The 115,343-nt window shown below is 57.1% G+C and carries 97 protein-coding genes, 1 pseudogene and 1 riboswitch (1 of these 99 running past the window's edge); of the genes and pseudogenes, 29 read left to right on the forward strand and 69 right to left on the reverse strand.

All coding sequences use genetic code 11. The features are described from left to right. Positions 1-371: 371 nt before the first annotated feature. The 4 genes from pssA to HLUCCO03_RS03045 form a co-directional block, all read right to left on the reverse strand. On the reverse strand, positions 372-1,160 hold the full coding sequence (gene pssA, locus HLUCCO03_RS03030) for a CDP-diacylglycerol--serine O-phosphatidyltransferase (RefSeq protein WP_292016610.1): 789 nt from the start codon (positions 1,158-1,160) through the stop codon (positions 372-374). 159 nt (positions 1,161-1,319) lie between these two features. After that, positions 1,320-2,336: a ketol-acid reductoisomerase gene (gene ilvC, locus HLUCCO03_RS03035; protein ID WP_027831031.1), complete on the reverse strand. Its 1,017-nt coding sequence runs from the start codon at positions 2,334-2,336 to the stop codon at positions 1,320-1,322. 67 nt (positions 2,337-2,403) lie between these two features. After that, positions 2,404-2,895, reverse strand: a complete 492-nt coding sequence (ilvN, locus tag HLUCCO03_RS03040; protein ID WP_027831030.1) for an acetolactate synthase small subunit — start codon at positions 2,893-2,895, stop codon at positions 2,404-2,406. Between the two features lie 2 nt (positions 2,896-2,897). Further along, on the reverse strand, positions 2,898-4,616 hold the full coding sequence (locus HLUCCO03_RS03045; RefSeq protein WP_027831029.1) for an acetolactate synthase 3 large subunit: 1,719 nt from the start codon (positions 4,614-4,616) through the stop codon (positions 2,898-2,900). 495 nt (positions 4,617-5,111) lie between these two features. Between HLUCCO03_RS03045 and HLUCCO03_RS03050 the strand changes: the two genes are divergently transcribed. After that, entirely contained in the window at positions 5,112-5,570 is a 459-nt protein-coding gene (locus HLUCCO03_RS03050) for a DUF4124 domain-containing protein (RefSeq protein WP_036197281.1), read from the forward strand. A 75-nt stretch (positions 5,571-5,645) separates the two neighbouring features. Here HLUCCO03_RS03050 and clpB read toward each other — a convergent pair whose 3' ends face one another. The 3 genes from clpB to rluD all read right to left on the reverse strand — a co-directional run bounded on the left by clpB (position 5,646) and on the right by rluD (position 10,075). Next, a complete protein-coding gene (gene clpB / locus HLUCCO03_RS03055) occupies positions 5,646-8,222 on the reverse strand; it encodes an ATP-dependent chaperone ClpB (RefSeq protein WP_027831027.1) in 2,577 nt (858 codons plus the stop codon). A 142-nt stretch (positions 8,223-8,364) separates the two neighbouring features. Next, positions 8,365-9,108 carry a peptidoglycan editing factor PgeF gene (gene pgeF, locus HLUCCO03_RS03060; protein ID WP_027831026.1) on the reverse strand — a complete coding sequence of 248 codons (744 nt, stop codon included), beginning with the start codon at positions 9,106-9,108 and terminating at the stop codon, positions 8,365-8,367. Then, complete coding sequence (gene rluD / locus HLUCCO03_RS03065; RefSeq protein WP_027831025.1) at positions 9,098-10,075, reverse strand: 23S rRNA pseudouridine(1911/1915/1917) synthase RluD; 978 nt, start codon at positions 10,073-10,075, stop codon at positions 9,098-9,100. The genes pgeF and rluD overlap by 11 nt, the downstream gene beginning before the upstream one ends. Positions 10,076-10,214: 139 nt before the next feature. On the opposite strand from rluD, the gene HLUCCO03_RS03070 reads away from it, so the two are divergent. Then, complete coding sequence (locus HLUCCO03_RS03070) at positions 10,215-11,048, forward strand: outer membrane protein assembly factor BamD (protein ID WP_027831024.1); 834 nt, start codon at positions 10,215-10,217, stop codon at positions 11,046-11,048. Positions 11,049-11,054: 6 nt separating this feature from the next. Here HLUCCO03_RS03070 and HLUCCO03_RS03075 read toward each other — a convergent pair whose 3' ends face one another. Continuing rightward, positions 11,055-12,719 (reverse strand): NAD+ synthase, encoded by a 1,665-nt coding sequence (locus tag HLUCCO03_RS03075; protein ID WP_027831023.1) that lies wholly within the window; start codon positions 12,717-12,719, stop codon positions 11,055-11,057. A gap of 85 nt (positions 12,720-12,804) precedes the next feature. Between HLUCCO03_RS03075 and HLUCCO03_RS03080 the strand changes: the two genes are divergently transcribed. The 3 genes from HLUCCO03_RS03080 to HLUCCO03_RS03090 all read left to right on the forward strand — a co-directional run bounded on the left by HLUCCO03_RS03080 (position 12,805) and on the right by HLUCCO03_RS03090 (position 16,567). After that, on the forward strand, positions 12,805-14,454 hold the full coding sequence (locus HLUCCO03_RS03080; protein ID WP_027831022.1) for an ATP-binding protein: 1,650 nt from the start codon (positions 12,805-12,807) through the stop codon (positions 14,452-14,454). A 53-nt stretch (positions 14,455-14,507) separates the two neighbouring features. Further along, positions 14,508-15,896: a sigma-54 dependent transcriptional regulator gene (locus HLUCCO03_RS03085; protein WP_027831021.1), complete on the forward strand. Its 1,389-nt coding sequence runs from the start codon at positions 14,508-14,510 to the stop codon at positions 15,894-15,896. A 101-nt stretch (positions 15,897-15,997) separates the two neighbouring features. After that, on the forward strand, positions 15,998-16,567 hold the full coding sequence (locus tag HLUCCO03_RS03090; RefSeq protein WP_027831020.1) for a GspH/FimT family pseudopilin: 570 nt from the start codon (positions 15,998-16,000) through the stop codon (positions 16,565-16,567). A 15-nt stretch (positions 16,568-16,582) separates the two neighbouring features. Here HLUCCO03_RS03090 and HLUCCO03_RS03095 read toward each other — a convergent pair whose 3' ends face one another. The 12 genes from HLUCCO03_RS03095 to murJ all read right to left on the reverse strand — a co-directional run bounded on the left by HLUCCO03_RS03095 (position 16,583) and on the right by murJ (position 31,139). Then, positions 16,583-17,002 (reverse strand): type IV pilin protein, encoded by a 420-nt coding sequence (locus tag HLUCCO03_RS03095; RefSeq protein ID WP_027831019.1) that lies wholly within the window; start codon positions 17,000-17,002, stop codon positions 16,583-16,585. A gap of 80 nt (positions 17,003-17,082) precedes the next feature. Next, positions 17,083-20,712: a PilC/PilY family type IV pilus protein gene (locus tag HLUCCO03_RS03100; RefSeq protein WP_081813499.1), complete on the reverse strand. Its 3,630-nt coding sequence runs from the start codon at positions 20,710-20,712 to the stop codon at positions 17,083-17,085. Positions 20,713-20,753: 41 nt separating this feature from the next. Continuing rightward, a complete protein-coding gene (locus HLUCCO03_RS03105; RefSeq protein WP_027831015.1) occupies positions 20,754-21,233 on the reverse strand; it encodes a PilX N-terminal domain-containing pilus assembly protein in 480 nt (159 codons plus the stop codon). A 3-nt stretch (positions 21,234-21,236) separates the two neighbouring features. Beyond that, the gene (locus HLUCCO03_RS03110; protein WP_051603778.1) at positions 21,237-22,358 is read right to left on the reverse strand and encodes a PilW family protein; all 1,122 of its coding nucleotides are present in this window, start codon (positions 22,356-22,358) and stop codon (positions 21,237-21,239) included. Beyond that, a complete protein-coding gene (gene pilV, locus HLUCCO03_RS03115) occupies positions 22,358-22,843 on the reverse strand; it encodes a type IV pilus modification protein PilV (protein ID WP_051603777.1) in 486 nt (161 codons plus the stop codon). Before pilV ends, HLUCCO03_RS03110 begins: the two co-directional genes overlap by 1 nt. Then, positions 22,843-23,346, reverse strand: a complete 504-nt coding sequence (locus HLUCCO03_RS03120; RefSeq protein WP_081813498.1) for a GspH/FimT family pseudopilin — start codon at positions 23,344-23,346, stop codon at positions 22,843-22,845. Before HLUCCO03_RS03120 ends, pilV begins: the two co-directional genes overlap by 1 nt. A gap of 186 nt (positions 23,347-23,532) precedes the next feature. Continuing rightward, a complete protein-coding gene (ispH, locus tag HLUCCO03_RS03125; protein ID WP_027831013.1) occupies positions 23,533-24,483 on the reverse strand; it encodes a 4-hydroxy-3-methylbut-2-enyl diphosphate reductase in 951 nt (316 codons plus the stop codon). A gap of 173 nt (positions 24,484-24,656) precedes the next feature. After that, the gene (gene fkpB / locus HLUCCO03_RS03130; RefSeq protein ID WP_027831012.1) at positions 24,657-25,109 is read right to left on the reverse strand and encodes an FKBP-type peptidyl-prolyl cis-trans isomerase; all 453 of its coding nucleotides are present in this window, start codon (positions 25,107-25,109) and stop codon (positions 24,657-24,659) included. A 25-nt stretch (positions 25,110-25,134) separates the two neighbouring features. After that, on the reverse strand, positions 25,135-25,641 hold the full coding sequence (lspA, locus tag HLUCCO03_RS03135; RefSeq protein ID WP_155939883.1) for a signal peptidase II: 507 nt from the start codon (positions 25,639-25,641) through the stop codon (positions 25,135-25,137). Between the two features lie 25 nt (positions 25,642-25,666). Beyond that, on the reverse strand, positions 25,667-28,486 hold the full coding sequence (gene ileS, locus HLUCCO03_RS03140) for an isoleucine--tRNA ligase (RefSeq protein ID WP_027831010.1): 2,820 nt from the start codon (positions 28,484-28,486) through the stop codon (positions 25,667-25,669). A gap of 41 nt (positions 28,487-28,527) precedes the next feature. Then, positions 28,528-29,493 carry a bifunctional riboflavin kinase/FAD synthetase gene (gene ribF, locus HLUCCO03_RS03145; protein WP_027831009.1) on the reverse strand — a complete coding sequence of 322 codons (966 nt, stop codon included), beginning with the start codon at positions 29,491-29,493 and terminating at the stop codon, positions 28,528-28,530. A 65-nt stretch (positions 29,494-29,558) separates the two neighbouring features. Continuing rightward, positions 29,559-31,139 carry a murein biosynthesis integral membrane protein MurJ gene (gene murJ / locus HLUCCO03_RS03150; protein WP_081813497.1) on the reverse strand — a complete coding sequence of 527 codons (1,581 nt, stop codon included), beginning with the start codon at positions 31,137-31,139 and terminating at the stop codon, positions 29,559-29,561. Between the two features lie 285 nt (positions 31,140-31,424). On the opposite strand from murJ, the gene rpsT reads away from it, so the two are divergent. Then, a complete protein-coding gene (gene rpsT, locus HLUCCO03_RS03155; RefSeq protein WP_027831007.1) occupies positions 31,425-31,694 on the forward strand; it encodes a 30S ribosomal protein S20 in 270 nt (89 codons plus the stop codon). 222 nt (positions 31,695-31,916) lie between these two features. Here rpsT and proB read toward each other — a convergent pair whose 3' ends face one another. The 4 genes from proB to rplU all read right to left on the reverse strand — a co-directional run bounded on the left by proB (position 31,917) and on the right by rplU (position 35,017). Next, a complete protein-coding gene (proB, locus tag HLUCCO03_RS03160) occupies positions 31,917-33,041 on the reverse strand; it encodes a glutamate 5-kinase (RefSeq protein ID WP_027831006.1) in 1,125 nt (374 codons plus the stop codon). Between the two features lie 36 nt (positions 33,042-33,077). Continuing rightward, positions 33,078-34,271: an Obg family GTPase CgtA gene (gene cgtA / locus HLUCCO03_RS03165; protein ID WP_027831005.1), complete on the reverse strand. Its 1,194-nt coding sequence runs from the start codon at positions 34,269-34,271 to the stop codon at positions 33,078-33,080. Between the two features lie 137 nt (positions 34,272-34,408). Then, positions 34,409-34,669 carry a 50S ribosomal protein L27 gene (rpmA, locus tag HLUCCO03_RS03170; protein ID WP_027831004.1) on the reverse strand — a complete coding sequence of 87 codons (261 nt, stop codon included), beginning with the start codon at positions 34,667-34,669 and terminating at the stop codon, positions 34,409-34,411. Positions 34,670-34,705: 36 nt separating this feature from the next. Next, positions 34,706-35,017, reverse strand: coding sequence for a 50S ribosomal protein L21 (gene rplU, locus HLUCCO03_RS03175; RefSeq protein ID WP_027831003.1), 312 nt, complete (start codon positions 35,015-35,017; stop codon positions 34,706-34,708). A gap of 229 nt (positions 35,018-35,246) precedes the next feature. Between rplU and ispB the strand changes: the two genes are divergently transcribed. Then, positions 35,247-36,215 carry an octaprenyl diphosphate synthase gene (gene ispB / locus HLUCCO03_RS03180; protein ID WP_027831002.1) on the forward strand — a complete coding sequence of 323 codons (969 nt, stop codon included), beginning with the start codon at positions 35,247-35,249 and terminating at the stop codon, positions 36,213-36,215. A gap of 113 nt (positions 36,216-36,328) precedes the next feature. Here the strand turns inward: ispB and HLUCCO03_RS03185 are convergent, their stop codons facing one another. After that, a complete protein-coding gene (locus HLUCCO03_RS03185) occupies positions 36,329-37,315 on the reverse strand; it encodes a glutathione S-transferase family protein (RefSeq protein ID WP_027831001.1) in 987 nt (328 codons plus the stop codon). 268 nt (positions 37,316-37,583) lie between these two features. Here HLUCCO03_RS03185 and HLUCCO03_RS03190 point away from each other — a divergent pair, with 268 nt between their 5' ends. Next, positions 37,584-38,495 (forward strand): LysR substrate-binding domain-containing protein, encoded by a 912-nt coding sequence (locus HLUCCO03_RS03190; RefSeq protein WP_027831000.1) that lies wholly within the window; start codon positions 37,584-37,586, stop codon positions 38,493-38,495. Positions 38,496-38,616: 121 nt separating this feature from the next. Continuing rightward, positions 38,617-40,149, forward strand: coding sequence for a wax ester/triacylglycerol synthase family O-acyltransferase (locus tag HLUCCO03_RS03195; protein WP_027830999.1), 1,533 nt, complete (start codon positions 38,617-38,619; stop codon positions 40,147-40,149). A gap of 50 nt (positions 40,150-40,199) precedes the next feature. On the opposite strand, the gene HLUCCO03_RS03200 is transcribed toward HLUCCO03_RS03195, so the two are convergent. After that, entirely contained in the window at positions 40,200-40,778 is a 579-nt protein-coding gene (locus HLUCCO03_RS03200; protein ID WP_292016607.1) for a DUF2057 family protein, read from the reverse strand. Positions 40,779-41,145: 367 nt separating this feature from the next. Between HLUCCO03_RS03200 and HLUCCO03_RS03205 the strand changes: the two genes are divergently transcribed. Then, a complete protein-coding gene (locus tag HLUCCO03_RS03205; RefSeq protein WP_027830997.1) occupies positions 41,146-41,349 on the forward strand; it encodes a DUF6316 family protein in 204 nt (67 codons plus the stop codon). Positions 41,350-41,380: 31 nt separating this feature from the next. Here the strand turns inward: HLUCCO03_RS03205 and HLUCCO03_RS03210 are convergent, their stop codons facing one another. The 8 genes from HLUCCO03_RS03210 to glyA all read right to left on the reverse strand — a co-directional run bounded on the left by HLUCCO03_RS03210 (position 41,381) and on the right by glyA (position 48,010). After that, positions 41,381-41,908: a phosphatidylglycerophosphatase A gene (locus HLUCCO03_RS03210; RefSeq protein WP_027830996.1), complete on the reverse strand. Its 528-nt coding sequence runs from the start codon at positions 41,906-41,908 to the stop codon at positions 41,381-41,383. After that, complete coding sequence (gene thiL / locus HLUCCO03_RS03215; protein WP_027830995.1) at positions 41,905-42,861, reverse strand: thiamine-phosphate kinase; 957 nt, start codon at positions 42,859-42,861, stop codon at positions 41,905-41,907. The genes HLUCCO03_RS03210 and thiL overlap by 4 nt, the downstream gene beginning before the upstream one ends. A gap of 3 nt (positions 42,862-42,864) precedes the next feature. Further along, complete coding sequence (gene nusB / locus HLUCCO03_RS03220; RefSeq protein ID WP_027830994.1) at positions 42,865-43,341, reverse strand: transcription antitermination factor NusB; 477 nt, start codon at positions 43,339-43,341, stop codon at positions 42,865-42,867. Then, positions 43,341-43,817, reverse strand: a complete 477-nt coding sequence (gene ribE, locus HLUCCO03_RS03225; RefSeq protein WP_027830993.1) for a 6,7-dimethyl-8-ribityllumazine synthase — start codon at positions 43,815-43,817, stop codon at positions 43,341-43,343. Before ribE ends, nusB begins: the two co-directional genes overlap by 1 nt. A gap of 55 nt (positions 43,818-43,872) precedes the next feature. Next, positions 43,873-44,988 carry a bifunctional 3,4-dihydroxy-2-butanone-4-phosphate synthase/GTP cyclohydrolase II gene (gene ribBA / locus HLUCCO03_RS03230; protein ID WP_027830992.1) on the reverse strand — a complete coding sequence of 372 codons (1,116 nt, stop codon included), beginning with the start codon at positions 44,986-44,988 and terminating at the stop codon, positions 43,873-43,875. Positions 44,989-45,057: 69 nt separating this feature from the next. Then, entirely contained in the window at positions 45,058-46,173 is a 1,116-nt protein-coding gene (gene ribD, locus HLUCCO03_RS03235) for a bifunctional diaminohydroxyphosphoribosylaminopyrimidine deaminase/5-amino-6-(5-phosphoribosylamino)uracil reductase RibD (protein WP_027830991.1), read from the reverse strand. Next, entirely contained in the window at positions 46,170-46,688 is a 519-nt protein-coding gene (nrdR, locus tag HLUCCO03_RS03240; RefSeq protein WP_027830990.1) for a transcriptional regulator NrdR, read from the reverse strand. The genes ribD and nrdR overlap by 4 nt, the downstream gene beginning before the upstream one ends. Before the next feature lie 65 nt (positions 46,689-46,753). Beyond that, positions 46,754-48,010, reverse strand: coding sequence for a serine hydroxymethyltransferase (glyA, locus tag HLUCCO03_RS03245; protein WP_027830989.1), 1,257 nt, complete (start codon positions 48,008-48,010; stop codon positions 46,754-46,756). A gap of 365 nt (positions 48,011-48,375) precedes the next feature. Here glyA and ettA point away from each other — a divergent pair, with 365 nt between their 5' ends. Both ettA and radA read left to right on the forward strand, forming a co-directional pair. Then, positions 48,376-50,037, forward strand: coding sequence for an energy-dependent translational throttle protein EttA (gene ettA / locus HLUCCO03_RS03250; protein WP_027830988.1), 1,662 nt, complete (start codon positions 48,376-48,378; stop codon positions 50,035-50,037). Between the two features lie 131 nt (positions 50,038-50,168). Further along, positions 50,169-51,548, forward strand: coding sequence for a DNA repair protein RadA (gene radA, locus HLUCCO03_RS03255; protein WP_027830987.1), 1,380 nt, complete (start codon positions 50,169-50,171; stop codon positions 51,546-51,548). Between the two features lie 228 nt (positions 51,549-51,776). On the opposite strand, the gene HLUCCO03_RS03260 is transcribed toward radA, so the two are convergent. The 12 genes from HLUCCO03_RS03260 to HLUCCO03_RS03315 all read right to left on the reverse strand — a co-directional run bounded on the left by HLUCCO03_RS03260 (position 51,777) and on the right by HLUCCO03_RS03315 (position 68,222). Continuing rightward, on the reverse strand, positions 51,777-52,145 hold the full coding sequence (locus HLUCCO03_RS03260) for a PilZ domain-containing protein (RefSeq protein WP_027830986.1): 369 nt from the start codon (positions 52,143-52,145) through the stop codon (positions 51,777-51,779). Between the two features lie 342 nt (positions 52,146-52,487). Continuing rightward, positions 52,488-53,558, reverse strand: coding sequence for a uroporphyrinogen decarboxylase (gene hemE / locus HLUCCO03_RS03265; RefSeq protein WP_027830985.1), 1,071 nt, complete (start codon positions 53,556-53,558; stop codon positions 52,488-52,490). Between the two features lie 137 nt (positions 53,559-53,695). Next, positions 53,696-55,114 (reverse strand): FAD-dependent oxidoreductase, encoded by a 1,419-nt coding sequence (locus HLUCCO03_RS03270; RefSeq protein WP_027830984.1) that lies wholly within the window; start codon positions 55,112-55,114, stop codon positions 53,696-53,698. A 78-nt stretch (positions 55,115-55,192) separates the two neighbouring features. Beyond that, the gene (gltB, locus tag HLUCCO03_RS03275) at positions 55,193-59,641 is read right to left on the reverse strand and encodes a glutamate synthase large subunit (RefSeq protein WP_027830983.1); all 4,449 of its coding nucleotides are present in this window, start codon (positions 59,639-59,641) and stop codon (positions 55,193-55,195) included. A gap of 257 nt (positions 59,642-59,898) precedes the next feature. Next, positions 59,899-61,359, reverse strand: coding sequence for an AAA family ATPase (locus HLUCCO03_RS03280; protein WP_367142335.1), 1,461 nt, complete (start codon positions 61,357-61,359; stop codon positions 59,899-59,901). Positions 61,360-61,476: 117 nt separating this feature from the next. Then, positions 61,477-62,586, reverse strand: a complete 1,110-nt coding sequence (aroB, locus tag HLUCCO03_RS03285; protein ID WP_027830981.1) for a 3-dehydroquinate synthase — start codon at positions 62,584-62,586, stop codon at positions 61,477-61,479. Beyond that, positions 62,579-63,145, reverse strand: a complete 567-nt coding sequence (aroK, locus tag HLUCCO03_RS03290) for a shikimate kinase AroK (protein WP_027830980.1) — start codon at positions 63,143-63,145, stop codon at positions 62,579-62,581. Before aroK ends, aroB begins: the two co-directional genes overlap by 8 nt. A gap of 131 nt (positions 63,146-63,276) precedes the next feature. Beyond that, on the reverse strand, positions 63,277-65,367 hold the full coding sequence (gene pilQ / locus HLUCCO03_RS03295; protein ID WP_027830979.1) for a type IV pilus secretin PilQ: 2,091 nt from the start codon (positions 65,365-65,367) through the stop codon (positions 63,277-63,279). Between the two features lie 65 nt (positions 65,368-65,432). Then, a complete protein-coding gene (locus tag HLUCCO03_RS03300) occupies positions 65,433-65,981 on the reverse strand; it encodes a pilus assembly protein PilP (protein WP_027830978.1) in 549 nt (182 codons plus the stop codon). 2 nt (positions 65,982-65,983) lie between these two features. Then, the gene (locus HLUCCO03_RS03305; RefSeq protein ID WP_027830977.1) at positions 65,984-66,595 is read right to left on the reverse strand and encodes a type 4a pilus biogenesis protein PilO; all 612 of its coding nucleotides are present in this window, start codon (positions 66,593-66,595) and stop codon (positions 65,984-65,986) included. Beyond that, on the reverse strand, positions 66,595-67,158 hold the full coding sequence (locus HLUCCO03_RS03310; RefSeq protein WP_027830976.1) for a PilN domain-containing protein: 564 nt from the start codon (positions 67,156-67,158) through the stop codon (positions 66,595-66,597). The genes HLUCCO03_RS03305 and HLUCCO03_RS03310 overlap by 1 nt, the downstream gene beginning before the upstream one ends. Beyond that, positions 67,158-68,222 (reverse strand): pilus assembly protein PilM, encoded by a 1,065-nt coding sequence (locus tag HLUCCO03_RS03315; RefSeq protein WP_027830975.1) that lies wholly within the window; start codon positions 68,220-68,222, stop codon positions 67,158-67,160. Before HLUCCO03_RS03315 ends, HLUCCO03_RS03310 begins: the two co-directional genes overlap by 1 nt. 214 nt (positions 68,223-68,436) lie before the next feature. On the opposite strand from HLUCCO03_RS03315, the gene HLUCCO03_RS03320 reads away from it, so the two are divergent. Next, complete coding sequence (locus HLUCCO03_RS03320; protein ID WP_027830974.1) at positions 68,437-70,923, forward strand: penicillin-binding protein 1A; 2,487 nt, start codon at positions 68,437-68,439, stop codon at positions 70,921-70,923. A gap of 79 nt (positions 70,924-71,002) precedes the next feature. On the opposite strand, the gene HLUCCO03_RS03325 is transcribed toward HLUCCO03_RS03320, so the two are convergent. Both HLUCCO03_RS03325 and rpmE read right to left on the reverse strand, forming a co-directional pair. Further along, complete coding sequence (locus HLUCCO03_RS03325) at positions 71,003-72,268, reverse strand: malic enzyme-like NAD(P)-binding protein (protein ID WP_027830973.1); 1,266 nt, start codon at positions 72,266-72,268, stop codon at positions 71,003-71,005. A gap of 231 nt (positions 72,269-72,499) precedes the next feature. After that, entirely contained in the window at positions 72,500-72,721 is a 222-nt protein-coding gene (gene rpmE, locus HLUCCO03_RS03330) for a 50S ribosomal protein L31 (protein ID WP_027830972.1), read from the reverse strand. Between the two features lie 252 nt (positions 72,722-72,973). Between rpmE and HLUCCO03_RS03335 the strand changes: the two genes are divergently transcribed. The 5 genes from HLUCCO03_RS03335 to hslU all read left to right on the forward strand — a co-directional run bounded on the left by HLUCCO03_RS03335 (position 72,974) and on the right by hslU (position 79,641). Then, on the forward strand, positions 72,974-75,154 hold the full coding sequence (locus HLUCCO03_RS03335; protein WP_036197274.1) for a primosomal protein N': 2,181 nt from the start codon (positions 72,974-72,976) through the stop codon (positions 75,152-75,154). A 129-nt stretch (positions 75,155-75,283) separates the two neighbouring features. Beyond that, positions 75,284-76,969, forward strand: coding sequence for an arginine--tRNA ligase (gene argS, locus HLUCCO03_RS03340; protein ID WP_027830970.1), 1,686 nt, complete (start codon positions 75,284-75,286; stop codon positions 76,967-76,969). 65 nt (positions 76,970-77,034) lie between these two features. After that, entirely contained in the window at positions 77,035-77,670 is a 636-nt protein-coding gene (locus tag HLUCCO03_RS03345; protein ID WP_027830969.1) for an SPOR domain-containing protein, read from the forward strand. A 99-nt stretch (positions 77,671-77,769) separates the two neighbouring features. After that, a complete protein-coding gene (hslV, locus tag HLUCCO03_RS03350) occupies positions 77,770-78,300 on the forward strand; it encodes an ATP-dependent protease subunit HslV (RefSeq protein ID WP_027830968.1) in 531 nt (176 codons plus the stop codon). A gap of 12 nt (positions 78,301-78,312) precedes the next feature. Next, on the forward strand, positions 78,313-79,641 hold the full coding sequence (hslU, locus tag HLUCCO03_RS03355; protein ID WP_027830967.1) for an ATP-dependent protease ATPase subunit HslU: 1,329 nt from the start codon (positions 78,313-78,315) through the stop codon (positions 79,639-79,641). Between the two features lie 66 nt (positions 79,642-79,707). On the opposite strand, the gene HLUCCO03_RS03360 is transcribed toward hslU, so the two are convergent. From HLUCCO03_RS03360 to HLUCCO03_RS03370, 3 genes are all read right to left on the reverse strand, one after another. Beyond that, positions 79,708-80,949 (reverse strand): patatin-like phospholipase family protein, encoded by a 1,242-nt coding sequence (locus tag HLUCCO03_RS03360; protein WP_027830966.1) that lies wholly within the window; start codon positions 80,947-80,949, stop codon positions 79,708-79,710. Positions 80,950-81,047: 98 nt separating this feature from the next. Beyond that, positions 81,048-83,354: a phosphoenolpyruvate--protein phosphotransferase gene (gene ptsP, locus HLUCCO03_RS03365; protein WP_027830965.1), complete on the reverse strand. Its 2,307-nt coding sequence runs from the start codon at positions 83,352-83,354 to the stop codon at positions 81,048-81,050. Positions 83,355-83,369: 15 nt separating this feature from the next. Next, positions 83,370-83,900 carry an RNA pyrophosphohydrolase gene (locus HLUCCO03_RS03370; protein WP_027830964.1) on the reverse strand — a complete coding sequence of 177 codons (531 nt, stop codon included), beginning with the start codon at positions 83,898-83,900 and terminating at the stop codon, positions 83,370-83,372. Between the two features lie 174 nt (positions 83,901-84,074). On the opposite strand from HLUCCO03_RS03370, the gene HLUCCO03_RS03375 reads away from it, so the two are divergent. After that, positions 84,075-84,731 carry an HAD family phosphatase gene (locus HLUCCO03_RS03375; protein ID WP_027830963.1) on the forward strand — a complete coding sequence of 219 codons (657 nt, stop codon included), beginning with the start codon at positions 84,075-84,077 and terminating at the stop codon, positions 84,729-84,731. 212 nt (positions 84,732-84,943) lie between these two features. Here the strand turns inward: HLUCCO03_RS03375 and HLUCCO03_RS03380 are convergent, their stop codons facing one another. From HLUCCO03_RS03380 to HLUCCO03_RS03390, 3 genes are all read right to left on the reverse strand, one after another. Continuing rightward, entirely contained in the window at positions 84,944-86,140 is a 1,197-nt protein-coding gene (locus HLUCCO03_RS03380; protein ID WP_027830962.1) for a class I SAM-dependent rRNA methyltransferase, read from the reverse strand. 199 nt (positions 86,141-86,339) lie between these two features. After that, positions 86,340-86,732 (reverse strand): glycine cleavage system protein GcvH, encoded by a 393-nt coding sequence (gene gcvH / locus HLUCCO03_RS03385; protein ID WP_027830961.1) that lies wholly within the window; start codon positions 86,730-86,732, stop codon positions 86,340-86,342. A gap of 92 nt (positions 86,733-86,824) precedes the next feature. Further along, positions 86,825-87,721, reverse strand: a complete 897-nt coding sequence (locus tag HLUCCO03_RS03390; protein WP_027830960.1) for a LysR family transcriptional regulator — start codon at positions 87,719-87,721, stop codon at positions 86,825-86,827. 116 nt (positions 87,722-87,837) lie between these two features. Here HLUCCO03_RS03390 and metE point away from each other — a divergent pair, with 116 nt between their 5' ends. After that, the gene (gene metE / locus HLUCCO03_RS03395) at positions 87,838-90,111 is read left to right on the forward strand and encodes a 5-methyltetrahydropteroyltriglutamate--homocysteine S-methyltransferase (RefSeq protein WP_027830959.1); all 2,274 of its coding nucleotides are present in this window, start codon (positions 87,838-87,840) and stop codon (positions 90,109-90,111) included. 39 nt (positions 90,112-90,150) lie between these two features. Here the strand turns inward: metE and HLUCCO03_RS03400 are convergent, their stop codons facing one another. Together HLUCCO03_RS03400 and HLUCCO03_RS03405 are read right to left on the reverse strand one after the other, a co-directional pair. Further along, entirely contained in the window at positions 90,151-90,849 is a 699-nt protein-coding gene (locus HLUCCO03_RS03400; protein ID WP_027830958.1) for a DUF3592 domain-containing protein, read from the reverse strand. A gap of 59 nt (positions 90,850-90,908) precedes the next feature. Further along, the gene (locus HLUCCO03_RS03405) at positions 90,909-91,211 is read right to left on the reverse strand and encodes a TM2 domain-containing protein (RefSeq protein WP_036197271.1); all 303 of its coding nucleotides are present in this window, start codon (positions 91,209-91,211) and stop codon (positions 90,909-90,911) included. Positions 91,212-91,639: 428 nt separating this feature from the next. On the opposite strand from HLUCCO03_RS03405, the gene HLUCCO03_RS03410 reads away from it, so the two are divergent. Beyond that, complete coding sequence (locus HLUCCO03_RS03410; protein WP_051603776.1) at positions 91,640-92,530, forward strand: SUMF1/EgtB/PvdO family nonheme iron enzyme; 891 nt, start codon at positions 91,640-91,642, stop codon at positions 92,528-92,530. Positions 92,531-92,661: 131 nt separating this feature from the next. Then, the gene (locus tag HLUCCO03_RS03415; RefSeq protein WP_155939880.1) at positions 92,662-92,877 is read left to right on the forward strand and encodes a hypothetical protein; all 216 of its coding nucleotides are present in this window, start codon (positions 92,662-92,664) and stop codon (positions 92,875-92,877) included. On the opposite strand, the gene HLUCCO03_RS03420 is transcribed toward HLUCCO03_RS03415, so the two are convergent. The 11 genes and pseudogenes from HLUCCO03_RS03420 to thiC all read right to left on the reverse strand — a co-directional run bounded on the left by HLUCCO03_RS03420 (position 92,856) and on the right by thiC (position 106,630). Further along, positions 92,856-93,518 (reverse strand): hypothetical protein, encoded by a 663-nt coding sequence (locus tag HLUCCO03_RS03420; protein WP_027830955.1) that lies wholly within the window; start codon positions 93,516-93,518, stop codon positions 92,856-92,858. The genes HLUCCO03_RS03415 and HLUCCO03_RS03420 overlap by 22 nt on opposite strands. Before the next feature lie 293 nt (positions 93,519-93,811). Beyond that, positions 93,812-94,804 carry a tetratricopeptide repeat protein gene (locus HLUCCO03_RS03425; protein ID WP_027830954.1) on the reverse strand — a complete coding sequence of 331 codons (993 nt, stop codon included), beginning with the start codon at positions 94,802-94,804 and terminating at the stop codon, positions 93,812-93,814. Between the two features lie 3 nt (positions 94,805-94,807). Further along, a complete protein-coding gene (locus tag HLUCCO03_RS03430; protein WP_027830953.1) occupies positions 94,808-97,912 on the reverse strand; it encodes a hypothetical protein in 3,105 nt (1,034 codons plus the stop codon). After that, positions 97,902-98,750: a DUF4123 domain-containing protein gene (locus tag HLUCCO03_RS03435; RefSeq protein WP_027830952.1), complete on the reverse strand. Its 849-nt coding sequence runs from the start codon at positions 98,748-98,750 to the stop codon at positions 97,902-97,904. Before HLUCCO03_RS03435 ends, HLUCCO03_RS03430 begins: the two co-directional genes overlap by 11 nt. A 71-nt stretch (positions 98,751-98,821) precedes the next feature. Further along, a complete protein-coding gene (locus tag HLUCCO03_RS03440) occupies positions 98,822-99,295 on the reverse strand; it encodes a hypothetical protein (RefSeq protein WP_155939879.1) in 474 nt (157 codons plus the stop codon). Between the two features lie 22 nt (positions 99,296-99,317). Next, entirely contained in the window at positions 99,318-100,178 is an 861-nt protein-coding gene (locus HLUCCO03_RS03445; RefSeq protein WP_292016611.1) for a lysozyme, read from the reverse strand. Next, positions 100,173-102,054 (reverse strand): annotated as a pseudogene (locus HLUCCO03_RS03450) (type VI secretion system Vgr family protein); the annotation flags it as partial. The gene HLUCCO03_RS03445 and the pseudogene HLUCCO03_RS03450, both read right to left, overlap by 6 nt. A 135-nt stretch (positions 102,055-102,189) precedes the next feature. Beyond that, entirely contained in the window at positions 102,190-102,996 is an 807-nt protein-coding gene (cpdA, locus tag HLUCCO03_RS03455) for a 3',5'-cyclic-AMP phosphodiesterase (protein ID WP_027830951.1), read from the reverse strand. 209 nt (positions 102,997-103,205) lie between these two features. Then, complete coding sequence (locus HLUCCO03_RS03460) at positions 103,206-103,691, reverse strand: DUF1249 domain-containing protein (protein WP_027830950.1); 486 nt, start codon at positions 103,689-103,691, stop codon at positions 103,206-103,208. A 1-nt stretch (position 103,692) separates the two neighbouring features. Beyond that, entirely contained in the window at positions 103,693-104,310 is a 618-nt protein-coding gene (locus tag HLUCCO03_RS03465; protein WP_027830949.1) for an NUDIX domain-containing protein, read from the reverse strand. Between the two features lie 442 nt (positions 104,311-104,752). Further along, on the reverse strand, positions 104,753-106,630 hold the full coding sequence (gene thiC, locus HLUCCO03_RS03470; protein ID WP_027830948.1) for a phosphomethylpyrimidine synthase ThiC: 1,878 nt from the start codon (positions 106,628-106,630) through the stop codon (positions 104,753-104,755). Between the two features lie 73 nt (positions 106,631-106,703). Beyond that, a riboswitch (TPP riboswitch) is annotated at positions 106,704-106,818 on the reverse strand. A gap of 109 nt (positions 106,819-106,927) precedes the next feature. Here thiC and HLUCCO03_RS03475 point away from each other — a divergent pair. Next, positions 106,928-108,307 (forward strand): TolC family outer membrane protein, encoded by a 1,380-nt coding sequence (locus tag HLUCCO03_RS03475; RefSeq protein WP_027830947.1) that lies wholly within the window; start codon positions 106,928-106,930, stop codon positions 108,305-108,307. A 34-nt stretch (positions 108,308-108,341) separates the two neighbouring features. On the opposite strand, the gene waaA is transcribed toward HLUCCO03_RS03475, so the two are convergent. Beyond that, positions 108,342-109,613 (reverse strand): lipid IV(A) 3-deoxy-D-manno-octulosonic acid transferase, encoded by a 1,272-nt coding sequence (waaA, locus tag HLUCCO03_RS03480; protein ID WP_027830946.1) that lies wholly within the window; start codon positions 109,611-109,613, stop codon positions 108,342-108,344. Between the two features lie 165 nt (positions 109,614-109,778). Here waaA and lpxL point away from each other — a divergent pair, with 165 nt between their 5' ends. The 4 genes from lpxL to HLUCCO03_RS03500 are packed head-to-tail and all read left to right on the forward strand — an operon-like array spanning position 109,779 to position 113,838. Then, positions 109,779-110,738 carry an LpxL/LpxP family Kdo(2)-lipid IV(A) lauroyl/palmitoleoyl acyltransferase gene (gene lpxL / locus HLUCCO03_RS03485; protein ID WP_081813496.1) on the forward strand — a complete coding sequence of 320 codons (960 nt, stop codon included), beginning with the start codon at positions 109,779-109,781 and terminating at the stop codon, positions 110,736-110,738. After that, on the forward strand, positions 110,739-111,674 hold the full coding sequence (locus tag HLUCCO03_RS03490; RefSeq protein ID WP_027830944.1) for an ELM1/GtrOC1 family putative glycosyltransferase: 936 nt from the start codon (positions 110,739-110,741) through the stop codon (positions 111,672-111,674). Continuing rightward, the gene (locus HLUCCO03_RS03495; protein ID WP_027830943.1) at positions 111,671-112,783 is read left to right on the forward strand and encodes a glycosyltransferase family 4 protein; all 1,113 of its coding nucleotides are present in this window, start codon (positions 111,671-111,673) and stop codon (positions 112,781-112,783) included. Before HLUCCO03_RS03490 ends, HLUCCO03_RS03495 begins: the two co-directional genes overlap by 4 nt. Further along, positions 112,783-113,838, forward strand: coding sequence for a glycosyltransferase (locus tag HLUCCO03_RS03500; RefSeq protein WP_027830942.1), 1,056 nt, complete (start codon positions 112,783-112,785; stop codon positions 113,836-113,838). Before HLUCCO03_RS03495 ends, HLUCCO03_RS03500 begins: the two co-directional genes overlap by 1 nt. Here the strand turns inward: HLUCCO03_RS03500 and HLUCCO03_RS03505 are convergent. Continuing rightward, positions 113,762-114,475, reverse strand: coding sequence for an SGNH/GDSL hydrolase family protein (locus tag HLUCCO03_RS03505; protein ID WP_027830941.1), 714 nt, complete (start codon positions 114,473-114,475; stop codon positions 113,762-113,764). The two genes, HLUCCO03_RS03500 and HLUCCO03_RS03505, sit on opposite strands and share 77 nt — an antisense overlap. Positions 114,476-114,489: 14 nt before the next feature. On the opposite strand from HLUCCO03_RS03505, the gene HLUCCO03_RS03510 reads away from it, so the two are divergent. Then, positions 114,490-115,158, forward strand: a complete 669-nt coding sequence (locus HLUCCO03_RS03510) for a YrbL family protein (RefSeq protein WP_027830940.1) — start codon at positions 114,490-114,492, stop codon at positions 115,156-115,158. A gap of 91 nt (positions 115,159-115,249) precedes the next feature. Next, positions 115,250-115,343: the 5' end (the start) of a lysophospholipid acyltransferase family protein gene (locus HLUCCO03_RS03515; protein WP_027830939.1), read on the forward strand. Its footprint extends 815 nt past the window's final position; 94 of the gene's 909 nt are visible here — the first part of the coding sequence; its start codon is at positions 115,250-115,252; its stop codon lies off the right edge, out of view.

The raw sequence follows: 115,343 nt of genomic DNA on the forward strand, positions 1-115,343 counted from the left end.
TTTTCGACGAGTCACTGTCCTGATATTTCGTATCCGAAATACCTCGGCCAGCGCCCACACGAATTACTTGGTCAACTTTTTAAAGAGCGTTCGGGCTTCAAACTATCCCGATCAAGGCCGCGTATTCTACATCGAATCACCGCCTTGTCAACCGTTTATTTTGGCTCCGACCCGAGGCCGAAAAACTGCCAATCAAATCAAACGGTTGTCTTTCAATTTCTGACCTGCCCCAGGGGCGTGTCCCTCGAAAGAGATGCGCATTCTACAGAGCCGTGCGCATGTGTCAACGAGGTTAAACAACTATTTTCACCATGTTTCGGTTAGCACCTATGCCATTGATCAATCTGCAGCCAGGATGCTTCCTTTTTGAGCTAAACCGACGCAGATTCGTTCGCTGAATTACGGGATTTTCTGAACAGCGCCAAAACCGGTCCCGACAGGGCATAAACGAGAAAGCCGGTAAACAGCACCGTAGCCGGGTCAAGCGCCACCACAACGAACACAAGAACCACAAGAAGAATCGCCGCAAACGGCACCCGCCCACGCATATCCAGATCCTTGAAGCTCTTGTAGAGGATGTTACTGACCATCAGCACCCCACAACCACCGACAACAATGATGGTCATCAGCGTCAACCAACTGGCCGGCTCTACATCATGGAAACACCAGACCAGTCCGGCCACACAAGCAGCCGCAGCGGGGCTGGCCAGGCCAACAAAAAACTTTTTATCGACGGAACCTATCTGGGTATTGAATCGCGCCAGACGCAGGGCAGCGCCAGCCACATATATGAAGGTAATGGCCCAGCCGACCTGGTCGAGATTGTTCAGTGACCAGAAGAAAGCCACCAATCCCGGCGCAACGCCAAATGCGACCATATCGGCAAGGCTGTCATACTCTTCGCCAAATTTGCTTTGGGTATTGGTGAGCCTGGCTACCCGGCCATCAAGGCCGTCGAGAATCATCGATACGAAAATGGCGATGGCTGCATTATCAAACACACCATTAGCGGCGGAAACAATGGCATAGAAACCAGAGAACAGGGAGGCCGTTGTGAGCGCGTTCGGAAGGAGATAAATCCCCTTGCGCCGGACCGGGGCCCCCTCAACAAACTCTTCCTCGACTACCTCGCCAGTCTCAATGTCGAACTCGTGGCCCATTTCGCTATCCTGTTCCCGGGCCCCGCTCTCTGCGGCTTTGGTATTCGTCTGCTTTTTTTCGTCACTCATTCCAGTCACTCCGGAAAGCATTTAGGCGGAGTATATACGAAAAACGCGGCCACCCGGGCCGCGTTTTCCAAAACTGACCGGGTTACCGGCTCAGTTTTTCTCTTTATCCACGATCTTGTTCGCGGAGATCCAGGGCATCATGGAGCGCAGCTTTTCGCCTACGGTCTCGATCTGATGCTCGGCGTTGATGCGGCGACGGGCCGTCATGGACGGATAGTTGCTGCTGCCTTCCTGAATGAACATCTTGGCATATTCACCGGTCTGGATGCGCTTCAGTGCATTGCGCATGGCTTCACGGGATTGCTCGTTGATGATCTCGGGGCCAGTGACGTACTCACCGTACTCCGCGTTGTTGGAGATGGAGTAGTTCATGTTGGCGATACCGCCTTCGTACATCAGGTCAACGATCAGCTTGAGCTCGTGCAGACACTCGAAATAAGCCATTTCCGGCTCGTAACCGCCATCAACCAGAGTTTCAAAGGCCGCCTTGACGAGTTCAACAGTACCACCACACAGAACAGCCTGCTCACCGAACAGATCGGTTTCGGTCTCGTCCTTGAAGGTAGTTTCGATGATGCCCGTACGGCCGCCACCAATACCACTGGCATAGGACAGGGCCAGGTTCTTGGCATTACCGGACGCGTCCTGGAAGATGGCGATCAGGTCAGGAATGCCGCCGCCACGGGTAAACTCGGTGCGAACGGTGTGGCCCGGCGCCTTGGGGGCAATCATGATTACGTCCAGGTCCTTGCGCGGCACGATCTGGTTGTAATGAATCGAGAAGCCATGGGCGAACGCCAGGGTAGCGCCCTGCTTCAGGTTCGGTTCGATTTCGGCGTTGTACAGCTGCGCCTGGAACTCGTCCGGCGTCAGAACCATCACTACGTCGGCAGCGGCAACAGCGGACGGTACGTCGCTGGTTTTCAGACCGTAAGCTTCTGCCTTGGCAATCGAGGAAGAACCCGGGCGCAGACCAACGGTTACATCAACACCGGACTCTTTCAGGTTGCACGCATGAGCGTGGCCCTGTGAGCCAAAACCGATGATGGCCACTTTCTTGCCCTGGATGATGGAAAGATCACAATCCTTATCGTAATAAACCTGCATGAAAAACCTCTATATATTGTATTGGCCTTTGAGTGGCCGTCATTGTACAGAATGATGTCAGTGCCCGTTACAGGCTCAATACTTTTTCGCCGCGGGCAATGCCCGACACACCGCTACGGACAACCTCAAGTACCCCCGAGGTACCCACAGCCTGAATAAAGCCATCCAGCTTCTCGCTGTTACCTGCCAACTGAACGGTATAGACAGAGCTGGTGACGTCTACTATCTGGCCGCGAAAAATATCAACCGTGCGCTTGATCTCGGCGCGCTGGGAGCCCGTTGCCTTGAGCTTGACCAACATCAGTTCACGCTCGATGTGCGAACCCTCTGTAAGATCCACCAGCTTGACCACTTCAATGAGCTTGTTCAGCTGCTTGGTGATCTGTTCGATGACCCTGTCAGAGCCAGTGGTTGTTACCGTCAGGCGAGAGAGCGTCTCGTCCTCAGTCGGTGCCACTGTCAGCGTTTCGATGTTGTAGTTGCGCTGGGAAAACAGCCCTACCACGCGGGACAGGGCCCCAGGTTCGTTCTCAAGCAAAACAGAAATGATTCGACGCATGATCAGACCCTCTCCGTCTTGCTGAGCCACATATCTTTCATTGAGCCGCGCGCCACCTGCATGGGGTAGACGTGCTCAAACCGGTCAACGTAGATATCAACGAATACCAGGTCGTCCTTCATTGCCAGCACTTCTTTGAGCTTGGGCTCCAGATCTTCCTTTTTATCAATCCTGACACCCTTGTGGCCGTATGCCTCCGCCAACTTGATGAAATCTGGCAGCGATCCCATGTAAGACTCTGCGTGACGGGACTCATAGTTCATGTCCTGCCACTGCTTGACCATACCCAGCGCCTGGTTGTTCAGGTTGATGATTTTCACCGGCAGGTTGTACTGCTTGCAGGTGGACAGCTCCTGGATATTCATCTGGATACTGCCCTCACCGGTAATGCAAAGCACCTCGTCGTCCGGATGCGTCAGTTTGACACCCATTGCGGCCGGCAAACCGAAGCCCATGGTGCCCAGACCACCCGAGTTGATCCAGCGGTTGGGTTTGTCAAACTTGTAGTACTGGGCCGCAAACATCTGGTGCTGCCCCACGTCCGAGGTTACGAATGCCTCACCATTGGTAAGCTTCCAGAGTGCTTCAACCACTTCCTGCGGCTTGATCACATCCGGGCTGGTTTCATAGCGCATGCCATGGAACGCCCGCCACTCTTCGATCTGCTTCCACCAGGCCGCGATAGCGTCGGCGTCCGGCTTTTCCTTGCTCTCCCTGACCAGCGTGATCATCTCGTTGAGCACCGCATCCACCGGACCAACGATGGGAACATCCGCATCAATGGTTTTGGAAATAGATGCCGGGTCAATATCGATGTGCACGATACGGGCGCCGGGGCAGAATTTTTCGGTGGCATTCGTCACCCGGTCGTCGAATCGAGCGCCGACACAAAGGATCAGATCCGAATGGTGCATGGCCATGTTGGATTCATAGGTACCATGCATACCCAGCCAGCCAAGATGCTGCTTGTCGGAGGCAGGATAACAGCCAATACCCATCAGGGTGTTTGTAATCGGGTAGCCCAGCGTCCTGACCAGTTCAGTCAGCTGGTTTGTCGCCTTACCGAGAATAACGCCGCCGCCAGCGTAGATAATGGGGCGTTTCGCCGCCATCAGCATGTCCACGGCTTTCTTGATTTGGCCGGCGTGACCGCGAATGGCCGGGTTGTACGAGCGCAGCTTCACCTTCTTGGGGAAAACATATTCGTAACGCTCGTTCGGTGTGGTCATATCCTTGGGGATATCGACCACCACCGGACCAGGGCGGCCCGTAGCGGCAATATAATAAGCCTTACGGATAATTCCCGGAATTTCTTCCGGGTGACGGACACTGAGATTGTGCTTCACAACAGGACGGGAGACGCCGATCATGTCGGTCTCCTGGAAAGCATCTTCACCAATCAGCGTTGATGCCACCTGGCCGCACAGGACCACCATGGGGATGGAGTCCATGAATGCGGTGGCAATGCCAGTGATCGTGTTGGTGGCTCCAGGACCCGAAGTCACCAGTACGGTACCTGGTAACCCGGTCGCACGGGCGTAGCCGTCGGCCATATGGACCGCCGCCTGCTCATGACGTACCAGAATGTGTTTGACTTTGTCCTGCCTGAACAGCGCATCATAAATATGCAGCGCTGCACCACCCGGATAGCCGTATATGTATTCGATCCCCTCATCTTGCAGGGACCGGATCAGCATGTCGGCGCCAGACAATAACTCCACGATGTTCTACCCTCTTCTACGAGTGAATGAGCCGGGAAGGTCCCGGTTGCCTGGATGTCCGGTGATCATGCTTCTTGTGAAAGCTGAACCGGATACTCCGCCACACCAGCTGTAAGAGGTTGTCTCCTGGCCAGCCGCCCTCCTGAGGGTTGCGGAGAACGGCCAATCAACGGGTTGCACGTAAGCAACAACCAGTCCGCGACCATGCGCGGGGCATTCAGTGTGGTAATTAACGGGGGATACTCGCACGGGATTGCCTGCCGTATTGACCCCAGTCTTCAGGCAATCGGTAATTTTGACAGCGCGAAACTCCCTGTCAATAGCGGCGACCCTATTCTCTGCCCTTACCCGACAAAGGTCTGCCATACTTTGTGCAAGTATTTGAACCAGACTCAAGAAACTTGCCTTTACAAATGGCATGATAAACATAGGCTAAACAGAGACGGTACTGTTGTGACAGTACTCCGACAAGGCTAACGCGGAATGAGTAGAGGCATGAACATAAAAATTCTGACCCTGGCAGTACTACTGGTTGCAGCACCGGCGATATCTTCGGCGGCCTCTGTCTACAAATGGACCGATGAGGAAGGAGTGACGCATTTCGGCGATCGGGAACCAACCGGAACACGGTCGGAGTCCGTCAGTATACGCACCGGAAAACAGTCCGAAAGCAAACGCCAGAGCGCCCAGGAACAGGTTCAGGCCCTGGAGGACCAGGAAACCGAAGAATCTGAGCGAAAAGAAGAAAGTGCGCAGGAAGAAGCACGGCGCAAACAACGGGAAGCAAATTGCGAGACGGCACGCAGCAATCTGAGCATTCTGCAGCGGAACAGCCGGATACGCGTGGACGAGGATGGCGAGCAGCGCTACCTGTCAGAAGAAGAGATCGAGGAACAGCGCAAGAAATTTGAGGAAATCGCAGAAGAAAATTGCGGTGAATCCTCAGAAGAATAGCTGGTAACCGGCAGAACAGGTTGTTGCGGAAACGAAAAAGGCGGGGCTCCTGGCCCCGCCTTTTTGCTGCCTCCGTCAAGCCCTGGAGAAGGTCAGGGCATGATCTTTCACCGTGCCGCGGATGGTATCCCCGGAGACGAAGTCGCCCTGTAGCAGCCTTTGCGCCAGCGGGTTTTCGATCATTCGCTGGATCGCACGCTTGAGCGGGCGAGCACCGTAAACCGGGTCGTAACCGACTTCTCCCAGCAGTTCCATGGCCGCATCGTCCAGCTCCAGCTTCATATCCTGCTCTTTCAGGCGCTTGCTGAGGATCTCGATCTGGACCTTGGCAATGCCCTGGATCTGGCTCTTGGCCAGCGGATGGAACACCACCACTTCGTCCACGCGGTTGATGAACTCGGGCCTGAAGTGAGTGCCTACTACCTCCATAACAGCAGATTTCATCGCTTCGTAGTTTTCTTCACCCGCTTTCTGCTGAATGATGTCGGAACCCAGGTTCGATGTCATCACGATGACGGTATTCCGGAAATCCACGGTTCTGCCCTGTCCATCCGTCAGGCGCCCATCTTCCAGCACCTGCAGCAGGATGTTGAACACGTCCGGATGCGCTTTCTCGACCTCGTCCAGCAACAACACCGAATAAGGCCTGCGGCGGACCGCTTCGGTCAGGTAACCGCCCTCTTCGTAGCCCACATAGCCGGGAGGGGCACCGATCAGCCGGGCAACCGAGTGTTTCTCCATGAACTCGGACATGTCGATGCGAACCATGGCCTCTTCAGTATCAAACAGGAAGGAAGCCAGAGCCTTGCACAGCTCGGTTTTACCTACACCGGTAGGCCCGAGGAACAGGAATGAACCATTGGGACGATGGGGGTCTGAAAGACCTGCGCGGGAACGGCGCACTGCGTTGGAAACCGCTTCGACAGCTTCATCCTGGCCGATTACACGACTATGCAGCGCTTCTTCCATGCGCATGAGTTTATCGCGCTCCCCTTCCAGCATCTTCGATACCGGAATACCGGTCCACTTGGACACGACCTCTGCGATCTCTTCGTCCGTCACCCGGTTACGGAGCAACTTCATCTCCATCATTTCCGCCTGGCTCGCCATATCCAGCTGGCGCTCCAGTTCCGGAATCTGGCCGTACTGCAGTTCGGACATCCTTCCAAGATCACCAGCCCGACGGGCATTTTCCAGATCAATCCTGGCCTGCTCCAGCTGACTCTTGATCTTCTGCGAGCCGTGCAACGCCGCCTTTTCGGTGTTCCAGACCTCTTCCAGATCCGCGTATTCACGTTCCACCCCGGTGATCACGTCCGAAAGCTCCGAGAGCCGCTTTTTGGACGCTGCATCGGTTTCTTTTTTCAGCGCTTCGCGCTCGATTTTCAGCTGGATCAGGCGCCGCTCAAGACGGTCCAGCGCCTCCGGCTTGGAGTCCATTTCCATACGAATCTGGCTGGCAGCCTCATCCACCAGGTCAATGGCCTTGTCCGGCAATTGACGGTCGGCAATATAACGATGAGAAAGCTTGGCTGCGGCGATGATGGCACCGTCAGTCACCTCCACGCCGTGGTGAACTTCATAGCGCTCCTTGAGGCCACGAAGGATCGCGATTGTATCCTCTTCACTCGGCTCGGAAACAAGCACCTTCTGGAAGCGGCGCTCCAGGGCGGCGTCTTTCTCGATGTTTTCGCGGTACTCGTCGAGGGTCGTGGCACCTACACAATGCAACTCGCCTCGGGCCAGCGCCGGCTTGAGCATGTTGCCGGCATCCATGGAGCCTTCCGCTTTACCGGCGCCTACCACGGTATGGATCTCGTCTATAAACAGGATGATCTGCCCTTCCTGCTTGGCCAGCTCATTGAGTACAGCCTTCAGACGCTCCTCGAAGTCACCACGAAACTTGGCACCCGCAATCAGAGAGCCCATGTCCAGAGACAGTACCCGTTTGTTCTTGAGCCCTTCCGGCACTTCACCGTTGACGATTCGCTGTGCGAGCCCCTCAACAATGGCGGTCTTGCCCACACCAGGCTCACCAATCAGGACAGGGTTGTTCTTGCGACGGCGCTGGAGCACCTGGATAGTGCGGCGAATTTCGTCATCACGGCCGATCACCGGGTCCAGCTTACCCGCCTCAGCACGATCGGTGAGATCAATGGTGTATTTGGTCAGGGCCTGCCGGTTTTCTTCCGCAGAGGGATCATCAACCGACTCACCACCACGGACTTCATCGATGGCGGCCTCCAGGGATGACTTATCGACTCCCTGCTCTCGCAGGACACGGCCAAGGGTGCCCCGGTCCTCAAGGGCTGCCAGCAACATCAGTTCGCTGGAGATGAACTGGTCACCACGCTTCTGCGCCAGCTTGTCTGCGATATTGAACAGCCGTCCCATGTCATTGGACATGGAAACGTCTCCGGCTGAACCCTGCACTTCCGGCAGGTTCTCAATCTCCCGGGCCACAGCCTGTCGAATGCGACCGGGCTCTGCCCCGGACTGTTTCAGAAGGGGCTTGATGGAACCTCCTTCCTGGTCCATCAGCGCCTGCATCAGATGCACCGGCTCGATGAAATTATGATCCTTGCCCACTGCAAGGGACTGCGCATCCGCAAGCGCGGTCTGCAGTTTGCTGGTCAGTTTGTCGATTCTCATGATTCTGGATTCCCCACTTTCTGTCATGCGGCCCGGAATGCTTTCCGGGGGCAGCATTTACTTTGCTTTGACAGTTAATGTAGGGGCGTTTGGCAGGACTTCAAGCGGACAGGGACAGGAAGTGTCAGAAAATTGACGGGCATCATGAAATAGTGATCAGGCTGGCCATGCGTCCTGTCTGCCCGTCACGGCGGTAGGAGAAAAATCGCTCCTGGTCTGTCACCGTGCAGAAGCCTCCTCCATACACCTGCAACACACCTGCGGCGGCCAGTCTCTGGCGGGCCAGTGTGTAGATATCAGCCAGGTAATGCCCCTCCCGGCAGGGACTTGGAACAAAGGCACTTGCTGCGAGCGGATCATTCGTGAGGAAAACCTCACGCACTTCCGGCCCCACCTCGAACCGGTCCGGCCCGATAGCCGGCCCCAGCCAAGCCAGAAGACTGGCGGGATTCCCGAACCGCGCCACTGTACTCTCAAGCACACCATCGGCAAGCCCCCGCCACCCGGCATGGGCCGCCGCCACCCGACTGCCAGAGGCGTCACAGAATAGCACCGGCAGGCAGTCCGCAGTCATGACCACGCAGACGTCGCCGGCCCGGGATGTCACGCTGGCATCGGCCCGGACTTGCCCGGTTGCCGGCAGCTCGACAACATCAGTGCCATGCACCTGGTTCAGCCAGCCAAAGCACCCGGCACCAAGTCCAAGCTGCTCATACAAGATAGCGCGATTCTGCTCCACCGCCTGCTGCGAATCCCCCACATGGGTACCCAGGTTCAGGGTATCCCAGGGGGCACTACTTACCCCGCCGTGCTTGGTGGTACAGGCAGCCCGGATCCCGGACGGCGCGGGCCAATCCGGGAGGATGAGTGGCAGCTCAGAAGTCATGATTCTCCAGATCCCTGACGTGCTTGCGGAGCGCTGCCAGCAGCGCTTCCATATCCTCCGGCAAGGGCACTTCCCAGGTCATCACCTCGCCAGTACCAGGATGCTCCAGGGTCAGTTGCCGGGCATGGAGAGCCTGGCGCTGAAACCCGGCCAGTGCGTCCCGCAGCTCATCAGTTGTCCCTTTGGGCAGGCGAAGCCGGCCGCCGTACTGCGGGTCCCCCACCAGGGGGTGTTTCACATGGGCCATATGAACTCTGATCTGGTGTGTGCGCCCGCTTTCAAGCTTGCACCGGATATGAGTATGGGCGGCGAACCGCTCGATCAGCCGATAATGGGTGACAGCCGGTTTCCCCGTTGGCACGACCGCCATTTTTTTCCGTTCACGGGGATGACGGCCAATCGGTGCGTCCACTGTCGCCCCTCCCGTCAGAGTCCCGACCACGATTGCTTCATACTCCCGCCCCATGGTGCGGGTCTGCAACTGATCCACCAGTGATGTGTGGGCAATCAGGCTGCGCGCCACCACCATGATTCCGGAGGTATCCTTGTCAAGACGATGCACGATGCCGGCTCTCGGCAGATTTTCAACTTCCGGGGCATGATTCAGCAGTGCGTTCACCAGCGTGCCATCCGCATGGCCGGCAGCGGGATGAACAACCAGGCCCGCCGGCTTGTTGATGACCAGCAGGTGCTCATCTTCATGGACAATATCCAGGGAAATGGATTCCGCCTGCCAGCTCACCTGCGCTTCCGGTTCGGCATCCAGCTCCAGCTTATCCCCCAGCATCACCTTGTCGCGGGGCTTGCAGGCTTTCCCGTTCACCGTCAGCGCCCCGCTCCTGATCCAGCCCTGCAATCGTGAACGGGAGTGCTCCGGCATCAGCTCAGCAGCGGCCTGGTCCAGACGGCGGTCGCTGTGTTCCGGTGGGACAGAAAAGCTGGCAATAATACGGTGTTCAGATGACATTGAGCCCCCGGGGCCGGTGATAAAAGGTTACGTTTGAGTCAGAATTTTTCAATCAACCGCGAGTGCCACTGCACAATGGAGGAGATCCCCGTTACAATGGCTCACCATTTGAATTTTCGCCATTATACGGGATTCCGGCATGAGATCAGTTGTTCGATTACTGCTAGTGACTACCGCAGCCCTTTTTATCAGTGCCTGCGCATCCAACAAGCAGGAAGAAGTATTGCCGGAAGAGACCTATTACGAAAATGCCCGGGATGCAATGAACTCGGGAAATTTCAATGAGGCCGAACTGAATCTTGATTACCTGGAAACCTACTATCCCTTCGGTCGTTATGCGGAGCAGGCCCAGCTGGATCTGATTTATGCCCGCTACCAGAATCTTGACTTGGAAGGTGCTCGCGCCGCCGCGGACCGCTTTCTTCGCCTGAACCCTCAAAGCGATCACGCGGATTATGCCATTTACATGCGGGGGCTGGCCTCCTATAACCTGGATCTCGGTCTTGCAGCGAGATATTTCCCTATAGACGTAGCGGCACGGGATCCGGGCGAGCAACGCCAGGCTTTCCGGGATTTTTCCGAGCTACTGAACCGTTACCCGTCCAGTGAATACGCCCCGGATGCCCGCCAGCGCATGATAGCCATCCGCAACCGCCTGGCAGAGCTTGAGCTCTTTGCCGCCCGCTACTACATCAGCCGTGAAGCCTACATTGCAGCCAATAATCGGGCACGCTTCGTTGTGGAAAACTACTCCACCACCCCATCCGTGGAAGAAGCCCTGATCATTATGGCCGAAACTTACCGGTTCATGGATCTGAAGAAGGCTTCGTCAGACGCTGTCGCCATGCTGGAAGAGAACTTTCCGGACAGTTCCGCCTTCAACGAGGATGGCGAATTTCAGGCCGATATTCTCAAGCGCAGGGACCGTTCGCTGTCCAGCGTAGTAACCTTCGGCCTGATTGGCGACGAATAAGCGGCACTAGTTGCCGCTTTTCCAACCATTGGTGATGGGATAGCGGCGGTCCTTGCCAAAACCCCGCTCGGTAATCCGTACACCGATAGGCGCCTGCCTGCGCTTGTATTCGTTAATATCCACCAGGCGCACTACCCTGTCCACATCGGCCCTGTCGAAACCCTGGGCAACGATGGCATCAGCACTGAGGTCTCGCTCAACATACAGGTTAAGAATCTGGTCGAGGATGTCATAACCGGGCAGGCTGTCTTCGTCTTTCTGATCAGGCGCCAGCTCTGCCGATGGCGGACGGGTAATAACCCGCTCGGGAATTACCTGTGAAACCGTGTTGCGGTACCAGGCAAGGCGAAAAACCAGGGTCTTGGGAACATCCTTGAGCACATCAAAGCCTCCCGCCATATCGCCGTACAACGTCGAGTAACCCACCGCCATTTCGCTTTTGTTGCCGGTTGTCAGCACCAGCGAGCCAAACTTGTTGGACAGGGACATGAGTAGCACGCCCCGCAACCTTGCCTGCAGGTTTTCCTCGGTGGTATCCGGTTGCGTTCCTTCGAACGGTGCCGCCAGAGTTTCCATAAACGCATCGTACATGGGCTCGATGGAGAACACGTCGTACTGGACGCCCAGGGCGAGGGCTTCCGCTTCCGCATCCTCAATGCTAATGCCGGATGTGTAGCGAAATGGCATCATCACGGCGCGCACCCGTTCCGCACCCAGGGCGTCAACCGCGATGGCAAGGGTGACCGCTGAATCAATCCCTCCGGACAAGCCCAGCACCACAGACTTGAAGCCATTCTTGTTGACATAGTCCCGCACACCCAGCACCAGAGCCCTGTAGACATTCTCTTCCAGGGAGGGCTCGGCAATGGCAGGCTGGGCTATGGGCTGGCAATGATGCTCGCAGATGAAATCCACCGGATAGAGCCCTTCGCTGAACTGGGGAGCTTCAGCGGCAAGAACACCGGAATGATCGTAGACCATGGAGCCGCCATCGAAAACCAGCTCGTCCTGGCCGCCAACCAGGTTGACATAGGCAATACTGACCCGGTTCTCGCAGGCCTTGCGTTCAATCAGTGCCTTGCGGCGCTTCTGTTTGTCGATGTCGTAGGGTGAGGCGTTGAGGTTGACGACCAGTTTCGCCCCCGCTGCGGCGGCATCCTCCACGGGCCCATCGCTCCAGATGTCCTCGCACACAGTGACGCCTACCGGCACTCCCCGGACATCCATCACCAGTGTGTCAGCACCATTGGCGAAGTAACGCTTCTCATCAAATACCTGGTAATTGGGGGGGAAGCGCTTGAAGTAACGGCCGGTGATTTTTCCATCTTCAACAATGACGGCCGCGTTGTACAGAAGCGCCCCTTCCCTGATCGGCGCGCCGACAATAACTGCAGGACCAAGCCCCGCATCCTGCAGAGATGCCAGGGCTTCAGCAATGCGCACATCCATACTGGGACGAAGCAGGAGGTCTTCGGGAGGGTAGCCGGTCAGGCACAGCTCCGGAAACACCACCAGATCCGCCTGGTGCTCCTGTTCTGCACGCCGCGTAGCTTCAATCACCTTGCCAGTGTTACCGGGGATATCTCCCACCAGGAAATCAAGCTGGGCCATAACCACTCTCAATTTTCCGGGCACCGGGCCGCCGGGTGACTGATCCTTTTGCACGGACATAACGCAGCTCCTGTAACTCATTGCCATTAAAAGGCTATTATAACCCCGCAACGCTACAGAATTCTCGCGGGATGCCCATCGGATTATGACAGACACACCGACAACCGAGCTCAAACCCCAGGCAGATGCCCCTCCCGTCAGCCAGAGGGGCAGACTGTTCCGCATCTACAATCATTACAGGGTTGTTGTCAGCGTGATCCTGGTGGCGCTGTTGTTCGTCGATCCGATCAACTTTGATACCCGCTTCCGGGCCATGGATTATTATCAGGCCGGCGTCATCAGTTACCTGGCCATCAATGGTTTCGTCGCCCTGATAATGCTGGCCGGATTCCAGCCACGAAGCCGGCATATCACCCTCTCGATCCTGATGGATATTCTCATCCTCCATGGACTCCTGCTCGTCAGCACGGGTATTACCAATGGACTGGCCAATCTGGTTATCGTCTCGGTAGCGGCCGGTAATATTCTGACACCGACCCGAATGGGCACGTTCTATGCGGCACTGGGTGCCATCTGCTCTCTGGGCATTTCCACCTGGTCGGTCATGGCTTATGGCGACTCCGCCGATGGAATCGTACGGGCCGGCTCCCTGGGTATTCTCTATTTCGCGGCGGCGTTCACTCTGCAATATATTTCCCGGCGCATGCTTCGCAGCGAAGCACTGGCCACGTCCCGCGCCCGCAGTATTGCCGAACTGGAGCAGATCAACCGGCAGATCATACAGCGCATGCGCACAGGCATTCTTGTACTGGACCGGTTTGGCCATATCCGGCTGGCAAACGCGGCAGCTGAGGAACTGCTTTTTGGCGTGGCCAGCGACGAATCCGGCCGCCAGCCCAGTCGGGGGCGTAACCTGCCCCAACCTTTGCGGCTGGGGCTCGAGGCGTGGCTGAAAGATCCAGCCCGAAGAACCGACCCGTTTCAGGCCACACCAACTTCGCCGATGGTACAGGTCAATTTCACCCAGCTTGATCAGGAGCGGGGCGACCAGATTCTGGTGTTCATTGATGACATGAGCAAGGTAACGCAGCAGGCACAGCAGATGAAACTGGCTTCGCTGGGGCGTCTCACTGCGGGTATTGCCCACGAAATCCGCAACCCGCTCGGGGCCATCAGCCACGCTTCACAACTGATGGGGGAGTCCCCCAACCTTGATGACGGCGACCGGAAAATGCTGGATATCATCGAACGGCACTCCCGCAGGGTCAACGGCATTATTGAAAACGTCCTGGACCTGTCCCGGCGCCGTGAAGCCAGTACCGACCTGATCGACATTGGCCAGTGGCTGTCGGCATTTCGTGACGACTATCTCCAGACCCAGGACACCGAGCAACACAAAGGTGCTCACATTGAGCTGCGAATGGAAACCAACCTGCCTCAGGCCCGTTTTGATGTAAGCCAGATCGAGCAGGTCATGGTGAATCTTTGCGATAACGGGCTACGCTATAGCGAGCAGAATACCGGCGAGCGGAAAATTGAGATCAATGCCGGGGCAACGGCTGACGGCGAGAGAGCCTACGTGGATGTTCGTGACTTCGGGCCCGGCATCGCCCCTGAACACCGCGTTTCCGTTTTTGAGCCATTCTTCACAACCGACAAAAGCGGGACAGGCCTCGGTCTTTATCTGGCACGGGAACTGTGCGAGGCTAACCAGGCTCACCTGTCCCTGGTGGATGACAAACGGCTTGGCTGTTGTTTTCGAATAACATTTGCTCACCACGGGCGGATGATATGACAACGGCCCAGGCCCGGCAGTCTGAACAATGACATGGAACCGATAACAATCCAATGACCACTCATACAGCGCTGATTGTAGACGACGAACCGGATATCCGGGATCTACTGGAAATCACCCTCACCCGCATGGGCATTCAGACTCTGACAGCACCGGACATCACCAGCGCGAAGAAGCTGCTGGGCGAACACCGGCCACAGCTGTGCCTCACCGATATGAACCTGCCCGACGGCAATGGCATCGAACTGGTGCAGTGGATCCAGCAACACACGCCTTGTACCCCGGTGGCGGTGATCACCGCCTACGGAAACATGGATACAGCCATTGAGTCACTCAAGGCCGGTGCTTTCGATTTCGTATCAAAACCAGTTGAACTTCCCCGTTTGCGTGAGCTGGTTAACAGCGCCCTGAAATTATCAGAACCGGAACCGGACCACGAAACGGCAACGGATGAGCCCGGCCTGCTGCTGGGCAACTCTGCGGAGATAAAACGCCTGAGAAACCAGGTCCGCAAACTGGCACGCAGCCAGGCCCCGGTGTTTATCAGCGGTGAGTCCGGCAGCGGCAAGGAACTGGTGGCTCGCATGATCCACCTGCAAGGCCCCCGCCGGGACCACCCTTTTATCGCAGTAAACTGCGGTGCCATCCCTTCCGAACTGATGGAGAGCGAGTTTTTCGGCCACAAGAAAGGCAGCTTCACAGGCGCCGTGGACAACAAGGATGGCCTGTTCCGCTCCGCCGACGGCGGCACCCTCTTTCTGGATGAAGTGGCCGACCTGCCACTTGCGATGCAGGTCAAGCTGCTTCGGGCCATTCAGGAAAAGGCTGTCAGGCCGGTAGGCGACACCAAAGAGGTGCCGGTCGACATCCGAGTGCTCAGCGCTACCCACAAGGACCTGCCAAACCTGGTTCAGGAAGGCGAATTCCGTCAGGACCTTTTCTATCGCATCAACGTCATCGAGCTCCCGGTGCCCGCGTTGAGAGACAGGCCAGACGACATCAGCCTGCTGAGTAACCACATACTCGAGCGCATCGCCCGTGAATACGAATGCGAGCCTGCCGCACTGACGAAAGAAGCCATAGATCGCCTCAAGGCACATGACTTCCCGGGCAATGTGCGGGAACTTGAGAATATTCTGGAGCGGGCATTCACCCTATGCGATGCAGACCTGATTGGCCCGGAGGACCTTCACATCGGCAACGGTCCCGCGACTGCAGGCCTATCCGGTGCTGCCGGCAGCAGTACACTGTCTACAAGCCAGGATTTATTGGCAGTGCCGGAGGGGGAAATTGATCTGGAAAACTACCTGGAAACCATTGAGCGCCAGGCCATTGAGAAAGCCCTTGAGGCCACACGGTGGAACAAAACTGCAGCGGCGAAGCGGCTGGGGATCAGTTTTCGGGCGTTGCGGTATCGGTTGAAGAAGTTGGGGATGGAGTAAGCCATCTCCTACACGAGTTACCGCCTATGCTGATAGGGTTCCGATTTAACATCGACTAACATCGAATTATTATCAACTGACAGAACCCAAGGATGGGCCTGATGTTTTACACGGAATCCCCACGTTGTGAAAACGGTTTTACCCTAGTCGAGCTTATTGTTTGCCTAGCACTGCTCACTATTTTTCTTTTCGCCACAACCGCCTCTTACAACACTCTTGTTGCAAGGCACGCTGGCGAAACTCAAATCAAGGCCTTGGCCAGATTGTTTCATTCTGCGCGCTCGGAGGCCATTCGTAGTGCGCAGATTATTACTATTTGTCCGCTTGACGAAAATAGAGTCTGCAGTTCTGATTGGAACCGAACTATCTCAATATTTACCGATCCCAATAACTTAAAGCGGCTAACTGCAAGAGCCAACCTACTCCAAGAGGTAAATGTGTCTGAATACGGCAGAATTCGCTCCGCCCCAAGTACCCGCCGCTACTTTCAGTTTACCGAAATAGGCAGCGCTCGGGGGACGATGGGGAATTTGACATGGTGTGCTCAAAATGACACCGCTGAGACCCGCCAGCAACTGATTATCACATTGTCCGGAAGGGTACGCCTGGCCAGAGACATGGATGGAGATGGCGTGAGGGAAAAAGCCGACGGCTCAGCAATTAGCTGCTGAAAACGCCTTAAATCACTACCAACATTCCGCATCCCCTGATTCACTGGAACGTGTCCCCGCCTCGTCTATTTCAAGCCAACCGCAATCGTCCTCGGTCTGACTTGAAGCAGGAGTTGCCCGCAAGGTGAAGTCCGTGCGGGTAACATTGCCCTCGAATGCGTAATTGTAGAATACTGTTCCGTTACCCTGCCGCGGCATCGCCGTAAAAGGTAATGCAGGCGCATTGCCTCCATCTGTACGATAATCATAGCCATTTGTATAGCGACGCTCCATAAACTGAGCAAGCTCTAGCAAATCACCCTGCGCTGTCGTTCGTCGCGTTGACTCTACATGTCTCTGATAGCTCGGTACTGCGATCGCTGCGATTATTCCAATGATTGCCACCACAATCATCAATTCAATAAGGGTAAAGCCTGCGGCTTTTCTATCCACCATACTGCCTCCAATACGCGCCAATACTTCTGCCCTACCGGAGCCTACTAGTCAAAGCGCCCCGGATCTGAGACTTTCAACTGTTAGCGCAACTCTTCCCAATTCTGGCGCCCAAAACGGAAATCTTCCGCGTCACCACAAAGTGGGCCAGTACAGCCACCATCGCCTCCATCACCATCATCGTCAGAATCGTCATCGCTACCACCCTCGTTATCAATTTCTTCCGCACCGTCATAACTATCCGGGACATCAACGATCTCCGACTCCAAGAATAAATCTACACCTTGATCCCGGATAACACTGATTCGCTCACCATTTACAACATTTTTTATGCCATTAACAATTTCTGAGCCCGCGGAGTCACCGATATCGAACTTGCCATCGCGGTTCAGATCAAAGACCGCATTACCAGTCTTGCCACCTGTGCGCAGGTCGACATCCATAACATAACCGTCCTGGCCACCGCCACAAGCATTTGTCTCGGGAATCAACGTACTGAAGCGAACTCGCGTAACGGGAAAGCCGGACGGAAATGATGCCGGGCTAATGACTCTCTCTCCTCCGGAAGTGTCCAGATCCAGCACCCAACCCTCATCGCCAGTACCGAGCTGATTGTTGGTAACTGCCCTGATTTCCAATGTTTGCGGCTCTATCGTCCCATCTACATTGACGTTGAAGTCAGTGGAATTCTGAACATTGATTTCCTGAGTCAGAAGATCGTCTCTTTCAAAATCGTCAGCATCTCCACTATCGTATATCCCGTAAAGACTCTGAACCTGATTGTCAATGCTGTCGCTCGCTTGGAAAAAGGAGCCAGTGCCGAAGACAACAATCACGTCTTCCCTGCTACCTTCGGGAACGTAGGCAATCTGCGGGGCTGCGGTTATAGGCTGTGGCCTATCGCTGCCATCAGTTGCGGTGAACACTTTCTCACTTTTATAGGGGGCCGAACCCAGGTCAATCCTCCAAAGATTGCCTAAAAGGTCCCCGGCATATGCGCGCGTTGCCGTCCCATCGGTTCGATCAGCCAATACAACCGGTGCGGACATTCCGTTAGGAGTATCTTCATCACCCTCTCCTGTCGAAATTTCGGATATCAGGTTACCGGTTTCGACATCAACCAGAAACAAAGCGGATTCATTGGACTCGGAGTTGTAACCATTACCAAACACAGCTGCCCACCGGCCAGATTCCAGCCTCACTATATTGGCATCACTTACACCGTAACCCAGCTCATCGTGGGTAAACTCCCACAACACATCATTTTCACTAAAATCATCAGGTTCAGTAATATCCAGTGCAAAAACTGTGCGGCCGCCAGCACCCATAGTGCCGATGAGTACAGTGCGCCACTCTCCATCTATATATACGTCAGAAACTGCAGCAGTACCGTCTACAAAATATCTGTGCTCGTAGCTTCGATCCATGAGTTCGTTTACTGGAGCGAAACCATCTTCGCCTGGCTCAAGGAGCTCGCCAGGCATATAGGCAAAAAGTTCCTCACCTGTCAGGGAATCGAAAGCATGTAAAAACCCACTGTTCGCGCCCACATAGATGACATCAGGGCGCTCATTGTAATCCTCGCTCGCACGGAAAGTTGCGTAGCTGCTCCCTTCAGTACCACCCAAACGGCGATATCCATAGTTTGTCCTACCGACATATTGGGGATTGGAGCCGATGATATCACCCAATAACCTCAACCGAGTGTTGGTACTCCCTTCCGGCTGGAATTCACGGGTACGGAAGCTTCCGTTGGCGCTGTCATTACCCACCAGCCAGGCCAGCCTGTCGGAACCAAGGTTATCTTCATTGCTATCCAGTCCCGTATTCAGCGCGTCACGCTGGCTATCGCTTAGGCTGGCTGGGTTGGTGAATGGTACGCCTGAGGCTCCGTTGTGGGTATAGAGATCACGATTTTCATAACCTTTGAACTCCAACTCCCGCTCCGCGTCCCAGATGAGTCCACCGCGAGCCCCACCCGAGAGTATCTGCGCTGCCTGAACAGTGCCGCTCCAATCCGTACTGCGATATCCAGCAGAATAACTGAGTGCTCCCTGGCGGAAAACAGTTGAACTGGCTGCGGCAGCAGTAGAAGAATTTTCCACACGACTGACGATGGTAGTCAGGACGCCTGACAACTCAGAGGCAAAAGCATCCGGGTCCGCTGCGCTAAAGAATCCGCCGCGACTGTTAACCGCTGCGTGCAGAAGGTCATCGACCTTTGCGGGCTCACTTATAGCAGTATTATTGGAGAAAGGATTCGACCAATCGATGTCGACATCATTATCACCAATAGCATCAAACACTGTTTGAGGATCGTCTATCGTTCCCGTCACTCCAAGACCAACGCCAAACGTCACCATGTGTTGCCAGAATGCCGGGTTAAGGCCGCTTGTCGGAACCTCATTTGCCAGGTCCGGGCGCAGGTCACGGCTCCAGTACTGCATTGCGACGTCGGCCAGTGTATTACTGCGACCATCTTCGAATGGCGACTCAGCACGATACCCGTCGTAATCATCAATCTGGGGACCATTACTTCCATCCACATTTCCCACGCCTGGAGAGCCACCGCTCCAATAACCGTCAGTCATGAGTATGGTGAACGACTGCCGGCACTCCAGTTGGCTTCTAGAATCGTTCGTTCCGGGCTCGGCGCCCCACGGGCCCTGATTATCGCTGCGCTCAAAATATTCACCGGCCCGCTTCAACGCCAGACGCAAGGGCGTACCAGCGTTCGGAACTCCGTCGGTATAGAGCCTATCGAAGAACGTTTCTCTGTTGTCGCCATCAAACGCACGGACCCCCCTGTCAATAACACTGGTATTACGGCCATCAACGCTTGACTCCCCCTTATTCAAGCGACCATAACCAACCCGCAGCCCTTCACCTTGCTGAGAAAAAGCGTTGCCAATACCGGAACGCGCAGCGAGGGTGCGAGAGCGATAGTATGAATACCAGTTGGCAAAATTCTGTATTTCTTCCTCGACACTACGAGTAGTATCTCCAAACTGGAAATTTGAAATTTCTGATTCATTACCATTCTGAAGGTCTGTTCTGTATGCGGCGCCATTACGCACCTGATACTTGATGTAACTATCTTTATCGAACCGATCTTCTCCCTCTTTTTTCACATAATAAGTGATCGGCCAGTAAGCTAGATTAGCGTTCGAGTTAAAATAACCATTGAAGCCGCGACGCGTCCACCGGCTCCAATCCTGCTCAGTCGTAAGATTCAAAGTCCCCGAAGCTGTCCTTCCGGGAAACCGATAGGCTGCCTGTGGATCGGCATTGTCCCACTGAGTTCGATCACCTCGAAACCAGGGCTGATAGGTTTTTTCGGGATTATAAAAGAACGGATTGCCATCATAAGATCTGAATAATCGATTTCTTGGGTTATCATCGTCAAAATCGAAAATGTACGCACTGTAGGTCCCGCTGCCGTACATGTTGGAAACTGGCGGGAATAAATAATTTGTATTAGAACTGTACTGACTCTCAGGCAACTCAAATTGCATGGAGCCAGAATCATCAATAATGAACATAATGTTTGGCGAGACATTACCACCAAGTGTCGGCGGCACATTTGCAATGTCGATAGGGTCCGCAAAAGCGATTGCGGAATTCCACGTAAATATCCCAGCGAGACACGATAGAAGCGCACTTCGAATGCTGCCGTTGAAAGTAGATTTGTACCAACTGACTTGCGAGTTCATCTTTATTCTCCTGGCAGGTTGCCTAATTCGTCGCGCCCTGATCAATCGGGTTCCGGCATAAACATGGACTGCAGTATTACTATCGAAGTATCGGTGCCACCCTGAGCCCTTGAGGTCACCGCAAAGCGGTCATAACAAGGGTCACCGGCAACCGGACTCGGGCAATACTCAGCCACCCATCCAACATGGTAAGCTGGGTCCGCAAAGAGTTGGTCGTCCAACGTTTCTACTGTCACGGCGTCTGCATCGTTGCCATCCCAAGATGCTGGTTCGTCAAGCCGATCATTCGTTAAGGCATTCGTTGAAGAGTCCACTAACCAGTCTTCACCTTCACGAAGAGCCCGCTCACTTGCCTGAAAAGCGATATTCCGATCGTGTAAATTCGATGCCATTCTTTCCTGAAGGATGGTCGATTGCATGCCGCCAAGACCAATCAGGGAGAGCAAAAGCAGCATAATAAGAGAAACAATCAACGCACTACCCGCCTCCATGCGTTGACGTAAATTATTTGTGCTCTTCATATATCACTCCAGGCGGTTTCGAATACCAACAGTCATTGTAGAAACCAGGCGCGCACGCCTGTCCTCAGGAGAAGATATGACCGTTCCGGCGAGATTGAAGTCACGGGTCTGGGTTTCCCCAGTAGCGTTCTCGGAACTACGAACAAGAAAAGCCAATCTAACACTCAATACTTCCGCCCAATCCGCGACATTTTCGGCAGTTACATATTGGTCGACCTCGTTGCGTGAACCACTTGGCGGTGCTATGCCATACATAACCTGCATGGTTTCAACGCCCTCAACCAGCTCTTCCGGATTGGACGGTTCTGCATCGAGTCGCTGCCGCATAAGCGCTGGCTCACCACTGGCACCAATGCCTACGTAATACGCAAATGTATTGTGGGCCGCAACTCGGGCATTCGCACCGTAGCTAAGCTCAAAACCACTGCTAGGGATGTTGCCCGGATCGAAGCCGGAACCCGCCATGGCTACCGAGTTGGCGGTTTCATTATTCGCATTCTGGAAAAGTTCCCCGGACGCACAGTTATCGTCAATGGATAAGACAATTCGACCCACGGGAATATCTGAGGCCCCATCAAGGCTTATACTGCCAGTTGCACTGCCTGTAATATCTACAGGAATGGTCTGAAGGGAGTTAACGATCAGCACGTCAGTACCCGACATTACTTCCCCGGCGATCTCGGGCGGAAACTCACCGTCTCCGGGCCCTTCAAGCCAGTTCCCCGACCCGGCGCCCTCCAATTCATCAGATGCCCCAAAGTCCTCTCCGGGCCCGGTGCCATCAAACTCCCATCCGAGCAACCCATTGGCCAACTCCACGACTCTGTCGCCCTGGAGTTTCACTTCAACGTCACTAGCATTCTGAAGACATGAGAGACCACCGGCACCTCTTACATCCCTCTCAATCATGGTTGCAGCAAAACGGATATTTTCCTGGGCATGGGCAATGGCATCGGTAAGCCGGTAAGTCTGACTACTGCCGAGGTAGACCTGCACCACCCCCAGCGTCAGAATCAAGCCTAGCAACATCGCAATCATGAGTTCTATGAGAGACAACCCCCTCATTCCAGACAAACCAGCTCCCGGACACTTCATGGTTGACATGACCGCTTTTCTTTTCGACATCAGATCACCGTCCTCAAGTTCACTGGTGCGTCATCAGGATCCCGTTTTTCCCAATCGATCGTCACATCGACTTCGCCCGTGACGTTATCGACATCAACCACGGCAGTTCCTTCAGGAAGCAAGCACACCACCAAGTTTGCCCACTCTTCAATATCGTTTTCGCTGACGCTCTGCCCATTATTGGGTTGATAGTCCGGCACACATTGGGTGTCTTGGAAACTGACCTCCAGATCGTCGTATTGAGCACGGTTATTCCTGTTTGACCGAATCCGGTCCATGATATCCGAGGAGAGCAGTACTGCTTGGGTTCGTTGTTCGGCAGCGTTGGTCATCTGACTGGATAAACCCTGCATGGATGCCATTCCAAGAAGCCCGATCGCCAGTATTAAGACCGCCACCAGCACTTCGATCAGAGCTATACCTGACTGCCTTGAAGACGTTCTCGAGGAAGTAGCTACACAGTAGTTGGAAATTTTGACATTCATTATTCACAAACTCCCTGCTGAAGCGAAGCTCTACCTGCCCGGGAAACGGTAAGTCTTCGCAGTCCCTGCTCGTCCGCTTCACATTCGACTGATTCCACATCAATAGCTACATCGCCCGCAGGCACCTGACGATACCCTCGACTGTCAAATGTAATTCCGTTGGTGCCGCCACTAGCCATGGACACCCCACGTGTACCTGAAAATGATCGGATTAATCGGCCGTCGTTGCCCGCGTCTTCACAATTGTCCAACCCACCAACAATGACGCACCATCCGTTTTCAAACCCACCATTTTCACTTTGAATCGATACCTCGGCACTTCTTTTGACTGCCTCGCTCCGAGCAAGATTAATGGCCCCGAGAAGACTGTTAGCCTGAGTAGTAACTCGATTATTTTCTATTACGCTGTTAAAAGATGGGACACCTACCCCAAGCAGAATGCCTAGCACCACCAATGTGACCATTAGCTCTATTAGCGTAAAACCCGAGTTAAAGTATTTCACTTGCCCCAGCCTGTTCGAATATTCGTTAATCGATTTTAATCAAGAGGAGCGCGAAGGAACAGTCACGATAAGATAAGCGGAGTTGATTATCCGATGAATGGTGCTCGAGCCGGTAGAAACGAGATTTCTCTCACAAATAAGGTAGGCGCCCGACACAGCCTAGCGTTGCGTAGCGGAAGTTTGCGGTCAAACATTAACCACATCAATCCGCAGTTCCCGGGGCATCGAGAAAACAATATTTTCTTCACGCCCCGAAATTTCCTCTGGTAAGTCGCCGCCCAGACTCCTCAGCCTCAAAATGACGTCATTCACCAGCACTTCAGGCGCAGAGGCACCGGCAGTCACGCCGACTGCCTTCTTGCCTTCGAGCCAGACAGGGTCGATCTGCGTCGCTTCGTCAATCAAATAGGCAGGCGTCCCCATCCGCTCCGCCAACTCTCGCAGGCGATTGGAGTTGGAGCTGTTGGGCGAACCCACCACCAGCATCAGGTCGCAATCGCCGGCCAGCTGCTTTACGGCGTCCTGGCGGTTCTGGGTGGCGTAACAGATGTCATCCTTGCGGGGGCCCTGGATTTCCGGGAACTTGTCCCGCAGCGCATCAATCACACGGGCTGTGTCGTCCATGGAAAGTGTGGTCTGGGTGACGTAGGACAGCTTTGAAGGGTCTTTCACCTCCAGTGCAGCCACGTCCTTCTCGTCTTCCACGAGATAGATATCACCACCATTACTGTGATCATACTGCCCCATGGTGCCTTCCACTTCAGGATGGCCATGGTGCCCGATCAGGATGCACTCGCGCCCATCGCGGCTGTACTTCATCACCTCCAGGTGCACCTTGGTTACCAGCGGACAGGTGGCGTCAAATACCTTCAAGCCCCGCCGTGCAGCCTCATTCTGCACTGCCTGGGACACACCATGGGCACTGAAGATCACCAGCTTGTCGTCTGGCACCTCTTCCAGCTCATCCACAAACACAGCGCCACGCTCACGCAGGTTATCCACCACAAACTTGTTATGCACGACTTCATGGCGAACGTAGATCGGCGCGCCAAACACATCCAGGGCACGGTTTACGATTTCAATCGCGCGGTCGACACCGGCACAAAAGCCACGGGGGTTAGCGAGTCGGATTTGCATAGATTTGCCCTGCGATATCAAACAAGTTTGCGGAAGCCTGCGGAAAGAGCTGTCCCGGGATCGTCAAAAACATGGATGTTTTTGTCGAGCGTACAGGGACGTATTCACAGCGTATCCCGGGACAGCTCTTTCCGTAGGCTGACAAGCACCCAGGCTACCAGGCCAGAATACGATCAGTGGGACTGCCCTACAGGCTCCACATCAATAATTTCCACTTCAAACGTCAGTGTACGCCCCGCCAGAGGGTGATTAAAGTCCACCTCAACCTGGTCCCCCTCAACGCGGCTGACCACCCCAGGCAATTCACTCTGGCGCGCATCCGCAAACGAAATCATCACCCCCTTCTCCAGCACCATGTCCGCACTGAACTCGCTGCGCTTGAACGTCTGTACATTGTTCGGGTTGTGCTGGCCAAACGCCTTCTCCGGTGGCACCTCGTAGCTGTTCCGGTCCCCGGCCTTCATACCCATCAGATACGCTTCGAAATTCTCCGGCAGGTTATCATCGCCGATTTCCAGCGTTGCCGGCTCCTTCTCGAAGGTGGAATCAATCACTTCACCATCACTGAACTTCAGTGCGAAATGAAGGGTGACGCGCGTTCCCTGGTCTACGGGAAGTTCTTTCATGGGCAGCTATCGCTCCTGTCTTCCGTCACTCCGGGTCGCCACCGGAATCCCGGGGCTTGCGGAAAATATCGAGGATCATCATGCCGGCACCGATGGTTATCGCCGTGTCAGCAATGTTAAACGCGGGGAAATGGTAGTTGTTCCAGTAAAAATGCAGAAAATCCACCACATAGCCGTGAACAACCCGGTCGTACACGTTGCCCAAGGCCCCACCAAGGATAAGTACGATGGCAATGGCCGACCAGGTTTCATCACGCCGCAGGGATTTCAGCCAGAACACCAGTACCACGCTGACCACCAGCGCCAGGGTGATGAAGAACCAGCGTTGCCATCCCGCGGCACCGGCCAGAAAACTGAAGGCCGCTCCGGTGTTATGGAGCAGCGTCAGATTGAACATCGGCATCACTGGCACCGGGTTGGCGTAAGTCAGCATGGCCGTGGCCATCGCCTTGGTGCCCAGGTCCAGCACAATCACCAATGCCGCCAGCCAGAGCCAGCGCAGCTTGGAGCCGGTTGCTTCGCTTTCGTTCATTACGCTTTCCACAAGTCGGCGTCCATCAGGCAAAGGAGCGGGATTCGCCCTGCCCTTCCACGTTGGTAACACAGCGGCCGCACAGGTCACTGTACTTCTCGCTCTGCCCCACGTCAGCACGGTGATGCCAGCAACGCTCGCACTTGGCGTGAGCGGCGGGAGCCACTTTCACCAGAAGCCCCTCGTGGGAGGTCTGCTCCGCGCCTTCCGCTTCCGATACCGGCTTTACCGTTGCTTCAGAGGTAATCAGCACAAAGCGCAGTTCTTCGCCCAGGTAGTTCAGGTCTTTCGCCAGGTCGCCTTCGCAGAACAGTGTCACTTCCGCACTCAACGAGCCCTTGATTTCACCCCGGCCACGGGCCTCCTCCAGGCATTTGTTCACCGCTTCCTTGACGCTGTAGATGCGGCTCCAGTAATCGCGGCCCAGCTCGGCGTTCTCCGGCAAGGCGGTCAGCCCGTCGTACCAGGTTTCATAGAATACGGTATCGCCACGCTTGCCCGGCAGGTGCTGCCAGATCTCATCGGCCGTGAAACTCAGGATCGGCGCAATCCAGCGCACCAGGGCTTCCGCCACATGATAAAGGGCTGTCTGGCAGGAGCGGCGTTCGCGGCTGTCGGCCTGGGTGGTGTACTGACGATCCTTGATGATATCCAGGTAAAAGCCGCCCAGGGTCGCTTCGCAGAAGTTGTAAACCTTCTGGTAGATTCGCAAAAAGGCGTAGTTCTGGTAATCCTCGTGGAGCTCGTTCTGCAACTGCAGGGCCTTGTCCACCATCCAGCGGTCCAGGGCGATCATGTCGTCCGGGGCCACGGCGTGCTGCTCCGGCTCGAAGCCGGTAAGGTTGCTGAGCAGGAAACGCGCGGTGTTACGGATACGGCGGTAGCCATCAGCAGTCTGCTTGAGGATGTCCTTGGACACGGTCATCTCACCGCTGTAATCGGTGGCAGACACCCACAGGCGCAGGATATCCGCACCCAGCTCGTTCATGACTTCCTGAGGCGCAATCACGTTGCCCAGGGACTTGGACATCTTGCGGCCCTTGCCATCGACGGTAAAGCCGTGGGTGAGCACCTGCTTGTAGGGTGCCACACCGTTCATCGCGATGGAGGTTTTCAGGGACGACTGGAACCAGCCCCGGTGCTGGTCGGAGCCCTCCAGGTACATATCCGCCGGGAACTGACCCAGCTCGGTGCGTGGGCGCAATACCGATTCGTGGGTGACCCCGGAATCGAACCAGACATCCAGGGTGTCCATCACCTTTTCATACTGATCGGCGTCACTGCCCAACAGATCTGCAGCGTCAATGTCGTACCAGGCGTCGATGCCGCCTTTCTCGATTTCCTTTGCCACCGCTTCGATCAGGTTCTGGGTGTCCGGATGCAATTCCTGGGTTTCCTTGTGGATAAACAAGGTGATTGGTACGCCCCAGGTACGCTGGCGCGAGATACACCAGTCGGGAGACTGTTTGAACATGGCTTCGATGCGGTTCTGCCCCCAGGCCGGCACCCAGCGTACGCCCTTGATGGCCTCGAGCGCATCGTCACGGAGGTTTTCCTTGTCCATGCTGATAAACCACTGGGGGGTAGCACGGTAGATCAGCGGTGTCTTGGTGCGCCAGCAGTGGGGATAGCTGTGACTGAACTTCTCTGCCCGAACCAGCTTGCCCTCGCGCTCCAGCGCGGAGCAGACCGGATCATCTGCCTTGTAGACATGCACACCGGCAAACTCACCGGCAGCCTGGGTGTAGGTGCCGTCTGCCTTGACCAGGCTGATGGTACCAATGCCGTAAGCCTTGCCCACTTCAAAGTCTTCAACCCCGTGGTCGGGTGCGGTGTGAACAGCGCCGGTGCCGGCATCGGTGGACACGTGGTCCCCCAGGATCAACGGAACCTGTTTGTCGTAGACCGGGTGATGAAGGTCCAGTTTCTCCAGCGTGGCGCCCGGCACCGTGGCCAGCACCTCGTATTTCTCGATACCCCAGCGCGACATGATGCCATCGACCATCTCGGCCGCCAGAATCATCCGTTCGGGGCCCTGACCGGCATCGGCCTGCACAAGTGCATAGTCCAGCTCGGCGTGGATAGACACAGCCTGGTTGGCGGGGATGGTCCAGGGGGTAGTGGTCCAGATCACAACCGAGACCTCACCCTCACCTTTATCTGTGCCGAACAGATCCAGTACCTTTGCCTGATCAACCACGGTAAAACGTACATCAATCTGAACCGAGGTCTTGTCCTGATACTCCACCTCGGCTTCCGCCAGCGCGGACTGACCGACCACGCTCCAGTACACCGGTTTGAACCCGCGAACCAGGTGGCCCTTGGCGACAATCTTGCCGAGGGCACGCACGATGCCTGCCTCCACTTTCGGGTCCATGGTCAGGTAGGGTTTTTCCCACTCCCCCATGACACCCAGGCGGATAAAATCCGCTTTCTGGCCGGCAATCTGCTTGGTGGCATAGTCGCGACAGGCCTGACGGAAGGTTTTGTAGTCCACCTTCACACCGGCCTTGCCGATTTCCTGTTCAACCTTGTGCTCGATGGGCAGACCGTGGCAATCCCAGCCGGGAACGTAAGGCGCGTCATACCCCATGAAGCTGCGGGACTTTACGATCATGTCCTTGAGAATCTTGTTGACTGCATGACCGATATGAATGCTGCCGTTGGCGTAAGGAGGCCCATCGTGAAGGATGAACTTCTCCCGGCCCTCGCGCTGCTTGCGCAGGTTGCCGTAGACATCCAGGTCCTGCCAGCGCTTGAGCATGGCCGGCTCACGCTTGGCGAGGTTACCGCGCATGGGAAAGGCGGTATCGGGCAGATTCAGAGTATGCTTGTAGTCGCTCATGGTTATGTTGCGTAGCTCAGGTTGTTAAATGTCGGTCAGTTTCAGTTGGCTGCGGAGCCATGATCTGCAATCCACGCCCGGGCATCGTCAAAATCACGGGCAATCTGTTTCTTAAGATCTTCCACCGAGTCGAATTTCACCTCGTCCCGCAGGGCGTGGCGGAAGACCACATCAAGTCGCTGGCCGTAAAGTGTGCCAGCAAAGTCAAACAGGTGCACTTCCAGCGACGGCTGCTTGCCATCCACCGTGGGGCGCAATCCTATATTGGCGACACCGTCCAGTATCCGGCCATCCTGCAGCGTGGCACTGACCACATACACCCCTTTCAGTGCCGGCATATGCGGTAACAGCACGTTCGCCGTGGGCGCGCCGATCTGCCGCCCGAGCTGACGCCCGTAAACCACCCGTCCACGGATACGGTAGGGATGCCCCAGTAGTGCTTCGGCTTCCTCAATCCGGTTTTCGGCCAGTACGTTGCGGATCCGGGTGCTGCTGACCCGCTCACCGCCCACGGTCACCGTGCGGGTATTTTCGACGGTGAACCCACGCTGCTCGCCCACTTCCCGCAGCAGAGCGAAGTCACCGGCACGGTCGCAACCGAAACGGAAATCATCTCCCACCACCAGATGGCGAACACCAAGGCCGTCTATCAGCACATCTTCAATGAATCCCATGCCGGAGTAGCTGCGAAATCGCTCGTTAAAGCGCAGGCAAAGGACAATATCAATGCCGGAGGCCAGCAACGATTCGAATTTCTGCCGGAACGCCGTCAACCGGGGCGGCGCCTCCCGGCCCTGGAAAAACTCACGGGGCTGGGGCTCAAAAACCATCACTACGGAAGGCACACCCAGTTCCAGCGCTTTTTCATGCACCTGGTCAATAATGGTCTGATGTCCCAGATGAACACCGTCGAAATTCCCGATGGTGGCAACACACCCCTTCGCAAGCGGCCCGTCGGCCTGCTGGGCAAAGTGTTTCAGGTTGGTCAGGCCCCGGATCAGACGCATGTAAAGCGAACCCTTGTTTGCCAGCGGTGCATGGTTTCACTGGTGAGAAAACGCGCGATTATAACCTACCTGTGGCGGAAATGTCTTACCCGCACCCCGGCCAGTGCCAACACGACAAAATACACGGCAATGCCCGAGACCACGAGAATGCCCATATCCGTGGCACGCTGGAGACCACCGGCCCCGAGCCACCGGTCAACGGGCGGCTGCAGCCACAGGATCGCGCCCGCCAGCGCCCCGTTGGCAAGCCCGATCTGGACCAGGAACCGTGGCCAGCCCGGCTGCCATTTCCAGGCGCCTTCCTTTATCAGCCCCCGCCACAACAGGCCGGTGTTCAGCCAGGCCGACAGAGACGTAGCCAGTGCCAGCCCCGCGTGGGCGAGAGGGAAGATCAGTGCCAGGTTAAACACCATATTGGCCACCATCGCAATAATGCCGATCTTGACCGGTGTTTTGGTGTCTTCACGGGCAAAATAGCCCGGCGCAAGGACCTTGATCAACATGAACGCCAGCAATCCCGCGGAATAGGCCCGCAGACTCTGCGCTGCCATGGTCACGTCGCGATCAGTAACCTCGCCATAATGGAAAAGGGTTGCTACCAGGGGTTCCGCCAGCAAAGCCAGTGCCAGTGCCGCCGGCAGTCCGATCAGAAGAACCGCACGCACGGCCCAGTCAAGCGTGGCGGCAAACTGGTCCACCGAGGCCGCCGCGTGTTTGCGGGAAAGACTGGGCAGAATGACAGTAGCAATGGCAATACCAAACACGCCCAGGGGCAATTCGGCCAGCCTGTCCGAGTAATAGAGCCAGGAGACGCTGCCCGTCTGAAGAAACGAGGCCAGTACGGTATCGAGCAGCAGGTTGATCTGACTCACGGACACCCCGAAAAGCGCCGGCACCATCAGCTTCAGGATGCGGCTGACGCCTTCGTGTTTGTAATCCACCCTGGGCCGCGGCATCAGCCCCAGCTGCATCAGAAAGGGAATCTGGAAGAACAATTGCAGCGCGCCGGCAATAAAAACACCCCAGGCCAGGGCTATGATCGGCGTTTCCATCAACGGTGACAGGAAGATCGCCGCCCCGATCATCGCCAGGTTCAGCAACACCGGTGTAAACGCCGGTATGGCAAAGCGGTCGTAGCTGTTGAGAATGCCGCCGGCGAAGGCCGTCAGTGATATCAGCAGCAGGTATGGAAAGGTAATGCGGAGCATGTCACTGGCAAGGCCAAACTTGACATCATCGTCAAGGAAGCCCGGGGCAAAGACAGCGGTCAACAGCGGCGCTCCCAACATGGCGGCAGCGGTCACACCCAGCAACACCAGCCCCAGGGAACCTGCGACCGCATCGACCAGACGCTTGACCTCAGTGACGGATTCCTGCTCCCGGTAGGAGGAAAGCACTGGCACGAAGGCCTGGGAAAAGGCCCCCTCCGCAAACAGACGACGCAGAAAGTTGGGAATCTTGAATGCCACGAAGAAGGCGTCGGCGCCGGCACCGGCACCGAAATAGCGGGCAATCACCATATCCCGGACCAGGCCGAGCACGCGGGACAGCATGGTCATTATGCCGACGAGCCCGGATGACCTGAGCAGCCCTGGCGGTTTCGGCAATGCTTTGATGTCTTCTTTTTGCTCGGGTTCGGACGACATTCGCGGCCTGGACGATGGTTCGGTACACTGTAGATACTATCCGGGAACCGATGCTCTGTTTCGGTAATTCCCTAGGGCTTCGGGAGGCTCTCCGGTAACGAGCGGCGAGTTTACCACAGGCCTTGCGGATACCGGGATGAAATAGCTTTCAGTCTTGACATTTTGGGACGTTGGCGGCATAGTTCCGCGTCATTTATTTCGACGCGCTGGTGTTTTGGCGCGCCCACGATTTTTACGAATCGTTTCACACGAATTTCGGATTTCACAGATCTCAGGAGTTATACGGTGGCAAATTCCCCACAAGCCAAGAAGCGCGCACGTCAGAACGAGAAGAATCGCAAGCATAATGCCAGCCTGCGTTCCATGGCGCGTACTTACATCAAGAAAGTCCAGGCCAACATTGAAGCTGGCAAGCCGGAAGAAGCCCAGGCTGCTTTCCTGCAGGCGCAGCCGATCATGGACAGCATGGTTAACAAGGGCGTGTTCGCCAAGAACAAGATTGCTCGCCAGAAGAGCCGTCTGAGTGCCCGCATCAAGGCTCTGAAGAGCGCGTAAATCGCTTTTTCGGAACTTGAATGAAGAAACCGGCCAAGTTGGCCGGTTTTTTTATGTCCACTTACTGACTCGCCTTCCTTCTCCGGAGCACAGGCAGCACCGATCACCTACTCCGAAAACACGCCGTGAACCCATCCCTGGGGGCTCGGCATTGCCATCCCTGGCAATGCACGGTTTTCGGAGTAGGTGATCGGCGCTCCCTCCAGAGCTGAGAGTTGCTCTCTAGACAATCACCATATTGTCGCGGTGGATCATTTCTTCGTCCGAGATGTAACCCAACACTTCCGTAATCCGGTCACTCGAGCGGCCGGCGATGGCTCGGGCTTCGTCAGCATCGTAGTTGACCAGCCCGCGGGCGATTTCTTTGCCGGTTTCGTCGACACAGGAAACCATTTCGCCGCGGCGGAACTGGCCGGAGATGCTTTTTACGCCCACCGGTAGCAGGCTGCGGCCGCCCCGGCAGAGGACGTTGACGGCGCCCTGGTCGAGGGTGAGTTTGCCGCGGGTCTGGAGGTGGCTGGCCAGCCATTGTTTGCGGGCGGCGATTCGGCCCTGCTCCGGCAGCAATAAGGTACCGATAACATCGCCTTCCCGCAGGCGGGCGATGGCTTTTTCGATCCGGCCGCCGACAATAACCGTGAAGGCGCCAGAACGGGCGGCCAGGCGGGCGGCGCGGACTTTGGTCTGCATACCGCCACGGCCAAGAGCACCGGCTCCGCCGCCGGCCATGGCGTCGAGTTCGGAATCGCTCGCGCGGCGTTCGTCCACCAGTTGGGCATCCGGATTCTTGCGGGGATCCTTGTCGAACAGGCCGAGTTGGTCGGTAAGGATGATCAGACCATCCGCCTCAATCAGGTTGGCCACCAGAGCCCCCAGGGTGTCGTTGTCGCCGAAGCGGATTTCGTCGGTGACCACGGTGTCGTTTTCGTTGACGATGGGCACCACCCCGAAATCCAGCAATGCCCTCAGGGTGCTGCGGGCATTGAGGTAGCGTTTGCGGTCGGAAAGGTCATCGTGGGTCAGCAGGATCTGGGCAGTGTGCAAATCATGGCGCTTGAACTGTGCCTCCCACGTCTGCACCAGGCCCATCTGGCCAACGGCCGCCGCGGCCTGCAACTCATGAAGCTGTTCTGGACGAACCGTCCAGCCCAAACGGCTCATGCCCTCGGCCACAGAGCCTGAGGACACAATTACCACCTCAACGCCGGCACTGACCAATTCTGCGATCTGGTCAACCCACAACCCCAGAGCGGCAACATCGAGGCCCCTGCCATCATTGGTAAGCAGCGCACTTCCTATTTTAACCACCAGGCGGCGAGCCTGGCGTAGCTGAATTCGTTTGCTCATGCTAACTCGGTCCATGGATAAGCCGGCGCTACTCCACTATTCAGGAGCGTAAACCACTTCTACATCGTAATCATCGTCATCGAAGTCGTCGTCATCGTCATCCTGACGGGCTTCGCGGCGTATCTGGCGCTCGGCTTCGATTCTTGCTCGCGCTTCTTCGTCCATTTTCCGGCGGCGTGCAGCTTCCCGTTCGGCAAACTCGGGGTTCTCAGCTTCTTCTTGCGCCTGGTCTTCTATCCAGCGCATGACCGCTTGCGTGAGCGGCTTGGTGCCTTCACCGCTGAGGGCAGAGATGCTGAACACAGGACCTTTCCAGCCGAGTTCGTCGATGATGGCCTGGCAGTGAGCCTCCCGGTCTTCTTCCGGCACCATGTCCACTTTATTCAGTACCAGCCAACGCTCGCGGCTGGCGAGGGTTTCGCTGAATTTCTCCAGTTCGTGCTCGATGGCGCGTACGCTCTCAACCGGCGAAGACCCGTCATAGGGCGCCACGTCCACCAGATGCAGTAGCAGCCGGGTGCGAACCAGGTGTTTCAGGAAGCGGATACCCAGGCCAGCACCTTCCGCCGCGCCTTCGATCAGGCCGGGAATGTCGGCGATGACGAAGCTCTGGTGAGCCTGCACGCTGACAACACCAAGATTGGGCACCAGGGTGGTGAAGGGGTAGTCCGCCACTTTGGGCCTCGCCGCTGATACCGAACGGATGAAGGTGGATTTGCCGGCATTGGGCATGCCCAGCAACCCCACATCCGCCAGCACTTTCAGCTCCAGCCTCAGGTTCCGAAGCTCCCCCTCGGAGCCCTTGGTGGTCTGGCGCGGAGCGCGGTTAACCGAGGACTTGAAGCGGGTGTTGCCAAGTCCGTGAAAACCGGCCTGGGCCACTTTCAGTCGTTCACCGGGACGGGTCAGATCACCCAGCACTTCGTGAGTGTCCATGTCCACAACCGTGGTACCCACAGGCACTGGCAATACCAGATCCTCACCCTTGATACCGGTGCAGTTACGGCCGGAGCCGGGCTGGCCGTTCTCGGCCTTGTGCTTGCGCTGGAACCGGTAGTCGATCAGTGTATTGAGAGCACTGTCGGCTTCCAGGTACACAGAGCCGCCGTCGCCGCCGTCGCCACCATCGGGGCCGCCCTTGGGCACGTACTTTTCACGGCGAAAGCTCAGGCAACCATGGCCGCCCTTACCCGCCTCTACAATGATGGTGGCTTCGTCTACGAACTTCATCAATAAACCCTTTGCGCACTGCGCATAAACTAAAAAGCCCCGCAGCCTCATGGAAGCTTTGCGGGGCTCCAGATGACTCTGATATCAGATCATATCAGGGCCACCCAAGGTTCGACAGAACCCGAGATCGCCGCTGCTTACGCAGCTGGAACGATGCTCACGAACTTACGATTATCAGGACCTTTCACTTCGAACTTGACCTGACCATTTGCTGTTGCAAACAGGGTGTGGTCCTTGCCGAGGCCAACGTTGCTGCCCGGGTGGAAACGGGTGCCGCGCTGGCGAACAATGATGCTGCCTGCAGATACAGTCTCACCGCCGAAGCGCTTCACACCAAGTCGTTTCGACTCGGAATCGCGACCGTTACGGGTACTACCTGCTGCCTTTTTATGAGCCATTACAAGCCTCCTTATCTAAGGGGTTACTCGAGGGTCTTAGCCCTGGATACCCGTGATCTTGACTTCAGTAAACCACTGACGGTGGCCCTGACGCTTCATGGAATGCTTCCGACGACGGAACTTGATGATCTGGATCTTGTCGTGACGGCCGTGGCTGACCACTTCCGCTGTCACTTTGGCACCATCAACAACCGGCGCACCAACCTGAACCTTGTCACCATCGGCGATCAGCAGAACGCGATCAAACTCGACGTTGCCGCCGGTTTCCACTTCCAGCTTTTCCAGCTTTAGAGTTTCGCCTTCTTTTACACGGTGCTGCTTACCACCGCTAACAATAACTGCGTACATTAACGTTCTCCGCGATTGACCCATCCCTGCTCTTATCCACCTGGTTCTAAGGGAAGCGCTTCGGCAACCCTATAGCAGGGAGCGCAGGTTGGGATGAGTTGGGCGGTGATTGTACGAAAACCGCTGCCGCTTTACAAGCCAAGTTGACACTGATCACCGCAATACCTAGCATTGCGGCACCCGCCTATTTTACAAACGAAAACACCAGACAAGGGATCGGACCAGCCGCATGACAGCCCAGCGCATTTACGACACCGTCGCGGACGACTTCAGCCGCGTCAATGATCTGATCATCAAGCGGCTGTCATCAGACGTTCCCCTGGTGGAAAAAATTGCCCAGTACATTATTGAAAGCGGCGGTAAGCGCCTGAGACCACTGCTGGTTTTACTTTCAAGCCGCGCACTGGGCTATGACCGGGATGACCATCTCAAACTCGCTGCAGTCATCGAATTCCTTCACACCGCGACACTCCTGCACGACGATGTGGTGGACACCTCCGACATGCGCCGGGGCCGCAGCACTGCCAACGCTCGCTGGGGCAATGCCCCCAGTGTGCTGGTAGGTGATTTCCTCTACGCCCGCGCATTCGAGATGATGGTGGAACTCCAGGACCTGCGGATCATGGATGTGCTTTCACACGCCACGGCAGTCATTGCCGAGGGTGAGGTGATGCAGTTGATGAACGTGAAGAACCCGGATCTCGACGAAGCTCAGTACATGCAGGTCATCCACAACAAGACCGCCATGCTGTTCGAGGCGGCCTCCCATACCGGTGCGCTGCTGGCCGGGGCCGACAAAGACCGGGAGGATGCCCTGAAAGACTACGGCAAGCACCTCGGGCTGGCATTCCAGCTTGTGGACGACGTGCTGGACTACCGCGGCGATGCCGAAGCCATGGGCAAGAATGTCGGTGATGATCTGGCCGAGGGCAAAACCACGTTGCCACTGATCTACGCCATGGTTGAAGGCAGTGATGACGAGAAGCAACTGATTCGCCAGGCAATCCGTAAAGGTGGGCTGGATGACCTGCCCCGGATCCTCCAGATCGTCAATCGCTCCGGTGCGCTGGAGTACACCATGGCAAAGGCCAGGGAACAGGCAGCCCTGGCGGCTGCGTGCCTGAAAGCCCTTCCGGAGTCAGATCACAAGGAAGCGCTGGGGTTGTTGACTGAAATTGCGGTTGCACGGGTTAGTTAGGTGGGTGCTTCTTCATTGTCGGATTACGCTTCGCTAATCCGACCTACGCGCGAGCTCTCAGAGTTCCGTGCAAACCGTAGGTCGGATTAGGCGAAGCCGTAATCCGACAAGCCTCACCCCAGATTTTCCCGCCCATGGGGCGCATCAAAGTCCAGCGCCGGCCCCACCGGCACAATCTGCGTCGGATTAATGGTTCGCTGGCTTACATAGTAATGCCGCTTGATCTGCCCGATATCCACCGTCTCCGCCACCCCGGGCACCTGATACAGATCCCTAACATACCCGGAAAGCGCCGGGAAATCGGAAATCCTCTGGCGATTACACTTGAAGTGGCTGTAGTAGACCGCATCGAAACGAATCAGCGTGGTAAACAGCCGCCAGTCGGCTTCCGTCAACCGGTTGCCAACCAGATAACGCCGCCCCGACAGGCGTTCCTCCAACCAGTCCAGCGAATCGAACAGCGCCTCGTAGGCCTCTTCGTACTTGTCCTGTGCCGTGGCAAACCCCGCCTTGTACACACCGTTGTTTACCGTGTGATACACCCGCTCGTTCACCTCGGCAATCTCGTCATGCAATTCTTCTGGATAGAAATCCAGATCGCCCCGAACCCCGTCCAGCTCATCGAACGCCGAATTGAACATCCGGATAATGTCTGCCGACTCATTACTGACAATGGTCTGCTTCTTCGTGTCCCACAGCGTCGGCACCGTCACCCGCCCGGAATAATCCGGCGCAGCCTTCAGATACACCTCGTACATATAGCGCATGCCATTGGCATCATCCCGGTGCGCAGCATCATCAGGCCGGAACTCCCAGCCGTTCTCCACCATGTCCGGATGCACCACCGACACCGATATATGCTCCTCAAGCCCCTTGAGCACCCGGAAAATCAACGTCCGATGGGCCCACGGGCAAGCCATGGACACATACAGGTGATACCGCCCCGACTCCGCCGGAAAACCACCCTCCCCGTCCGGCCCGGGCGATCCATCCGCCGTCACCCAATTGCGAAAACGGGCAGCCTCACGCTCAAACTTGCCACCGGTCTTCGAAGTGTCGTACCACTGGTCGTGCCACTTGCCATCGACGAGAAGCCCCATAAACCCTCCAGTAAAAACCATTTGACGATCTCAAGAGGCGGCCAGCACTTTGCCGATCAAGGGAATTGGGGCAAGCCTTTGCAAACCGTGCATTGCCAGGGATGGCAATGCCGAGCCCCCATGGATGGGTTAACGGCGTGTTTGCAAAGGCTTGCCCCGATTCCCGCGCCCCCATAAAAGGATCGCAAGAAATTAAAGGAAGAATACCGGCGACCCTGCTACGCTCTCAAACAATCAATTCTGGCCAACACAATCAGATTATTCGAACATGCACACAGCCATCACCATCGACGCCCTCAAAGTCCTCGATGCCATCGACCGCAAAGGCAGCTTCGCCGGCGCCGCCAACGAACTCTTTCGCGTGCCCTCGGCCATCAGCTACACCGTCCAGAAACTCGAAGAAGACCTCAACGTCGCCATCTTCGACCGCACCGGACATCGCGCCGCCCTCACACCGGCCGGCCGCTACCTCCTGGAAGAAGGCCGAACACTGCTGGAAGCCGCGGAAAACCTGGCCCACACAACCCGCCAGGTGGCCCAGGGCTGGGAAACCCGGTTGCGAATCGGGTTCAACTCACTGCTGCCGGCACAATGCCTGTTCCCGGCCGTCAGGGAATTTTATGAACTGGGCGTGCCTGTGGAAGTGCAACTGGTGGAGGAGGTGTTTGCCGGCTCGTGGGATGCCCTGCAAAGCCGCCGGATCGACCTTATCGTTGGAGCCGACCAGATGAGTAAACCAGCCGGGGCGTTCACCACACACCCGCTCGGAGAAATGCGCTTCGTCTATGCCATAGCGCCCGACCACCCCCTTGCGACAGCGACACAACCCCTGACAGAAGAGGATATTGCCCCCTACCCCGCTGCCGTTGCCGCCGACACCTCCCGCTCACTGCCACCAGGCCATGCAGGTATATTCCGGCGCCAGAGAACCATTACCGTGGCCAACATTGACCAGAAAATCGCCGTCCAGCAGGCCGGGCTTGCCGTGGGCTGGCTACCGGAGGCCCGCATACGCGAGCAACTGGGCAAAGGGACGCTGATTGAAATGGAGGTTCACGAACCAAGACAACCCATCATGCTCCATCTGGCGAGGCATTCGGAAGATCAGGGCAAAGCTCTGATGTGGTTCTGGGAAACACTGGGCAAGTCACCCGCCATTGCCACCTGGCTAGAGGCCTGAACCCGGGCCCGTTTAACCTCTGGCCCCGGAACTGGAACGTATCAGGCAAAAGAGCCAACGGATTGGCCGCTCATTCGTTTATACTGCCCCCACGCAAGAACCTGTGAACGGAGCTCAAACCATGCGGCAGCTGTCGGAGCTGGATGCCTCATTCCTGTACCTGGAATCCGAAACCGCCCCCATGCACATTGGTGGAATCTACCTCTTCGATGCCCGGGAGCGGGATAAACCTCTGGCCTACAGCACCTTCGTAGCCTATCTGCGCAGCCGTCTCCACGTTGTGCCGCTGTTTCGCCAGCGCCTCAAGGAAATCCCACTGCGACTCGGCCGCCCCTACTGGATTGATGACCCGGATTTCAGTATCGAACGCCATCTTGCCTATGTGAATCTTGGCGATCACGGCCAGCTGGGAAGTCTGATGGGCCTGGCCTCACGAATTCTGGAAGAACCGCTGAAGCGAGATCGACCTCTCTGGCACATCACTTTTGTTGACGGATTCCAGCTGGATGACAACGACCCCGACAGCAGGAGTTTCGCGCTGATAGTCAAGCTTCACCATGCGGCTATTGATGCCTTCAGCGGCGAGGAAATCATTGGCAAGTTACTGGAATACACGCCGAAGGCACGTGCCATTGAAGCTCCCAGGCCCTGGCACCCGCAGCCAGAACCATCGGAAGAACGGGTGATGCTGCAGGCCGGAGCCAACCTGCTGCGCAAACCCCTGCAGGTCACATCCCTGGCAATCAATGCGGCCGAGGCGACAGCCCGCGGGCTTATTCACAGGCAGATGCGAAAACTGCCTATCCCGTTTCCGCTGTTTTTTGCTCCCCACAGTCCGTTCAATCGCCAGATCACCGCCAATCGCCAGATTGTATCCACCAGCCTGGACCTGTCGCGACTGAAAGCCATCAAGGCAACACTGGGGGGAGATGTCACGTTAAATGATGTGGTACTCGGCCTTTGTGCGGAAACCCTGCACCGGTATCTGGCCAACCACGATGTGGCGACCGACCGTTCCCTGGTCGCCATGACGCCCATCTCGGTTCGCTCCAGCAGCCTGCGCAAGGCAACCGGTAACCAGATGTCGGCCATGTTGCTGGACCTGGCAACCAATGAGCCGAATCCCGCCAGGCGGATTCATCAGATCCACTGGAATGCAGTGGAATCCGAGCCCTACAGAGAAGCGATTGCGGCAGACCGCCTGACAGAACTGCTGCCCTCCACCATGCTGGCATTATCGGCAAGGCTTTATTCGGAACTCCAGATCGCCCAGCGGTACCAGCCGGTATTCAATCTGCCAATCACCAACGTGCCGGGGCCGCAGGTTCCGCTTTATCTGCAGGGCGCCAGACTGGTTCGGCAATTCAACTCGGCGCCGCTGTTTGACAGCCTGGGGCTGGTTATCGTGGCGGTCAGTTACCAGGGCCGCCTCACCGTGAATTTCACGCTGTGCCCGGATGTGGTCGCTGACGGCGACTCACTCACAGGCCTGCTTGAGGACAGCCTGACCGCCATTGAGTCTGCGGCGGCCACCCTGAAACCGGAGGGAGCGGGACCGGAGTATCACATGAACAGCCATAAAACGCTGACAGACGAAGCGCTAACCCTGATGGAAGGCGGACTAAGAAAAATTCTCCAGCGTTTTCGCCAGTAAAGGGCATCAGGAAAGTAAAAGGGGCAGCATCGTGACTGCCCCGACAAGACCTACTCGAACGCCCAGCGCAGAAAAGCACGCTGCTCTTCTTCACTGGCTTCTCCCCACAACGCCTTGAGTTCGCCAAGAGTGCCGCCGTCGGCGTCGTTCTCACCGCCGGCATCGGTATCGCCGGTGCCAACAGGCGCCGTAGCAGTCCTGCCGCGCTCAGCGGAGCGGCCATCCCAGGCACCGGAACTGGCAACCATGTCGCTGGATGAGTTCACAATATCAGCCGCAAAATCTCCGGCAAACGCCTCTGCTTCTCTCCTGTTCGTCGGGGGTTCAAAGCTGAAACGATAGGTCTCGCCGGCCTGGGCATCAATGGTCACCGCCTGGGGCGCCGTCTCTACCACATGGACCTTGGATTCGCCGTTGCGGACTACACCGCTTTTTGCCCAAATGGTTTTATAGGTAAAGACCACCTGGTTTTCGCCAGGCAGCAGTTCATAATCCAGCGCCAGATCTTCCATCAGAAAATTGGTAAGCTTGCGGCCGTTGACCTGCTGCACCTCAATTTCACTGGGAGCCTTCAGAACCGCAGTCTGTGATGCGTCAGCATCCCCCTCCCAGGTTTTGATATTACTCATGGTGGAACTGCACCCGGAAATAATGACTGATCCGGCGACGATCGCCATAAGAAAGCGTGCGTTCTTGATAAAACCCAAAACGTGACAGATACTCATCTCAATTCCTTGTACTTGTTCGCCGGCTTCGCCCGGCGGCTGATCACATGTGACTGAAAAGCATTTTGAAGAGTGGCAGGGTCAAGAGCAAGACATACCGCTGGTTTACAGCAATCGGATGACACTTCGATTACGTCAATGAGGCTTCGGCGAACAGATAAATGTAAAAAAATGTTGAATTTGGCAGGAATTGATTTAATTTTAGACAATCGGCGAACAAATCATCCCACTGCCCGGTATTAAAAAAACGATAAAGGGCTCAGGAGACAACATGGATACCCAACGTCGGTCCGGAGAAAACGGTCCCGCACCGTTCCGAAGCAGTCGATTCTTCTGCGTCGGAAGCAAATGGTATTTCACCACTCGGGAGGGTTTTGACAGTGGCCCCTTTGCTTCCCGGCAACGCGCGGAAACCGGCCTGAGGCGCTTCCTGCACGTTGTGCGATTACTGCCGGAAGAGCAACAGGTTCACTGAACAGGGTTCGTTACCCGCATCTGACAGGCGCTCAGACAATGACCGGCATCAACCACCGGTCAATGGCGAACAGGCATGCCAGCGCCATAAACCCCGCCACCACGTCATCCACCATGATACCGAGCCCTCCGGGCATGTACCTGTCCAGCCAGCTGATCGGCCAGGGCTTTACCACGTCAAAAAGCCTGAACAGCGCAAATGCCATCAGAATTCCGTAGACGGTATCCGGAATCAGTGCGAGCGCAATCCACATGCCCACGAACTCATCCCAGACAATGCCACCGTGATCATGAACCTTGAGGTCTTCCGCGGTTTTCCCACACAACCAGATTCCGGCGGCGAAGGCCACCAGCACCACAACCCAATAGGCCACGGGCGGCAGCCAGGAAAAGCAGAACCATATCGGGATCGCTGCCAGGCTGCCCCAGGTTCCCGGTGCGCGGGCTGCCGCGCCACTGCCTAGCCCGAACGCCAGAAAATGAACCGGATCCCGAAGAAAACCCGGCGGTAACAGAGCCTCGGGGATGTCCGGTTCCTGTAGGTTATTGTCGCTACTCATGACTCGGTCCTGAAATGATCATAGCCACCGGCCACGACGGCTTGTGAATGACCATCCCGCTCGATGACAAGGCCCTCTCCGAATGTTACCTCGCCAATGATGGTCAGCTGGCGACGAATGTCTTCCGGCAACCCAACCCAGGCTTCGGGGCTGATGGTAATACATAACTCGTAGTCATCTCCGGCATTCAGTGCGAGACTGACCGCGTTGGCGCCCGCGATCCGTTTCAGCGCCGCGGACAACGGCAGGTGCGCGGTCTCAATGCGGGCAGCCACTCCGGAGGCTTCCAGAATATGAGTCAGATCCGCCACCAGTCCATCGGATATATCCACCGCCGCCGAGGCATGACCTCGTAGCCCGACGCCCAGGCTCAGCCTGGGCGTCGGGTGATGGAACCTGTCCAGGACCGACTGCTCATCCGGCCCTGGGGTTTCGCTATCCAGATAATTCAGTGCAGCGCCCGCGTCACCCAGAGTGCCGGAAACACAGACATAATCCCCCACCCGGGCACCTGAACGGCAAATGGCGAGCCCCCTGGGCACCGTACCATGAACCTGGAGGCTCAGCGTCAATGGCCCACGGGTAGTGTCTCCGCCGGCCAGCGACAGACCAAAGCTTCTGGCAGCATTGGCAAGCCCGCGGGCATAGCCGTGCAGCCAGTGTGGATCAGCAGCGGGAAGCGTTAAAGCAAGGGTGAAGCACACCGGGTCTGCACCCATGGCCGCCAGGTCGCTCGCTGCAACCGCGAGGCTTCGCCAGCCGAGCTTTTCCGGGTCGTAGTGGCGGGGAAAGTGAACGCCTTCAACGAGCGTATCCACAGAGAACACCAGATCCCGGCCGGGTTCGACCCGCTGAATTGCGCAGTCGTCACCGGGGCCGAGCAGAACCGCAGAGGAACTTCCCGCTTCAGCAAGCGGGCAGAAATAACGGCGGATCAGTTCGAACTCACCCATCACTCAGCGCGGGCGCGTCTCGGCGAGGCGCAGACGATGGCTGAGTTTGTCCAGCAGGCTGTTAACAAACTTGTGGCCTTCGGTTCCGCCAAACTTCTTGGCCATCTCGATCCCTTCGTTAATCACCACTTTATAGGGAACATCCAGCCGGTACTTGAGCTCGTAGGTGCCCAGCCGCACGATAGCCAGCTCGATCGCATCCACCTCATGGATGGGGCGGTCGAGAAAAGGTTCCAGCAACCGGTCCAGCTCCGCCTGTTCCCGGTGCACTCCCCGAAGCAGATCGCGGAAATAGGCGATGTCCACCTTCGACATGTCGTTGTCGACGATAAACTCGGACTCGATATCGGTAATCGGGCTTTTGCTGAAGTGACGCTGATACAGGCCCTGCATCGCCAGAGCGCGGGCCCTCCGCCTGTCACCGGCCTTGGGCTGACCCGACGGGGCCGGTTGCGCAGTGCTGTCTTCCGGTGCGCTCATCATTCACCCAGCTTCTTGAAGAGGCTGACCATTTCCAGGGCCGTGATCGCCGCTTCGGCGCCTTTGTTACCAGCCTTGGTGCCGGCGCGCTCGATCGCCTGCTCAATGGAATCAACGGTCAGCACGCCAAAGGTCACCGGCACATCGGTCTCGAGGCTTACGGCGCCCAGGCCGCTGGACGCTTCACCGGCGACATACTCGAAGTGAGGCGTACCACCACGGATAACCGCACCCAGCGCGATAATGGCATCGTGGTTGCCGGTTTCGGCCACACGCTTGACCGCCAGCGGCATTTCGTAGGCACCCGGGACTCGCACAATGGTTATATCCGCGTCTGCAATGCCATGGCGGCGCAAGGTATCAACAGCACCTTCCACCAGACTTTCCACCACGAAACCGTTGAAACGGCCTACCACCAGCGCGTATTTCCCGCTGCAGTGAGTAAAATCACCTTCAATTACTTTGATATCTGCCATGCATGGCTCCTTCATTGGCAGCCCCACACTCTCGGCGTGGCACTGCCGGGGTTCGTCATTCGGGGGTATAGGGCACGTACTCCACAACTTCCAGCTCAAAGCCGGAAATTGCGGAGAATTTTATGGGCGGGCTCAGCAGCCGCATTTTTCCGACACCCAGATCCCGCAGTATCTGGGAACCGGTGCCAACAGTGAAGTAAACACCAGAGCTACCCTTGCCCGCGGATTTCTTGTCCTGCTCGAAAAATTCGTGGATGCGATCTTCAAGATTGTAGCTGTCTTCCGCGCTGTTCAGCAGAACCACCACGCCACGTTGTTCGCTGGCAACCTTTTCCAGGGCATGGTGGAGCGGCCAGCTACGGGAATCCGCACGGCGGGCGCCGAGCAGATCCCGCAGGGTATCTGTAATGTGCACCCGCACCAGCACCGGATCGTCTTCGGAGATCTCTCCCATCACCATGGCCAGGTGCGTTGAACCCTGGATGTTGTCACGATAGGTGCGAAGATTGAACACGCCGTATTCGGTGTCCAGGTCGTACTGCTCCACACATTCGATGGTCCGCTCGTTGAGGGTGCGATAGTGAATCAGGTCGGCAATGGTGCCAATTTTGAGGTCATGAACCTCGGCGAACTTCTCCAGGTCTTCACGGCGAGCCATGGAACCGTCGTCATTCATGATTTCACAGATCACACCGGCAGGCTCACAGCCCGCAAGGGCCGCCAGATCGCAGGACGCCTCGGTATGGCCGGCACGGCTGAGAACGCCACCCGGGTCCGACATCAGCGGGAAAATATGCCCGGGCTGAACCAGATCCGACGCCTTGGCATCACGGGCAACCGCGGCCTGGACAGTGCGGGCGCGGTCGGCTGCCGATATACCGGTGGTGACTCCCTCCGTTGCCTCAATCGACAATGTGAACTTGGTGCCAAAGCCGGACGCATTCTGCTGAACCATCAGCGGCAGGCCAAGCTGCTCACACCGCTGCCGGGTCATGGGCATACAGATCAGGCCACGGCCAAAGCGGGCCATGAAGTTGATGGCTTCCGGCGTGCAGTGCTCTGCGGCCATCACCAGGTCGCCTTCGTTCTCCCGGTCTTCATCATCCATCAGGATGACCATCTTGCCCTGACGGATATCTTCAATAATGTCTTCAATGCTGTTCAGTGCCATACCGTTTTTGCACCCTTTTGGTCAGGCCGTCCGTTTAGCGGCTCCGGCCCACCATGAATTTAACATCCGTTACGCTGGTGCCAGGATCAGCCTCTGATCCTCACCCAGTTGACGGCGATCCAGCACTTTCCATTGTACCTTGTCCGCCATGGATTCCAGTGGCAGGTTGGCCGTTGGCCGGCCGGTACTGCCAAGGAACACCGGCGCCTGATAAAGCCAGAGCTCATCCACCAGGCGCTCATGAATAAAGGTTCCGGCCAGCGTCGGGCCGGCTTCCACCAGCAACTCGTTAATGCCCAGCTCACCCAGGGAATCCAGCAGCTCGCAGACATCAATGCCATTGTCTTTCCAGGCAACACCGGTCAGGCCCACGCCCAGCGCAGCGAGATCCTGGGCCTGCGCTGTTGCCAGTGTCGGGGAGGCACAGTAAATCTGAACATTGCCCCCCTGCAGGATGGTGGCACCGGGAGGCGTGCGTGCATCCCGGTCTGCTATTACCCGCAGCGGCTGGCGAGACGGTTCCGTGGCATCGCCAATATTACCGAGCTCTCCCCGGCGCACCGTCAGGGACGGGTTGTCCGCCAGCACCGTACCCACCCCGGTCAGAATGGCATCGCTGATGGCCCGGAGCCGCTGCACGTCACGGCGGGCATCTGCACCGGTTATCCACTGGCTCTCGCCGGAAGCCATGGCGGTTCTGCCATCCAGGCTGGCGGCCATTTTCAGCCGGACATAGGGGCGGCCGACATTCATCCGCTTCATGAAGCCGGGATTCAGCCGCACCGCCTCTTCCGCCAGCAGGCCTTCGGTCACCCGGACGCCTGCCTCCCGCAGCATATCCAGACCACGGCCGGAGACCGACGGATTGGGATCCTTGGTGGCAGCAAAAACATGCGCAACACCGGCTTCAATCAATGCCTTGGCACAGGGTGGTGTGCGCCCGAAATGGCTGCAGGGTTCCAGCGTCACATAGGCTGTGGCGCCACGGGCGGCGGGGCCAGCCTGGCTTAATGCGCGGATCTCGGCGTGGGCTTCGCCGGCGCGTTCATGCCAGCCCTCGCCAAGCACCTTGCTGCCACTGGCAATAACGCAACCCACGCGGGGATTGGGATGGGTCGAATAACGGCCGCGCCAGGCAAGCTGTACCGCCCTGGCCATAAAAGCCATGTCCTGAGCGTCGATCATGCCTGTCCTTTGGAGGAATGATTGTCCGCCAGAACCTTGGCCACATCCACCGGGTCATCACCAGAGGTCGCGGAGAGCCGCTCGATCTCTTCCTTGAATTCATTCACATCCTGGAAACTGCGGTAAACCGAAGCGAAACGCACATAGGCAACCTTGTCCAGCTGACGCAGTTCCGTCATTACTTCTTCACCGAGCTGCATGGACTTCACTTCCCGCTCCCCGGTGGCCCGCAACCGGAACCGGATGCGATTAAGTGCCGCCTCGATTTCCTCAATGCTGACTGGGCGCTTCTCCAGGGCTTTCATCAGGCCAGCCCTCAGCTTCTCCTCGTCAAACGGCTGGCGCGTGCCGTCCTGCTTGACGACACGGGGCATCACCAATTCAGCAGATTCAAAGGTGGTAAAGCGCTCACGACACGACAGGCACTCCCTGCGGCGGCGCACCTGATCACCCTCGGCCACCAGCCGCGAGTCGATTACCTTGGTATCCGCTTCACCACAGAAAGGACAATGCATAACTCAAGCTCCTGCAAACCGTCGGGGCGGGCCCCGAAGGGCGCCCGACGGCGCAATCAGGCTGTTTAGCCGGCATAGACCGGGAAGCGCTCACACAGGCTCGCAACCTGTTCACGGACCCGGCCATTGACGGCTTCGTCTTCCAGGTTATCGAGGATGTCACACATCCATCCTGCCAGATCGCGGCACTCGGACTCCCCAAAACCACGGGTGGTTACCGCCGGAGTACCGATCCGCAGGCCTGAGGTCACAAACGGCGAGCGTGGATCGTTGGGAACCGCGTTCTTGTTCACGGTGATGTGGGCGCGGCCAAGAGCAGCGTCCGCATCCTTACCGGTAATGTCCTGCTTGATCAGACTGACCAGGAACAGGTGGTTCTCGGTGCCACCGGAAATCACATCGAAGCCGCGGGAAACAAACACCTCGGCCATGGCTTTGGCGTTTTTGATGACCTGCTTCTGGTACACCTTGAATTCATCGCTCATGGCCTCCTTGAAGCAAATCGCCTTGGCCGCGATCACGTGCATCAGCGGGCCGCCCTGGCCACCGGGGAAAACAGCGGAGTTCAGTTTTTTCTGCAAGTCTGCGTCGTCGCACGCCAGGATCAGGCCACCACGGGGGCCACGCAGGGTCTTGTGGGTAGTGGTCGCGACTACATGGGCGTGGGGAATCGGGTCCGGATAGACACCGGCAGCCACCAGGCCAGCCACATGAGCCATGTCCACGAACAGGTAGGCACCCACCTTGTCGGCAATCTCACGGAAACGGGCAAAGTCCAGCGCCTGGGAATACGCGGAGAAGCCGGCAATGATCATCTTCGGCTTGTGCTCGAGAGCAAGGCTTTCCACTTCATCGTAATCGATCAGGCCGGTGTCCGGGTTCAGGCCATACTGAACGGCGTTGTAGATCTTGCCGGAGAAGTTGACGCTGGCACCGTGGGTCAGGTGGCCGCCATGGGCCAGGCTCATGCCCAGAACGGTATCGCCCGGCTTGAGCAACGCCATGAATACGGCGGAGTTGGCCTGGGAGCCCGAGTGGGGCTGGACGTTGGCATAGGCTGCACCGAAAAGCTCCTTGGCACGGTTAATGGCCAGGTCTTCGGCGATATCCACAAACTCACAGCCGCCATAGTAGCGCTTGCCGGGATAGCCTTCCGCATACTTGTTGGTCAGCACGCTACCCTGGGCTTCCATCACCCGTGGGCTGGTATAGTTCTCAGACGCAATCAGCTCGATGTGAGCCTCCTGGCGCTTCTCTTCCGCCTGCATGGCGTTCCAGAGCTCGTCGTCAAAGCCGGCGATTTTCATATCACGATTAAACATGGATGCGCTGCCCCTGTGTGCTTAGCTGCCCGAAAAAATGGGCCGCTATTCTATCTTACAAATGGGTGAAAAATCATCTTTTATGCCGTCCGCAGATACCGACACGCGGCCGGACCGGCTTTTGGCTCAATTGCTATCCCTGACAGGTTTCGATACCTTACTCGGTCAATATTCATTGGTTGCGGCTACTGTACTGTGGAGTACCGGCCATCGGGCAGGGCGATCCGGGATACGCTGTAAATACGTCCCTGTACGCTCGACAAAATCATCCATGATTTTGACGATCCCGGATCGCCCTGCCCGATGGCCTCAGCCTGACACCTTCATTGACCCAATCTCTTAATTCGCAAGAGGATTCTGACAACATGGCCCAATACGTCTACACCATGAACCGCGTGGGCAAGGTGGTTCCTCCCAAGCGCGAAATTCTAAAAGACATTTCCCTGAGCTTTTTTCCGGGCGCCAAGATTGGCGTACTGGGCCTGAACGGCGCCGGTAAGTCCACGTTGCTACGTATTATGGCCGGTATAGATCAGGATTACATTGGCGAAGCGCGCCCACAGCCCGGCATCAACGTAGGCTACCTGCCCCAGGAGCCGGAGCTGGATGACAGCAAGACCGTCAAGGAAATTGTCGATGAGTCGGTCTCCGGCATTCACGATGCACTGGCGCAGCTGGACCAGGTCTATGCCGACTATGCGGAGCCGGATGCTGACTTCGACGCTCTCGCCAAGAAGCAGGGGGAGCTGGAAGCCTTTATTCAGGCCAGCGATGGCCACGATATTGAGCGCAAGATGGAAGTCGCCGCCGATGCCCTGCGTCTGCCGGCCTGGGACGCACCGGTCAAGAACCTGTCCGGTGGTGAACGCCGCCGCGTTGCCCTGTGCCGCCTGCTGCTTTCCAGCCCGGACATGCTGCTGCTGGACGAGCCCACCAACCACCTGGATGCGGAATCCGTCGCCTGGCTGGAACGCTTCCTCCACGACTATACAGGCACCGTGGTTGCCATTACCCACGACCGTTACTTCCTGGATAACGTCGCCGGCTGGATTCTGGAACTTGACCGGGGCCAGGGCATTCCTTTCGAAGGCAATTACAGTCAGTGGCTGGAAAACAAGGAAAAGCGCCTTGAGGTGGAAGCCAAGCAGGAGGCTTCCCGCCAGAAGAGCATCAAGCACGAGCTGGAGTGGGTGCGCAGCAACGCCAAGGGGCGTCAATCCAAGAGCAAGGCCCGCCTGGCCCGCTTTGAGGAGATGAGCTCCCAGGAGTTCCAGAAGCGCAACGAAACCAACGAGCTTTACATCCCGCCCGGACCACGTCTGGGTGACAAGGTGATCGAGGTGGACGGCATCAGCAAATCCTTCGATGACCGGATGCTGTATGAGGATGTGACCTTCAGCGTTCCCCCCGGCGCCATCGTGGGCATTATCGGCGGCAACGGCGCCGGCAAATCCACCCTCTTCCGCATGATTGCGGGTTATGACAAGCCCGATACCGGCTCCATAACGGTTGGTGAGACGGTAAAACTCGCCTACGTGGACCAGATGCGGGACCTCAACGGCGACAACACCGTCTGGGAGGAGCTCAGCGACGGTAACGACATCATCAAGATCGGCAACTACGAAACCCCGTCACGGGCTTACGTGGGCCGGTTCAACTTCAAGGGTTCTGATCAACAGAAGCGCGTGGCGGACCTGTCCGGTGGTGAACGCAACCGCCTGCACCTTGCGAAGCTGTTGAAAGAAGGCGGCAACGTGCTGCTGCTGGACGAACCTACCAACGACCTGGACGTGGAAACTCTCCGCGCCCTGGAAGAAGCCTTGCTGAACTTCCCCGGCTCCGCCCTTGTTATCTCCCACGACCGCTGGTTCCTGGACCGGGTGGCCACCCATATCCTGGCGTTCGAGGATGACGGCGAGGTGGTGTACTTCGAGGGTAACTTCAGCGAGTACGATGAGGACCACAAGAAGCGCAAGGGCGATTCGGCGATGGTGCCGCAGCGGATGAAATATAAAAAATTGGCCTGACGTGTGGTGTCGGATTACGGCCTGACGGCCTAATCCGACCTACCTCTTTCTCGAACCCGGATGCATCCTGCGTAGGTCGGATTAGGCGAAGCCGTAATCCGACAACCAACCCAGAAGGTAGCGCTACCCCAATGGCCAAACCCAAAACCGCCTACGTCTGCACCGAATGCGGTGCAGATTATTCCAAGTGGCAGGGCCAGTGCACTTCCTGCCAGGCCTGGAACACCATCAGCGAGGTTCGCGGCATCAGTGGTGGCAACGCCAAGGGTGCCCGGGGAGCCCGCTTCGAGGGCTTTGCAGGCAGTCTGTCGGAAGTCAAAAGCCTGGATGACGTCAGCCTGGCGGAGCAACCCCGCATCAGCTCGGGCATGCAGGAGTTTGACCGGGTGCTGGGCGGTGGCCTGGTGGAGGGCTCTGCCATTCTCATGGGCGGCCACCCCGGCGCCGGCAAGAGTACCCTGTTACTGCAGGCGGTCTGCCATCTGGCCTCCAGCGTGCCGGCGCTTTATGTCACCGGCGAAGAATCGCTGCAACAGGTTGCCATGCGCGCCAAACGCCTGGGGCTTCCCACCAGAGACCTGAAAATGCTCTCGGAAACCAGCGTGGAGCGGGTGATGCAGGTGGCGGAGATCGAAAAGCCCCGTATCCTGGTGGTGGACAGTATCCAGGTAATGCACGTGGCCGAAACCGAATCCGCCCCCGGCAGTGTCTCCCAGGTCCGCGAAAGCGCCGCCTACCTGACCCGGTTCGCCAAGCAGACTGGCACCATCCTGTTCCTGGTGGGCCACGTCACCAAGGACGGTAGCCTGGCCGGGCCCAAGGTGCTGGAGCACATGATCGACTGCTCTATCCTGCTGGAAGGCTCCAGTGACAGCCGTTACCGCACCCTGAGGGGCATCAAGAACCGCTTTGGCGCGGTCAACGAGCTGGGGGTGTTTGCAATGCTGGAGCAGGGTCTGAAGGAGGTGAAGAACCCCAGTGCCATCTTCCTGAACCGGGGCGAGGAAGCGGCTCCCGGCAGTGTGGTGATGGTGGTCTGGGAAGGCACCCGGCCGATGCTGGTGGAGATCCAGGCGCTGGTGGACATGGCCCAGGGTGGTTACCCGCGGCGGGTTGCTGTGGGCCTGGATCAGAACCGGCTGGCAATGCTGCTGGCGGTTCTGCATCGCCATGGCGGCATGCATGTGTCGGATCAGGATGTGTTTGTAAATGTGGTGGGCGGCGTCAAGGTCAATGAGACCAGTGCGGATCTGGCGTTGCTTGCCGCCATAGTGTCGTCGTTCCGCGACCGCGCCCTGCCCCAGGATCTGGTGATCTTCGGCGAGGTCGGCCTGTCTGGTGAGATCCGCCCGGTGCCCAGTGGGCAAGAGCGCATCTACGAGGCGGCCAAGCACGGCTTTACCCGCGCCCTGGTGCCCAAGTCCAATGCGCCTCGCAAGGCTATTGAGGGAATGAAGGTTATACCCGTTACCAAGCTTAGTGATGCGCTTTCGGCCTTGGAGGAGCTTTAGTCTCTGGCCAAGCCTGCCTCTTTGGCGCATGGAAGGGATTGGTCACGTCTTTCCAAAAAACGCTTCAAGCACATCCATGTGCGCTTGGGCTCCGCCATCCATGGCTCCGCACATTTTTGGAAAGACGTGACCAATCCCTTCCCCAAACCTCACAGTTATCTCGTGGCGCCCGGAGCCCACGTAGGTCGGATTAGGCCACCAGGCCGTAATCCGACAAACCCCACCAGCCTACTCAATCAAATGCGCAAACTCCCTCTCCAACAGCGCCTGATCCCCCAGATTCAACTCCACCAACCGCTTCAGATGGGTGGCGCTTTCAAGATCAATATACTGACACTTGAACCCCAGCCGCTGCTCTTCAATATGCCGTAACTCCACTGCCATCACGATCGCCGTTTTATGATCGTCAAGGTGGATAATCACCTCACACGGCTGTTTCAGCGGAACATTCCATCCTTCCGGTCGCTTTACCAGAACGCCCTTCAGTGAAATATCCAATACCTCGGTACGCCACACTTCATCCTGACAATGCAGCTCACACTCGGCATCGAAGGAGATTCTGTGGAACCGACGTTTTTCGGGGGTTTTGGCTGGCAAGGGTTACTCCTGTTTACCGGTCTTGTCTGATAGGACTATAGACCGCACAGGGACAACTATCTAGCGTCTCAAGAAAGGTTTGGGTCGGGCGGCTAACGCCACATATCTGGAGAGCGAGCCGTCAGGCTCTGTTCAGAACCGTGGAGCGCCAGGGATGGCGCGACCGAGCCCTACATGGGTGAAGCCGAGCGCTTATGAAGCAAAGCTTCATGCGACAGCTGAACGACAGCAATCTGCGATTGCTGGCCGGACCCCGGAGGAGGATTTACGGGCGTGTTCTGAACAGAGCCTGACGGTTTGCGGGAGCTTCCAGGCTTAACAGCCGCCCGATACTCCGAATCATCAGTCTTGCTGGTGATACTCCGGACTAAGCTCCGTAACAGCGCGAATAAACGCCCCGGCGTGCTCCGGATCCACGTCCGGGGTAATACCATGCCCGAGGTTGAATATGTGCCCCGGCCCGGAACCGTAGCGGGACAGGATATCCGCCACTTCCTGGCGAATCCGCTCCGGCGGCGCATAGAGCATGGCCGGGTCCATGTTGCCCTGCAGGGCCACCCGGTCACCGATACGTGCACGGGCATTACCAATATCCGTTGTCCAGTCCAGCCCCACTGCATCGGCACCGGATTCCGCGATGGACTCCAGCCACTGGCCACCGTTCTTGGTAAACAAAATCACCGGCACCCTGCGGCCATCGTTCTCGCGAGTCAGGCCCGCCACAATCTTCTTCATGTAATCGAGGGAGAACTCCTGATACGCCCAGCTGCTCAGCACACCACCCCAGGTATCAAAAATCTGGACTGCCTGGGCGCCGGCGCGAATCTGTCCGTTCAGGTAATCAATGACAGAATCCGCCAGATGATCCAGCAACTGGTGCATCACTTCCGGTTGGCCATACATCAGCTTCTTGGCCTCGCGGAAGTCCTTGGAGGATCCACCTTCGATCATGTAGGTGGCCAGGGTCCAGGGGCTGCCGGAGAAACCGATCAGCGGGACGCTGCCGTTCAGGGCGCTACGGATGGTAGACACCGCATTCATGACATAGTCCAGATCCACTTCCGCCTTCATCTTCGGCAGTGCTGCCACATCGGCTGCAGAGCGGATGGTGTTGCGGAATTTCGGGCCTTCGCCGGTCTCGAAGTACAGGCCAAGCCCCAGGGCATCCGGAATGGTCAGGATGTCTGAAAACAGGATGGCGGCATCCAGAGGAAAGCGCTCCAGTGGCTGCAGTGTGACTTCGCACGCCAGCGGCGTGTTCTTGCAGAGGCTGAGAAAGTCTCCGGCCCTGGCACGGGTGGCGCGGTATTCCGGCAGGTATCGGCCGGCCTGACGCATCATCCACACCGGTGTGCGATCTACGGGCTGACGCATCAGCGCACGCAGGAAACGGTCATTTTTCAGCTCGGTCATAGCATTCCCAGTCTGCTGTCTGTAAAAGTTAGGAGGGCAATGATACCCGGTTTGTGGCAATAAAAAAGGGCGACCTGCCGTAAGCAAGCCGCCCCTCTGATCCCGGTCAAATCGGAACCGGGTCTGACAGAAGATCGTCAGATATCCAGATAATCCATTATCCCTTCTGCCGCCTGCCGACCTTCCCAGATAGCGGTTACGACCAGATCCGAACCGCGGACCATGTCGCCACCGGCGAAAATCTTGGGATTGCTGGTCTGGAAGCCGAAGTCAGCCTCTTCCGGTGCGCTCACACGGCCGGAGTCGTCGGTATTTACCTTCAGCTCATCGAACCAGTCAGCAGGGCTGGGGCGGAAGCCGAAAGCTACCAGTACGGCGTCTGCCGGGATAACTTCCTCACTGCCAGCAACCACTTCCGGGCGGCGGCGGCCGTTTTCGTCGGGCTCACCAAGGCGGGTCTGGACCACTTTCACGCCCTCAACGCGATCCTCACCAATAATGGCAATCGGCTGACGGTTGAACATGAACTTGACACCCTCTTCCTTGGCGTTCGCCACTTCCCGGCGTGAGCCCGGCATGTTCTGTTCATCGCGACGGTAGGCGCAGGTAACGCTTGCCGCCTGCTGGCGAATCGAGGTGCGGTTACAATCCATGGCAGTATCGCCACCACCAAGAACCACAACACGCTTGCCTTTCATATCAATGAAATCTTCGGCGTCTTTTTCGAACCCGAGACGGCGATTGACGTTGGACACGAGGAACGGCAGCGCGTCATGAACCCCTGGCAGATCTTCGCCCGGGAAGCCGCCCTTCATATAGGTGTAGGTGCCCATGCCCATGAACACGGCATCGTACTCCTCCAGGATGTCCGCCATCGCCACATCCTTACCCACTTCGGTAGACAGGCGGAATTCCACGCCCATCTCCTCGAACACCTTGCGGCGACGGCTCATCACCGACTTTTCCAGTTTGAATTCGGGAATACCGAAGGTAAGCAGGCCACCGATTTCCGGGTAAATGTCGAAAACCACCGGTTTGACGCCGTTTCGCACCAGCACATCAGCACAGCCAAGGCCTGCCGGGCCGGCGCCGATCACCGCCACCTTCTTGTCGGTCCACTTCACGGCGGACATGTCGGGTTTCCAGCCCAGTGCGAAGGCGGTATCGGTGATGTATTTCTCGACAGACCCGATGGTCACCGCCCCATAGCCATCGTTCAGGGTACAGGCTCCCTCACACAGGCGATCCTGGGGGCAGACACGTCCACAGACTTCAGGCAGGGAGTTGGTCTGATGACACAGCTCCACCGCTTTCATGATGTTGCCTTCCGACACCAGCTTCAGCCAGTTCGGAATGTAGTTATGGACCGGGCACTTCCACTCACAATAGGGGTTACCACACTCCAGGCAGCGGTGCGCCTGGGTCGCCGCCTGATCCTGGGTATAGGGATGGTAGATTTCACCAAACTCTTTTTTACGCTTCTTGGCCGGTACTTTTTTCGGGTCGACACGCCCTACTTCTACAAACTGGAAGTCGTTACTCAGTCGTTCTTTCATTATGAAGCTCTCATCAGACTCAATTTCGACAAAGGCGCTACCACAACCGGTAACGCCCCAACCCTGTTCAATCCGCCATTACTCGGGGCGTGCCCGGGTGCTGGCCAGCAGGCTGCGGAGGTTGGCTGCCTTGGGTTTGACCAGCCAGAAACGGCCGATATAGTCGTCGAAATTGTCAAGAATATGCTCTGCCCATTCGCTTGCTGTCTCGGAAATATGCTCCCGGACAACCCCACGAAGGTGGTTGCGATAGGACTCCATGTCCTCGCTGGAAATCCGCTGAATTTCCACCAGTTCGTGGTTGTACTTGTCCACGAAGGTATTGTTCAGATCCAGCACGTAGGCGAAGCCGCCGGTCATACCGGCACCGAAGTTGTGGCCGGTGGCGCCCAGAACGGTTATCAGGCCGCCTGTCATGTATTCACAGCAATGATCACCAGCCCCTTCCACCACTGCATGAGCGCCGGAGTTACGCACACCGAAACGCTCACCGGCGGTACCGGCGGCGAACAACTTGCCGCCGGTTGCGCCGTACAGGCAGGTATTACCCACAATCGAGGTTTCCTGGGACTTGAAAGCACTGCCGGACGGCGGCCGGATAACCAGCTTGCCACCGGTCATGCCCTTGCCCACATAATCGTTGGCATCCCCTTCGAGAAGCAGGTTGAGACCACCCACGTTCCAGACCCCGAAGCTCTGGCCGGCAGTGCCGGTCAACTGGAGAGTAATCGGAGCTGACACCATGCCCTGGTTGCCATGCAACTGGGCAATCTCACCGGACAGGCGGGCACCGATGGACCGATCGCAGTTGGTCACCCGATAGGACCAGGTACCTCCGGCCTTGGCGCTGATCGCCTCTGCCGTGTCCTTCACCATCTGTTCCGCCAGCCTGCCCTCATCGAACGGGTGGTTGCGCTCTACCTGACAGGTGTGGGGCTTGTCCGCCGGGATATGGTCATTGGACAGCAGCCGCGTCAGATCCAGCTTCTTCTGGCGAGGGGTGTCGCCAGGCAGGCGCTCGAGCAGATCAACACGGCCTACCAGTTCCTCCAGGCTGCGCACACCCAGCTTCGCCAGCCACTCACGGGTTTCTTCCGCCACAAAACGGAAGAAGTTCATGGCCATTTCCACCGTGCCCTTGAAGTGCTCTTCCCGCAGATGCTCGTTCTGGGTAGCAACACCGGTGGCACAGTTGTTGAGGTGACAGATACGCAGGTACTTACAGCCCAGGGCCACCATTGGTGTGGTACCAAAGCCAAAGCTTTCGGCGCCCAGAATCGCGCCCTTGACCACATCCAGGCCGGTTTTGATGCCGCCATCGGTTTGCAGGCGGATCTTGCCCCGCAGGTCGTTGGCACGCAGTGCCTGCTGGGTTTCACTCAGGCCCAGCTCCCAGGGCGAACCGGCATAGCGGATGGAGGTCAGCGGGCTGGCCGCCGTGCCACCGTCATAACCGGAAACGGTAATCAGATCGGCGTAGGCCTTGGCCACACCGGCAGCAATCGTACCCACACCCGGCTCTGATACCAGCTTCACCGACACCAGGGCGTTCGGATTCACCTGCTTGAGATCGAAAATCAGCTGCGCCAGATCCTCAATTGAATAGATATCATGGTGCGGTGGCGGTGAAATCAAGGTCACGCCCGGGACCGAGTAGCGCAGACGTGCGATCAGGTCGTTGACCTTGCCACCCGGCAACTGGCCACCCTCACCCGGCTTGGCCCCCTGTGCCACCTTGATCTGCATGACATCCGCACTGCGCAGATATTCGGCAGTAACGCCAAAGCGACCGGAAGCCACCTGCTTGATCTTGGAGCGCTTCTCGGTACCGTATCGGGCAGGATCTTCGCCGCCCTCACCGGAATTGGAGCGACCGCCAAGGGTGTTCATGGCCACGGCGAGGGCTTCATGAGCCTCCGGAGACAGCGCACCCAGCGACATAGCCGCCGAATCAAAGCGCGGGAAGATATTTTCCACCGGCTCCACTTCCGACAGATCAATGGGCTTGATGTCCTTCCGGAAGCCCAGCAAGTCCCTCAGGGTTGAAATCGGGCGCTCATTCACCAGCCCGGCGTATTCCATGTACTGACCGTAATCCCCGCTGGTCACCGCCTCCTGCAGCCTGGCAATCACATCCGGATTGAAGGCGTGGTATTCCTGTCCGTGGACATACTTCAGCAGGCCACCCTGGGAAATGGGCTTGCGATGCTTCCAGGCAACGGCTGCCAGTTGTTCCTGATCCTGCTGGAAATCAAAGAAGCCGGCCCCCTGGATGCGGCTGGGAACACCTTTGAAGCAAAGATCGACCACGTCATCTGCCAGACCAATTGCCTCGAACAGTTGGGCACCACGATAAGAGGTAATGGTAGAGATACCCATCTTGGACAGAATCTTGAGCAGCCCCTTGTTAATACCCTTGCGATAATTGTTCTTCGCATCAATGGGATCCATCATCAGCTCGCCGGTACGAATCAGGTCGTTGAGCACCTGGTACGCCAGGCACGGATAGACCGCCGTGGCGCCAAAGCCGAACAATACGGCAAAGTGATGCGGGTCACGGGCCCACCCGGTTTCTACCAGGATATTGGAGTCACAACGCAGCCCCTTCTGAACCAGGTGATGATGGACCGCACCGGTTGCCATCATGGCATTCACGGGCAATTCACCTTCTTTCAGGTCCTTGTCGGTCAGGATCAGGATCACCTTGCCGCTACGAACTGCCTGTTCCGCGTCCTCACAGACCTTCCGGACAGCCTTCTCAAGCCCCATTTCCGGGCTGTAGCTCATGCTGATGCGGGCCACCTCGAAACCGGGCCGATCGTTATTGGCGATCTTCAGGAACTTGGCCGGCGACAGTACGGGAGTGGTCAGGATAATCCGGTTGGCGTGCTCAGGCGTTTCCTCGAAAACGTTCCGTTCAGCACCAATGCAGGTTTCCAGGGACATCACGATGGATTCCCGCAGCGGATCGATGGCCGGGTTGGTTACCTGGGCAAACTTCTGCCTGAAGTAATCCGCCACGTGCCGGACACGGCTGGACAGGACAGCCATGGGCGTATCATCACCCATGGAGCCCACCGCTTCCTGGCCGTTTTCGGCCAGCGGGCGCAATACCTGATCACGCTCTTCGTAGGACACCATGAACATCTTCTGATGGATGTGGAGCTCGTCTGATTGCATCAGCTTGAACTCCGGGGTGTCCTGATTCAGCGTGGTTTCAACCCGCAACGAGTTTTCACGCAGCCAGCGCTTGTAGGGCTGTGCCGACTTCAGGCGGTTGTCCACGTCCCTGGTGTGAAGGACTTCACCGGATTCGGTATCAATGGCAAGCATCTGACCCGGGCCAACCCGGCCTTTGGCGACCACGTCCTCGGGCTTGTAGCCATAAGTACCGATCTCGGATGCGAGAGTGATGAAATCATCTTTGGTGATGACCCAGCGTGCGGGGCGCAGGCCATTACGGTCCAGCATGCAGACAGCGTAGCGACCGTCAGAAAGCACCAGGCCGGCAGGGCCGTCCCAGGGTTCCATGTGCATGGAGTTGTACTCGTAGAATGCCCGCAGTTCGGAATCCATGGTGTCGACGTTCTGCCATGCCGGCGGGATCATCATGCGCACGGCACGGAACAGGTCAACGCCACCGGCCAGCAGCACTTCGAGCATGTTATCCATGCTGGAAGAATCGGAGCCGGTCAGATTGACCAGCGGCTGCAGGGTCTGGAGATCCGGGAGTTCCGGTGCGCTGAACTTGGCGGCACGGGCAATCGCCCAGTTACGGTTGCCATCAACGGTATTGATTTCCCCGTTGTGGGCCAGGTAACGGAACGGCTGCGCCAGCGGCCAGCGCGGCATGGTGTTGGTGGAGAAGCGCTGGTGGAATACACAGATAGCCGTCTGCAGGTCCGGGTCACCCAGATCCTTGTAGAAGTTGGCCAGATCCGCCGGCATCATCAGGCCTTTGTAGGCCAGCGTACGATGGGACAGGCTGCAGATGTAGAACTCGGAATCGTCAGCCATGTCCCGCTCGGCATGGCGGCGACCTACGAACAGCGCGATGGCGAATTCCTGCTCCGTCTTATCGGCGGGCACGACAAACACCTGTTCGATCCACGGCAGACAATCGAGTGCCATGGGGCCAAGGCAGCTGTCGTCAGTGGGCACCTTTCGCCAGCCCATGATATCCAGGCCCTGCTCTGTCAGGCGCTTCTCTATGGCTGCACGACCAGCCGCCGCCCTGTTCTCGTCCGGGCTAAGGAACACCTGGCCCACGGCAAACAGCCCGTCAGGCTCCTTGCCAAACTCGGCCTTTGCAGCCTTGCGCAGGAAGGCATCCGGGCTCTGGATCAGGAGGCCACAACCATCGCCGGTCTTTCCGTCTGCAGCTATGCCACCGCGGTGGGTCATGCAGGTCAGCGACTCGATGGCAGTTTGCAACAACTTGTGGCTGGCCCCGCCCTTCATATGAGCGATCAGGCCGAAGCCGCAGTTGTCCCTGAATTCGTCGGGATGATACAAACCTGTCATCATAAGCGTTCTCTCGCGTAGAAATGCTTTTCAATCAAAGGGTTATTAGCAAAAAGATAATAATATCGCCCTTTGACACTGAAAATGGGGGCTGGCTATTTTACACGCGTAGAAATACGTACTCAAACCAAAGAGGTTTTATTTTAGGGATCGGAACGTCGGGTTACGAGCATTGCCGATGACTGTGGCCGCAACCGGAAGCCTCTTCAGACTATTGTTTTTATTGAATTTATGCCGGAATTGGCAAGAGCCGGGCCGGATCAGAAATCACGCATTTGCCGGATCCAGGGAGACTGCTCCCGAAGAGCCTCCGGAAGGGTCGCTACCGCCTCCTGTGCTTCTTGGCTGGATGCAAAATCACCATAGAAACCGACAAACCAGTCCTGCCCCTGCCGTTCGGTACGGGTGTAGCGGATACCGGAAAGTGACTCGAACCGATCAATCAGGCTCAGAACTGTTTGCTCGCGATTGCCGGCTATCAGCTGCACAGTCCAGCCCGGACGAGCCTGTATCTCGCCCAGCGCGATGAAATGCGAGGGTCGTGCCGGAGAAAACTCTGGCTCTGGTTCTGGCTCTGGCTCTGGCTCTGGCTCTGGCTCTGGCTCTGGCTCTGGCTCTGGCTCTGGCTCTGGCTCTGGCTCTGGCTCTGGCTCTGGCTCTGGCTCTGGCTCTGGCTCTGGCTCTGGCTCTGGCTCTGGCTCTGGCTCTGGCTCTGGCTCTGGCTCTGGCTCTGGCTCTGGAACAGGTTGCTGGGGCGAGTCAGCCAAGGTCAATTCAGGCCGGGAATCCAGCGTCTCTTCCGGCGGGACAACCGGCTCCGGCGCCGGCTCATCGGGGCCTATGGTTATGCTCCTTCGCACGGTTTCCGGCTCTGGCGAAACCTGCTCTCTGGCTACGGAATCATCGTACTGCTGCGAAACCAGCCACCAGGAACCCGCCAAAAGCACCAGGGCCAGCGCTGGCCAGCGCAGACCGAGGGGAACGGAGAATGACCGCCCACGCCTTTGTGAACGGCCGGGAGATGCCATATCCAGCCACACCGCTGGCGTCACGCGCTTCAATCGGGAAAAGCTTCCCTGGCTCAGGCTGTGTATTTGTGAAAGCTTTGGCGGGGCCAACAAGGTTTTCGCATCGCCGCCCGCCCGATGAATTCTCGGCTCCAGATACGCGGCAATTTCATCTCTGGTCAGCGGGCGAAGGTGAATCTGGTGCACGCCGGAGCCATCTCCGGTAAGTCCCAGCATGTCGATCAACTGCCCGCTGCCACTGAATACCGGCACGGCAGCAGCAGAACGGTCAGCCGCTTCAAACGCCGCTAACAGCAGTCGCACAAGCTCTGCCGGCGCCCGATCCGCATCGTCAACCAGCAGAACCATCCGCTGACCTTTTCGCGCCCTGACCTCCGACCACCGAAAGAAGCCATAAACAGAATCCCGCGCGCCCTGGCCAGGCTCAAGTCCCTTGTGAGCGATACCAAGCAAAGCCCTGGCGAGTGCCTGGATACTGGTTAATGCCGCTGCAGGAAGGCGGTGAAAATCGAGGCGGGAAGACTCGCTCCTGACCAGCTCAGCCAGCAGCCGGCTTTTGCCGGCTCCCGGATCACCAGTCAGCACCAGCGCGAGATCCCCGAATCCACAGAGGTGCCGGAGGGTTTCCAGAGCATGGTGGCGGGATGCATCGGGGAAAAACGGCGTTTCCATATCCAGGGGATTCGCCTTCAATCCGTATCTTTCCTGCAACCGCGGGAAAAGCCCGCCCCCGTCAAGACTGTTGAGCCCCTGATCTGTCACCGTCATTCCCTGTAGTGCCTCTGTGTTACTACCCCGGTCGGATGCAATTCAGGCGTTCACGCCACCTGAAGTCGTGCAATAGGCCCGCAAGGTCGCATCCAGCTGATTGGTATCAATCTGATCTGTCACAACCGCATCTCCCATAGCCCGGAGCAAAACCAGCCGTAAAGAACCATCAACGTTCTTCTTGTCCACCGCCATCAGGCGACGAAAATCATCCGGGACCATACCTGCAGGCGCCTGTCCCGGAAGACTCGCCCGCTCAATCAGCCTTACTGCCCTGATGCGGTCCTGTTCGCTGATCATGCCCTGGCGCAAAGAGAGATCAGCCGCCATCATCATTCCCGTCCCGACGGCTTCACCGTGCAACCAGGTTCCATATCCGGCGAACGTCTCGATGGCGTGGCCGAAAGTGTGTCCAAGATTCAGGATTGCCCGCAGCCCGCCTTCTTTTTCATCCAGCGCCACCACTTCCGCTTTGCACGCACAGGAGCGATAAATCGCCTCCACAAGGGCAGCCGTTTCCAGATCAACAAGAGAGGCAATATTCTGCTCAAGCCAACCGAGAAAATCGGTATCCCGAATCAATCCGTACTTGATCACTTCCGCAAGACCCGCTGAAACTTCCCGGGGTGGCAGTGTTCCGAGGCTGTCGGTATCGATCAGAACCGCTTCGGGTTGATGAAACGCGCCGATCATGTTCTTGCCAAGGGGGTGATTGATGCCCGTTTTACCGCCCACCGAAGAATCCACTTGCGAAAGCAGTGTGGTGGGTATCTGGATAAACGGCACACCTCTCTGGTACGAAGCGGCAGCGAAACCGGCCATATCTCCCACCACACCACCGCCCAGTGCCACGAGGGTGGTTTTACGCGAGTGGCGCATCTCCAATAAACGATCAAATATGAGGTTCAGCGTTTGCCAATCCTTGTATTTTTCGCCATCCGGAAGAATCACGGTGTCCACTTGCTTTCCGGGAAAACATGCCCGGGCAGACTCAAGGTACAGGGGAGCGACCGTTTCATTGGTCACAATCATGACCTGGGTTCCCTGAACGAACGGTGTCAGATCGTAGCTGCCCAGCAGTCCCTGCCCGATCACAATCGGGTAGGCGCGCTCACCAAGCTCAACGGTCAGTTCCCGCAGTGAATCACGCATGATTTCTGCCTTCCTTACGTATCTGTCTTTTATGCCTGGGGGTCCGGGGGTTGATTCGGTTCACCAGTTGCCGCACGACAAGCCTAGGGCTTTTGCGATCGGTAAACATGACAATATCGGCAAGTTCCGTGTAGATCGGATCCCGGATAGCAAACAGGTTCCTGAGAACAGCTTCCGGGTCATCATTCTGAAGCAAGGGGCGGTTTCTGTCCCGCCGGGTTCGCTCAACCTGCTGCTCAATAGAAGTTTTCAGGTAGACAACAACGGCGTCACGCTTCAGCAGATCGTGGTTCTCTTCCCTCATGACTGCACCCCCACCGGTTGCCAGAACCGTTTGTGGATACCCGGAGAGCTCAGCCAGCATTGTGGTTTCACGCTGACGGAAACCATCCTCGCCTTCCACGTCAAAAATCCAGGGAATGTTCGCCCCACAGCGCTCCTCGATAATCCGGTCGGAATCCAGAAAACGATAGCCCAGCTCTCTGGCCAACATACGGCCAATTGTGCTTTTGCCTGCCCCCATCGGGCCCACAAGGACAATTCGTTTTGGCAAGGACATAACTTCCGCTCATCTATATTCCGGCGGGTGAGAATAGCACAGGGTAACGCTTTCCATAAGTTTCAGAAAACGAACAGGCAAAAAAAACCGCCGTACATGGACGGCGGTTTTTTCTACGGAGAGTAGCCGGATTACTGAATCAGGTCACTCTTGATGATCTTCGGCGTGATGAAGATCAGCAGTTCGCTGCGCTCATCAATGTGCTCCGTCCGCTTGAACAGGCGGCCCAGGTAAGGGATATCGCCCAGGAACGGGGTCTTTGTGGTGGTCGTCGCCACTTCGGACTGGAAGATACCGCCCAGAACCACGGTTTCGCCGTTACCAACAAGTACCTGAGTAGTCACCTCGTTGGTGTTGATCGACGGAATGCCTCCGGTCACCTCACCACGGGAATCCTGGTTGACCACCAGGTCCATGATAATCTTGTCATCCGGGGTGATCTGCGGAGTCACTTCCAGAGACAGCGCTGCTTCCTTGAAAGACACAGACGTGGCACCGCTGGAAGAGGCTTCCTGATAGGGAATCTCTTCACCGGACTTGATCTTGGCGGTCTGCCGATCAGCGGTCACAACCCGTGGCTGGGAGACCACTTCAGCCTGCCCGTCGCTTTCCAGCGCAGACAGCTCCAGATCCACCAGGAAGTCATCGCTTCCCCAGCCAATCGCAAACGAGGACGCTCCATCTCCGCTCACGCCTAGGTCGACGGCAAGCGCATCCGGGAAAGTAATAGTGTTGTCGCCATCGTTCGCCGCATCACGAGCCTCTCCTACAGCCCCCTGTGAGCCACCAACAGAAATCACGCTACCATCTCCTCTGGTATCAGAGGCGGCGCCGCCCCAGCGCACACCCAGGTTCTCGGCTACGTTGGTCTGCGCCCGGACTATGCGAGCCTCAATGGACACCTGCCGCACTGCCACATCCCAGGTTGACACCAGACGGCGGATCTCATCCAGCTTTTCGGAGGTTTCCCTCACGCTGATGGTGTTGGTACGCGAATCAGAGGACACGAAACCACGTGATGAAATCAGCTCCTCATCCGCTTCAATGAGAGAGACAACATCAGCTGCCTTGGCGTAGTTCACCTGAATGATATCCAGACGAACCGGCTCAAGTTCAGCAATCTGCTTGTTGGTTTCCAGCTCAAGCTTTTCACGGGCTGCAATTTCATCAGCAGGGGCCACCAGGAGTACGTTTCCAATCTGTCGCTTGTCCAGACCCTTGGTCTTGAGAATCAGATCCAGCGCCTGGTCCCAGGGGACATTCTGCAGGCGCAGCGTAATGCTGCCACTGACTGTGTCACTGGCAACAAGGTTGAGGCCCGTGAAGTCGGCAATCAGCTGCAGCACCGAACGCACTTCAATGTCCTGGAAATTCAGAGAAAGCTTGTCGCCGGTGTATGGGAACTTCTCCTCACGGCGGGATTCGGCTTCTTCCTCGGTCAGTTCTTCAACACTGACTGTAAACCGGGAGCCTGACTGGTAGGCAATATAGTCGTAATTACCCTCGGGACGTATCTCAACCACCGCATTACCATCCTCCGTAAAGGTGTCGATGCGGGTAACCGGCGTTGCGAAATCTGTGACGTCAAGGCGGCGGCGGAGGTTTTCCGGGACGCTCGTGCCGTCCATGGTCAAGCGGATTCGTCCGCCCAGCTCAGAGAGGTCAACAGGTGTTCCTGAACTACCAAGATCCACAATCACCCGGCCTTCGCCGTCCTCACCTCTCCGGAAATCCACACCCGCAAGCTCGTCACCGGACGAAGAAGCGTTGCCAGATCCCCCGGAAGCTACGGCAGAAACAGAAGTCGGCGCTTCATCACCGGAACCGGACGCTGTACGTTCTTCTTCGCCCCCGATAGTAACAACGAGATTGTTACCCTGGCGCTCCGTTTCGTATGGCGCGAGCTCCGCGAGGTTAAAAATCAGGCGGGTGCGATCCTTGGTTTCAACCACTGTCATGCTCTGGGCATTACCAGAACCGAGAGAGATATTTCGACTGTCAAGGCTGCTTGTCGTGTCGCTGAGGTCCACTGCAATTCGTGCAGGACGCTCGATGGTATAACCGGACGGTTCCGGTGGCTGACCATCAAATGCCAGTATCACCTCCACCCGATCTCCGGACAGCGACGAAAACGACACGTCTTCCAGCGTGACCGCATTGGCCACGCCGGATAACAACCCAAAAGCAATCACGCCGACGTATACATTGAGTTTTCTGAACATCGCTAGCCTCGACCCCAAACTTTTTTGTTCGTGCATGGTTCTTTCAATAGTCATATTGCCGCTCCTTAGCCCTCATTCTCATCCAGCGAAAGCTGGCGCGGGCGTTCGACCCATCCGCCCCGGCCATTGGGAACGATCTCAATCACTTCAACCCGGGTTTCATTTATGCCGACAATCCGGCCATAGTTCTGCCCCATATAGTTGCCCGTGCGTACTCTGTGGACACCACCTTCACCATCCCTGATCAGGGCAAACAGGCCGCCGGAGCTGTCACTCAGGGTTCCGACCATGGTGAGGTCCTTCAGCCCGAAGTTCTCAAGGACTTCCTTGGGCCGGTCCACATCCGGTTCGACATCGCTTTCCGGCTCCTCGTCAACCATTGTCAGTTGCACATCAATGGGTGGCTCGAACGGCGCCCGGCGATCGGCGGCCGAATAGCTGAATGCCTCGTATGCCTTGAATTCCGGTAACGGTTCCACGTGACCCCGGGGCTTCGCCCGGGTGTCTTCCATAAATTTATCAAGGTCGGAAAAACCATTGCCCTGGGAACATGCCGTCAGGAAAGAGACCAGACAAATACCCATCCAGGCTTTTAACGCATGCTGTCTCGCCATGCTCACTCTCCAGCCCGGTAGCGGTAGGTACGTGCAAGAACCTGCATATCTAGCGTTTCCCCATCATCGCCTGTTGGTGTTATCGTCAAATCATGCAATGTCACTATCCGCGGCAGGCCTGCCACGCTACTGACAAACGTTGCCAGCTCGTGGTAGGAACCGGATACCCGGATATTGATCGGAAGTTCCGCATAGAAATCGCGCTGCTGCTCACCCTGAAGCTTCACTTCCTGCAATGCGAGACCACTGCCGAGCGCAGTATTGGTGATGTCTTCGAGTAATCCCGGCACTTCAGTTTCACTGGGAAGCTGTCTCACCAGGGCACCGAAGGTTTCTTCCATTTCTTCCATCTGGGCCTTGAAGACTTCAAGATTGGCAACCTGATAGGCCTTGTTCTCGTAGCGCTCCCGCAGTTCCTGCTCGGTGTTTTCAACACGTTCGAGCTGGGCGTACTGATCCTTGACGAAGAACCAGTAGCCGCCGCCCAGAATCAGGCCAAATATGATGAGCGCTACAATGGCTTTAACGGGTGCGGGCCAGATGCCGGCGTTATTGACATCAAGATCGTTGATATCAAATTCATTGAGGCTTTTCAGTGAGTCCGCGAGGCTCATTACTCATCCTCCCCTTCGGGCTCAGGTGTTTGTTGTTGAACCGACAGGTTGAACTGGCTGTAACCAGCGCGTGCGCTATCGGCGGCAGCCACATTCGACAGATTCGGATCGTTGAACCAGTCAGACTGTTCGAAACGTCTCATCAGGGACGAGATGCGACTGTTGGATTCGGACATACCAACGATGTCCACACGTTCTCCGGATTTCTTGAGACTGGTGTAATACAGCCCGTCCGGCAGTGTGCGCACCAGCTCATCAAACACCCGCACGATCACCGGGCGCTTGCCCTGGAGATCCTGAATCACCTGCATGCGGGACAGAAGTTCGTCGCGCTTGCGCTTGAGATCCTCGATTTCCTTGATCTGCTTGTCGAGTTGCCTGGTCGCGGTTTCGATGTAGGCGTTTCTGGATTCCTGGTACGCGATACGATTATCCATATCCGTTTTCCACAGGAACACCAGGCCGCCAGCAATAATGGCCGCGCCCAGAATCATCACCACGAACTGTTTCTGTTTTTCTGCCCGGAGTTCTTCGCGCCAGGGCCTGAGGTTAATCTTTGCCATCAGTCAAAGCTCCTCATCGCCAGCCCGCAGGCAATCATGAGTGAAGGGGCATCGTTGCTCAGAGCGGATGCATTCACCCTGGAGCCAACGGCCATGTCTGCAAAGGGGTTCGCAACCAGCGTTGGCGTGCCTGTCTTTTCCTCAACCATTTCTGTCAGCCCCGGGATAGATGCCGTGCCGCCAGCCAGGACCACATAATCGACCGCGTTGTACTGACTTGCGCCAAAGAAGAACTGGAGTGCCCGGGCAACCTGCTGGACAACCGCTTCACGGAATGGAGTCAATACCTCGGATTCATAGTCGTCCGGAAGACCACCCTGCTTCTTGGCAAGGCCCGCCTCTTCCAGGGAGAGCCCGTAGCGACGCTGAATCTCTTCGGTAAGCTGCTTGCCGCCGAAAATCTGCTCTCGGGTATAAACGGTTTTGCCTTCCGCCAGCACACTGAGGGTTGTCATGGTCGCACCCACATCCACGATGGCAACCACAAGCTCTTCCCCCTGGGAATCAAGCTGCGGTTCGATCAGCGCGTAGGCTCGCTCCAGAGCGTAGGCTTCAACGTCCACTATCCTGGTGGTCAGCGAGGCAATTTCCAGAGCGTCTTCACGTATGTCGACGTTCTCCTTCCTGCACGCAGCAAGCAACACATCGACCTGGTCGGGGTTGGTTTCAGAAGGCCCCTGAACCTCAAAGTCGATCGCCACTTCATCCAGTGGATAAGGGATGTACTGGTCAGCTTCGAGCGTGATCTGGTCTTCCATCTCGAACTCGTTAAGACCGCCGTCCATCTGGATCAGCTTGGTAATAACGGCGGAACCGGAAACAGCCACAGCCACCTGCTTGACGCTTGTGCGGGACTTGGATGCGACGCGTTTGAGCACCTCACCCACCGCCTCGACATCCGTGATGTTTTTTTCTACGACAGCGTTTGCCGGTAAAGGCTCAACTGCGTAGCTCTCGACCTTGTAACGGTCGCCCTGCTTCGATAGTTCCAGAAGCTTGACCGAGCTGGAACTGATATCCACACCCAAGACAGCACTGGATTTTTTTCCGAACAATCCGAACACGCGCTCACCCTATACCTGGTTACATGCACCGGGTTATGAAAACTCCTGACGGAGCTCTTTCATATGTGTTTTTTATTTAAGAGAATTTCTTCAGTTTTCCGTCTACAATGCTCGTTCTTCTTTAATTGGGAATCATTGTACCCGGGAAGTGGCTCGCCCTTCCTAAAGCAATTTCTCAAATGATAGACCTATATCCAACAGTTGTCAGAAAAAAATGTCTCATTTGTTGCGTACATCTCGCCTGATTGCATGGCTTTTTCTCACTGGACTCAGTCTTGCCACGATCGTGGCTTCAGGATTCTACCTTTATCTGCGCCCGGGGCTACCTCCTGTCGAACAGCTCCTGGACATCAAGCTGCAGACCCCTCTGAGGGTGTACAGCGCAGACGACAAATTAATAGCAGAATTCGGTGAAAAGAGAAGGGCACCGGTCACAATCGAACAGATCCCTACAATTCAGTTACATGCCTTCCTGGCGGCTGAAGACGCCCGTTTTTACGAGCACTTCGGGGTCGACGTCAAAGGCCTGATGCGGGCTGCCATCGAACTGGTCTCCACCGGAGAGATCCAGTCAGGAGGCAGTACCATCACAATGCAGGTTGCAAAAAATTACTTTTTGTCACGCGACAGGACGTTTATTCGCAAGTTCAACGAGATACTTCTGGCTCTTCAGATCGAGCGTGAACTGGACAAAAACCGCATCCTTGAGCTCTATCTTAACAAGATTTACCTCGGCAATCGTGCCTATGGCATTGCCGCTGCAGCACAGGTTTATTACGACAAACCGGTAACCGAACTTTCGCTGGCCGAAATGGCCATGCTGGCGGGCCTGCCCAAGGCGCCATCGGCTTACAACCCCCTTGCCAATCCGGCTCGTGCGGAAGCCCGACGGAACTGGATCCTGGGCCGAATGCGGGACCTTGAGTACATTACGCCAGATGCCTATGAGCTGGCCTCAAAGGCGCCGCTGACGGCAAGTTTCAATGCTCCTTCCACCGAAGTGGAGGCTGACCACGTGGCCGAAATGGCGCGCGCCGACATGGTGAGGCGATTCGGGGATGCTGCCTACACTGACGGCTACAAGGTCAGGCTTACCGTGGACAGCAAGAAGCAGCGCGAAGCCACCCTGGCGCTTCGCAAGGGCCTGGAGGAATACGACCAGCGCCATGGCTTCCGCGGCCCCATTGGCCAGATCGATGAAGACGAACTCGTCCCGGAGAACCTTGATGACCTGATGGCCAACTACCCGCGCGTCGCGGAACTTGTCCCTGCCGTGGTCACGAAAGTGAGAGACGAGGACAACGAAGTCGACCTCCATGCCCGGGGACTCGGCAAGTCGGTCATGGCATTCAATACCATGACCTGGGCCAGACGCTACAAGACGGAAAATCTCACCGGACCGGAGCCCGAGAAACCCTCCGAGGTGGTTGCACCGGGTGATGTCGTCTACGTAAAACCCATGGTTGTCATGACGCCGGAAAAACCGGGCGAGGATGACGACTCCACAGACGATGAAGACCAGCCTGTCATAGAGATACCTGATACCAGGAGGGTTGCCCTGTCACAGGTTCCCGGAGTTCAGGGCGCGCTGATTTCACTGGATGCCGATACAGGAGGCATTGAAGCCCTCGCGGGGGGCTACAGCTTCAGCCAGAACAAGTACAACCGGGCAACCCAGGCCAAAAGACAGCCCGGCTCCACCTTCAAGCCCTTTCTCTACCTCAGCGCCCTTGAGCAGGGCATGACTCCGGCAACCATCTACAACGACGCACCGATTGTATTTGATGACTCGGAACTGGAAACCTCGTGGCGCCCGCAGAACTCATCAGGGCAGTTTTACGGCCCTACCCGCCTCAGGGAAGCCCTGTACCGGTCAAGAAACCTGGTGTCCGTGCGCCTTCTTAGAGATCTTGGAATACAGAACACCATCGACTACCTGGACCAACTTCGGATACCGACCGCTGATATGCAGAAGGACCTGTCCCTGTCCCTGGGAAGCGGCCAACTGACCCCGATGGATCTGGCCCGTGGTTTTGCAGTCATTGCCAATGGCGGTTATGACGTGGAGCCCTACCTCGTCAGCAGCATTTCCGATGTTGACGATGAAGTGATGTTCGAGGCACCTGAAGTCATCCTTTGTGACGACAACTGCGACGAGGCACAAAAAGAGATTGACGAAGGCGATCGCAATGCCCGCATTGCTAGAAGACTTGCGGACGAGCGCTCGGTGTACATCCTGCACTCAATGATGCGGGATGTTATCCGGCTCGGAACAGGCAGGCGCGCCCAGACCTTGGGCAGGGACGACATCAGCGGCAAGACCGGCACCACCAACGAGCAGCGCGACACCTGGTTTGGCGGCTTCAATTACGACATCGCCACCACGGTCTGGGTTGGCTTTGACCAGCCACAACCGCTTGGGCGCCGTGAATTCGGTGCAATTACCGCCCTGCCGATCTGGCTCGACTACATGAAGGTAGCCCTTGACGGCGAGCCGTCCTCCCTCATGCCCAGACCCAACGGCATAGTGAATGTCCGCATTGATCCCGAAACCGGCGAGCGCGCGCGCCCCGGCCAGGAAGGCGCGATGTTTGAACTGTTCAGGGAAGAAGATGCGCCGCCAGCACTGGACCCTCAGGACGAGTCCTCAGGTGGCAGCGAAAATGGCGACGACGGGGGCCTGTCCAGAGAGATCTTCTGATTTCCCGGGCAACCTCCGTATCACATATAAAAAAACCGGCGGGATTACCGCCGGTTTTTTTCTTACCCGATGATCAATATCAGATGATATCGTCCATCGACTTCAGCGGGTAATGGGCAGGGTAGCCATTTCGCGCAACACCTGAATCAACAGCTGCACGCGCAACCGCAGCCGGCACAACTTCCAGCAGGCGCACATCCATCGGCTTGGGAATAATGTATTCCCGACCAAACTCAAAGCTGGCAACGTCATAGGCCTCGCAGATCTCCTGAGGAACCGGCTCCTTGGCCAGCTCACGGATCGCGTGAACCGCTGCAACCTTCATCTCTTCATTGATCGCAGTCGCCCGCACGTCCAGCGCACCGCGGAAAATGAAGGGGAAGCCCAGTACGTTGTTGACCTGGTTCGGGTAGTCAGAACGGCCCGTTGCCATGATCAAGTCATCACGGGTGGCCAGCGCAACTTCCGGGCTGATTTCCGGGTCCGGGTTGGAGCAGGCGAATACGATCGGATTTGGCGCCATCAGCCTGAGCTGATCGGCACTCAACAGATCCGGGCCGGAAAGGCCGAGGAATACATCCGCACCGTCCATTGCATCATCAAGGGTGCGCTTGTCAGTGTCGTTGGCAAACATGGCCTTGTACTGGTTAAGATCGTCGCGGCCAGAATGGATCACACCCTTGCGATCCAGCATGAAGATGTTTTCGGAGCGCACACCACAGCTGATCAGAAGCTTCATGCAGGCAATGGCGGCCGCACCGGCGCCGAGACAGACCACCTTGGCTTCTTCAATCTTCTTGCCCTGCAATTCGAGCGCATTGATCATGCCGGCAGCAGTCACAATGGCGGTACCGTGCTGGTCATCGTGGAAGATGGGCACGTTGCACTTCTCGATCAGGGCACGCTCGATTTCAAAGCACTCGGGCGCCTTGATGTCTTCCAGGTTGATACCACCAAAAGTGTCGGCGATACGCTCAACGGTTTCGATGAACGCCTGGGGGCTCTCGGAATTGACCTCGATATCAAATACGTCAATGCCGGCGAAGCGCTTGAACAGTACGCCTTTGCCTTCCATTACCGGCTTGCTCGCCAGGGGACCGAGGTTACCCAGGCCAAGGATCGCGGTGCCGTCAGAGATAACAGCTACCAGATTGCCCTTACCGGTGTACTTGTATGCGTTCTCGGGGTCCTTCGCGATCTCGCGGACCGGCTCGGCAACCCCGGGGCTGTACGCCAGAGAAAGATCGCGGGAGGTCTTGGTGGGCTTGGTGATTTCAACACTCAGCTTACCAGGCCGCGGCTTGGCGTGATATTCAAGGGCTGCTTCTTTCAGATCTTGAGACATTGCCACTGTTCCGTTTGTCACGTTTAAGAGGTAAAAGCCACCGGGCCTTGCCCAGCGGAGCGCGACATTATGGCGTGAAGACCAGCATCAGACAAGGCCCGACTGAGCAATTCGTGATCAGTCAATAAGCCTTTTTGCGTACACACCCACAACAACAGCGCTCGCCGGGATAACCGGTGGATACAAAAAAAGCGCCTTGAAAGGCGCTTTTTTCTGACTTCAGACCCTGGTTCAGTCCTTCTTGCCACCAATACGGCCACCGAAACGCTTCTGGAAACGGTCAATACGGCCACCAGTGTCCATAACCTTCTGCTTGCCGGTGTAGAACGGATGGCACTGGGAACAGACATCCAGTTGCAGATCCTGAGTATACGTCGAACGCGTCTTGAATGTGTTACCGCAAGAACAGGTAACATTAATTTCTTCGTACTTGGGGTGGATACCTTCTTTCATGGCGAACCTCGGTCAGGTCATGCCGCTACCTGATCACGGGAGCTCGGAAGACTCCGGGTGTCAGGCACCGCATGTTTGAATCAATTGAGAAGACGGGGCACAATCATGCCCTGCCGGAAACAGACCGCGAATCTTACTTGTAATTGTGGTATCAGGCAAGCCCCGGACAGTCTTATCACCCCGCCCTGACACGGGATACGCCAGGTTGCAGACGGAAACAGGATAGGCAGATACCGTGACACCCTCACTCCCATGGAGCTCCATGTGCCCCGAACCGCGCGCATAGCATTGAACCGCCCCCTCCGGCGGCTATTCGATTACCTGGTGCCCGACCACCTTTCATTGCAACGGGGCCAGCGCGTGGTGGTACCCTTTGGCCGGCAATCCGCCACCGGACTGGTTGCCGAGACCGACGTCACCCCCCCGGAAGGCATCACACTCAAGCCGGTAATATCTGCCTGTGAACAGTGGCCGGCACTCCCGGCCGAGACATTCCGGCTGCTGAGCTGGGCATCGGATTACTATCAGCACCCCCTGGGGGAATGCCTCTTTACCGCGCTGCCACCGGCCCTTCGCCGCGGAAGACCCGCCGCAGAAAAGCATGTGGTCTACTGGCAGGCCTGTGGCGACCCCGCCCTGCTGCCTGGCAACGCAACGAAACAAAGAGAGCTTCTGGCCTGGCTCCAGCGGCACCCAGGCAGCGTCAGCGCCAAACAGATCATTCAGGCCGGTTTCACCCAGGCGCAGATCAAAAGCCTGCATGGCAAGGAGCTGATACGGGAAGCGCCACAGCCCGATCCCACCGGTATACCGGAAGAGGTCCGCAACCGTATACCCGAGCTCTCGCCGGCCCAGCTTGATGCCGCCGGCCAGCTTCCAACACCGGAAAACGGGTTCTCGGCTTCCCTGTTGTTCGGGATTACCGGCAGCGGCAAAACAGAACTGTACCTTTATTACCTGAAACGTTATCTCGGTAACAACGATCAGGCCCTGGTGCTTGTCCCGGAAATAAATCTCACCCCCCAGACGGTCGCCCGATTCCAGCATTACTTCGGGTCACGTATCGTTGTATGGCATTCGGCACTGAATGATGCCGAGCGCTTGTCCACCTGGCTGAAAATCCGCAACGGTGAGCCGGTAATTCTTATCGGTACACGCTCTGCGGTGCTTTTGCCCTTTACCGGCCTGAAAACCATCGTCGTGGATGAAGAACATGACAGCTCGTACAAGCAGGGGGAAGGATTTCGTTATTCGGGTCGCGATACAGCGGTTTACCGGGCCCACCTGAACAATTGCCCGGTGATACTGGGCTCGGCCACACCTTCGATGGAGTCATACCATAACGCCCTCACCGGCAAATATGCCCTGGTAAAACTGCAGGAGCGGGCAGGCCGTGCCAGGCCACCCCACATCAAACTGCTGGACATCCGTAGCCGCCCCCTGGAAGGTGGATTATCCCGCCCTGCCCTGCAGGCGATCGAGAAGCGCATCCAGGCTGGCGAGCAGGCACTGGTATTCGTCAATCGCCGCGGATTTGCCCCGGTGATGATGTGCTTTGATTGCGGCCACATGGTTGAGTGCCCTCGCTGCGATACAAGGCTGACCTATCATCGGCGCGACCGGGCCATGCGCTGCCACCACTGTGATTTCCAGACCGCAGCCACGGAACACTGCCCGAAGTGCAACAGCGATGCATTCAAGCCGGTCGGCCAGGGCACCGAACGCACCGAGGATATCCTGTCCGCCCAGTTTCCCGACACCCCTGTGGTACGGGTAGACAGGGACAGCACACAACGCAAGGGCAGTATCCAGAGTATTCTCGAAACAGTGAACAGCGGGCGCCCCTGCATTCTGGTTGGCACACAAATGCTGGCCAAGGGACACGACTTTCCGAACGTCACCCTGGTGGTGGTTGTCAACGCTGATGGCGGGCTGTTCAGCGTGGATTTCCGCGCCCCGGAACAGCTGATCCAGACCCTTCTTCAAGTCAGTGGACGGGCAGGACGCGGAGAAAAAGCCGGCGAGGTGCTGATACAGACATGCCATAGCGACCATCCACTGCTCCGCTCCCTGGCCGAGGGACATTATCTGCCTGTCGCTGACCAGATTCTCGCCGAGCGGGAAACCGGACAGCTGCCCCCCTACCGCGCCATGGCCATTTTCAGGGCGGAGGCGGAAACCATGGAAAAAAGCCTTCAGTTGCTTGATGCCATCAAACCGCAGGTGATTACCAGCAAAGTGGAAACCTGGGGCCCTCTTCCCGCACTGATCGCACGCCGGGCGGATCGCCACAGGGCGCAACTGGTTCTTCTGTGCAGCAACCGAAAATATCTGAACCGCCACCTCGCCCGGGTATGCGAGACCCTGGATCAGGGCAAACAGCCCGCAGGGCTGAAATGGATGATTGACGTCGACCCCCAGGAGACCGGTTAATTTCCCCTCGATCAAGGCCGCGCCTTTTGCTTGCAGCCACACTTTCCGCGATAATAGCGCCCTTCGATTCAACGGCAGGCCCCTTGCCGCCGAAGTCCAATTCTCTTGTAAACCGAGTCATCCGACAGCATGAAAGAGACCGTATCCGAGCTGCTCCAGTCTGCACTGGCCACCCTTCAGGCGGAAGGCACCCTGCCCGCAGACCAGACGTTTACACCGCAAATAGGCAACACCAGGGACAAGGCCCATGGTGACTACGCCTGCAATATTGCCCTGGCGGCGGCCAAGGCTGCGGGCTGTCCGCCAAGGAAGCTGGCAGAGGCCCTGGTGGAAAGGCTTCCCCGAAGCACGGCGGTGGAGAAGGTGGAAATTGCCGGGCCCGGCTTTATCAACTTTTTCATGAGCACGGCCAGCGCCTTTGAAGTGGTGAGCACCATCCTTGACCAGGCCACGCAATACGGCCGCAACAACCATGGCAAGGGTGAAAAGGTGCAGGTGGAGTTTGTATCCGCCAACCCCACCGGCCCCCTGCATGTGGGGCATGGCCGTGGTGCGGCCATCGGCGACTGCCTCAGCCGCCTGCTGGAAGCCAATGGCTACGATGTTACCCGCGAGTTTTACTACAATGATGCCGGGGCCCAGATCAACAACCTCGCCCTGTCCGTCCAGTCGCGGGCAAAGGGGCTGACACCGGAAGACGAGACCTGGCCCGCCGACGGCTACCGGGGTGATTACATCACAGACGTGGCCAACGCCTATCTTGCCGGAGAAACCGTCACCGCCGATGACCGGGAAGTGACCGGCAAGGCCGACCCCGAGGATCAGCAGGCTATCCGGGAATTCGCTGTTGCCTACCTGCGCCGTGAGCAGGACCTGGACCTGAAGGCCTTTGGCGTCGAATTCGACGTATATTTCCTTGAGTCATCCCTTTACGAGGATGGCAAGGTGGAGCAGACCGTCAAACGCCTGCAGGAAAACGGCTATACCTACGAACACGAAGGCGCCCTGTGGCTGAAAACCACGGAATTTGGTGACGACAAAGACCGCGTGATGCGCAAAAAGGACGGCGGCTATACCTATTTCCTGCCCGATGTCGCCTATCACCTGGACAAGTGGCAACGGGGATTCACCACGGTTATCAACGAACAGGGTGCAGACCATCATTCCACGGTCACCCGTGTTCGTGCCGGGCTTCAGGCTCTGAATGCCGGTATTCCGGAAGGCTGGCCGGATTATGTCCTGCATCAGATGGTGATGGTGACCCGCTCCGGCCAGGAGGTGAAGATTTCCAAGCGTGCCGGCAGCTACGTCACCGTCCGCGACCTCATTGACGAAGTAGGCCGTGACGCCACCCGCTTTTTCCTGGCCGCACGCCGGGTGGACTCCCAGTTGACCTTTGATATCGACCTTGCCCGCTCCCAGACCAATGAAAACCCTGTCTATTACATTCAGTATGCTCACGCACGTATCTGCAGTGTGTTGAGAAAACTGAAGGAAGAAGGTGTTGATCGTGGGTTGAACGAGTGTGTGGGCGACCTGTCGCTGCTTACCCTTGACGAAGAGAAGGATCTGGCGAACCAGCTGGCGAAATACCCAGAGCTGATCGAGAGCTCTGCCAGGCTCCGGGAGCCACACCATCTGACTCATTATCTGCGGGACCTGGCCGGGCAATTCCATACCTATTACAACGCCCACAAGGTACTGATCGAAGATACGGCCGTGCGCGATGCCCGGGTATCGCTGTATCTTGCGATCAGACAGGTGATTGCCAATGGCCTGGATCTGCTCGGCGTCAGCGCCCCGGAAGAAATGTAGTCGCAGTCATGGCGCTGTACAGGCAGAGCTGATCATACAGGCAAGCAACAGGAACCCATTCGTCCATGTCCCGAGATTATGCCCGCAAGCCGAGACCGGCCAGCAAGTCGGCAACACCGACCAAAGCCGCAAAACCGGCCCGGAAGAACAAACAGCCGGCAAACCGCCCGGCCGCGGCAAAGTCCCAGCAAGGCGGCCTTTCGTTGCGGTGGATCCTGTCCCTCGCGGCCGTTGGCGGGTTCATCGGGTTTATTGCCTATCTCAACTCCTTACCGACCAGCGATGAGCAGCAGGCTACCGAGACAGCCCCTGCCCAGCCCCCGGTAACCGAGACGCAGGAACCAGAGACAACCGCCAGCGACGAAAAACCCGGCTTCCGTTTTTATGACATGCTGCCTGACTCTGAAGTGGTGGCGCCACAGGTAGAAGAATACAAACCGGGCCCCGGACAACAGACCTTTGATTACCTGGTGCAAACCGGCTCTTTCCGCAAGCAGGAAGACGCTGAAAGACAGCGTGCCGAGATCGCCTTCCAGGGCCTGAGAGCCAACGTCAAACGCATTGACATGGACAGCGGAAGCACCTGGTATCGGGTCAATGTGGGTCCGTTCACTTCCCGCAGCCAGATGAATGCCGCCATCGACAAACTGGTCAACCTGAATATCCAGCCATTGGTCAGGAAAATCCCCAAGGAGGGCTGAAAGACCCTCCCGACTCTCTGTTGCCGACAGCCCTTGAAAACCGGTCGCCCGCCTCCATAACTGCTGAATACTGTTTTCTATCAGGCAAGTGGAGCCAGAATGACTACCATACTTTCTGTCAGGCGCGACAACGAAGTGGCTATGGGTGGCGATGGCCAGGTCTCCCTCGGTAATACGGTAATGAAGGGCAATGCCCGCAAAGTTCGCCGACTCTATAATGACAAGGTACTGGCCGGTTTTGCCGGTGGCACCGCGGATGCCTTTACCCTGTTCGAGCGCTTCGAGGCGCAGCTGGAGAAGCACCAGGGCAACCTGACCAGGGCTGCCGTGGAGCTGGCAAAAGACTGGCGAACAGACCGGGCCCTGCGCCGCCTGGAAGCCCTGCTGGCGGTTGCTGACAAAACGGCATCACTGATCATCACCGGTAACGGTGACGTGATCGAACCGGAACAGGGGCTGATCGCCATTGGCTCCGGCGGCCCGTTTGCCCAGGCATCGGCCCGGGCGCTACTGGAAAATACCGACCTCAAGGCCAGCGAGATTGTGGAGAAGGGCCTGGATATTGCCGCCGATATCTGCATCTACACCAATCACAATCGCACCCTTGAAGTACTGTCAGCCAACGATTAATCCGGAGCTAGCATGTCTGCAATGACCCCCCGTGAGATTGTCCACGAGCTCAACAAACACATCGTGGGCCAGCAAGAGGCCAAGCGCGCCGTGGCTATCGCCCTTCGCAACCGCTGGCGCAGAATGCAGCTCGACACCGGGCTGCGTGAGGAAATCACTCCGAAAAACATTCTTATGATCGGCCCCACCGGTGTCGGTAAAACCGAGATCGCCCGCCGGCTGGCCAAACTGGCGGATGCGCCCTTCCTGAAAGTGGAAGCCACCAAGTTTACTGAGGTGGGCTATGTGGGCCGGGATGTCGAGTCCATTATCCGTGACCTGGCCGACATGGCCATCAAGATGCTGCGCGAGAAGGAAATGAAGCGTCATGAGCACCGCGCCATGGACGCCGCCGAGGAGCGCATTCTCGATGCCCTGCTGCCGCCGCCCCGTGACTTCAAGGAAGATAGCCAGAAAACGGATGACTCCACCACCCGCCAACTGTTCCGCAAAAAACTGCGTGAAGGCGAGCTGGACGACAAGGAAATCGAAATTGATCTGCGCAACAGCGGTGCCGGTGTCGAGATCATGGCGCCTCCGGGCATGGAGGAGATGACCAACCAGTTACAGAGCATGTTCTCGAGCATGTCCTCCGACAAGCGCAAGACCCGCAAGATGAAAGTGGCAGACGCCATGAAGCGTGTGCGGGACGAGGAAGCCGCCAAGCTGGTCAATGAGGAAGAGATCAAGCAAAAAGCCATTCAGAGTGTCGAACAGAACGGGATCGTCTTTCTCGACGAGATCGACAAGGTGGCCAAGCGTTCGGAGAACACCTCGTCAGATGTTTCCCGGGAAGGGGTACAACGGGACCTGCTCCCACTGATTGAAGGCAGCACCGTCAGCACCAAGTATGGCGCTGTGCGAACCGATCACATACTGTTTATCGCCTCAGGCGCCTTCCACCTGTCCAAACCTTCCGACCTGATCCCGGAACTGCAGGGCCGCCTGCCCATTCGTGTCGAACTCCAGGCACTGACCCCGGATGACTTCAAACGCATCCTTACCGAGCCGGATGCCTCACTGGTGCAGCAGTATGAAGCACTGATGGGCACTGAGGGAGTCACATTGTCGTTCACGGATGATGCCATCGCCCGCATCGCGGAAGTGGCGTACAAGGTCAATGAAACCACGGAAAATATCGGTGCTCGCCGCCTGCACACGGTGCTGGAGCGGTTACTGGAAAGCCTGTCATTCGAGGCGGGTGACCAGGTAACCGACAACTTCGAAGTAACCGCCGCGTTCGTGGATGAGAAACTCGGTGAACTGGCGGAAGACGAGGACCTCAGCCGCTACATTCTCTGATGCGGGCCCCGTCCACGCAGGGCGCGCCTCCCGGGCGCCCTGCTTTTCCTGATCTGCCCAGGGCTATTACAGCGCCTTGCTGAACAGCTCTGTCACATTATCCAGCCCTGTTGCCAAACGGCCCTTCTGGGCCTTCTTCTTGCGTCCCTTGGCAACATACAGCGGCAGCATCTCGCCATACAGGCTGGTGCTGATGGTACGCTGCTCATCTTCCAGGCGGTCCCTGCGCAGGCGGATACCATATTTCGCCAGTTTTGGTTCCAGCTCATCCGCACGATTCAGCAGGTCGCGGCGCGTCATCTGGTAGGCGTGTTCGCACACCATGCGGCGGGACTGAAAACTGAATACGTTCGAGAAAAACAGCTTGGCATCGTCCCGGGTAGGCTCGAACAGCAGAATATCCTTGTCCGGGTAATCCCGAGCATACTGGGCAATGCCAGACTGCATCCGGGAGTAGACCATGGTCCGGAACATCTGCGATAACAAATGGGGCATGCCTGAACGGGTCAGTTCCCCGGGTGCCATTGTGCCGGCACGCACCGCAGCGCTGGCATCGATGGGCACCTGTGGATTCACCGCAAACACCAGGTCGGCGCCGTCTTCGAAAGCCACGGAGGCATGCAGGCCCTTCCTCAGGGTGCCATCCACGTAGTAACGCCCGTCAATGGTGACCGGAACATAAATACCCGGAGAGGACATACTGGCCTGGATCGCCCTGGAAATGGGCACATGGTCGAAGCCGGGAGCCCCGAAGCACACGGCCTCGGTACTTTCCACGTCCGCTGCAACAATGTACAGGCTGCGGCGAAGCTGCCGGAAATCGTTGGTACGCCCCAGCATGGTAAAAGCCCGCTGCAGGTACTCGTGCAGCCCTTCGTTGTCAAACAACCCGGCCGGCGCCGCCTGCGCCAGAATGGTCATCGCTTCCAACAGACTCTGGTCGTAGGGATTATTCACGAACCGGCGGACCGCGGTGGTCACCAGGCCGGGTACCGCCAGCAGCCGGCTCCCCAGTTCACGGAACGCCGGGCGGTAGAATACCTCGGGGTGAAAGGGGTGAACTTCGGCCTCGTTACGCACGAAAATCCGGCACAACTGGGCAGTGGTCATCTGGTTGGCCAGGTTGGCCGCCACAAAAGATCCGGCATTCACACCGACATACACATCAATATCATTGAAATCGAGCCCGTCGAGTGCCTCATCAAGCGCCCGCAGTGCGCCGATTTCATAGATACCCCCCAGAGGCCCACCGCCTCCGAGTGCCAGCCCGATGCGAGGGCGCGGCTTGATTGCTGTCGTCGTTGCCATTATCTGCTATCCCCTAACGGGTACTGTTGGCTAATGCTATTACCGTAGCAGCCCATTTTAGAGTGAACACCCTATATGGACCCTGCAGTGACATACCATCAGGAAAGGGCCTTTTCGGCATGGGCTATGGAGCTTGACTTGCCCGGGCGCAGATAACGCCCGAAACCCGCATTCCGCAGCGCCAGGTCCACACAGCTCTTGATGACGTGGGGTGAATCCAGCAGCAGCACATCCTCAAGCAACTGTGTCGCCCACTCCCGGCTGACACTGCGTATGACGGATTTGACCTTGGGCAGGCTGGCCGCGTTCATGGACAGGGAGTCGTACCCCATTGCCATCAGCAACAGTGCACCGCCGGGGTCGCCTGCAAGTTCGCCACAGATACCCACGGGCTTGCCAACGGCATGGGCGTCCTGGGCCACCCGAACCAGTGCCTGCAGGACCGCGGGGTGATAAGAGTGATAAAGCTGGGCCACGCGCGGGTTGTTTCGATCCACGGCAAGCAGGTACTGGGTCAGGTCGTTGGAGCCAACGGAGAGGAAATCGACCCGGTCCGCCAGCTCACGGATCTGGTAAACCGCAGCCGGAATCTCGACCATCACTCCCACCTTGGGCATATGGATGTTGTACCCCTCTTCCCTGACCTCGTGATACACCCGGTAAATCAGATGGAGGGATTCTTCCACTTCCGAAATATTGCTGATCATTGGCAGCATGATCTGAAGGTTGTTCAAACCCTCACTCGCCTTGAGCATCGCACGCACCTGGACCAGGAAAATCTCCGGGTGGTCAAGCGTTACCCGGATACCCCGCCAGCCAAGGAAAGGGTTCTCTTCCTGGATGGGGAAATAGGTCAACGCTTTGTCGCCACCAATGTCCAGCGTGCGCATGGTGACCGGGTTCGGAGCGAAGGCCTCCAGCTGTTCACGATAATATTCGCGCTGCTCCTGCTCGGAAGGGAAGCGATCCTTGATCATGAAGGGAACTTCAGTACGGTACAGACCAATGCCTTCCGCACCATGGCTGAGAGAACGCACCACATCAGTCATCAGGCCGGTGTTCACCAGCAGCGATACCCGGTGGTTATCCGTGGTCTCGCAGGGCAGATCCCGCAGGGCCTCCAGGCCCTTGACCAGTTCGTCTTCCTCGTCACAGATTTCCTGATAGAAATTCCGCAAATCCGTGGAGGGTGACGCAAATATCTGCCCCTCAAACCCGTCAACAATCAGATCCTTGCCATCGAGCTGGTTGACCGGGATATCCACCAGCCCCATGACCGTTGGCACGCCCATGGCACGGGCAAGAATCGCCACGTGGGAATTGCTGGAGCCCTTGACCGACACCAGGCCAACCAGCCGCCCCTTGGGCACTTCCCCAAGCATGGCCGGTGTCAGTTCTTCGCTGACCAGCACTGTATTCTCGGGATAAACGGTGTCTTTCTGCTCTCCCTCCTGCAGGTGGGACAACAAACGGCGGCCAAGGTCGCGGATATCCACCGCCCGCTCCTGCAGGTAGTGATCATCCATCTGTTCAAAATGGCGGACATACTGCTGAACCACCTGTTTCAGGGCGCCCTGGGCCCAGTAACCTTCCTTGATCCGGTTGGCCACCTCACCCGGCATGGCGTCGTCACCCAGCATGCGCAGGTAGACATCGAACAGTGCCTGTTCCTCCGGACGAAGCTGGGAGGCCAGCCGTGCCGCCACCCGCTCAATGTCTTCCCTCACTGCGGTCACCGCGCCATTGAACAGCGACAGCTCAAGCTCCACATCGTCGGTGGGCTTTTCCGGCACCACATCAAGATCCGCCGCCGGATAGACCACAACCCCCTTGCCGATGGCAACACCCGGTGCACCAGGGACACCGCTGAAACTGACGTCTGTGGCCTCCTCACCGGTGAGGGAAAGTCCACTGATCGCACCCGTGGCCTCACTGTGGGCAATGACCCCCGCCAACTGGGCCGAAACGGTGACGAGAAAGGCTTCTTCGCCCTCATCAAAGCACCGGGAACTTTCCCGTTGCTGAACAACCAGAACACCAAGCACCCTGCGGTGGTGGATAATCGGCACACCCAGGAACGAGCGGAAACGCTCCTCACCTGTCTCGGGAAAATAACGGTAACGGGGATGGGAAGGAGCATCTTCCAGATTGATAGGCTCCTCGCGGGAACCTACCAGGCCAATAAGACCTTCGGAATAACCCAGGCTGACCTGCCCGACGGCTTGCTGGTACAGTCCTTCGGTGGCCATGAGTATGTAGCGGTTGGTGGCCGGGTCGAGGAGATAAACCGAGCACACCTCGGTATCCATGGCTTTCTGCACCCGCGAAACGATGATATCCAGCGCCTCCTGCAAATCGCGGGCGCTGTTTACCTCTTGTACAAGACTTCGCAGTATGCTCAGCATGGCGGGCTCAATCCGTCATTTCTGTTGATCCTTCGTGCGCCGGGGCTGCTCGCTCCGGTGCCACTGCTCCATGTTATAGAACAGCCGCGGCGCGAGCTCCCTCAGCGCACGTCGATAGACTTCGCGTTTGAAAGAGACAACCTGCCCAAGTGGGTACCAGTAACTGACCCACTGCCAGCCGTCGAATTCCGGCGAATCGGTGCCGTCCACGCGCACCTGCGCATCCGGCGAAAGCATCCTCAGCAGGAACCATTTCTGTTTTTGCCCCACGCAGACAGGGTGCGAGTTGTGTCGCACCATCCTGCGAGGGAGGCGGTATCTCAGCCAGCCACGGGTACAGCTGATGATTTCCACATCGTCTGTACCAAGACCAATTTCCTCTGCCAGCTCCCTGTAGAGAGCCTCCTCCGGTGATTCGTTGTGCTTGATACCACCCTGAGGGAACTGCCAGGAGTCCTGCCCTATTCGCCTTGCCCAGAGGACTTCCCCCCTGTAATTGGCCAGAATGATTCCGACATTGGGTCTGAAACCGTCTGAATCTATCACGGCACAGTCCTTATAAAAGTCGGTTGGCCAGTTTAAAAATTAACCGGCCGGATTTGTCCAAGTTGCTCTCATTCTTACAGAATCCCAAGGCTTCGGCAAACGGAGCCGACAGCGGCATGTCATGGTAGACTATGGCGCCTGAAACATTTGCCCTGTCCGCCGGAGGTACCAACGTTGACGCTCGCCATTTTTGACCTTGATAACACCCTGCTCGCCGGTGACAGCGACCATGCGTGGGGTGAATTTCTGGTGGAAGAATCCATCGTGGACGCGGAAGAATATCGAAAGGCCAACGACCGGTTCTACCAGGAATACCTGGATGGCGAGCTGGATATCATGCACTACCTGAGCTTCGCCCTGCAGCCACTGGCACGGCACGATATGAAGCAGTTACTGGCCTGGCGGCAAGAGTTCGTGGAGAAGAAGATCACGCCAATGATGCTGCCCAGGGCTGCAGAGCTACTGGACAGTCATCGCAATCAGGGGCACACGCTGCTGATTATCACTGCCACCAATCGCTTTGTGACCGAGCCAGTGGCGGAACTGCTGGACATCGAGCACTTGATTGCTACCGAGCCTGAGCTGGTTAATGGTCGCTACACCGGTGAAGTTGCCGGCGTTCCAAGTTTTCAGGATGGCAAGGTCACCCGGCTGCATGACTGGCTCGAGTCAACCGGAGAAAACCTCGATGGCGCATGGTTCTACAGTGACTCCCACAACGATGCACCTCTGCTTCGCAAAGTCGATAACCCGGTAGCGGTGGATCCGGATCCAACACTTGAACGCATAGCTAAGGAAAACAGCTGGAAGATAATGAGCCTTAGGGATTAACTGGCATTGCTTATCTGCCCGGGAAGGCCACAGGGAGGGGGTGCCCGGGATACGCTGTGAATACATCCATGTACGCTCGACAAAAACATCCCTGTTTTTGACGATCCCGGGCACCCCCTCCCTGCGTCCTTCCCTACCTGTGTGCAAGCCCACCAGTTCTGAGCCCTACCCCGTAGGTCGGATAGAGCGCAGCGAAATCCGACAACCCAAGCTCAAAGAAACCCCGTCAAAGACCGAACAAAACAGCTCTTGATATAATCCGTCTCAGGAATCCCCGGCACCACCGGATGATCCGGCGCCTGATGCCCCTGCTCCAGCAACTGCACAAACCGGTCAATCTTGCGGCCACTGCTGCGGATAATATCCGTCAGCTTTTCCTGGGACAGATGCATGGAACAGGACGCAGACACCAGCAACCCATCACGGTCCAGCAAACGCAACCCCAACTGGTTCAGGCGGGCATAGGCCTCTTCCCCGGCCTTCTGGTCACGCCGCCGGGGAATCAGCGCCGGCGGGTCCAGCACCACGATGTCGAACTTTTCCTTCTCGTCACACAACGCTTTCAGGGCATCGAAGGCGTCCCCTTCAATGGTTTCTATATTATCAAGCCCATTGATCTTCGCGTTGTGATGAACCGAGTCGATGGCACCGGCGGAGCTGTCCACACAGGTCACCTGAGTCGCGCCCGCGCAGGCCGCCTGGATACCCCAGCCACCGACATAGCTGAATACATCCAGCACCCGCTTACCCGGCGCATAGGCCTGCAGCCGCTGACGGTTCATGCGGTGATCATAGAACCACCCCGTCTTCTGCCCGCCCTCCATGGGCACCTCAAAACGAACGCCGTTCTCTTCAACCTGAAGAAGCTCGATTTCCGGGCCATGGGCCTGCTCCACATACGTGTCCAGCCCCTCCACCTTACGCATCTTGCCGTCATTCTTGAGGATAATCGCCCTGGGATGCGCCAACCGCTGAACCGCCCGGACAATCGACTCCTTCATCAGCTCCATGCCAGCGGTGGAGATCTGAACCACCACCACATCATCAAACCGGTCAATCACCAGCCCCGACAGCCCGTCGCTGTCACCAAACACCCAACGGTAAAACGGCTTGTCAAACAACCGCTCCCGCAACACCAACGCTGTCTCCACCCGCTCTGTAAGCCGCTGCGGCGTCATGCCATGGGACGGGTTGCGACTGATCAGACGGCCGCAGATCAGTGCGTGGGGATTCACAAACACCGTCCCCATCGGCTTGTCATTGGCAGCACGAATCTCCGCCTGGGCACCTGCCTCGAAATCGGTCAACGGTGAACGGTGGGTATCCACCTCATTACTGTAAACCCACAGATGACCCGCCCTGAGCCTGCGCTCGGCGCCTTTGCGGAGGTATAAAACCGGGAAATTCATAACGACCACCTGTCAGGTTTGAGAAAAGGCGCGAATTATACATGAAGTAGCGGCATGGATAGCCGGGGTACGGGAGGGAGCGGGCAGGGCTGCCCAAAACTGTGCGGAGCCAGGGATGGCGGAGCCCAAGCGTACAGGGACGTATTTACAGCGTGTTTTGGGCAGCCCTGCCCGCTCGCTCTTCCACCATCAGTCTCGGTTATTCCTCGGCAGCAACATGCTCCGCATAGGCTACGGAATCCATCAGCCCATCCAGCTCCCCCGGATCCGCCAACCGCACCCGGAACAACCAGCCATCCCCATAAGGATCCTCATTCACCTTCTCAGGCTCATCCTCAAGGCTCTCGTTGACCTCAATCACCTCACCGGTCACCGGACTGAACACATCCGAAGCCGACTTCACAGACTCCGCCACACCAGCCTCTTCCGCGCCGGTCACCGTCGCCCCAACATCCGGCACGCCAATAAAAACGATATCCCCCAGCTGGTCCTGGGCAAAATCCGTGATACCAACAGTTGCGGTGCCATCATCAGCCACACGCACCCACTGGTGGGTCTCAATGTATTTCAGATCTGCGGGTGTTTCGCTCATGATCACATTCCCCGATGAATAATTTCGCGCATTTTAACCGAAGAAAGACGCCCCGGCGAACATCTACGGCAATGTTGCGACAGATGGTCGCCTCAGGCCAGACTCCAGGTGGTCTCCCGAGCCATCGCCATGAATGACTGAAGATACTCCACACCAGAGTCCCGCTCACGAAGCCCCAGGAAAATCTGCTTGTCGATACCCTTGCGCCCCAGCCGCACCGGCGTGATCGGCATCTGATGGGCGTATTCTTCCACCAGCCACCTGGGCAGCGCCGACACACCACGCCCGGCCGCCACCATCTGCAACATGATATCCGTGGTCTCTATGGTTTTATGGCGAGCCGGGCTGCTATGGGCGGGGACCAGGAAGCGGGTATAGATATCCAGCCGCTCCGCGTCGACCGGATAGGTAATCAGGGTTTCACTTTCCAGGTCCGCCGGCTCAGCCCAGGGTTTTGAGGCCAGTGGATGGTTTTTCGGCACCACAAGCACCTGCTCATAGTCAAACACAGGTTCATAGATCAGCCCCTTCCTGTGCAATGGATCCGGCGTCACCAGCACATCAATGTCGTACCCAAACAGTGCCCCGATACCACCGAACTGGAAGCGCTGTTTCACATCCACATCCACACCGGGCCATTGTTCCAGGTAAGGCCCCACTACCTTCAGCAGCCACTGATAACAGGGGTGACACTCCATCCCGATCCGCAGGCTGCCCCGCTGGCCCCGGGCAATCTGGCCCACCAGTTCCTCGGCATGCTCGAATTGGGGGAGCAAACGGTTGGCGAGCGAAAGCAGATAAAGACCGGATGGGGTAGGCCGCAGTTTCCGGCCTTCCCGGATCCAGATTGCCGTGCCAAGCTGCTGCTCCAGCTTTTTCATTGCATGACTGAGTGCCGATTGAGTCAGACAAAGCGCATCGGCCGCTGCCGTCAGTGAGCCACACCGCTCCACTTCCCGGACGATTTCCAGATGATTCCGCTCTATCATTACCACACCTACATTGAATTAAATTCATGGATTGATGAGATAATACCATTATTATTCATGACCTGACATCGCTAGCCTTGGCTCCTGACAACTGAGAACAGAACAGGAGATTCACCATGGTGACCACCCACAATCTGGGTTTTCCACGGGTCGGCGAACGCCGGGAACTGAAGTTTGCCCTTGAAGGCTACTGGAAAAACGAACTGAGCGAAGAGGATCTGCAGCAGACCGCAGCCCGACTCCGTACTGCTAACTGGCAAGGCCAGCAATCACTGAGCCTCGCCCCGGTCGGAGACTTCTCCCTCTACGACCAGGTGCTGGATATGAGCGCCACCCTGGGCAACCTGCCCGAGCGTGCCGGCAAGGCCGATGAAAACGAGCTGGACCGTTACTTCCGCATTGCCCGGGGCCGTTCACCGGCAGACAGTGATTGCTGCGGCGTTCACGCCGGCGAGATGACCAAATGGTTCGACACCAACTATCACTACATTGTCCCTGAATTCGATGCCGGCACCCGCTTTGCCCTGAACCCGACACGCCTGCTGGAGCAACTGACAGAGGCTAAGGCGGCAGGTGTAAACACGAAACCGGTCATCATCGGCCCGGTCACCTACCTCTGGCTCGGCAAATCCAAGGATGACACCGACAGGCTGAGCCTGCTTGATGAGCTGCTCCCGGTTTATGGCGAATTGCTGCAAATGTTGGCGGACAACGGCGCGGAATGGGTACAGATCGACGAGCCGATCCTGGTCACGGAACTGGATGGCGCCTGGCGGCATGCCCTCAACCTGGCTTACCACAACCTCAAAGCGAGCCCGGTAAAGCTTTTGCTGGCCACCTATTTCGGCCAGCTTCGTGAAAACCTGCAACTGGCCTGCGAACTGCCGGTGGCGGGCCTGCATCTGGACGCCATCAACGCCCGAGACGAAGTGAGCCGCGTTACCGACTGGCTTCCGGGGCACAAGGTGCTGTCGCTGGGCGTGATCAATGGCCGCAACATCTGGAAGACCGATCTGGAAGCCACCCTGGACTGGCTTGAGCCGGTTTACAGCAAACTTCGGGAACGGCTCTGGCTGGCACCGTCCTGCTCCCTAATGCATGTGCCGGTAGACCTGGACCTGGAAACCACCATGGACCCGGAAGTCCGCTCCTGGCTGGCGTTTGCGCGACAGAAGCTGGATGAGCTTCAGCTGTTGGCAACGGCCCTGACCAAAGGCAGGCATACCGTAGCCGGCGCCCTGAAGGACAACGCCGATGCCATCGCCAGCCGGCGCCAGTCCCGGCGGGTCACTGGTCCGGAGGTCCGCAAAGCGGTCGCCAACATCACTCCCGACATGGGTCAGCGCACCAGCAGCTACCAGCAGCGATCCGCCATCCAGGCCGATCACCTGAAGCTGCCCCGCTATCCCACAACCACCATCGGCTCGTTTCCCCAGACCAGGGACATCCGCCAGACGCGCCTCAAGTTCCGCAAGGGCGAACTGACCCCGGAGGAATACCAGGCCCGCATCCGTGATGAAATCAGCCACTGCATCCGCGAACAGGAGCAACTCGGGCTGGACGTACTGGTGCACGGCGAAGCGGAACGCAATGACATGGTGGAATACTTTGGAGAACAGCTGGAAGGCTATGTATTCAGCCGCTTCGGCTGGGTGCAGTCCTACGGCTCACGCTGCGTGAAACCGCCCATCTTGTTTGGTGATATCTCCCGGCCAACGGCCATGACCGTGGACTGGATCCGCTATGCCCAGTCCCTGACGGACAAGCCCCTCAAAGGCATGCTGACCGGCCCGGTCACCATCCTCAACTGGTCCTTCGTGCGCGACGACCAGCCCAGGAAAGACACTTGCTGGCAACTGGCCCTGGCCATACGGGAAGAAGTGCTGGACCTGGAAAAAGCCGGCGTGAACATCATACAGATTGACGAAGCGGCCCTGCGGGAAGGCCTGCCCCTGCGCCAAAGCGACTGGCAGACCTATCTGGACTGGGCCATCGAAGCCTTCCGCATCGCCGCCAATGGTGTAAAAGACGAAACCCAGATCCATACCCATATGTGCTATTCCGAGTTCAACGACATCATCGAAGCCATCGCAAGAATGGACGCCGACGTCATCACCATCGAAACCTCACGGTCCGACATGGAACTGCTGGACGCCTTCAAAGGCTTCCAGTACCCCAACGACATCGGCCCCGGGGTGTACGACATCCACTCACCGAACGTACCCAGCACCGGGCATATCGTATCGCTGATGAACAAGGCTGCGGAACGCATCCCCGCCGAGCGGCTCTGGATCAATCCGGACTGTGGGCTGAAAACCCGGTCGTGGGATGAGGTGATTCCGGCGCTGAAGGGAATGGTTGCGGCTGCCCGGGAGTTGCGGGAAGCCTGAGGCCAGGGGGAAGAGCCTTCGCGCTCTTCCCCACCCTGATCAGGACGCCAGTTTGGGTAGAAACGACGTATCCACCCAGTATCGTTTTGGGTTGTCCGGCCGGATATACACGGGTATCGACTCGCCAGGGATATGCTCTGTCGGGTCAAACCACAGGTTTTCACTGCGAAATACGTGAATATTTGCAGTAGCCGGGTCCTGCCACTGAGTCACAATCCGGTAAGGGCTCTGGCCGTTCATCACCAGACTGGTGTTCTGCTCGACACTCCGGAAGCTGGCCATTACAAGCTGGCCGCTCTCCCTCAGTTTTGCGCCCCTGCCTTTTCTGATCAAGGGCACCAGAATCATCAAGGTTCCGACGAGAAAGAACGACCCGCCGATGATCCCAAGGATGAGCGCACCACCCCACAAAGAGAAAAAGCCGTCTATACGGGCACTCTCTGGCTCTCCCGGCAAATACAAAACCGACACCCTCTCACCACGACTGTATGAAGCCGGATTACTGCCCGACGACGACTGGAATTCAATCACCTGCCCAGCGTCATCCTCAAACCGGACGACCGGATAGTAGCTGCTGGAATCACTGGAACGGGAGTAAACCAGATCCGTCACCACGCCCGGCACCTCTAAGGCATCATCCAGAAACGTGACTGTGCTCTGATACCAGAGAAAGGCTCCAACGAGTAGAGCGCCGCCCACCACCGAAAACAGGTATTTCAGAAAGTCGTAAACACGCATATCAGTTCCCTTGATTCATTGAAAATATAAAGTCCATTTCTATTGCCCTGCCCGTTACCTCAGAACCAGTCCCTGACAATCTGCCCGTTCTTGATCCTCCAGAATGAAAGGCCATAATTGAGGTCCCGCCCCTGTGAGTCCTTCACAAATCCGGTGTCTCGGCCGAATGTATGAAGGAAGGCGTCCGTACCCAACAGAAAGCTATCCAGAAACCACCACACACCTACTCCACCCAGCGTTACCGCCTTGAGCAGGCCCGTTTTCCATTTACCGAGGTAAAAGCGATCTGCACCTAAAAGCCCAAAGCATCCTCCGAGAAACAGGGCCAGAAGTCGGTTTTTGCGTTTTTCAGGTTGGTTCATTTGCATTCCTCCTTGAATGTTTAAAGCCGCGGCACGGCATGATTTCAGCCATAGACTGGCCACTCTAAATGTATAGTCTTCCAAATATTGCGTTTCGGCTGGTACTACGGGCTTCTGGCTGGGCAGATAGAAACCGAGAGAGGGTAATTGAAGGGGGTATTTAAGTATTTCATAGCAAATCCTCTGCTTACTTCTACCCAATCCATGGGTTCGATAGTGCTTTTAAAGCTCGGGGGAGAATTATACATCTAGTGTTCAATGAGGGTAACCCGCCAGCATTAAACTATCCCAAGAAGCTCGAAAGATGGCGCAGTAACCGTCATGATTTGTCGACTAAAGCCACATCCCGAACCGCCGGTGTAGCTACCCTACACCAGGTTCAGTAAACTAGCAGCTCTACAAACCTTCGGAAAGGATGCCGATTGTCGATGCTTATTTCATTGCCTTCCAAACTGATCCCCTGTTTTCTTGCTGTCTCTGCAATCTCAGGCTGCAACATTTACTACGAATCCAAAGCCGAAGACATGGTTGAGCGTCAGATGGAAGCTATGGTGTTTGTCGAAGGTGGAGAGTTCATGATGGGGAATCCGGGAGGTTGGAGTATACGCAGCGATACCATCCCTGTTCATCGCGTGGTTCTCGACGATTTTTATATTCAGAAATACGAGGTTACTCAGGGGGATTTTGAGTTATTCATGGCAAGTACAGGATATGAGTCATCGGACAATCGTTACGACAAAATTCGCCAGGATATCCCCGACCGATTCGCAGACGAGCTACCTGCCGTTGCTTCCTGGTCAGACGCCAATGCTTTCTGCCAATGGCTAGGTGAGCAAACAGGTGCAGAAGCCAAGCTACCTACAGAAGCCCAATGGGAGTTTGCCGCCCGTGCTCGTGGTGAAATGATTCAGTATGCGACTCCCTCGGGGCGAGCTATTCCAGACGAGACTGTTGCCGCTGGCCCGACATTTAACACGTTTGACGGCCACCCACTAAAAGATCCCACGCCATTGAGACCAGGCTCATTTCCACCAAATTCTCTTGGCTTATACGACATGTCCGGTAACGCAATGGAGTGGGTAAGCGATAACTATTCAAAAGACTACTACGAGAAGTCGCCCGTCAACAATCCTACTGGTCCGGCAGAAGGACAGAAAGATATCTTTGAAGGAAAACCTTACCGCGTTCTTCGCGGGGGGCATTTCAAAGAATTTCATGGAAACACTACCGTAACCCGGCAAAAAGGTTCGGAACACCTAGCCTCGGAGACCAGAGGCTTCAGGTGCGCTAAAACTAAACGCAACTCAAACACAACCTAAATTCGTTAAGGACAGATTTGATATAGCATGCATGGCTTGGGACCAAAGGCACATCTCAGGCCGCCGGATCTGGCGACTCACCGCTAGGCTCAGTAAACTGTAAGTTCCCAAACCTTCGGAAAGGATGCCGATTGTCGATGCTGATTCGGTTGCCCACCAAGCTGGCCCTCTCTTTTCTGGCAGTCTCTGCAATCTCAGGCTGTAACATCTACTACGAATCCAAAGCCGAAGACATGGTTGAGCGTCAGATGGAGGATATGGTGTTTGTGGAAGGGGGCGAATTCATGATGGGGAATCCGGGAGGCTGGGATGGCAGCCGCTGGCTTCAGATGCAACAGGCCGTATAAAACATCATTAACAGAAAATTAAAACCTGGAATCCAGATTTCATTGACAGCACCCTCAAACATATCGCTCTCATATATCCATTTACTCAAGAATATAATGGCGGACCAGGGAGCCAGAACACAGAACGACGATTTCACAATTCCTAGAGAGTACCTTCGCTCGGTAGACATAATCATGCGACCCACAAAGAGAAGGAATATCATGTATACCCCAGTCGCTCGAACGTCAAACAAGGGGAAAATCAAAAGTGCCGCTAGCAGCAGGACTAGATATGAGCAGGTATAGGCGTGAAGACAGTCTTTGACGCATTTGAGCAAATCCGGTTTTTTACCTGCAATGATCAATGATAGCCAGACACTACCCGCCCATGTGTACAGCAATAAGAAAAGATTCACTGCTAATGCAATGCCAAGCCAGATACTGGAAGAAGGGTCGAACGTAAATCGCCCATAATCATTGAACAGACTGGGTGCACCCTGGTGCTTCAGGCTTTCTTTCACCGCGTCCAGATACCCCTCGTGAGGAGAGTCATTCTGGCCGACGTATTGCCACCAATGAACGAAGGTTGCGATTCCAGAAAAAGCAATATAGATCAGAGTCGGGTACAGGAAGAGTAAAAATCCCTTTGCTGCGCTTTTCATAATTACCTTCAACACTCCTTGTTAAATTTTCTGAGCCTATTACCAAACCAGTATTTACTGACTCCGGTCAGGACTCCCTTGATGGCACCCCTCTGTATCAGCGACAAACTCCAGCTCCAGTGCCCGTCCACGTTGGCTCGAAACTATCTGCCCAGATATCAATAGGAGAGGTATAGCTACGTAATAGGGTGGGAAGCCCGCGCCCATCGCGGTCGTCATGGTGTTCTTCCTGAACGTGGGATTTGAGTAGTTTCGTCTATCGTTGTGACGGGGGTTATTTTCCGTCAATGGTTTCACATTCCAAACTTTGGCAGGTAGTAAATAATCGGCGTATCGACCAACAGTTCTTCAGATCGCTTTTCCGCTCTGGTTATATCTTTGGCGCTCAGATCAGCCTTGTATTGTTCAACAAACTCTTTAACTTCGAACTTGCCCATTTGCCGGTGTAACGCCATTAGCATGGCCAAGCCCTCTACTGGCTTGGTCTCTGGGTGGCGGAACATCCCATCTGGTCCTTCCAAAAGAATCAATCCATAGTTAACAAGGGCGTCATAATAATCCGTCTGCCCCATTCGACCGACCCACTCATTGGCCTCCTCGAACCGGCCGTCTTCCTTCAACTCCACTGCCAATTTCAGGATAGCCTTGGGAAACCCCTGTTCAGCCGACGCATTGAGCCATTTGAGAACATCTTCCCTGCGCCCCTTTTCGGTCCAGTAGAAGCCCCTATCCTGTTCATCCAGCATGACTGCCATCCAATACTGGGCAAAGGCATGGCCGCTCTCCGCCGCACGCTCAACCCATTCGAAATCCTTATCCGGGTCTCCGTCAATGGCAAAAGCTGAAGATAGCGCCATCATGGCTTCAGTGTCGCCAGCTTCCGCCTTCGGGAGTGCGAGTTCCATGGCCCGGTCCAACCATTCTTCGCGGTCATAGTCGCAGTCTCTGAGTGTGCCGCACATTTTGCCCTTTTGGGCAAAGCGCAGCATGGCGTAGACGTCACCATCCTCAGCAGCCTGACGGTAAAATTCTTCGGCTTCAGCAGTAATGTACGTGGAATTCCGGCGAAGAATATTTCCTGCGTAATAAGCCGCCTCAGCATGGCCCAGTTGGGCTGCTTCCTTGAATTTGGTGAAGGCATTTGGGCTATAGCGTTGCTGGTAGAGGATGTAGCCTTCCTGAAACAACGCTTCCGCCCGTTCCTGGTCGGTGTCGGCAACGACCGGCAGTGCCACGAAGAGCAGTAGTAACAGCGAGCAAACCCTAGCCACTGAGATGTTCAACATAATTTAAACCTGCCCCAACAGATGTAAGCTGAATTTCCTGCGCAATTTTTTATACTTTTGAAGCCGGGCGCTATCGAGTGGCGACGCTAAATCCCTACCCATAAACTCATCCAATCTGGCCAAATTTTCCCGGGCTACCTGCGAGGAACCCTCCCTTGGCTTGGTACCCTGAGCATTCATACGAGTCACCGACTCCTCAAACTGCCGCTGGACGCGATTTGGCACCGCACCCCGATACGATTCTGGTTTAACCAGTTCAGATTCGCCTATCCATTCACAACATTGCAGGATCGAAATCTGTTGGAGTTTCAACATTTCCTCCGGAGATTTCCGCTCTCCATTGGGCCCTTCAAACTCAACCGGCTCCGCCACAAGGTTGTGCAACATGGGACCAATCGCTTCGGGCTGCAGCCCCAGGAACCAGGACCGGTATTCTTCCAATGTGACCCTGGGCACCTCATCAGTCGACACTGATTTGCCTTCCGCAATATCAATGGCTTCAGTAATCCTCACGGCCACGACCCCGGCGTTCTCACTGCTGTAGAAATTCCGGTAGACCTCTTGAACAAAGTCGTAGGACTGAGCCGCGAGGAACGATATGTTCAGAGCCGCAGAGAGCCGCAGGTTCATCAGCATGCTCAGGTACTCAAACGCACCGTCGTCAATCCAGTAGATACGGCGGTAGCCATTGTCGTGTAATTCCTGCTGCAGGAGGCGCATCAACATGGGGATGGAATCAAAATTCAGTTCAAAACCGATGTCCATGCCACCCCCAAGGCCCGCCACCAGGCGGCCTTTGGCGTAGAAGACCAGCCGGTTATTGTTCATCCCAATCTTGACTTCTCCAGTGGCGCCCAGGCCAGCGGCACCGACCAACTCATCACGGAGCACCCCCAGGGTGATCCACTCAGGGACCTCTTCACCCAGTCGGCGCCATTTCTCGGATTTTCTGAGCCGCTGAGGAATGGACCATTTCATTTCGGTGCGCATCATCTTACCTGCCTGGGCTCCAGCAAAGGCTTCGAATTCGGCCCCGTTAACCTCTCGCTTTTCCCAGTCCACCCCCGTCAGCTGTATGCCTTCACCTTTAACTGCTTCAATACCTATCGAGCGACTCATCAGAATGCGGGCTCCGACGAAGCCCCAGCACTTGGCGTCAACCTCGCAGTAAAACCGCCCCAGATCCAGCTCTCCGCTGCCTTCTATGGTCCGGTAGGGTATTCGAATTGGCTCGGCTTCATCCGGTTTCGGTAGCTTCAGAGAGAGCAGGTCCAGTTGCCCCTGGCTGTATGTCAGGTTAGCGCCAATTCTGGCTTCGCCCAGTTCATAGTCTACCTTGGAGTTGCCGTTCTTCATGCTAAAAGAAGGTTCACTGGCGGGACCGCTAACACCCGTCAGCACTTCCACTTTTAGTTTGTTCTGCAGTTCCTGACTCAGTTCGCCAGCTAGACCACTGGATAGCAGCCTGACAAACTGCCCGGTGTAGCTGTCATCAAAACTCATGAGATGACGCTTCGCTTCGGATTCAAACAAGAAAGCCCGTAGATGGGTTCCCCAAGCGTCAAGCTCCTCGGCATTATATTGCTCAAGGACGCCGTCATCTTGGATGGCGCGGAAGAACCGGTCCGGCTGGAATAGTCCCCGGTTGTCGAACCAGCTCTCTTGAAGCGGGTATTTTTTCGCCCCCTGATCCGTCAATAGTTTTTCCAGGGCTTCATCCCTGCCCGGCTTTTGTTCAGTCTTCAGAGACAGGGCGATATCAAAGGATGATTCGGGCTCCTTCTGCGTACCCAGATTTTCCTGGCCACCAGGTAAGTCCAGAAGAGAGAAATGTTGCAGTTCGGAGGCACCTCCCGGCCGGGAAAATTCCCGCAGGGGAACCCCGGGACGCACCAAAGCCTTGAAGGGCGGAGCGTTATAGTCGGCCGGATTCCAGATGAACAGTTTCGGCGGCGACATTTCCTTGGCCTGTTCTTGGGCACGGCACCGCAGTGCATCCTGCTTTTTCTGGCAAGTCTCAATTTTGTGCTGGTACTGCAGGATTTCCGGGGCGGGCGCGGGGCCATTCATACCAATTGCGCTAAGCCAGGCCCACCCATGTTCTTTCATCTCTTCGGTGAGCTGTTCGATTTCCCAGTCCAGCAACCGAAGGTCGGTCATGTCGAGAATGCCGTCCTTCACCTGGCAGTGGCCATTCGCCAGTGCATATTCCGGTGCGGCAATACCGATATTTGCAAGAGCCAGCACCGCATCTGCATAGTCCCGCATCTTGCCTTCCATCCTGTTCAGCTCCGTCAGGTACTGTTCGACCTTCTGGATGTCCGGTGTCTCCTGCCGCCACTCATAAGCCATCAGCTCCCCGTTCAGACGGCAAGTGTTAACGAAGATGGCGGCCACCGTTTCGTTGTACAATTCGCCCTCTTCAAAATCCTTTCGAGCTTCCAGGTAGGCCGACAGCATTTTTTTGATGCTCCGCTGCTCCGGTGAGAACAGTTCTTGCTCCACCACATGGAAACCAGCTTCCCGGGCGGCCTCAAACCCTTGCTCCTGAAGGTCCATCAATCGGTCGGTTCGATTCTCCTTCTTCGCTCGGATAGCCTTCTTATGATCATCCAAGCCCTGCCGGGTTTGATGCCATTGCGCCGTTAGCTGAAGGCGATTGCTATAGAATTCCTTGGCTTCAGTAAGCGCCTTCACCCGTTGGCGATAAGCCTTTTCCTCCTTGTCCAACTCCTCATCCAGCCTTTGTAAATGACGGTCGGCATCCCGGTTCTGGCTGAGCAATTCGTCCCACTCGGATTGCTCCGCAGGAGGCAAAAAGCTTTTCGCGGAAGCGGGCAGGAACAGATCCGTCAGCCCCACCTTCTCAAGTTCCGCCATCCGTTGTTCCAGGGTTTCCCTTGATGCAGCAGCCTTGAGCCGGGCGGCACTGGTTTCCATCTTGTCGAGAACGTTCTGCGGGAGTACCCAGAAACTGCGGTGCCCGGTTACGTATACCACCGTAGCGTTTTTGCTTTGCTGGCAGTGTTTCGTCTCGGATTGACTTGAGGTCTGGTCTGCTGCGGAGACCTTGGACGGAGGAAGTTGCACCGGGGCATCAGTCGGCATGAGTTACAGTCCTTTGTTCATTTTCCAGGTGAGTCAGGATCTGGCTCGGTGATAATCCCTGATCACTCGCCAGTTGTTGCCAGTTCACGGATTCCGCTAGCGGAGCGCCTGCCTGAATCGCCAGCCTTACCCAGCGCTCCTGGTCGGCAAGCAGGGTCACCCCTGAGTCGTTCGCGGACTTAATTTCCGTCAGAACAAATTGTTCCGGGTCCGGTCCGGGAACATGGGGCCGGTAATAGTCCGTCAGGGAAGCGGCAAACTGGGCAAGACGCGCCTCATCCAACGCGTCCAACTGCGCCTTGCCGACCACAAGCGGCTGTTCCGGTTCCGGCCAGTCGGCGGATTGTGATTCCGTGGTCACCCACCATTGGCCATCGTGACACCAGCACCACTGGGAAGCGCCCATTAGCTGATAACGCTGGTTTGGCTCCAGTACCTTAAGAAGGGGGCCGAGGGAGCGCGGATCGTAGAAGCGGAATACGGATGGCTTGCCATCCAGCGAGGTGATAACGAGTGAGCGAAGGTGCCCCCCCATTGTCGCCAGACTGACACCTGGCGCAGAGATCAACATACCCAGGTAGTCTGACTGATAGCGCTCGATCAGCGTTTCACGAAAAACCTGTGAGTCTCCAATCTCAATCAGTATGGGACCTGTAGACCAGTTGCTTGCCAGTTCAGTCCCTTGGTAAAGGGGATTCCAGGGAATATCACTCGAGTCGAAATGGCTGTATAGCCATCCCAGCAGTTGGCCTTCATCTTTCTGGGCCAGGTCCAGTATGGCAAAGTCTGCATTCTCTGGTTTTGCAGTTTGTTGGAATATTGGCTCAATTGTGGTCATGGAGTACTCGCAGTCCGTTGCTGTTGAGCATGCAGAGGGTTATTAGCCGGTCACAATCGGCTCACTGGCACTTATAGGGGCTTCATTTTATAAACCCAGCCGTCATACATTTCCCAAAGCTGACTATTCACTAGCTCAAGATTAATGGAGGGTTCACCGGTAGAATCGCCTTCTTCATAAACATGCAAGACTTCAATAGAAGTTCTATTCGCGCCAAATCCATAGAAGTTGCTCCAGCGATTGACATCAACTTCTCCCTCATTTGGCAATGGATAACAAGCCAACTCATAAGACGGATTGGAAATAATAAGGTCCCTGACCTGAAAAGTATCACGCTCAATAATGACTTTTTCTCCCCGTCGGCCTTTGGCGGAAGACTCTGCAGTCAATCCTCCACCGTACTTAACCACCTCGAATATTTCGTATCTCGAATAAAGGTTATCCAAAGAGCTATCTGAACAAATCGATCCAGGTTCATTGCTATCAACGGCAAAACAACCTGCTGAGATTAAACTCAGCATGAAAATTAAAAAATATCTAACCATTAACGATTCCCCCAGCCGAGAACTACCATTTTTCATAGACAGCGTTTGAGTAGACGCGCCATTCAGCGTTTCGGCGATTTATTAATCCCTGACTAACAGAGCCCTGCGAACGATTCCATGCTTTCCAGGCACTTTCTAAATCCGAATAAGGAGTGGTTGCACTAGAATCGTTGATCAGGGCGACAGCAGAAGAATTTGAAAACCCGCCTATACCAATGTTGAAAGCAAGCATAACTGCTGCATCAAACTGGTGCTGTGAAAGGTCAACGTTAATAACATCATTAACAGCTGCAACAAAGGGTGCTACATCCTCTCCAAAGAGAGCATCAGCCTGGTCAGCTGTGATTCCGTTTTCATAAATAGACCATTCACTTTTTGAAATTAAGTGGCCATACCCAATGGTTGCGCCTTTAACCCATGAGTTAATGGCGCTTCCTGTCTGGTCATCATATGGGCTCAAACGCAACTCCTCTACGCTTTTCAGTAATGTCTCTCCTTCCGCGCTTAACCCCGCTTGCACATTATCCCTGGCATCTTTAGTGTTGCCGTCTGGAGCTGTTCCTTCATTGCCATTCCGCTCAGGTTCACCTCCGTTTACTCCATCACTTGCAGGCGATGCGCCAAGGGTGCTTCGACTGTGTTCATGAATAATGCATCGCCCCCGGCTATCAAATTCACATCCAGACACAACGGTAGTTCCAGCCTTGGCAACCCGGGTGAGTACATCAGGCGTCAGCGCTAAGAGGCCTGTAGATAAAACCTTATCGGCAATAGCAGCTTCCCGCACATCGGTTGCCGCTAGATGTGACGAGGTGTTGCCTGGCTGTACCTGACTGACAAGCGTGGCCGGTTGTTCGGGCACCTTCGTGGCCGCAGCACTCACACTCCCCGGCCCGCCCCCGGAATTCATCTTCACCATTGGCCCGACCACAGTCACACCGCTGGGATCCACTTTCACGAAGCTTCCACCGGCTTTCAGGGTCACTTCAGCACCCGCCTCAATGACGATTTTCATGCCGGCTTTGTGGTGGATCTCGCTGCCCGCCTCGATGAGCTGGTTCTTGCCCTGTTTGCTGTGGTGGCTGCCGTTCACGATGAGGCTGGCGTCGTCGCCGATGGATTCGCGCTTTTCGCCGTCCACGGTGGTGTGGTCATTGCCCTTGATGTGGGCCTTGCGATGGTTGTCCACGGTGAGGTGGCTGTCGTTCCTGATGACTTCGGTGCGGTTGTTCTCGGTCAGCAGGTCCAGGTCTTTCTGGGCGTGGAGGTAGATCTGTTCCTTGTCCGCCTCGTCTTCGAACCGCAGTTCGTTACTGCCCTCGCCCTTATGAGTCTGGGTCTTGAGGGTGGTTCTGGTTTTGTGTTCCGGCAGTGCATAGGGCGGTGTGTTGGTGGCGTGATAGGTCCGGCCGGTAATGATGGGCTGGTCCGGGTCGCCGTCCAGGAAACTGACGATGACTTCGTGGCCGATTCAGGGCCATGAAGCCATATTGGCCACCGGCCCAGCCCTGGCTGACTCTTAACCAGGCGCTACTGTTTTCATCATTCTTTGAGTAGCGGTCCCAGGGGAACCGGACTTTGACCCGTCCGTGTTCGTCGCAGTGAATCTCTTCCCCTTCCGGACCAGTAACAATGGCAATCTGGGGGCCGTCCATCAGTGGACGGTGTTCTACCTGCGGGCGCCAGGTGCGGTCACCGGGGATGGCGTTGAAGGCGTTGTGATAGGTGGTGGCGCCGCCATTACCGTCCTCTTCCAGGGCCTGGGGCTGTTCGCCGGTGTGGGTGATGCTGGTGAACAGCCATTCCCGGTTCAGGCTCTGGTTGTCGTGCTCGGTGAGTTCCACCCTGGCGCCCACGGTAAAGTCGGGGCGGTTGCTCTGGCCGTGGGCCAGGGTGGCGTCGTTTCTCAGGGCGTCCAGCCGGGCTTCGGTGAAAGACTGGCCGCTGGCGTCGGCTTTGAAACGGCCGGGGCAGTCGTAGTGCTGGTAGTCCTCACGCTGGGCATCCAGTTTGTCGGCCTGGCTTTCATGCATCAGGGCGTAGGCGGGGTTCTTGAAGGTGTAGTCCTTCATGGCCACGGAGGCGGCTTTGACCCGTTCCCGGTAGGTGAACTGGAAGATGGCACTCTGGCGGGAGCTGCCGCCGGCCTTGCCGTTGTATTCCACCGGTTCCAGTCTTGGGGCATCGCCGTGGTGGTCGGCGATGATCAGGGCCGGTTGTTCTTCGCCTGCCACATCCCCGTGGTGGTAGCGGTAGTGCCAGCCTTCTTCGGCAGAGAGCCTCTCCATAAAGGCCAGGTCGCTTTCCCGGTGCTGGACGCAGTATTCCCGTTCTTCGGGAGTGCGTTTCAGATCAAACACGGTGTCGATGATGCCCCGCTCTTCCAGCAGGGTGCGCATGATGGCGTCGGTGCTTTGGGTCTGGAAGATGCGGCTGTTGTGCATCAGACCCAGGCGCCAGAGCGGGGGCTGGACGATGACTTCGTAGCAGGTGCGGCGGTGGCCGCTGTCGCCCCGGGCGAATTCGTTGACCACGCCGTGGAAACGCCGCAGCGGAATGCCATCCTGCCAGACCACCAGTTCCACGGGCTGTTCCAGCACTTCTTCCGCTGAAATATCCGGGGCGGTACTGGCGAGTTCCAGCTTGCAGTGGCAAAGCTTTGAGAGGTGTTCGGTCAGTTCGAAACGGACGACCGCGAACAGGTCTTTGGGAAGTTCGCCAAGGGTGGCGGTGAACTGCAGTCCGGTTGCCTGGGGCATTTCGATCCCTGAAGATGTTGATTACATGTGGGTGCGATCAAGCACACGGTCACTCGTCCTGAGCGACGACGGAATTATAAACGGAATTTGGTGGCCATTAACAGGGCACGGGCCCGCTCAAAACAGGAGCAAGTTCTAATAACCAGAGCTGTTACTGTCCAGATCAAACACAAAGTCATCTGCACGGCGCACTTCGGTGGCGAACTCGCCGGAGGGCTCCAGTTCGAACCAGCGATAGCCTGGCGCCTTGTCTTCCACGGAAAACTCCACGGAGCCTGCCGCAAACTGAATGCAGGTAGAGGGCGTGGCCATAAGCTTCACCCCCTTTCTGACCTCTTCAAGCTCCTGGTGAATATGCCCCCACAATACAATCTTCACCTGCTCGAACCGGTCCACGACCTGCCAGAACGCCTCACGGTTGCGTAGGCCGATGGGCGACATCCACTGGGTATCAATTTCGATGGGATGGTGATGAAGGGCAACGAGTGCCGGCAGCTCCGGATTTTCGCTCAGGGTTTGCTCCAGAAACGCCAGTTCGGACTCCGCCAGCTCTCCGAAAACCTTGCCGGGTACCGACGTATCCAGCAGCACAAACTGCCAGCCACCCTGGATGATATGGCGCCTGTCTGCGTGCATTTCCGCAGCAATTCGGGCCAGCAATTCCGAGTCATCATGGTTGCCTGCCATCCAGGCGGATCCGCAGGAAAAGACATTCAGCTTTTCACCGAATACACGGTAGGCTTCTTCCGTTGCATCCTGGGCGATATCGCCGGTTGCCAGTATCAGGTCAGGCTGGCCATGATCACGCAACACCTGCGCGATCACCGCATCGAGACTGTCTCTGGTATTGACGCCCAGCAATTCCCCGGCCGGATCGGCCATCAGGTGCGGGTCGGTCAGTTGTAGCACCCGAAGGGCACGCTGGCTGTCGTTCTCTGTCATGGCACTCGTGTTTCTTGCGTTCGCGCAACACCCACCGGTGATGCAGGCATAATGGCAGACTATTCAGTTTTTACGACTGCATCCAGAATACTCATCACATTCTGCTCAGGCTTACGGGCATAATTACCTGTTTTGACAACTCTCGCACACTCTCCGTACGATCCACACGACAAACTCCAGGCCAGTACCATCGGTACAGACATGCAGCCTCAGTCCACGCCCTCCCCGGCCGACCAGGCAGCATGTTCCATGGGCAAGTGCCCGAACCGCAGGCAGTAATCCAGCCAGTCGGCCAGGAAGCTGTTCACCTGAACCTTTTCGTCCGGGTGATGCATGAACCGGTTCGGGTAGTCGTTCACCGGGGCAATTTGCCGGTCGCGGTAGCAACTGATCACCTCTGCCATGTTGGCGTCATGGTAAACACGCACGGTCAATTGGGGATTATTGAGCCAGCGCCCGGAGTTGTGCACCTGCTCCAGCAGGAGGGTTTCGGTAAACTTTGTGGTTTGCAGCACTTCTATGCGCACCCGGCCAAGGTACTGGTCCTCACGGTGAAGCTCAAATTCACAGATTGGCCGGCCCTTGGCCTCAAGCTTCCTCAGGCGGTAAAGCCGCATGTAGTTACCATCACACAGCGCGCCGAAACGTCGTAAATCCGGTACATAGCGCCGGGGTTTCATCACCCATTCTGTCATATCAGCTCCAACCTTCCCGCAATCGCGGGCGATTCAACTGCAACCACTGCAGCGCGATGATTGCTGCGGCGTTATTGATACGTCCATCATAAATCATTGCGATGGCGTCGTCGGCACTGAATACGTGGGCACGGATATCTTCATGTTCATGTTCCATACCGTATAGCCCGCCGGCGGACTCTGTGCTGATGCGACCGCAATACAGGTGAATAAGTTCTGTGCTGCCACCCGGTGACACCAGGTAATCGCAGATTTTGTCCAGCGGTTCGAATGTCAGCCCGGCTTCTTCCTGACCTTCGCGCTGGGCCACTTCTTCCGGCGACTCGCCGTCTTCATTCATGCCGGCGACGAGCTCCAGCAGCCAGGGTGACTGGTTGCGGCCAAGGGCGCCAAGGCGAAACTGTTCAAGGAGTACGACTTCGTCCCGATCCGGGTCGTAGGGTAATACGCAGGTAGCGTCGCCGCGGATGAAGAGTTCGCGGGTGAAGGTGGGCATTTTCCCGCCATCGAAACGGGGGTGGGTCAACCAGAGCTTGTCCATGCGGAAGAAGCCCTGGAAGACGGTTTCGCGTTTTTCGATTTTTACGTCGGTACTTTTAAACTGGAACGGTTCGGTCATTTCAGATCCGTTTCTGAGAACGATTCTGAACGATAGCCGGTGTTTTGGTTTGGGTGCAAGCCTTCTTGGCCGCCACCTTGGGTGCAAGGTCACGGTGGGGCTGCCCCGGACTTCAGGGGCAGCCGGCAGGAAAACAGTGGTAGGGGTAGGTCGGATTAGCGAAGCGTAATCCGACACTGGGTGGGCTATCGGCGTCATTTTGTCGGATTACGGCTTCGCCTAATCCGACCTACGACTGCCCCGTAAAGAATTGCCATCCGCCAATAAGGCCCTGACCAGGCGATTACTGCCAACGCCAGACTGAGCCGGGGTGGTGGCCCCGTTCAGAAACGTGCGGAGCCACGGATGGCGGAGCCCGAGACGCACAGGGACGTCTCGAATCGTTTTCTGAACGGGGCCACCACCCCGGCTCACACTCCGAATCAAGCAAGCCTACAAAAGGTCAAACCTTGTCATAAAGTTTGGACCCAGCCTCCACAAACTCCCGGGACTTTTCCTTCATGCCGGCATCCACCGCCGATACTTCGTCAAGGCCATGTTCCTTGGCATAGTCCCGCACTTCCTGGGAAATCTGCATGGAGCAGAACTTCGGGCCGCACATGGAGCAGAAATGCGCCACCTTGGCCGAATCCTTCGGCAGGGTTTCGTCGTGGAAGGCGCGGGCGGTGTCCGGGTCCAGGCCGAGGTTGAACTGGTCTTCCCAGCGGAACTCGAAACGCGCCTTGGAGAGGGCGTTGTCGCGGATCTGGGCGCCGGGATGACCTTTTGCCAGATCGGCAGCATGGGCGGCGATCTTGTAGGTGATGATGCCGGTTTTCACATCGTCCTTGTTAGGTAGGCCCAGATGCTCTTTCGGGGTGACGTAGCAGAGCATGGCACAGCCGAACCAGCCGATCATCGCCGCCCCGATGCCGGAGGTGATGTGATCGTAGCCAGGCGCAATGTCCGTGGTCAGCGGCCCGAGGGTATAGAACGGCGCTTCGTCACAGCATTCCAGCTGCTTGTCCATGTTCTCCTTGATCAGTTGCATGGGCACGTGGCCCGGGCCTTCGATCATGCACTGGACATCGTGCTTCCAGGCGATTTTGGTGAGTTCACCCAGGGTCTCCAGCTCGCCGAACTGGGCTTCGTCGTTGGCGTCGGCAATGGAGCCGGGCCGCAGGCCGTCGCCGAGGCTGAAGGCGACATCGTACGCCTTCATGATTTCGCAGATGTCTTCGAAATGCTCGTACAGGAAGCTTTCCTGGTGGTGGGCCAGGCACCACTTCGCCATGATGGAGCCGCCCCGGGACACGATACCGGTGGTGCGCTTGGCGGTCATGGGCACGTGATGCAGGCGCACACCAGCGTGGATGGTGAAGTAATCCACACCCTGTTCGGCCTGCTCGATGAGGGTATCGCGGAAGATTTCCCAGGTCAGATCCTCGGCCACGCCACCCACTTTCTCAAGGGCCTGGTAGATGGGCACGGTCCCGATGGGCACCGGCGAGTTGCGGATGATCCATTCGCGGGTTTCATGGATGTTCTTGCCGGTGGACAGGTCCATGATGGTATCGGAACCCCAGCGGGTGCCCCAGGTGAGTTTCTCCACTTCTTCCTCGATGGACGAGCTGACCGCCGAGTTTCCGATGTTGCCGTTGATCTTCACCAGAAAATTGCGGCCGATGATCATCGGTTCGGTTTCCGGGTGATTGATATTATTTGGAATGATGGCGCGGCCGCGGGCGACTTCATCGCGAACGAACTCGGGCGTGATTTCCTGCGGTATGGAGGCACCGAATGACTGACCCGGATGTTGATCTTTCAGAAGCCCCTGGTCCCGCGCCTCCTGCAGTTTCATGTTTTCGCGAATGGCGACAAATTCCATTTCCGGCGTGATGATGCCCTGGCGGGCGTAGTGCATCTGGCTGACATTCCTGCCCGGCTTTGCCCGCAATGGCTTGCGCTCGTCTATGAAACGGAGAGGATCCAGCTGCGGGTCTCTCATACGGCGGCGGGTAAACTCTGAGGTATACTCCGACAACTGTTCCACATCGCCGCGCTCTTCAATCCAGGCTGAGCGAATTGGTTTGAGGCCCTTGCGCAGGTCAATGATGGCCTCAGGGTCACTGTAAGGCCCCGAGGTGTCGTAGACGACAACAGGGGCATTCTTCTCGCCGCCCATGTCCGTCGGTGTGTCGCCCACGGTAATTTCCCGCATGGGCACCCGCAGATCGGGTCGGCTACCCTGTACGTAAATCTTGCGGGATTGGGGCAACGGCTTGATCGCTGCGGAATCGACTTTGGCTGAATCACTGAGATAGGAAGGTAGTTCTGTCATCTTGCGCCCCCGGAGTTGGGTAGGAAACGGGTCGCGTATGACGGAGCAGGGCCACAGAAAACGCCTGTGGTTTGCAGTAAACTATCTTGGATCCCTACGCCGGTATTATCCGGATCAGGTTGCGGGTTCTGCAATGCAATCTCAGCCAGCTGTCACATGTTCTGACGCCAGCACCCCGTCAAGACGCGAATTCAATGTAATTGACACATACAACCTGTGCCGTTTGCAAGTGTAGAGCTCAAGCGGTTTATTGTCCATAATGCCCTCTCGCCGGGTGAATCATTAACAGGAGACAACATGAAGAAACGAATGCTTTCCGGGCTGATCGGACTGCTAGCAGCCCAGCCTGCCCTATCCATGGATCTGGTTGAGACGTACGAGAAAGCACTCTCCTATGATTCCGGCATCGCTTCAGCCCGAGCCAGTCTGGAAGCCCAGCAGGCCGCCAGCGACGTCAGCCGCAGTAATCTGCTTCCGCAAATCGGTGCATTTGGTGATGCCAGCCATACCGATGTTGACGGCCCCGGCCAGGATGCTGCCTATAAAACCTTTGCCTACGGCCTGGAGCTGACCCAACCACTGTTCCGCGCCGACGCCTGGTTCGACTACGACGCCAGCAAATTTCAGACGGAATCCGCCCAGGCCGAATATAATCTGGCACAGCAACAGCTGATTCTCGATGTGGCGACCGCTTACTTCAATGTGCTTCGCGCCGCAGATACCCTTACCACGGCCAGGGCGACGGAAGCCGCGATCCAGAGGCAGTATGAGCAGGCCCAGGAACGCTTCGATGTGGGACTTATCGCCATTACGGAAGTCTATGAGGCCCGGGCCAGCTACGATGACAGCAAGAGCCAGCGTATTGCCGCAGAAAGCGAGCTGGACATCGCCCGGGAACAACTGGCCCGGTTGACCGGCGAATACACTGAAGAACTGAACAATCTGCGCCGGAACTTCCCCCTCGGCCGGCCGGACCCCATGGATCCGTCCGCATGGGAAAACACCGCCCTGGACCAGAACTGGCAGATTCAGTCAGCGATATACGACCTGAACACCAACGAGGCCAACCTGAATACGGCCAAATCCGGACACCTGCCGACACTGGACCTGAACGCGTCCTATGGCAAGACCGATATCGATGGCCTGGAGGATCCGACCCTTGCCCAGAGCCAGCGCGACGGCACAACCACCGAAGGCCGCATTGCTCTCAGGCTGAACGTACCACTCTACATGGGAGGCGGTACCCAGGCCGGCGTACGTCAACAGCGGTCATTGGTCGATGTGGCGGAACAATCGCTGGAGACGGTCCGCCGCGATGTGCGGGTCAACACCCGCAGCCTGTTCCGCACGGTGAACACCAACATAGAATCTGCCTCGGCACTGGAACAGACTATCATCTCCCGTCGCAGTGCCCTGGACGCAACCCGGGCAGGGTATGAAGTCGGCACCCGAAATATCGTGGAAGTACTGGATGCGGAAAGGAATTACTACGTGGCCCTGCGGGACTTCGCCAATGCCCGGTACGATTATGTGATCAACACCCTGAGCCTTAAGCAGGCAGCCGGCACTCTGAGCCCCCAGGACCTGCTGGAGCTGAACAACTGGCTCAGCGCCTCTGCGCCCGGTATTGAAGCCCTCGCCGAGGAAGAGGAAACCATCGAAGATCCGATGCAATAAATAACAGGCAGGCGGGCACCACCCCGGGCCCGCCCTAAACCCGCTCCACGATGCCGTCAACCACCTTCTCCAGGGCTCCCCGGTTGGCGTTCACTACTGCCAGGGCGTTACGCCCTGCCTTCTGCGCAACGTCCTTGTCGGCAATCAGCTTCATCACGCAGCTTGCCAGCTCTTCAGAGGAGGGAGTGATGTATAGCCCCGATCCTGCTTCCAGTCGGTTGTAGATGGTTTCAAAGTTGAAGATATGGGGGCCAGAGAGTACCGGCATACCCCAGGCTGCCGGCTCCAGAGGGTTGTGCCCCCCACGCTCGATCAGCGATCCACCCACGAACGCGATGTCGCAGGCGCCGTAAAGCATCAGCAACTCCCCCATGGTGTCCCCGAGATACACCTGGCAGGGACGTTCACTGCTCCCACTTGCATCCCGGGTGTCTGAACGTCGCTGCACCGAAAGCCCCATGGAGCCTGCCAGCTCAGCCACATCATCAAAGCGCTCCGGGTGCCGCGGCACGATCACCAGCAGCGCGTCCGGATACCGGGCCATTATCTGTTTGTGGGCGTCCAGAATCTGACGGTCTTCGCCTTCATGGGTACTGGCAGCGATCCAGACCGGACGATCCTGACCAAGCTGCTGCCTTAGCCGGATTGAAGCCGATCGAATCTCGCCCGAGATCTCCACATCAAACTTGATGCTGCCGGTGACCGAAACAGACTCCGGCAGCGCGCCTATGCGCAGGAAGCGACCGGCATCCTCGTCCGCCTGGGCTGCAATCCAGCTGATACTGCGCAACAGCGGTTTCACCAGGGAAGCCACCCGCTCATACCCGCGGGCCGAGCGCTCGGAAAGCCGGGCATTAATCAGAAAAATGGGTACATCGCGCTGCTTACTGAGGGCAATCATGTTGGGCCAGAGTTCTGTTTCCATGATGACCAGGGCCCGGGGGCGAACCCGGTCCACAAAACGGCGTACCGAACCGGGGGTATCATAGGGCGAAAAGGCATAGCGTACCTGGTCACCGAACAGAGCCCGGGCCCGGGCAGAGCCTGTGGGGGTCATGGCGGTCATCAGTACCGGGATGTCCGGATTACGGCGCAGCAGGGCCTTCACCAGAGGCGCTGCTGCAATGGTTTCACCCACCGACACCGCGTGGACCCAGATTACCGGCTCTTCAGACGCCTCCACATAACCCAGCCGCTCCTGCCAGTGTACAAACGCTGCCGGATTACTGCGCCCGATCCACCACAGGCGCAGCAACACGAATGGCAGCGCGATGCGAAAGAACAGGGAGTAGAAAAAGTGAAGCATGGTAACTCCGGGCCGGGTCGGTGCGGCGGTCATTCTACATAATGCCGGAGCCCGAGTCTGCCGAATGGAATTCATCCGTCGGCGCAAGTTGCGGACATTGCTGCTTTAGCGGATGTGAGCCCTCCTGCTAAACTCCTGTTCTTGTTACCGGAACACCGTCAGGCAATGAAACAAGTGAAGAACAGCAAGCAGAAAATCCGCGACACCCGCTACACCAGCTATCTGCACCCACGATGGTGGCCGACCTGGGCCGGAATCGCTCTGATGTGGCTGGCAGCGCGGCTTCCGCTCAGGCTCCAGTGGTGGCTGGGCAAACGCATTGGTGACCTTGCCTATCGTTTCGCGGCCCGCCGGCGCCACATTACAGAGGTGAATATCCGCCTGTGCTTTCCCGAATTGTCGGAACAGGAGCAGCGGGCTCTGGTCAGAAAATCATTCCGGGCCAATGGCATCGGCGTGATGGAGCTGGGCCTTGCCTGGTTTCGCAACCCTACCTCGTTCATTCCCATTACCCGGGTGCACGGGCTCGAGCACGTGGATGCAGCCCTGGAAGGGGGCAAGGGCATCCTGCTACTCGGCGGCCACTACAGCACCCTGGACCTGGGCGGCAGCCTGGTGACCGAGTACATAGAGGCCGATGTCATGCAGCGCGACCACAACAATCCGCTGATGAATGCCGTGATGACCCGCGCCAGGGAACGGCGCTATGGCATCGCCCTGGACAGCAGGAATCTGCGGGGCCTGCTCAAACAGCTGAAAAAAAATCGTATCGTCTGGTATGCCACGGACCAGGATTACGGCCGCAAGGGTATTGTATTTGCGCCTTTTTTCGGTGTGCCAGCCGGCTCAATTACCGCCACCTCAAGGATTGCGGATCGCAGCGGGTGTGCGGTCGTGCCCTTCAGCCATTTCCGCCGGGAGCATGAGCCCGGGTACGACATCTACTTCCATCCCCCTCTGGAGAATTTTCCCTCGGGAGACGACCTGGAAGACGCGACCCTGGTAAACAAAACCATCGAACACGAGATCCGCAAGCACCCGGACCAGTACCTGTGGATGCACAGACGCTTCAAGACCCGTCCCTCCAGGGATGACCCAGACCTTTACAGCAAGGAAGCAGACTGAATGGACTCATCAGCCCCGGTTGTCTGGCTACTCACAGACAACAAGCCCGGCCATCGCAACCAGCTCAAGGGCCTTGGTAATCGCCTGCGGGTACTGACCGGCGCCAGTGTGACTGAAATTGACGCCACAGAAATTCCGGTTCCCCTCTGGCGAGCGGTGATAGGCATGGCCCCGCCCATGGATGAATCCCTTGGCAACCCAAACCTTATTATTGCAGCAGGCAGCGGAACCCATCGCCTTCTTCTTTCCCTTCGGCGCCGCCGCAAAGCAAAAACCGTAGTTCTGATGAAACCGGGATTTCCCGTCGGCTGGGTTGATGCGGCCATCATTCCCTCACACGATGATGTCGCGCCTTCGAAGCATATACTGACGACCGAGGGCGTGATCAACGCCATTACGCCCCTGGCAAGAATTACTGACAAGCCCGAGGGACTGATCCTCGTCGGCGGCCCCTCGCCCCATTTCGACTGGGACAATGATGTTGTTCTGGGCCAGATATCACAACTTATGGGCCACTACCCCCAGTGGCGCTGGACCATCAGTGGTTCCCGCCGTACACCAGAGCCCCTGTCAGACAAGTTGCAGGAGCTGGGTGGGCCAAAAATCACTGTTGTGGACGCAGACCGTACCCATGCAAGCTGGTTGTCCCACCAACTGGCAGCATCCCGCGCGGCCTGGGTAACGCCGGACAGCGCCTCCATGGTCTGCGAAGCCGCCACTTCCGGTGTCCCCACGGGACTGTTCGAACTGGCTCCAAGGCAAGGCAGCCGGGTCGCGCGCGGCATAGCCAGCCTGGTGGAAAAAGGGTACGTTGCCCGCTGGAGCGACCATGCTGCAGTGATGGCCGGCAAACTCTCGGAAACCCATCACCTCTGGGAGGCCGACCGGGCCGCACGTTGGCTGATTCACCATTACCTGAAGGGAGGCAAGCGTTGAGGATTCTGCAGGCTTTACCGGCGCTCTACAGCGGTGGCGTTGAACGGGGCACCGTGGAATTTGCAGCCGACCTGTTCAAACGCGGGCATGAATCCTTTGTGGTCTCAAAGGGTGGCCCCATGGCCGAGCAGCTTCGCGGCCAGGGGTCGAAACATTTTTTCATGCCGATACACCGGAAAAGCCCGGCATCCTTCGGGCAGATCCTGCCCATGCGGAAGCTGCTGCTGGAGCTGAAACCGGACATTGTCCATGTCCGCTCCCGCATGCCGGCCTGGATCATTTTCCTGGCTCTGAAAACCATTCCGGAACATCAGCGCCCGGCGATCGTATCCACCTTTCATGGCATGTATTCCGTCACACCCTACAGCGCCATCATGACGCGGGCAGACCATATAATCGCCGTGTCCGGGTGTGTCAGGGATTATGTACTGAACAACTATCCCGTGCCGGAAGACAAACTCACCGTTATCCAGCGTGGAGTGGATGTGGATGCCTTCCGACAGCGGGAGCTCAGTGAGCAATGGCTGGACCGCTGGTTCCGGCAGTACCCGCAACTCGCCGGCCAGAAAATCATCATGATGCCGGGCCGCATTTCCCGCTGGAAAGGCCAGCTGGACTTCCTGGCGATGATGGCGCAACTGGTGCAGAAACGGCCGGATTGCCACGGCATCATTGTGGGCGGCGCCGAGCCAGGCAAGGAGCAGTTTCTGGAAGAGCTGGAAAAGGAACGTGCCCGCCTGGACCTGGTCGACAAAGTGAGCTTCCTCGGCCAGCGTAATGACATGACCACCCTCTACCTGCTGGCCGATGTGGTGTGCCACATGTCCACCAAACCGGAACCCTTCGGGCGCACGGTTACCGAGGCACTGGCCTCGGGCACCCCGGTGGCGGCCTTCGATCGCGGCGGAGCTGCCGAAACGCTTCGCGCCTGCTTCCCCGAGGGTCTGGTAAAGCCGGACGACACAGAGGCGTTTACGCAAACCGCGCTGGCCCTGATTGACAGACCCAGGTCAGAGATCGAGATTCCCTGGCGGTTCCGGCTGGAAGCCCAGACCGAAACCACCCTCCGGGTTTACGAATCCGTGCTGGCCCGGAGACGGGCAGAATAATGAGTACGCAGGGCCAGCTGACCATTGCCCTGGCTATTGCCACTCCGGGAACCGGCTGGGGCGGTATGGAAAAACACACGGCCGATCTTGCGGATGCCCTTGCAGCCAAAGGGCATGAGGTTCACGTGCTGGCCCATGTCGCCCATCAGGACCGGTTCGCGGACCCTGTGAAATTCCACCCACTGCCCTTTCAGCTCGGCCGACGCAACCTGTGGCTGAGGTACTGTTTTCGACGAACACTCCGCTCCATCCGGCCCGACATTCTCCACGCCCAGGGCAACAAGGCCGCCAGCCTGGTCAGCTCCAGAGCCAACCACGCCCGGGCGACCGTGGGTACACTCCACGGTACCAAGAGCTCCCACAAGGCCTTTGATAAACTGAATGGGGTCATTGGCGTCAGCCGTGAGATTACCGATGCCATCGACCATCCCAATGCCCGGCTGATATTCAATGGCCTCCAGCGTCCCGACCCGGGCGGAGAGAGCCTGGCCAGCCCCGACTTCGCCATTCCGGACCAACGCCCACTGCTGGTGGCTGCGGGCAGGCTTGAACCTGTAAAACAGTTCGACCGGCTGATCCGGGCGTGGGCCCGGGCTGATTGTGACGGCAAGCTGGTGATTCTCGGCGAGGGCAGCCAGCGGGCTCGACTCGATGCACTGATCCGTGAGCTGGAGCTGACCGACTGCGTTCTGCTGCCCGGCCATGAATCCTGTATCCAGCTCTGGTTGCAGGCGGCCACAGCCTGCATCATCACCTCCAGCCGGGAAGGATTCCCCTACATCATGGTAGAGGCATTAATGGCAGGCTGTCCGGTTCTGTCCACACCAGTCAGTGGCGTGAGAGACTTCCTGCCTGACAGCTGTATTGCCGTCTCGGACAGCGTTGACGATATAGCCGGCCTGATCAGAACCAGCCTGACCGCCCCGGATTCACTGGCGGGCCTGCAGGAAAACGCCTTTGAACAGGCCCGGGCACAGCTCACCCTTGAGACCATGGTGGCGAAGACCGAAGCTTTCTATCGGGACCTGCTTGCCAGTGTGCCGGCAAGGCGTTGATAACAGCCTCCGCCACAATACGATGCCCCTCGAAGGTGAGGTGCGTTCCGTCACCCATCAGGGTCTTTGCCTTCTCCTGCCATAACCGATCGTAGGCATCGGCAAGCACCACATTCGATTCCTGCCCGGCCATCTGGTGCAGAGCCGCGTTGTATCGCTCTATGCGAGGATTTCTCGGCTCATCCAGATTGGGTGGCGTAGCGACGAGTACAAACAGCGTGTCGGGCCCGGAGCGCACCACCTTCCCGACATTACACAGGTACTCTTCCAGCGGCACCTGCTCCACCGATCCCAAACGCTCCTGAAGATGGAAGTGGCGCGCCCATTTCTTGAGCTTTTTGACCAGCTTGCGGGCGATTTTCCGGCTGGGATTGTCCGGGTAATAGAGCACATAGGGAGCGCCGCGGAATGTAAGCCAGGAGTCCACCAAACCATACTGGATAAACGCCAGCTGATAATTCCGTGGCGGGAAAGCCTCTGCATAATGCAACAGTTCACGGGTTGTGCTCATGGTGTGGCCACAATTGGTTAAGGCCAGGCCCAGCTGTTCCGCAACTATCTCCGGCCAGACCGGTTCGTGGTAACCTTGCACCCCTTCGGTGTTGCAATCACCGTAGGCAATACACCCGTTTATCATGTGGCGTCTCATCAATGATTGATCTTTCAGGCTGCGAGCCGTTTGCTTCCGGCTATAACCGGCATTGCTACCGGCACCCGGACGACCCCGCATTGTGTCTTAAAGTTCTGCGCCCTGAAAACATCGAAGCCCGCTATCAACGGCAGACCTGGCCCAAGAAAGCCCTCGGCAGGGCCAGAATCGATGACAACCGGCAGGAGCTCAGAGCCCACCGGCAGACAGCCATCAGCAAACTGCTCATGAACAATCAGAGCTCCCTGGTCTGGGCACACCTGCCCCGTTTCCATGGCACCGCAGACACCTCCCGTGGCCCCGCAAATATCAGTGAACTGATCACCGACAGCAATGGCTCACCGGCCGCAACCTTTGAGCATTATCTTCGCCACCGCGGGTTCGATCAGCCAATTCAGGAGGCTGTTCAACGATTCTGTACCTGGCTCCTTCAAACCGGAATACTGACCCGAAACCTTTTACCCCACAACCTGGTCATTGCAGACCGAAACGGGCAACCGGAGCTGTTCCTTGTGGACGGGCTCGGCGCCCCCGCCATACCGGACAAACTGGCCGCCATACCGGCCTGGCGCCGGCGTTACATCAACCGCCGGATCAGGCGATTTTACCTGCGCATCGACTGGGAAACCGGCAACCGCACCGATACCTGGGAGGCCTCACAGAAGTTATGAGCAAACTGACTGGCATTCACCAACCTTGCCGCCTACGTCGGATGGTGATAGCTTCCCCACTTCCTGTTTGCTGTTGATTGTCCTGCTGATTATGGCCCTTTCCAAAGCAACCTTTCTGATCACTGCCCTCCGGCTTGCCGGCAAGCTGCCTTTGCGCGGTGCACAGCTGATTGGCCGCTTTCTGG

It is taken from the genome of Marinobacter sp. HL-58 (assembly GCF_001314605.1).
Taxonomy (GTDB): domain Bacteria; phylum Pseudomonadota; class Gammaproteobacteria; order Pseudomonadales; family Oleiphilaceae; genus Marinobacter.

Excerpts from the sequence above, each read along its gene's own strand:
- pssA (WP_292016610.1), bottom strand. The coding sequence starts at position 1,160 with ATGGGCCACGAGTTCGACATTGAGACTGGCGAGGTAGTCGAGGAAGAG.
- ilvC (WP_027831031.1), bottom strand. The coding sequence starts at position 2,336 with ATGCAGGTTTATTACGATAAGGATTGTGATCTTTCCATCATCCAGGGC.
- ilvN (WP_027831030.1), bottom strand. The coding sequence starts at position 2,895 with ATGCGTCGAATCATTTCTGTTTTGCTTGAGAACGAACCTGGGGCCCTG.
- HLUCCO03_RS03050 (WP_036197281.1), top strand. The coding sequence starts at position 5,112 with ATGAACATAAAAATTCTGACCCTGGCAGTACTACTGGTTGCAGCACCG.
- clpB (WP_027831027.1), bottom strand. The coding sequence starts at position 8,222 with ATGAGAATCGACAAACTGACCAGCAAACTGCAGACCGCGCTTGCGGAT.
- pgeF (WP_027831026.1), bottom strand. The coding sequence starts at position 9,108 with ATGACTTCTGAGCTGCCACTCATCCTCCCGGATTGGCCCGCGCCGTCC.
- rluD (WP_027831025.1), bottom strand. The coding sequence starts at position 10,075 with ATGTCATCTGAACACCGTATTATTGCCAGCTTTTCTGTCCCACCGGAA.
- HLUCCO03_RS03070 (WP_027831024.1), top strand. The coding sequence starts at position 10,215 with ATGAGATCAGTTGTTCGATTACTGCTAGTGACTACCGCAGCCCTTTTT.
- HLUCCO03_RS03075 (WP_027831023.1), bottom strand. The coding sequence starts at position 12,719 with ATGTCCGTGCAAAAGGATCAGTCACCCGGCGGCCCGGTGCCCGGAAAA.
- HLUCCO03_RS03080 (WP_027831022.1), top strand. The coding sequence starts at position 12,805 with ATGACAGACACACCGACAACCGAGCTCAAACCCCAGGCAGATGCCCCT.
- HLUCCO03_RS03085 (WP_027831021.1), top strand. The coding sequence starts at position 14,508 with ATGACCACTCATACAGCGCTGATTGTAGACGACGAACCGGATATCCGG.
- HLUCCO03_RS03090 (WP_027831020.1), top strand. The coding sequence starts at position 15,998 with ATGTTTTACACGGAATCCCCACGTTGTGAAAACGGTTTTACCCTAGTC.
- HLUCCO03_RS03095 (WP_027831019.1), bottom strand. The coding sequence starts at position 17,002 with ATGGTGGATAGAAAAGCCGCAGGCTTTACCCTTATTGAATTGATGATT.
- HLUCCO03_RS03100 (WP_081813499.1), bottom strand. The coding sequence starts at position 20,712 with ATGAACTCGCAAGTCAGTTGGTACAAATCTACTTTCAACGGCAGCATT.
- HLUCCO03_RS03105 (WP_027831015.1), bottom strand. The coding sequence starts at position 21,233 with ATGAAGAGCACAAATAATTTACGTCAACGCATGGAGGCGGGTAGTGCG.
- HLUCCO03_RS03110 (WP_051603778.1), bottom strand. The coding sequence starts at position 22,358 with ATGTCGAAAAGAAAAGCGGTCATGTCAACCATGAAGTGTCCGGGAGCT.
- pilV (WP_051603777.1), bottom strand. The coding sequence starts at position 22,843 with ATGAATGTCAAAATTTCCAACTACTGTGTAGCTACTTCCTCGAGAACG.
- ispH (WP_027831013.1), bottom strand. The coding sequence starts at position 24,483 with ATGCAAATCCGACTCGCTAACCCCCGTGGCTTTTGTGCCGGTGTCGAC.
- fkpB (WP_027831012.1), bottom strand. The coding sequence starts at position 25,109 with ATGAAAGAACTTCCCGTAGACCAGGGAACGCGCGTCACCCTTCATTTC.
- lspA (WP_155939883.1), bottom strand. The coding sequence starts at position 25,641 with ATGAACGAAAGCGAAGCAACCGGCTCCAAGCTGCGCTGGCTCTGGCTG.
- ileS (WP_027831010.1), bottom strand. The coding sequence starts at position 28,486 with ATGAGCGACTACAAGCATACTCTGAATCTGCCCGATACCGCCTTTCCC.
- ribF (WP_027831009.1), bottom strand. The coding sequence starts at position 29,493 with ATGCGTCTGATCCGGGGCCTGACCAACCTGAAACACTTTGCCCAGCAG.
- murJ (WP_081813497.1), bottom strand. The coding sequence starts at position 31,139 with ATGTCGTCCGAACCCGAGCAAAAAGAAGACATCAAAGCATTGCCGAAA.
- proB (WP_027831006.1), bottom strand. The coding sequence starts at position 33,041 with ATGAGCAAACGAATTCAGCTACGCCAGGCTCGCCGCCTGGTGGTTAAA.
- cgtA (WP_027831005.1), bottom strand. The coding sequence starts at position 34,271 with ATGAAGTTCGTAGACGAAGCCACCATCATTGTAGAGGCGGGTAAGGGC.
- rpmA (WP_027831004.1), bottom strand. The coding sequence starts at position 34,669 with ATGGCTCATAAAAAGGCAGCAGGTAGTACCCGTAACGGTCGCGATTCC.
- rplU (WP_027831003.1), bottom strand. The coding sequence starts at position 35,017 with ATGTACGCAGTTATTGTTAGCGGTGGTAAGCAGCACCGTGTAAAAGAA.
- ispB (WP_027831002.1), top strand. The coding sequence starts at position 35,247 with ATGACAGCCCAGCGCATTTACGACACCGTCGCGGACGACTTCAGCCGC.
- HLUCCO03_RS03185 (WP_027831001.1), bottom strand. The coding sequence starts at position 37,315 with ATGGGGCTTCTCGTCGATGGCAAGTGGCACGACCAGTGGTACGACACT.
- HLUCCO03_RS03190 (WP_027831000.1), top strand. The coding sequence starts at position 37,584 with ATGCACACAGCCATCACCATCGACGCCCTCAAAGTCCTCGATGCCATC.
- HLUCCO03_RS03195 (WP_027830999.1), top strand. The coding sequence starts at position 38,617 with ATGCGGCAGCTGTCGGAGCTGGATGCCTCATTCCTGTACCTGGAATCC.
- HLUCCO03_RS03200 (WP_292016607.1), bottom strand. The coding sequence starts at position 40,778 with ATGAGTAATATCAAAACCTGGGAGGGGGATGCTGACGCATCACAGACT.
- HLUCCO03_RS03205 (WP_027830997.1), top strand. The coding sequence starts at position 41,146 with ATGGATACCCAACGTCGGTCCGGAGAAAACGGTCCCGCACCGTTCCGA.
- HLUCCO03_RS03210 (WP_027830996.1), bottom strand. The coding sequence starts at position 41,908 with ATGAGTAGCGACAATAACCTACAGGAACCGGACATCCCCGAGGCTCTG.
- thiL (WP_027830995.1), bottom strand. The coding sequence starts at position 42,861 with ATGGGTGAGTTCGAACTGATCCGCCGTTATTTCTGCCCGCTTGCTGAA.
- nusB (WP_027830994.1), bottom strand. The coding sequence starts at position 43,341 with ATGAGCGCACCGGAAGACAGCACTGCGCAACCGGCCCCGTCGGGTCAG.
- ribE (WP_027830993.1), bottom strand. The coding sequence starts at position 43,817 with ATGGCAGATATCAAAGTAATTGAAGGTGATTTTACTCACTGCAGCGGG.
- ribBA (WP_027830992.1), bottom strand. The coding sequence starts at position 44,988 with ATGGCACTGAACAGCATTGAAGACATTATTGAAGATATCCGTCAGGGC.
- ribD (WP_027830991.1), bottom strand. The coding sequence starts at position 46,173 with ATGATCGACGCTCAGGACATGGCTTTTATGGCCAGGGCGGTACAGCTT.
- nrdR (WP_027830990.1), bottom strand. The coding sequence starts at position 46,688 with ATGCATTGTCCTTTCTGTGGTGAAGCGGATACCAAGGTAATCGACTCG.
- glyA (WP_027830989.1), bottom strand. The coding sequence starts at position 48,010 with ATGTTTAATCGTGATATGAAAATCGCCGGCTTTGACGACGAGCTCTGG.
- ettA (WP_027830988.1), top strand. The coding sequence starts at position 48,376 with ATGGCCCAATACGTCTACACCATGAACCGCGTGGGCAAGGTGGTTCCT.
- radA (WP_027830987.1), top strand. The coding sequence starts at position 50,169 with ATGGCCAAACCCAAAACCGCCTACGTCTGCACCGAATGCGGTGCAGAT.
- hemE (WP_027830985.1), bottom strand. The coding sequence starts at position 53,558 with ATGACCGAGCTGAAAAATGACCGTTTCCTGCGTGCGCTGATGCGTCAG.
- HLUCCO03_RS03270 (WP_027830984.1), bottom strand. The coding sequence starts at position 55,114 with ATGAAAGAACGACTGAGTAACGACTTCCAGTTTGTAGAAGTAGGGCGT.
- gltB (WP_027830983.1), bottom strand. The coding sequence starts at position 59,641 with ATGATGACAGGTTTGTATCATCCCGACGAATTCAGGGACAACTGCGGC.
- aroB (WP_027830981.1), bottom strand. The coding sequence starts at position 62,586 with ATGCGTGATTCACTGCGGGAACTGACCGTTGAGCTTGGTGAGCGCGCC.
- aroK (WP_027830980.1), bottom strand. The coding sequence starts at position 63,145 with ATGTCCTTGCCAAAACGAATTGTCCTTGTGGGCCCGATGGGGGCAGGC.
- pilQ (WP_027830979.1), bottom strand. The coding sequence starts at position 65,367 with ATGTTCAGAAAACTCAATGTATACGTCGGCGTGATTGCTTTTGGGTTG.
- HLUCCO03_RS03300 (WP_027830978.1), bottom strand. The coding sequence starts at position 65,981 with ATGGCGAGACAGCATGCGTTAAAAGCCTGGATGGGTATTTGTCTGGTC.
- HLUCCO03_RS03305 (WP_027830977.1), bottom strand. The coding sequence starts at position 66,595 with ATGAGCCTCGCGGACTCACTGAAAAGCCTCAATGAATTTGATATCAAC.
- HLUCCO03_RS03310 (WP_027830976.1), bottom strand. The coding sequence starts at position 67,158 with ATGGCAAAGATTAACCTCAGGCCCTGGCGCGAAGAACTCCGGGCAGAA.
- HLUCCO03_RS03320 (WP_027830974.1), top strand. The coding sequence starts at position 68,437 with ATGTCTCATTTGTTGCGTACATCTCGCCTGATTGCATGGCTTTTTCTC.
- HLUCCO03_RS03325 (WP_027830973.1), bottom strand. The coding sequence starts at position 72,268 with ATGTCTCAAGATCTGAAAGAAGCAGCCCTTGAATATCACGCCAAGCCG.
- rpmE (WP_027830972.1), bottom strand. The coding sequence starts at position 72,721 with ATGAAAGAAGGTATCCACCCCAAGTACGAAGAAATTAATGTTACCTGT.
- HLUCCO03_RS03335 (WP_036197274.1), top strand. The coding sequence starts at position 72,974 with ATGGAGCTCCATGTGCCCCGAACCGCGCGCATAGCATTGAACCGCCCC.
- argS (WP_027830970.1), top strand. The coding sequence starts at position 75,284 with ATGAAAGAGACCGTATCCGAGCTGCTCCAGTCTGCACTGGCCACCCTT.
- HLUCCO03_RS03345 (WP_027830969.1), top strand. The coding sequence starts at position 77,035 with ATGTCCCGAGATTATGCCCGCAAGCCGAGACCGGCCAGCAAGTCGGCA.
- hslV (WP_027830968.1), top strand. The coding sequence starts at position 77,770 with ATGACTACCATACTTTCTGTCAGGCGCGACAACGAAGTGGCTATGGGT.
- hslU (WP_027830967.1), top strand. The coding sequence starts at position 78,313 with ATGTCTGCAATGACCCCCCGTGAGATTGTCCACGAGCTCAACAAACAC.
- HLUCCO03_RS03360 (WP_027830966.1), bottom strand. The coding sequence starts at position 80,949 with ATGGCAACGACGACAGCAATCAAGCCGCGCCCTCGCATCGGGCTGGCA.
- ptsP (WP_027830965.1), bottom strand. The coding sequence starts at position 83,354 with ATGCTGAGCATACTGCGAAGTCTTGTACAAGAGGTAAACAGCGCCCGC.
- HLUCCO03_RS03380 (WP_027830962.1), bottom strand. The coding sequence starts at position 86,140 with ATGAATTTCCCGGTTTTATACCTCCGCAAAGGCGCCGAGCGCAGGCTC.
- gcvH (WP_027830961.1), bottom strand. The coding sequence starts at position 86,732 with ATGAGCGAAACACCCGCAGATCTGAAATACATTGAGACCCACCAGTGG.
- HLUCCO03_RS03390 (WP_027830960.1), bottom strand. The coding sequence starts at position 87,721 with ATGATAGAGCGGAATCATCTGGAAATCGTCCGGGAAGTGGAGCGGTGT.
- metE (WP_027830959.1), top strand. The coding sequence starts at position 87,838 with ATGGTGACCACCCACAATCTGGGTTTTCCACGGGTCGGCGAACGCCGG.
- HLUCCO03_RS03400 (WP_027830958.1), bottom strand. The coding sequence starts at position 90,849 with ATGCGTGTTTACGACTTTCTGAAATACCTGTTTTCGGTGGTGGGCGGC.
- HLUCCO03_RS03405 (WP_036197271.1), bottom strand. The coding sequence starts at position 91,211 with ATGAACCAACCTGAAAAACGCAAAAACCGACTTCTGGCCCTGTTTCTC.
- HLUCCO03_RS03410 (WP_051603776.1), top strand. The coding sequence starts at position 91,640 with ATGCTTATTTCATTGCCTTCCAAACTGATCCCCTGTTTTCTTGCTGTC.
- HLUCCO03_RS03420 (WP_027830955.1), bottom strand. The coding sequence starts at position 93,518 with ATGAAAAGCGCAGCAAAGGGATTTTTACTCTTCCTGTACCCGACTCTG.
- HLUCCO03_RS03425 (WP_027830954.1), bottom strand. The coding sequence starts at position 94,804 with ATGTTGAACATCTCAGTGGCTAGGGTTTGCTCGCTGTTACTACTGCTC.
- HLUCCO03_RS03430 (WP_027830953.1), bottom strand. The coding sequence starts at position 97,912 with ATGCCGACTGATGCCCCGGTGCAACTTCCTCCGTCCAAGGTCTCCGCA.
- HLUCCO03_RS03435 (WP_027830952.1), bottom strand. The coding sequence starts at position 98,750 with ATGACCACAATTGAGCCAATATTCCAACAAACTGCAAAACCAGAGAAT.
- HLUCCO03_RS03440 (WP_155939879.1), bottom strand. The coding sequence starts at position 99,295 with ATGGTTAGATATTTTTTAATTTTCATGCTGAGTTTAATCTCAGCAGGT.
- cpdA (WP_027830951.1), bottom strand. The coding sequence starts at position 102,996 with ATGACAGAGAACGACAGCCAGCGTGCCCTTCGGGTGCTACAACTGACC.
- HLUCCO03_RS03460 (WP_027830950.1), bottom strand. The coding sequence starts at position 103,691 with ATGACAGAATGGGTGATGAAACCCCGGCGCTATGTACCGGATTTACGA.
- HLUCCO03_RS03465 (WP_027830949.1), bottom strand. The coding sequence starts at position 104,310 with ATGACCGAACCGTTCCAGTTTAAAAGTACCGACGTAAAAATCGAAAAA.
- thiC (WP_027830948.1), bottom strand. The coding sequence starts at position 106,630 with ATGACAGAACTACCTTCCTATCTCAGTGATTCAGCCAAAGTCGATTCC.
- HLUCCO03_RS03475 (WP_027830947.1), top strand. The coding sequence starts at position 106,928 with ATGAAGAAACGAATGCTTTCCGGGCTGATCGGACTGCTAGCAGCCCAG.
- waaA (WP_027830946.1), bottom strand. The coding sequence starts at position 109,613 with ATGCTTCACTTTTTCTACTCCCTGTTCTTTCGCATCGCGCTGCCATTC.
- lpxL (WP_081813496.1), top strand. The coding sequence starts at position 109,779 with ATGAAACAAGTGAAGAACAGCAAGCAGAAAATCCGCGACACCCGCTAC.
- HLUCCO03_RS03490 (WP_027830944.1), top strand. The coding sequence starts at position 110,739 with ATGGACTCATCAGCCCCGGTTGTCTGGCTACTCACAGACAACAAGCCC.
- HLUCCO03_RS03500 (WP_027830942.1), top strand. The coding sequence starts at position 112,783 with ATGAGTACGCAGGGCCAGCTGACCATTGCCCTGGCTATTGCCACTCCG.
- HLUCCO03_RS03505 (WP_027830941.1), bottom strand. The coding sequence starts at position 114,475 with ATGATAAACGGGTGTATTGCCTACGGTGATTGCAACACCGAAGGGGTG.
- HLUCCO03_RS03510 (WP_027830940.1), top strand. The coding sequence starts at position 114,490 with ATGATTGATCTTTCAGGCTGCGAGCCGTTTGCTTCCGGCTATAACCGG.